The following is a 101570-nucleotide window of genomic DNA, read 5'->3' on the forward strand; positions in this document are numbered from 1 at the left end:
TTGATCAAAACGATCTTCATGCGACTTTACCCTTGCGGGTCCCCCTGTCTGACGCAGGCAGAGAGTCACCAGCGATCCATGGCGATATTCAGCCGGAATCTCTTTAAAGTTGTGAAAATCTGGCGGCATTTTTAAGAAGGCGGCGGGAAAAGCAAAAGCCTTTGGTTTCCCACGGCAGCCATGCCATAAGACCGCCATGACAAAGATCGACCGCACCCCCGACAAAGCCGATTTCGACCACGTTACCGACTGGGTTTTCGACCTCGACAACACGCTCTATCCGCATCATGTCAATCTCTTCGCGCAGATCGACAGAAACATGACCGCCTATGTCGCCGCGCTCTTACAAATGGAGCGGGAAGAGGCGCGCAAGCTGCAGAAGCAATATTATCTCGAGCACGGCACGACGCTGCAGGGTCTTATGATCCATCACGGCATCGATCCGAACGACTTTCTCGAAAAGGCGCATGCAATCGATTATTCGGCGCTGATGCCGCAGCCGGAACTCGGGCAGGCGATCAAGGCGCTGCCGGGGCGTAAATTCATCTTCACCAACGGCAGCGTCAAGCACGCCGAGATGACGGCAGGAGCGCTCGGCATTCTCGAGCATTTCGACGACATCTTCGATATCGTCGCCGCCGATTACGTGCCGAAGCCGGCGCAGGCGACCTATGACAAGTTTGCGGCGCTGAAGCGCGTCGACACCGGCAAGGCAGCGATGTTCGAGGATCTGCCGCGCAATCTGACGGTGCCGAAGGCGCTCGGCATGCAGACCGTGCTGCTCGTGCCGCGCAATCTGGAAGAGACGGTCGTCGAGTGGTGGGAAAAAACCAGCGGCGAGGAGGATCACATCGATTTCGTCACCGACGACCTCGCTGCATTTCTCGGCAAGGTGACCAGATCCGACGGCTAGAGCTTTTCCGGGTTAGATTGAAGCATTCTGTTGGCTCAAACGGAGTCGGATGATCGACCGGCCGGCGCGCGTCGTAGCCCAGCTCTACGGCCAAGCCGGCCGGTCGATCAGGCGACCCGTTTCAGCCAACCCGAAGGGCCGGGCATTTTTTCGCCAGGATCAGAGGCGATCGGCTCGGACGTACCAAGGGGTATGCCCATCGCCAATCGCCTCTGCCCTGACGAAAACCTGCTCCGGCAGAATGCTTCAAGCTAACCCGGAAAAGCTCTACCGGTCACCTTACCAAAGTTTCACCCAGCTTACCGATGTTTAACTGGGTCTTCTGGATCCGCTGCCATAGCCTCTTTCGTCAAGGGACACCTTACGAAAGGGAAAAACGATGTACAGCAACAAGCTGATAGTGGCAGCGCTCTCCTCCGTCCTCATTTTCGGCGCAGCCGCCGGGACAAGCTTTGCCGCACCCGGCAACGGGCCGCGTCCGCATCATGCCGGCATGGACGGTCCGGGCCGCGACGCCTTCCTCGAAATCACTTATGTCCGCATGCTCAAAGAGTTCGACGCGAACAAGGATGGCAAGGTCTCCAAGGAGGAAGCGACCAGCGGCCTCGACAAGATCTTCGCCGCGATCGACACCAACAATGACGGCTCGCTGACTCCAGGGGAAATCCGTCAGTACCGGCAGACGCAGCTGCAGGCGATGAAGGATCAGCACAAGCAGGAGGCCGGCGACGAAAAGGACGCGAACGCCGCGCCCGACATGCCGGATAACGAGGCCGGGCGGCCGCCCCGCGACGGGCATGACGGCCATCACTGGATGCGCCATGGCGGCACCTTCATGCGCGCCTCGATGATGATGCGCCGGGCCGACACCGACGAGAACGGCCAGGTTTCCAAACAGGAAGCGGTTGCCGCCTTCGACAAGCTGTTCACCCGTATGGACCGCAACAAGGACGGCGTCATCTCGATCGACGACATGCCGGACCGGCCGCTGCTGTAAGGCTGGACGAACCATTGCTCCGCTCTTTCCCCGCTCCGGCGGGGAAAGAGACAGCTCTCGCGATCGGGACCTGCGCTCAGGCCCTATTCTTAATGCTCGTAGAAATCCTGGACGATCTTCCATGCGGCGTCGGCCGTGTCGACGAAGCTGATCAGCTTGACGTCATCGGGCGCAATGGTGCCGAATTCGGCCAATGCCTCGAAATTGATGATGCTTCGCCAGAAGGCCTCGCCGAACAGGATCAGCGGCAGCCGCTCCATGCGGCCGGTCTGGATCAGCGTCAGGCATTCGAAGAATTCGTCGAGCGTTCCGAACCCACCGGGAAAGACCGCGATCGCCTTGGCGCGCACCATGAAATGCATTTTGCGAATGGCGAAATAGTGGAAGTTGAAGCTGAGCTCCGGCGTCACATAAGCGTTCGGCGCCTGCTCATGCGGCAGCACGATGTTGAGGCCGATCGAGGGTGCGCCCTCGTCGGCCGCGCCGCGATTGCCCGCCTCCATGACGCCGGGACCGCCGCCGGTGACAATGACATATTCCTGGAAATCGAAGCTGGCCGAATATTTCGAGCAGAGCCGGGCGAATTTGCGGGCCTCGTCATAATAGACGGACGCCGCCTCCAGATTGACGCGCTGGATGTCGTTGCGCGCCGCCCAGGCGCTCTGGCCGGGGGCGGGAATGCGGGCGCCGCCGAACATGACGACGGTCGAGCGGATGCCGCGTTCCGTCAGCATCATCTCGGTCTTCAACAGTTCCAGCTGCAGGCGGATCGGCCGCAACTCCTCGCGGCAAAGGAAATCCTCGTCGACATAGGCAAGGCGATAGGCAGGCGACATCGTCTGCGGCGTCTTCGGCACGGCTTGTGCCCGCTGCCTGTCGGTCGAACTGCTTTTCAGCGGGTCCCATACGCCATCCTTGCGCCTAGAACCGCCGTTTCGTCCCTTCGCCATGTCGAAATGCCTTTCAGTACTGCCGGCCTCAGTGCCGGATATGTCGCTATAACGCCTTGAAACCAGATTGATCCTGCCCGAAAAATAATTCCATTCTACGGGCGCATGCTGTAGAGCAGGACACAATCCCGGAGACTGCGCCGTCTCCACGATAAAGATCGAAGTTTAAGGAATTCCCATGAGCGCCACCGACCTCGCATCCCTCGAAAACACCATCGAAGCCGCCTTCGACAATCGTGACAATGTGAACATGTCGACGAAGGGCGAGGTGCGCGATGCGGTCGAAGCAGCACTCGATCTGCTGGATGCGGGCAAGGTCCGCGTGGCGACCCGCGGCGCCGACGGCGCCTGGACGGTCAATCAATGGCTGAAGAAGGCCGTGCTCCTGTCCTTCCGCCTCAACGACATGGAGGTGGTCAAGGGCGGCTCTGGCAACTCCACCTGGTGGGACAAGGTCCCCTCGAAATTCGAAAACTGGGGCGAGAACCAGTTCCGCGCCGCCGGCTTCCGCGCCGTGCCGAACTGCGTCGTGCGCCGCTCGGCCTATATCGCTCCGAATGCCATCCTGATGCCTTCCTTCGTCAATCTCGGCGCCTATGTCGGCGAAGGCACGATGGTCGATACCTGGGCGACAGTCGGCTCCTGCGCGCAGATCGGCAAACATGTTCATCTCTCCGGTGGCGTCGGCATCGGCGGCGTGCTGGAGCCGATGCAGGCCGGCCCGACGATCATCGAGGACAATTGCTTCATCGGCGCCCGCTCCGAAGTGGTCGAGGGCTGCATCATCCGGGAAGGTTCCGTGCTCGGCATGGGCGTTTACATCGGCAAGTCGACCAAGATCGTCGACCGCGCCACCGGTGAGGTCACGTACGGCGAAGTGCCGCCCTATTCCGTCGTCGTCGCCGGTTCGATGGTCTCGGCCAATGCGACGATGGCAAACGGCCTGCCGGCGCCGCATCTCTACTGCGCCGTCATCGTCAAGCGCGTCGACGAACAGACCCGCTCCAAGACCGGCATCAACGAGCTGCTCAGAGATTGATGACACCGGCACATTGATCCGTTAAACAGACGGCGTCTTTTACGCGAGGCGGCTCCGCCTTGCCATGTCTTTGCCATTCCCGCCGGATAGTTCGACGCCATGACCGCTACCGACCCCGTCGCCAATCTCCAGACGTTGATTCGCTGCCCGTCCGTGACGCCCGCCGAAGGCGGCGCGCTCACGGCGCTCGACGCCATGCTTGCGCCGCTCGGCTTTACCGTCGACAAAGTGACGGCACGCGAAGAGGGCACAGCCGATATCGAGAACCTCTATGCCCGCCTCGGCAGCGACGGCCCGCATCTGATGTTTGCCGGCCACACCGATGTCGTGCCGGTCGGCGACGAAGCGGCCTGGACACACCCGCCCTTTGCCGCCGAAATATCAAAGGGCGAGCTCTTCGGCCGCGGCGCCGTCGACATGAAGGGTGGCATTGCCTGTTTCGTCGCCGCCGTCGCCCGCCATATCGAGAAGAACGGCGCCCCGGCCGGCTCGATTTCCTTGCTGATCACCGGCGACGAAGAAGGCCCGGCGATCAACGGCACCGTCAAGCTGCTGCAATGGGCCACGGAGCGCGGCGAGCGCTGGGACGCCTGCCTGGTCGGCGAACCGACAAATCCCGACAGGCTCGGCGACATGATTAAGATCGGCCGGCGCGGCTCGCTATCTGGCAGGATCACCGTGCACGGCGTGCAGGGCCATGCCGCCTATCCGCACCTTGCCGACAATCCGGTGCGCGGCATCGTCCAGCTGACGCAGGCGCTGATGGATCCGCCCTTCGACGGCGGTACCGATGATTTCCAACCGTCGAACCTCGAAGTGACGACCGTCGATGTCGGCAATCCTGCCACGAACGTCATTCCGGCAAAGGCATCGGCAAGCTTCAACATCCGCTTCAACGACAGCTGGACCGTCGATACGCTGCGTGCGGAAATCCTGCGAAGGCTCGATGCCGCCGCCGGCAACGGCCAGCTGCGTCCGGGCCGGGAGCCGGTGAAATACGATATCGTCTGGGCCGACCGGCCGAGCCACGTCTTCCTCACCCGCAACAATACTTTGATCGCCTCGCTGTCTTCGGCCGTCGAAAGCGTCACCGGCCGGTCGCCAACGCTTTCGACCACCGGCGGCACGTCGGATGCCCGCTTCATCAAGGACTATTGCCCGGTCGTCGAGTTCGGCCTGGTCGGTCAGACGATGCACATGGTCGACGAACGTGTCGCCGTTGCCGATCTGGAGACGCTGACGGCGATCTACGAGACCTTCATCGACCGCTGGTTCGCCCATGCCGGGTCTTAAGGAAGTCCAGTATTATCTGGCCGGCCTGTGGCTGCTGATCCGGATGGATCCGCGCGGCTTCCGCTTCCTCGATCTGTCGGAGCGCGGCGTCAACCGCTCGTTCTGGGCGATGGCCTGGTGCCTGCCGCCGATGGGCATCTCCTGGCTCTGGTGGCGACAGGCCTTCCTGCGGTCGCTGCCGCCGGAAGCCGATGTCAATTTTGCCTTTTTTGTCAGGCTCGGCCTCGTCGAGGTCGCCAACTGGTTCGTGCCGCTGGTCTTTGCCGGGCTGCTGCTGCTGGCCTTCCGCATGGGCGAGCGCTTCGCCCCCGTCGTCGTCAGCGTCAACTGGCTCGGCGTGCCGCTCTCCTATATCAACGGCCTGCTGCTGGCGCTGGTGTTCTTCCTGCCCGGCACGGTCGGCCTCGTCTCGCTGCTGCTGCTCGCCTTCATGCTGGCGCAGGTCTTCGCGCTGGCGCGCATCCTCAGGATGATCTGCCATGATCACGCGCTGATGGTCGGAGCGCTGACGCTGGTGCTGCTGGTGCCGTCGATGATCCTTTCGGAATATCTGCAGCACTTCCTCGGCATCTATCCCGTCTGAGCAGGCCCGCGGAGGCTCTACGACAGATCGTCACCGTCATCGGTGTCAGTGAGCGGCCTGCGGCGGTCGGTGATCACCTCGGGATAATCCACCTGCAGGAAATAGAGCCCGTCGGGCGGCGCCACCGGGCCGCAGGCCTTGCGGTTGCGCGCCGCGAGTGCCGCCTCGACATCGTCGGGCGTCCACTTGCCTTCGCCGGCGAGCTTCAGCGTGCCGGCGAAGGAGCGGATCTGGTTGTGGAGGAAGCTCTGCGCGGTGGCGCGGATCTCGATCAGCGCGCCGCTGCGCGTCACGTCGAGCCGGTCGAGGGTGCGCACCGGGCTGTTTGCCTGGCAATGGGCGGAGCGGAAGGTGGAGAAATCGTGTCTGCCGACTAGCCGCTGGGCGGCGGCGTGCATGACCTCGTGGTCGAGTGTCTTCGGCACCCACCAGGCCTTGCCGGCGTCGAGCGCCAGCGGCGCCCGGCGGCTGACGATACGGTAGAGATAATGGCGTTTGAGGGCCGAGAAGCGGGCATCGAAGAATTCGGGAACCGCCTCGACGTCGAGAATGGAGACGCGCTCGCCGGCAAGTCTCAGATGCGCGTTCAGCGCATTCTGCAGCTGATAGGGCGACCATTCCTTCGAAAGATCGGCATGGATTACCTGTCCCATGGCGTGGACGCCGGAATCGGTGCGGCCGGCGCCGCGGACCGAAACGGTCTCGCCGGTCAGCGACAGCACCGCGGCTTCGATCGCACCCTGCACCGAAGGACCGTTCTCCTGCCGCTGCCAGCCGACATAGGGGCCGCCGTCATATTCGACCGTCATGCGGAAACGCGGCATCAGGAAAGCCTCGTGCCGGCGGCGAGCGGCGTACCGCGGAGGAAATCTGCGGCGGACAGCGGCTTGCCGCCCGCCTTCTGCAGCCTGGTCAGCCGCACCGCGCCGGAAGCACAGGCGACGACAAGGTCGTCGGTCAGCAACTGCCCGGCAACGCCCTGCCCTTCAGCCAGCTCCGAGCCGAGCACCTTCACCCGCTCCGGCCTGCCGCCGATCTCGACTTCGAACCAGGCGCCCGGAAACGGCGCCAGGCCGCGAATATGGTTGTGCACATCCCGCGCCTCCCTGGCGAAATCGATGCGCGACTCGGCCTTGTCGATCTTGGCGGCATAAAGCACGCCATCTTGCCGCTGCGGCGTCAGCGGCAGGTCGTTCATCTCCAGCTTTACCATGGCCTCCGCCATCGCCTTGGCGCCGACCTGCATCAGCCGGTCGTGCAGTTCGCCAGCGGTCATGTTCGGACCGATCTCGACCTCGCGGGTCAGGGCGACGGCGCCGGTATCGAGACCCTTGTCCATTTTCATCACCATCATGCCGGTCTTTTCATCGCCGGCCATGATCGCCCGCTGGATCGGCGCAGCACCCCGCCAGCGCGGCAGCAGCGAGGCATGGCCGTTATAGCAGCCGTCGCGGGTGCCGTTCAAAACCGCCTCGGGCAGCAGCAGCCCATAGGCGACGACGACGGCGACATCGGCCTTGAACGCGGCAAACCTCTCGCGCTCCTCCGGATCCTTGAAATTGACCGGCGTGAAGACCGGGAGACCGAGCAGCTCGGCCGCCTGATGCACCGGCGATTTCTGCAGATCGAGCCCGCGCCGGCCACCCGGCCGCGGCGGCTGCGTATAGACGGCGACGATCCTGTGGCCGGCATCGACGAGCAGGCGCAGGGTCGGAACCGAAAACTCCGGGGTTCCCATGAAGATAATGCTAAGAGACATCCTATCTCGCCAATTGAGGATCAGCCGTCTTCAAACGGGTTTACGAGCTTGAGATCAAGCCCCTCGAAATCTCGGGTGTTGCGGGTGGCGAGCGTGGCGCCGTTTGCAAGACAGATGGCGGCGATCATCGCGTCCTTCGTCTCCATCGGCCGTCCCGCCTTCCTGCGCTGCGCCGCCAGGAGGCCGTAACGATTGGCCGCGCTCAGGGAAAAACCGAGCACGCGGCCGGTAAACTCCGACTCGATCCTGTTGAAGTCGGATATCAATGTTGCCTTCCGCCTGCCGTCATCAAGAAGTTCAAGACCATAGCGCATTTCAGCGACGGCGATCGTCGTCAGGAAAAGCATCTCGACGTCGTAACCATCAAGCCAGCTCAATATCCGCTCGCTATGGGTCCTCCCCTGCAACTCGGAAATCACATTCGTATCGAGGACGATCATGTATCGAAGCGCGGCGGTTCGCGATCGTGTTCGTGACGAGATGCGGCGATAGCTTCCACTTCCTCATCGCTCAACTTTTCATCGCTCATCAGCGAGCGCAGGCGCTGCCCGGCGGAAGCCCCCGAACGCCCGACCGCAATCTGCCGGCGGATGATTTCGATCGCCTCTTCCGAAAGGCTGCGGCCATTACGCTGCGCGCTTTCCTGAAGTTGCCGCTTCATTGCGTCTGGAACATCGCGAATAAGCAGGTCGCCCATTCGGCACCTCCATTATGATATCAACGATATCATAATGCTTTGTCGAATCATTTTCAACGCAACGCTCAGAGCGCCTTCGATTTCGCCGCCTTGGTGAACTTCTTGATCACCATCTCCCGCTTCAGCCGCGAGATATAATCGATGAACAGCACGCCGTTCAGATGGTCGATCTCGTGCTGCAGGCAGGTGGCGAGCAGGCCGTCGGCTTCCACCACCTGTTCCTTGCCGTTGCGGTCGAGATATTTGACCGAGACGACAGCCGGGCGCTCGACCTCGGCATAGTAATCGGGAATCGACAGGCAGCCTTCCTCATAGACCGAGCGTTCGTCGGAGGATTTGACGATCTCGGGGTTGATGAAGACCTGCGGCTGCTTTTCTTCACCCTCGCGCGACACATCGATCACCAGCATGCGGCGCGGCACGCCGATCTGGATGGCGGCAAGGCCGATGCCCGGCGCGTCATACATGGTTTCCAGCATGTCGTCGGCAAGGCGCTGCAGGTCGGCGTCCACCCGCTCGATCGGCTGAGACAGCTGGCGGAGAATGGGATCGGGAAGAATGATGAGTGGCTTGATGGTCATGGGCGTTCCCATAACCCATCTTTTCTCACTATGGAATTATCCGGCGGGCAGGGAAGACGCTTTTTTGCATCCCCGCCCGGAATTTTGCCATATTCGCGTCAAGCTGCACGTCGGGCAGGGGCGACGGCGCGGGCTTCCGGCCGGGCGCGGAAATGCTGCAGCAGCTCGATCAGCTTGCCCACCTCATCGGTGAGGCGGCGCGTTTCCGCCGAGGTGCGCTCGACCATGCCGGAATTCTGCTGGGTGATTTCGCCCATGCTGCGGATCGCCACGCTGACCTCGTTGACGCCGGTTGCCTGATCGCGGGCGGCAGCGGCAATATCGGCGACGAAGCGGTTGATGATATCGATGCGGCTGATCATGTCGTTCAGCGCCTCGCCGGTGCTGGAGACGATGCCCACACCTTGATTGACCTGGGTCGAGCTCTGCGAGATCAGGTTCTTGATCTCCTTGGCGGCTTCAGCCGTGCGCTGGGCGAGCTGGCGGACCTCCTGGGCGACGACGGCAAAACCCTTGCCGGCATCACCGGCGCGCGCCGCTTCGACGCCGGCATTCAGCGCCAGAAGATTGGTCTGGAAGGCGATCTCGTCGATGACGCCGATGATCTTGGAAATTTCGGTCGAGGATTTTTCGATGCCGGCCATCGCCGAAACGGCGCTGGTGACGAGTTCCCCTGAATTCTTCGCCTTCTGCTGAGTCTCACGCACGGCGCCGGACGCCTTTTCGGCGTTGGCGGCGGTCTGACCGACGCTGACGGAAAGCTGCTGCAGGGCCGCCGAGCTCTCCTCGACGCCTGCCGCCTGCTGGGCGGTGCGCAACGCCAAGTCGTTGGTTGCATTGGAAATGACGTCGGCGCCGCTCATGATCTGGCCCGACGTGTCGCGCACGGATGCGAAGGATTGACGAAGGGCGCTGACGGCGCGGTTGTAATCCTCGGCCATCTGCCTGAAATCACCCGGCAGGTCGGAGGGCAGAGTGGCTTCGAGATCGCCGTTCGACAGTGCTTCCAGGCCACGGCGCAGCTGCTCCAGCGCGATGGCCTGGTCGGATTGCGCCTTGGCGCGCTCCTCTTCCAACGCACGGCGCTTGGCTTCCAGCGTCTCGAGATAGACCGAAATGGAATAATCCATGTCGAGCATGCCCGATTTGACGACGGCGGACAGCTTCTCGGCCAGCTGCTTGCCCTGCTGGCGCGCGAAGACCGATGGCCACTGCTTCTCCATGATGCCCTTGACGAGCTCGGACATGACGATGGCATAGCCGCCGATATACCAGCGCGGCTCCAGCCCGATGCGGGCATGCGTGCGGCCGACGGAAGCCACGCCTTCGACATAGCGCTCATCGAACGTACCGCTTGCAAGATTGGCCCAGTGATCCTGCTGCCGCTTCTTGGCATGGCCGACATGGCTCTTGTCCGTGAAGAAGCTCGAGACAGCGGGAGTCCTGGCGATCTTGGCGTAGAATTTATCGAGGGCGCCGCCGATCAGCTCGGCAATCACAGGGCGCAGTTCCCGCATCGACTTGCGCGCCGCCTCGTCCAATTCGATGAAATCGAGGCGCTGTTTGAGCGCGCTGTCGGTCTGCTGGGATGTCATGGGTATCTCTGTATTTGGCGCGACGGCGCGGGAGGGAATTCTGCGCCACAGCTTTTGGCGAATATGGTTGAGCAATCGTTAAATCCGGCCGCGATTTTCCGCGTTGGCCGGCAAGGCGCGGCGGCCTTGGAAGATATTGAGGATCGCCGATTTCGTTCACGTTTTGATCTATAACTTGCCATATCTTCTGTTATGGTTGCGCCATGACCGCCACTTCCGAATCGCTCGCAGCTTCCGTCGCCTCGATCAGCCCGGCCATGCTGGCGCTGGCCGGCGGCGTTCTTGCAGTCCTCATCCTGCTGGTGATCGTCCTTTTTCTGCGCGCCGCCGGCCTTCGCCGCGAACAGGCGGAGGAGGCGGATCTGCGCGCCCGGGAAAGTGCGATGCGCATGGCCGAGCTTTTGAAGATCCAGGCGGAGATGCAGGGTCGGATCGCGGCGATGACCGAGGTGTTCGGCGCGCGGCAAAGCGAACTCAACCAGACGATCAGCCAACGTCTCGACGGCATGTCGCAGCGCATGAGCTCGACGATCACCGAGCAGACCAAATCGACGCATGAGAACCTGCAACGGCTGCAGGAGCGGCTGGCGGTCATCGATGCGGCGCAGAACAATATCCAGACGCTCGCCAAGGACGTCGTCGGGCTGCAGGCGATACTTTCCAACAAGCAGACGCGCGGCGCCTTCGGCCAGTCGAGGATGGAGACGATCGTTGCCGACGGCCTGCCGATGGGCGCCTATACCTTCCAGCAGACGCTGTCCAACGGCTCGCGGCCCGACTGCACGATCCGCATGCCGAACGGCGCGCCGCCGCTCGTCATCGACGCGAAATTCCCGCTCGAGGCCTGGAACGCCATTCGCGACGCCGGCAGCCCCGAGGCCGCCAAGCTCGCCGGCCAGCAGTTCCGCCGCGACATGGAGATCCATATAAGGGATATTGCCGAGAAATACCTGATCCAGGGAGAAACCCAGGATACGGCCTTTCTCTTCGTGCCGTCCGAATCGATCTTTGCCGAGCTCCACGAAAATTTCGAACCGGTGGTGCAGAAGGCGCACCGGGCGCGCATCGTCATCGTCTCGCCGTCGCTGCTGATGCTGTCGATCCAGGTTATCCAGGCGGTGCTGAAGGACCAGCGCATGCGGGCGCAGGCGCATCTGATCCAAGGCGAGGTGGCGCTGCTGATGGACGATCTCGGCCGCCTCGACGAGCGGGTGCGCAAGCTGCAGGGCCATTTCGCCATGGCGCAGAAGGATATCGACATGGTCGTCACGTCAGCCGACAAGCTCACCAAGCGCGGCGCCAGGATCGAAGCGCTGGAATTCGAGGCGGGCGGCGATGCCAGGCCGGCTCGCGACGATGAGGCCCCGGCCAAATCGGTGGAAAGCCGCACCGGTCTTCTCAAGCTTCGGGTGGTTGACGAGGAGTGACCGCTTCGGGCAGTGTCTGCCCCGCATTTCATACAAGAGTTGGAACATGACGTCGCCCGCGTGTTCCAAAGGACGGGACATCCTCATGATCACAGTTTTCGGGTCCATCAACATGGATCTCATCGCCACGACCGCGCGCCTGCCGAAGCCCGGCGAGACGGTCGCCGGCAACGGATTTGCCACGGCCGCCGGCGGCAAGGGCGCCAATCAGGCGCTGGCAGCCCGCCGCGCCGGCCGCTATGTGCATATGGCCGGCGCCGTCGGCAAGGATGGTTTTGCCGCCGACGCGCTCGCCCTGCTCGATGACGCCGGAACCGACCTCTCCCTCGTCAAGCATGTCGACGGTCCCACAGGCACGGCGCTGATCCTCGTCGGCGGCGATGGCGAGAACATGATCGCCGTGGTCCCCGGCGCCAACGGCCTGGTGACGGCTGGCGACGCCGAGACGGCGGTCGGCAGGATGAACGAAGGCGATATCCTGATGCTGCAGCTCGAAGTGCCGGTCGATGCCGTCGAACGGGCACTGTCGGCTGCCCGCGCCAAGGGGATCACCAGCATCCTCAATCTCGCGCCGCTGATCCCCGATGCGCCGCGTCTCGGGCGGCTGGCCGATATCGTCATCGCCAACGAAACCGAGTTCGAGCGGCTCGCCGGGCAGGACGGCATGGACGCCGAGGCACGCGAGGCAGCCCTTCACCGCCTGCATCAGGAGACCGGCCAGACGCTGATCGTCACACTCGGCGGCGATGGCGTCATTGCCATCCGCGATGGGGTCATTTCCAGGGCGCAAGGCCTGAAAATCGAACCGGTCGATACCGTGGGGGCGGGAGACACCTTTTGCGGTTATTTCGCCGCAAGCCTCGACGACGGCCTCGATTTTCCCACGGCGTTGCGCCGCGCGGCCGTCGCCGGTTCGCTCGCATGCCTGAAATCGGGGGCGCAGCCATCGATCCCATCAAGCAAGGACGTCGCGGACAGAATATAGTTTCAGTCTCTTTGCTAAGCCGCCGAGAAAACCCATTAGTTTTGAGGGAGTTTCTGTGGTTTCCTTGCCGATGTGCCCGCCGACCGGCGGCCGCCACGACCGAGGCTGACGACCGTGCCGGCATAGCGCGTGTTCAGGCAGCAGAAGATCAGCGCGTGCCGGAGCTAGCCACCCGGGCGGACAATCACGACCTGATTGTCGCGCGTCGCCGGTATCCAGAGCGTGCCGGCCGCGCCGTCGACGGTGAAATCGGCAGGGCCATGAATGTCCCGCTCCAACCGGATTTCGCCGGTCGGAGCGCCATTGACCGAGAAGAGGATCAGCGCTCCAGGAACCGGGCGATCGACCGCCTTCCAATCAGAGACCGCCAGGCGGCCATCCGGCAGCGTTGCCAGTCCGTCGAACAGGCCATGCGGCGAGTGTTCGAGGCGGCTTGCTTTGCCGCTCTCGTCGATGGCGAAAATATCGCCGCCGCCGAAATTCTTGCCGATCCCCGCCACGAGAACGCGCCCGCTTTGCGGCTCGACGATGATCCCGTTGGCGCCGGGAATGCCGCTGGCGAGCTCGGCGATGCTGCCGGCCTTCGGGTCGAGCCGATAAACGGCGTTGCGCAGGCTATCGGTCAGCAGCAATTGCCCGTCCGCGGTCGCGACGAGATCGTTCGCGAGTGCTGGCTCTTCTCCCGGAAGGCGTTGCTCGAAGACACGCGCCCCGCTCGTCAGGTCGAAACCGACCACGCGGTCGATATCGGCGACATAGAGCCGGCCGCCAACCGCAGCCATGCCCTTTGGAGCATCGAGCGTCTCGCCGGCGGGCGGGAAAGCTCGCAGCGTCACGATCTTGCCGTCGGCGGAAACCTCGGAGATGAAGCCGTCGCCGTCCTTCGACATGGGATCGAGCGCCTTCCCGATATTCGAGACGAAGCGGCGATCGCCGACGGTCAGGACGCTCTCGGGTGACTGAAACCCATCGATAACAGTCACGACCTTCACCGTCTCCTCGGCGTAGGCATTGGTCAGGGTGCTGGCCGCTACAAAGATCGCCGCCGCCGTGGCCTGCAGCACCTTCCTGGAAATCATCCGTCTCATAAGCTCACTCCTGTTGCGGAGTGGCGAGAATTGCGGGAAAACCGCGCCTCATCGCGCCCGCTTCGACCGGAGATGAACCCGTTTCGGTCAATCCATCATTTTCGCAGCCCTCCCCATCGGATAAGGTCATGCGCATGGACATCGGGAAGGCATCACAACAAGCGCTCTCTTCCGCGCTGCTGGAGGGATTGGCACGGTTTCGAGCGGCGGGCACCGGGGGCAGCCTCGCGCATGGCGAGAACCTGTTTTCCTATTGTGCCCTGGCCAAGGAACGCCTGATCGCCATCGAACTTCCGCATCCGATCCTGGGCATTGTCGTCTCCGGCGCCAAGGAAGTCTGGCGCGGTATGAACGGCTCTTCGCTTTGCGCCGGCTCGCTGTTTGTCCTGCCGGCAAAGACCAAGATGGACATCCTCAACCTGCCGGACGAGAGCCGCGGCTTCTATCAGTCGCTGATCCTCGAGGTGCCGGACGCTTCGGTGCTGCTCGAGGCCAACGTTCCGGCGACGCTTGCCGACCGCCGCAGGGCTGCCGTCGAGCCCCTTCAGGTCGAGCTGACGCCACATCTGGTCGATGCCGTGATTCATGCCGCCTCGGCGATCGCCGATGGCCCCGCGCAATCCTCCGTGCGGCGCTCGCGGCTGACCGAACTTCTCGCGCTCCTCCATGGCGATCCGGCAGCGCGTCCCATGTTCGACCTGTCGATCGCGGGGCGCGTGCTTGCGCTGATCGCCAGCGACCTCTCCCGTGACTGGCGGGCGCCCGAGGTTGCGAGGATGATTGGCCTGTCGGAATCCACCATGCGCCGGCGACTAGCGGAAGAAGGTATCTCTTTCGCCAAACTGTTGCGTCGCGAAAGGATGCTGGCGGCGCGGCATTTGATGGCGCAGCGCGAGAGCGCGCAAGCCGCCGCCATCGCGGTGGGCTATGCATCGAGAGCGCATTTCGCAAAGCGCTTCAGGGCGGCATTCGGCTCCAACCCCAGCATGCTCCGTCATTCCGATCTAATGCTCAACGGGTAGCCGACGAGCCCGATGTGTAGATCGCGGGCGGAGACCGCGGTCGCCGGTTCGCTCGCATGCTTCAAGGCGGGAGCGCAGCCATCGATCCCGTCATGCAAGGACGTCGCGGACAGGATATAGTTTCAGTCTCTTTGCGAAGCCGCCGAGAAAACCCATTAGTTTTGAGGGAATTTCTGCGGTTTTCCTTGCCTCGACTATTCGAGTTTCATTCAAATTTAAGGTATTTCCGGCGATCTTCCTCGTGGTCGCCGGCGCCCTTCGTTCTTGCAGCCGGCCGCCAGTTCAAAGTGCTGCAGCGTCCCGTGGCGTCTTGAAGGACGCGCGCCGCTGCAGGCGGCTGCTCCATGAGGGGGCGACGCCTTCGCTCCTGCGCCGGAGAATGCCCGTTCGGCGTATCCTTGCCCGAGGACCCCCATGTCTATTTTTCGCATGAAATCGCTTGCGGCGAAACTTCTCGTCATCACCGGCATCGCCATCGCGCTTGTTCTCATCGTCTCGAACTTTTTCCTCATCGGCCAGACACGGGATCGCGTCCAGACGCTGACGATGGATCAGGCCAATCTCGAGGCAAAATCGATCGCCAACGAAATCGCCGCCAATGTCGGCGAACTCGCCAGTGCCGCACGCACCATGTCGGGCGTGATCGGCCGCGGCCATGAGGGCAAATCGCTCGACCGCAAGGGCATGATCAATGTGCTGAAAGCCAATCTCGAGCAGAACGCCTTCGCCTTCGGCAGCTGGTTCTGCGAGCAGCTCGGGGCGCTCGACGGCAAGACCACCGAGATCACCAACAATAATGACGAAGGCACGAACAAGAACGGCGCCTTCACGCCCTACTGGTCGAAGACCAAGGATGGCGGCGTCCAGTACTCGACCTTCGACAATGATTATACCGCCGAATGGTGGAAGCTCGCCGCCGACAGCGGCAAGGGCGCGATCACCACGCCATACCTCGCTGAGGGAACCGATGTCCCGACGCTCCTGACCTCGATTGCCTATCCCGTCACGGCCGGCGGCAAGATGATCGGTCTCGCCGGCGTCGACATTTCGCTGAAGTCGCTCACCGACAAGCTGCAGGCGCTGCATCCTTTCGGCTCCGGCCGCGTGACGCTACTGTCGCAGGCCGGCAACTGGATTGTCGCGCCAATCCCTGACCTGATGACCAAGCAATATGATGGCGAAGGCGCCGACGTCGTCAAGGCGGCGCTATCGAACAAAGAGCCCGGCCTCGTCAGGAACCTGACCTATGACGGCCTCGATCCCTTCGATCGCGTCGTCTATCCCTTCGCCGTTCCCGGCGTCAACGCCACCTGGGTCGTGCTCGTCGACGTACCGCACACCGCGATCAATGCGCCGGTCAAAGACCAGACCTATATGATGATCATCAACGGGCTGATCGTGCTCGGCGCGGTCATGCTGGCGCTCTATTTCGCCGTCCGTTCGCTGGTGCAGCGGCCGCTCGGCGGGCTGGTCGCCAGCGTCAAGGCGTTGAGCGACGGCCACTATGAGGAGCCGGTCGCAGCCCAGGATCGGAGCGACGAGGTCGGTTCGGTCGCCAAGGCGCTCGAAGGCTTCCGTTTTGCGCTCGCCGACGCCAGGCGCCTCGAAGACGAGGCTGCCAGAGAGCGGCAGGGGGCGGAGGCCGAGCGCGGCCGGTCGGAATCGGAACGCCAGGAATCGGTGTCGCAGCAGCGCCGCATCGTCTCGATCGTCGGCGCCGGCCTTTCCGAGCTGTCGCGCGGCAATCTCGGCCACCGCATCACCGACGACTTCCCCGGCGAATACGGCAAGTTGAAGCAGGATTTCAACGCGGCGCTTGCAAGCCTCGAAGAGACCATCAACACCATGACCCTCAGCGTCGCCAATATCGGCTCGGGCACCGGCGAGATCAGCAATAGCGCCTCCGACCTCGCCAAGCGCACCGAACAGCAGGCGGCCAGCCTGGAAGAGACGGCGGCCGCGCTCAACGAGCTCACCGCTCAGGTCGATTCCAGCGCCGAGAATGCGCGCACGGCAGCCGACAACGTCAGCCTCGCCTGCCAGGATGCCGAAAGGTCCGGCGAGGTGGTGCAGAAGGCGATCGCCTCGATGCAGGGGATCGAACAGTCTTCGACGGAGGTCTCGCGGATCATCGGCGTCATCGACGAAATCGCCTTCCAGACCAATCTGCTGGCGCTGAATGCCGGCGTCGAGGCGGCGCGCGCCGGCGAAGCCGGCAAGGGTTTTGCCGTCGTCGCCCAGGAAGTGCGTGAGCTCGCCCAGCGCTCGGCCAACGCCGCCAAGGAGATCAAGACGCTGATCAACACCTCGGCCGTCCAGGTCAAGGAGGGCGTCGATCTCGTCGGGCGTGCCGGCGGCACGCTGCACAAGATCGCCGAACAGGTGATGGGCATCAACGACCTCATCCGGCAGATCTCGGCCTCGGCGAGCGAACAGGCCGTCGGGCTGAAGGAAATCAACCAGGCCATGAACCAGATGGACCAGGTGACGCAGCAGAACGCGGCGATGGTCGAGGAAGCGACCGCCGCCAGCGTGGCGCTCAACGACGAGGCGCAGACGCTGAAGGCGCTCGCCACACGCTTCCGGGTCTCCGGTTCGGGCAACGCCGCTCAGCTCACCGCCGTCGCCCAGCAGATGCGGGCGCCGGCCGCCCCAGCCGCATCGCCTCGGGCCGCCGCCCCGGCAGCCCGCCGACCGGCCGCGCCGTCGCGCGGTTCCGCCGCCGTGGCGCAGGACAGCTGGGAAGAGTTCTGATCGTTCCGTTCGTCCTATGATGAAAAAGGCGCCTGCGAAATCAGGCGCCTTTTTTATCAGGAATAGAAGCGGTTCAGGCCGCGTTCGAGGTCTGCTCTTCGTTGAGGAAGGCGTAGATCGCCGAGGCGGATTCGGTGGCGCGCAGCTTTGCCACCAGATCGTGATCACGCAGGACGCGGGCGATGCGCGACAGCGCCTTGAGATGATCGGCGCCCGCGCCTTCCGGCGCCAGCAGCAAGAAGACGAGATCGACCGGCTGGTCGTCCAGCGCTTCGAAATCGACCGGCTGCTCCAGCCGGGCGAAGATGCCGACGATCGAATGAATGTTCACCAGCTTGCCGTGGGGAATGGCGATACCGTTGCCGACGCCGGTCGAGCCCAGGCGTTCGCGCTGCAGGATGACGTCGAAAATCTCCCGTTCGGAGAGCCCGGTGATCCTTGCGGCTCGTGCCGCCAATTCCTGAAGCAACTGTTTCTTGGAATTTACTCTGAGGGCGGGAATGATCGCATCCTGATGGAGCAAATCTGCCAATGCCATTTCTTTTTCCTTCTGTCGCCGGGATCAGATGATGCGGGGGAGCGGCGGCGATACCGCCGCTCACCGCCCTGATCTCAGCCTTTGATATTGGCCGAGTCGATCCAGCCAATATTCCCGTCGTGGCGACGGTAAACAATGTTCAGATGTTCCTTGCCGGGGCTGCGGAACAGGAGAAGCGGCTCGTCGGTCATGTCGAGCGCCATCACGGCGGTGGCGACCGACATGGTCTTCAGCTGCTTCGTGCTTTCAGCGACGATCGCCGGAGCGAAATCGTCGGGAATTTCATCCTCGTGATCAGGAACGGAGTCCATGACCGTGTAGGAGACTTCTGCAAAACCATTCAGGTGGTTTCCGGCATGATGGTCCTTCAGCTTGCGTTTGTAGCGGCGCAGACGCTTCTCGATGCGCTCGGAAGCGGCGTCGAAGGCAAGCTGGGGATCGGTTGCTTCGCCGGCGGCATGCAGCACCACTCCGCTGTCGAGATGAAGCTTGCAATCTGCCGAGAAACGAGAACTCGCCTTTTCGACGGTCACCTGGCCGGAATACCCCCCGTCGAAGTATTTCGTGATGGCCATACCAATTTGGTCCTCGATCTTTTGACGGAAGGATTCACCAATTTCCATATGTTTCCCGGATACACGCACACTCATGGAGTTTCCCTTCTTATGGTCGTTTGCGGGTATCAGTTTACGCCAAGCCTCAGGTTCATCCAAGCACTTCGCGCAATCTCAAGCAAGATCGGCGTGGGCCTGCGGGTCCTCGGTGCCCTTGGGATGATGGGGATAACTTCAAAAGGCGCTCACGGCGTCGATTGCGGCGGGCTTCTAGCCAGAGCTTACCAAAAAGTCAATAGGGCGGAAAATGGCCTGCGGCGATGCGCGGGAAACGTGCGGAGGATTCCTTGCCGACAAGCGCTCCCGACGATCACCGCTTCGATGGCTTTCAACGCTTCGCGCTTAAGCTGTGCCGCCTTTACGGGTAATCATTATTGCGGTGACACCACTGCTGTCCGGTTGGCGTCGACGGCGGCGATCTCTTAGAACGACAATTGAATTGTCTAAAGCGCTGAGAAAGTCGGATACGCAGTAGAATCAACACCGTGCAGCAAGTCCACCAAATTTAGCCGGACAGCGTGTGGTGACACCTGATATGGCTGGCGATGCGGTCGAACCCGGCGCCTGGATGAGACCCCGTCAGAAGCCCGCGACCTTGGCGAGCGCCCGCTTCTCGCGGCGGCGCTGGACCGACGAGGCGATGTTCATCGCTTCCCGGTATTTCGCCACCGTGCGGCGGGCGAGATCGACGCCGCCCTTCTTCAGCATATCGACGATATCGTCATCGGAGAGCACCGCGTCGGGGCTCTCCTGCATGATGAGGGCGCGGATCTTGTGACGCACGGCCTCGGCCGAATGGCTGTCGCCGCCTTCGACGGCGCTGATCGACACGGTGAAGAAATATTTGAGCTCGAAGAGGCCGCGCGGGGTCAGCATATATTTGTTCGAGGTGACGCGGCTGACGGTGGATTCGTGCATCTTGATCGCCTCGGCCACCGTCTTCAGGTTCAGCGGCCGCAGGTGGTCGACGCCGTTGAGCAGGAAGGCATCCTGTTGGCGGACGATCTCACTTGCCACCTTCATGATGGTTTTCGCCCGCTGGTCCAAGCTGCGCGTCAGCCAGTTGGCACTCTGCAGGCACTCGGACAGGAAGGCGTGATCCTCGCCGTTCCTGGTCACGCGCGAAAAATAGGACTGGTTGACCAGCACGCGCGGCAGCGTATCCGGATTGAGCTCGACCAGCCAGCCGCCGTCTGCCGACGGCCTGACGACGACATCGGGCATGATCGCTTCAGAAACACCTGCCTCGAAACCGCTGCCGGGTTTCGGATTGAGCTGGCGGATCTCACCGAGCATGTCGAGAAGGTCTTCCTCGTCGACGCCACAGAGCCGCTTCAGCGTGGCGAAATCGCGCCGCGCCAGCAGTTCGAGATTGTCGACCAGCGCCTCCATGGCAGGGTCGTAGCGGTCCTTCTGCCTGAGCTGGATCGCCAGGCATTCGGCGAGGCTGCGGGCGAAAACACCCGGCGGATCGAGCGTCTGAAGGGCGGCAAGGACGTGTTCGACCTGCGGCAGGCTCGTGCCGAGCCGCTCGCCGGTCTCGACGAGATCGGTCTGCAGATAACCGGCATCGTCGAGCTGATCGACAAAATTCTGCGCGATCAGCCGGTCGGTCATATCGGGCAGGATGAAGGGGATCTGCTGGGCGAGATGGTCGCGCAGCGACAGCTGGCCGGCGACGAAATCGTCGAGATCGTAATCGGCGCCCTCGGCGCTGCCCGGCATCGACTTCCACTGGCCGACAAGCTCCGGCGCATCGAGGCGCTGCGGGGCGCCGTCGTCGGGAAAGACATTGGTATAATTGGCGTCGAGCTCGTCGTTCAGCCGGCCGGTGCTTTCGCGGCCGCCATTGTCGTACCAGTCGCTGGAGAGCGCCTCGGCGTGATTGTCGGCGCCGTCGTCCGAGCCGGCATCCTCCGGCGGCTGGCCAAACTGCTCGTCCTCACCGGCACCACGTTCGTCGCCCGTCTCGCCGTCGTTTGACGGGAATTCGAGCAGCGGGTTCTTTTCCACTTCCAGGGCGATGAACTGATTGAGCTCGAAATGCGTCATCTGCAGCAACTGGATGGATTGCATCAGTTGCGGTGTCATCACCAGGGACTGGCTCTGGCGCAGGAAAAGATTGGCGGACAGTGCCATGACGGACGCGAAACTCCCCTCAATTCCTCCGGGAAACCGCGTCCAGTTAACGCCTCAGGCCACGGAAACCAAGTTGGCCCAAAAATTGCTTTTTTATCTCATTTGGTCAAGCGGAACTAAGCGGCAAGGTGAATTTCCGCGCCGGCGGGAGCATGACGGCTTCCGATTTGGTCGAAAAACAGCCTGATCCGGCGTCAGAGGCTGAAATTGTCGCCGAGATAGAGCCGTCGCACTTCCGGATTGTTGACGATATCGTTCGCCCGGCCATGGGTCAGCACTTCGCCGGCATGAATGATGTAGGCGCGGTCGATGAGACCGAGCGTCTCGCGCACATTATGGTCGGTGATGAGAACACCGATGCCGCGCGCCGTCAGATGGTGGACGAGGTTCTGGATGTCGGCGACCGAGATCGGGTCGACACCGGCAAAGGGCTCGTCGAGCAGCATGAAGGTCGGGTCGGTCGCCAGCGCACGGGCGATTTCGAGACGGCGGCGCTCGCCGCCGGAAAGAGCGACGGCCGCACTCTTTCTGAGCTTCTGGATATGAAATTCCTCCAGCAGCTCGTTCAGCTTCTGCTCGCGCTCGGCCTTGTCCTTGACATGCACTTCGAGGACGGCGCGGATATTTTCTTCCACCGTCAGCCCGCGAAAGATCGAGGCTTCCTGCGGCAGGTAACCGACGCCGAGGCGGGAGCGGCGGTACATCGGCATGGTCGTGACGTCGTTGCCGTCGATTTCGATCGTGCCTTCATCCACCGGTACAAGGCCGGTGATCATGTAAAAACAGGTCGTCTTGCCCGCACCGTTCGGACCGAGCAGGCCGACGGCCTCGCCACGGCGCACCACCAGCGAAACGCCGTTGACGACGCGACGCGTCGCATAGGTCTTCGTCAGACCACGGGCGATCAGCGTTCCCTGATAGCGACTCTTGTCGGCGGCACCCGCAGCTTGTGGCTCGGGCTGGCCGAACATGGTGGATAGCGATGATAATTTCACGTGGGAGGCCGGCTTCTCAGTTCTGCTTCTGCTGCGCATTCGGCTGCGATTTCGGATCGAGCTGAATCTGGACACGCCCGCCACAGCTTTCAAGCTCCGCCTGGCCGGTTTGCATGTGAACGGTCAGTTTGCAGCCGGTAAAGACGTTCGGCCCGTCCGACAGAATAACCTTATTGCCCTGATCCGCCGTCAGGATGAATGTCTGCGAGGCCATGTCGAAATTGCCGTCATCGGCGGTCGCCGTCTGGGTGCCCGAGGTCAGCAGGACCTTGTCGGTCACCAGGATCTTGTCGATGTCGGCACTCCCCGATGCGAGCGAGGCAGACTTTTCCGGCTGGGCGGGTTGAGCCCCATCGGCTCCCGGCTTTGCCGCCTTGTCCTTATAATAGACGGTCATCTTGCCGGACTGCATCGTCGTCGTTCCCTGGACGACCTTGACGTTGCCGGTGAAAAGCGCGGTGTGCTCCTGGTCATGGATCTCGAGCTTGTCGCTTTCGATCTGGATCGGCTGGTCGTTGGAAAGCTTCATCCCCGACATAGCCGTCGCCTGCTGCGCGCTGGCGCCCGAGGCCATCAGGATAAGGGCAAACGCGCCGGCAATGAATGCTACGCCCGTCTTGCAAGCTGAAATGCGACAATCTTTTGTCATGGATGACCCGGCTGGTTAGGTGCCCTGTTTATGGATGGTGGATGGATCGACATTCATGCGAACATTCCCCTCGAATGTGATCACCCGCCCCTTATCGGTTATCTCAAGCGTCTTCGCAACAATGGAAGCATTGTCCTTGGTGATGGTGACGGGGTCGTCGCTCTTCATGTTGCCGCCCTTGATGTCGAGCCGGGCGGACTGGAATTTTGCGTTGAGGCCGCTGCTGAGCACCAGCGTGAAGGGAGCCGTCATATGCAGATTGTCGGTGGCGCGGTTGTAATCGGCGGTCGAGGCGACGACGCGGGCGATCAGGCCGTCATTCATCGGCACGGCCGCCTTGATGGTCTCGAGCGTGATGAGATCGGGATTGCGGATATCCTGCAGCGCTCGTTCAGCGAGCATTGAATAGTTGATGCCGTCGGAATTGCGGCCCGCGATCGCCGGCTTTTCCATCACGACCTTGCCATTCTCGATCTTGGCACCTTCGAACTTGACGTTTTCGGGCAGGTAGATGCTGACCAGCGCCACCGCCGCGAGGCCAGCGGCGACGATGAGGGCGGCCACCGGCAGCAGGATCTTCAGCCGCCGCACGCGGGCGGAATGGAACAACGCATCGCCATAGGCGCTCCTGCCGGAGCCCGCATAAGCGGCATTTCCGTTGTTCTTCAGGGTATCGAGCATAGGTCTCGTTCCATCTGCGGTGATTGCCGCGCCTTATAACAAAGCCGGCCGCCAATCACAGTTCGTTTCGCATTATTACATTGGCTTGCCAATATGGAATTTTTTCTGCAACAAGCAACAAAACGGAAAAACATCAAAAAGTGGCATTCGTACGCGCCGCTGCCACCTATTTCACCGGATCGATCGGCGCCGTGCCGACGCCGGGCCAGCGCTGGAGGTATCTCATGGACAGTTCGATCATCGCCGATCGCCGGCGGCTGCGCCGCAAGCTCGGCTTCTGGCGCATCGTCGCGGTGGCCCTCGTCGTGGCGCTTGGTTTGGCCTTCTATGGCTTCGCCTTCGGCGGTGCCGGAACTGAGCGCCCGCATATCGCCCATGTGACGATATCCGGGCTGATCGTCGACGACGACGAGCTTCTGGAGCGGCTGAAGAAGGTCGAGACCAGCGATCAGGTGAAGGCAGCGGTGATTTCGATCTCTTCGCCCGGCGGCACGACCTATGGCGGCGAAAAAATCTTCAAGGCGATCCGGGCCATCTCGGCCAAGAAGCCCGTCGTCTCGGACGTGCGCACCCTTGCCGCCTCGGCCGGCTACATGATTGCCACTGCCGGCGATACGATCATTGCCGGCGACAGCTCGATCACCGGCTCGATCGGCGTCATCTTTCAGTATCCGCAGATCCAGCCGCTGCTCGACAAGATCGGCGTGTCGCTGCAGGAGATCAAGTCCTCGCCGCTGAAGGCCGAGCCCTCGCCCTTCCACGAGGCGAGCGAGGAAGCCAAGGCGATGATCCGCAACATGGTGCTCGACAGCTACAACTGGTTCGTCGACCTTGTGGCCGACCGGCGCAAGCTTCCGCGCGAGGAGGTGCTGAAGCTTGCCGACGGCACGATCTATACCGGCCGACAGGCGCTCAAGGCGAAACTCGTCGATACGATCGGCGGTGAGCCCGAAATCCGTGCCTATCTTAAATCGCGCGGGGTGGACGCCGATCTGCCGGTGGTGGACTGGGACAAGAAGAGCAACACGCCGTTTCTGCTCGCTGGGGCTGTTTCGCGACTGATTACGATCCTCGGTTATGATGATCTCGTCAAAGGCCAGGATATCAATGGAATCCTGCCCCCAAAGTTGCTTCTTGACGGGCTGCTTTCAGTTTGGCAGGTTGGCCGCGATTGATAAGAAATCAATAATTTAAGGGGGCGACTGTGATCAAGTCCGAATTGGTGCAGATTGTTGCGGCACGCAACCCGCATCTCTATCATCGCGACGTCGAAAATATCGTCAACGCGGTTCTCGACGAGATCACCGATGCACTGGCTGCGGGCAACCGCGTCGAATTGCGCGGCTTCGGCGCGTTTTCGGTCAAGAACCGCCCTTCCCGCTCCGGCCGCAATCCGCGCACCGGCGATACCGTCTTCGTCGAGGAGAAGTGGGTTCCCTTCTTCAAGACCGGCAAGGAACTGCGCGAGCGGCTCAATCCCGGCCAGGCCGACGAAGAGGATTGAGCGGCGCAACCGGCCTGCGGCGAAACCGCACTTGAACTTGAACTCGGTTTTCCTATTCTGCTAGCGCATCGGCCCGAAAATCGGAATCGATTTTCGGGCCGATGCGTAGATACAACGCGCCATTCGAAGAGAGCGGCGCCGTCCGACGCATGGAGACCCCAATGGCCAAGAAGATCGTCAACCTCTTGATTCTGCTGCCGCTCGGCGTCATTCTCATCGTCTTCTGCGTTGCCAACCGGCAGAGCGTCACGCTCGCCTTCAATCCGTTCCGGCCTGACGATCAGGTGCTTGCGGTCTCCGCGCCCTTCTTCGTCTTCCTGTTCATCGCGCTGATTTCAGGCATGCTGATCGGCTCGGCCGCCACCTGGTTCAGCCAGGGCAAACACCGCAAGCGGGCACGCACCGAGGCTAAGGAAGCCATTCGCTGGCAGGGTGAGGCCGACCGCCACAGGACGCGCGCCGAGGATATCGCCGGCCAGCTGCCGTCGCGGTAAGAGCGTTGCCGGCACGTCAAACCGGACAGAAGCTCAGCTCCTCATAGTCGCCCTCCGGCGACGCGCCGTTGCCGGTCACCACGAAGCCGTGGGAAAGGTAGAAGGCTTTCGCCCGCCGATTGTTCACCAGGCATTTCAGCCGGTATTTATGCTGCGGCCATTCCGGCAGCGCCTGCAGCAGCGCCGTGCCGGCGCCGAGGCCTTGGAATTCCGGTCTGATGTAAAGCATGTGAATGAAATCGTCTTCCGGCCAGAGCGACAGGAAGCCGGCCAGTCTGCCATCGGCATGCTCGCAGACGAGGATCGTCTCGCCATTGGTATGAGCGGCGAAATCCTCGTGATGGAATTTGCCGGGATCGACCCAGACGAATGTCTGGCGGCGTACGGAAAGGTAGATTTCCGCAAGCATGTCGTGGTCTTCCGCCCGCGGCGGCCTGATGGTCCATGTCATGATGAGGGCTTAAACCAAGCTCCTGCCCTCGCCAAGCCCACCGCCAACGCCTTCGGTGCTCAATCGGCGGCCATTTTTGCGACGACGGCAGCATTGAAATCGGAGAAAAAGCCTTCGGCCAGCCTCTGCGAGGTCGAATCGAGCAGGCGGGCGCCGAGCTGGGCGAGCTTGCCGCCGAGTTCGGCCCTCGCCCGGTAATGCAGGATCGTCTCGCCGCCCCGCTCTTCGAGCACGACATCGGCGGCTCCCCTGGCAAAGCCGGCAAGGCCGCCCTTGCCTTCGGCCGACAGCGTATAGCTTCTCGGCGCATCGACATTGGCGAGCGTCAGCAGCCCATGGAAGGTGGCCGACAGCAGGCTGAACTTGACCCTGATCGTCGCCTCGAAGGTGTCGGGCGACAGCCGCTCGATGCTCTGGCAGCCGGGAATGCAACCGCGCATGATCTCCGGATCGTTGAGCGCCGCCCAGACCATGTCCCGCGGCGCCGCGATGCGTTCTTCGCCGGTGAAATCCATTCGATAGCCCCATCTCCGATTCGCTCACCTTATCCCAGCGGGAAAGCCTTTTGCCAAGGCAGAGAGGAATAGCTATGCCGTGATAGTTGGCTGCGTGCATGGCATCCGAGAAGTGCCGACGCGCAGTTGATCCGGCACGGTTTTCTAGGCTACTGCATAATTCAAAGGGTGCGGCAGAGGACGCAGCCCCGTCAACATACCCCGATAGAGACGCGGAAGAGCACGTTGAAACAGAAAGAACGCCGGCCGGGCCAGAAGAAAACGTCAGGTCCCTCCGGTGAAAGCCGCAGGGATGATCGGGCCGGCCGGCCGGCGAAGCCGGTTGCGCAGTCTGTGGCGGCCCGCCAGGCGGCGCGAGAGAGCGCGGTGCCAGTCGCAGCCGCGCGTCCGCTGACGACGCGCAGCGGCGAGCGGCCGGCGGAACGCGTGCCTGTCATTCTCGAATCGCTCGGCGCCGGCGATTTCCACCTGATCGACAGCGGCGACGGCCAAAAGCTGGAGCAATACGGCCCCTATCGCATCATCCGCCCGGAGGCCCAGGCGCTATGGCGGCCTTCGCTGGCGCCGCAAATCTGGGAGAAGGTCGACGCCGTCTTCACCGGCGATACCGATGAAGAAGGCACCGGCCGCTGGCGCTTCCCGAAGGCCGCACTCGGCGAGACCTGGCCGCTCAATCTGCTCGGCGTCGATTTCCTCGGCCGCTTCACCTCGTTCCGCCATGTCGGCGTCTTCCCCGAGCAGATCGTCCACTGGAGCTGGACGAAGGATCAGGTCGAAAGGGCCGGCCGGCCGCTGAAAGTCTTGAACCTCTTCGGCTATACCGGTGTCGCCTCGCTTGTCGCCGCCGCAGCCGGCGCCGAGGTCACGCATGTCGACGCGTCGAAGAAGGCGATCGGCTGGGCGCGCGAAAACCAGGCGCTTGGGCGCATGGAGAAGCTGCCGATCCGCTGGATCTGCGAGGATGCGATGAAATTCATCCTGCGCGAGGAGCGCCGCGGCAGCCAGTACGACATTATCCTCACCGATCCGCCGAAATTCGGCCGCGGCCCCAATGGCGAAGTCTGGCATCTCTTCGAGCACCTGCCGTTGATGCTCGATGTCTGCCGCGAGATCCTGTCGCCGCAGGCGGCCGGTCTGGTGCTGACGGCCTATTCGATCCGCGCCAGCTTCTATTCGATCCACGAGCTGATGCGCGAGACGATGCGGGGTGCGGGCGGCGCCGTCGAATCCGGCGAGCTGGTGATCCGCGAGGCGGGTCTCGACGGCAAAACGCCGGGCCGCGCCCTTTCCACCTCCCTCTTTTCCCGCTGGGTGCCGAAATGAGCAAGGACTTCCACGATCAGGGACCGCGCAGGGTCGGCCAGGTGAAGGAAGTCACCTCGCTCGCCAACCCCATCATCAAGAACATCAAGGCGCTGACGAACAAGAAGTCGCGGGAGGAAAGCGGGACTTTCCTCGCCGAAGGGCTGAAGCTCGTCATCGATGCGATCGAACTCGGCTGGACGATCCGCACGCTGGTCTACGCCAAGGCCGCCAAGGGCAAGCCGCTGGTCGAGCAGATGGCGGCCAAGACCGTCGCCTCCGGCGGGCTGGTGCTCGAAGTCAGCGAAAAGGTGATCGGCTCGATCACCCGCCGCGACAACCCGCAGATGGTCGTCGGCATCTTCGACCAGCGCTGGAAACCGCTCAAAGACATCCGGCCCAGGGAGGGCGAGACCTGGGTGGCGCTCGACCGCGTGCGCGACCCCGGCAATCTCGGCACCATCATCCGCACAGCGGATGCGGCCGGGGCTTCCGGCGTCATTCTGGTCGGAGAGGCAACCGATCCCTTTTCGCTCGAGACCGTGCGCGCCACCATGGGCTCGGTCTTTGCCGTGCCGGTCGCACGCGCAACGCCGGAGGAATTCCTCGCCTGGCGGAAATCGGCCGGCGTTTCCATTGTCGCCACCCATCTTGCCGGCGCGGTCGATTACCGCACGATCGACTACCGGAAGAAGCCGATCGTGCTCTTGATGGGCAACGAGCAGTCCGGCCTGCCCGAGCAACTCGCCAAAGAGGCCGACGCGCTTGCCCGCATTCCGCAGCAGGGCCGCGCCGATTCCTTGAACCTCGCGGTCGCCACCGCCGTCATGCTTTTCGAGGCGCGCCGCCATCTCCTCTCACTTGCCGAGGGCAAATGACCGAACAGACGCATGCACGTCCCGCGCTCTTTGCGCGCCCAGCGCCGATCCTCTTCTTCATCGTCGCCGCCGTTCTCATCGACCAGATCGTCAAGATCGCCGTCGACCATTACCTGCCGCTGCAAGAAGCCGTGCCGGTTCTTCCGATGCTGGCGCTCTACCGCACCTATAATCTCGGCGTCGCCTTTTCGATGCTGTCGGGCATGGACGGTTGGTTCATCGTCGGCATGCGGCTCATCATTGTCGCCTTCGTCATCTGGCTGTGGTATCGCACCGCCAAGGATCGCTGGCTCGCCCATCTCGGTTACGCGCTGATCATCGCCGGCGCGATCGGCAATCTGGTCGACCGCTTCGCCTACGGGCATGTGATCGACTACATCCTCTTTTACACCGAACGCTGGTCCTTCGCGGTCTTCAATCTCGCCGACAGTTTCATCACCATCGGCGCGGCCTGCGTCATTCTCGACGAGCTGTTGCTGCCGAAAAAGGCCGGCCGCTAAAATCTTATCGAATTCCTGAAGGCATTCGGAAGGGGCCTCATGTTAGCCACATAGCATGCACAACCTGGGACAGTTGCAGGAAAGATTGTCCGCCGCCTTCGGCGGACCCGCCGCCAAGCCGCATCAGGAGCGGATGGGGCAACCCTCCCCGCGCCCACGTGCAGCAGCACCTCAGGAAGCCAATCGGCGCCAGGCGCCCGCCCCGACACGGCGCCTGCTGTTCTACTGGCTGAGCGGCGCCGGCCTTCTCGCCGCAACGATCCTCATGCTGCTTGCCCATGCCGGCCATCCGCTGCTGCTGCCAGGCGGGCTTGTCGTTCTCGGCCTGGCGGTGCTTGCCGGTTACCTCGTCCTGACGTTCCGCCGGCGGGGGTCAAACACGCCCGGCCGCCAATCCCTGCCGGAGCGCAACGACGGCGCAAAGCTGTTCGCCGACGTGCACGACGTGCTCGGCGACATCACTGTCGGCCGCACCATGGACCGGCGCATCGTCTCCGCCAACGATACGTTTCGCCGTCTGACCGGACGGCTGCATCCGGAAGGACGCAGCTGCGAGGAGATCGGCCTCGCCTTCCGCCCCGGTCCGATCCCGCATTGCTACGATGTCGAAATCTCGACACCGGAAGGCCAGCGCATTTTCGTCTGGCGCGACGTCGTCACCCGCGATCCGGCGAACGGCCGCCTGCTGCTGCAGAGCGTTGCCCGCGACGTCACCGAAGAGCGGCTGATCGCGCAGAGCCGCGAGGAGGCCCGCCAGAAGGCCGAATATAATAGCGCCGCCAAATCCAGGCTGCTTGCCACCGTCAGCCACGAAGTGCGCACGCCGCTTTCCGGCATCCTCGGCATGACGCATCTGCTCGCCGAGACGCGACTGACGCAGGAACAGCAGAATTATCTGGCAAATATCCGCCAATCCGGCCACGCGCTGACACAGCTCGTCGAAGATCTGCTCGATTTCTCCACCATCGAGGTCGGCCGCTTCGAGCTGCACCCGCGCTCCGAATCCTTGCGCAAGCTGCTCGAGAGCGTCGTCGAGATGCTCGCCCACCGGGCACATGAAAAGGGTATCGAGATCGGCGCCACCGTATCATCCGACGTGCCGGAGCAGATGAGCTTCGATCCGGCGCGGCTGCGCCAGGTTCTGTTCAACGTCATCGGCAACGCCGTGAAGTTCACTCAGGTCGGCGGCGTCTTCATCCGCGTCTCGCTTGACGCCGGCAACCTGTTGATCACCGTGGCCGATAGCGGTCCCGGCATGACGGCGGAGGAGCAGGCCCGCGTCTTCGGCGAGTTCGAGCAGGGCGGCACCGTCACCGACAAGAGCAGCGGTACCGGGCTCGGCCTTGCGATCTCGGCGCGCATCATGCGCGAATTCGGCGGCGCATTGACGGTTGCCAGCGAAAAGGGCCTCGGCAGCGAATTCACCATCCGCTTTCCCGTCGATATCGGCAGCGAGCGGCCCGACCGGCGAAACACGCTGCTTGCCGGCAACAGCGTCGTGCTCTTGGCGCCGGCAGGTGCGGCGCGCACCGCCATCGCCGAGACCATCACCGCGCTCGGCGGCATCTGCCATCTCGTCGGCGACGGCGAGACGGCGCGGGAAAAACTGCTCGGCATGGCCAATGGCGGCGGCCGGCCGACCGATATCATCGTCGACCACCGCATGTCGGCGGAATTTTCCGCTCACCTTGCCGATCGCGCCGAAATCGCCGCACTCGGCCTGCGCAAGGTTCTGCTCGTCAATCCGGAAGAGCGCAGCGCCCATCCGCTCGACCTGTTCGATGCCTGGCTCATCCGGCCGCTGCGCGAACAGTCGCTGATCGATGTGCTGCGCGGGCGCATGCGCGGCATGGAAAAACGCGACGCGCTGAACGACAACCAGCCGGGCTTCGGGCTTTCGGTGGCGGAGGCGAGGGTGGCGGCGAGCGGACTCAGCATCCTGCTCGGTGAGGACGACCCGATCAACGCCATGCTGGTGCGCGTCGTCCTGGAAAAAGGCGGCCACAAGGTGCGTCACGTCGAAGATTTCGAGACGCTGCTCGATTGCGCCCTCGGCGAGGCCGATGCCCGTCCCGACATCATCATCAGCGATCTGTCGATGCCGGGCGGCAATGGCATCGACATGCTGGGACGGCTGCGCGGCCACGAACGGCGGCTCGATCTTGCGCCCGTGCCGGTGATCGTGCTGACCGCCGACAAGAGCGACGAATCACGCCGCCAGGTCTTGCTCAATGGCGCCAACCGGGTCATGGTGAAGCCGGTCGACCCGCTGCGGCTGCTGACCGAAGTTCAGGCGGTCGCCGCACTTTCTGCTCGCCGGGCAGAGGCGCGATAGAGCCCGTGGGGACCGGCACGCGTCTTGCCCCGGGAAATGCAATATGTCACTTTCCTGTCGTACAGAAGTGTTTTATGGCGTCGATAAGCCGGCAACCGGAGAATCGCCATGTCCTCCACCGACATTCTCAATCGTGACGTCACAGCCGAGGCTGCACGGCCGTCGACGGCTGCTGCCCAGAAGGACGGCGATATCCTTGGCCGCATCGGCAATCTGGAAACGCGCCTTGCCCGCACGGCGCGCGAGATCGACGCCGCCCAGGCGGTGCGCTACCGCGTCTTCGTCGACGAAATGAAGGCACAGCTGCCGCTGGACGCCATGCGCCGCCAGCGTGATGTCGACGCCTATGATGCCTTCTGCGATCATCTTCTTGTGCTCGACCGTGCGATCGAAGGCGATTCTGAAGACCAGATCGTCGGCACGTATCGGCTGTTGCGCCAGGATGTGGCCATGGCCAATGGCGGTTTTTACTCGGCTTCCGAATTCGAGATCGAGGGGCTTCTCGCCAAGCATCCGGACAAGCGCTTCATGGAGCTCGGCCGTTCCTGCGTGCTGCCGGAATACCGCACCAAACGCACCGTCGAGCTTCTATGGCAGGGCAACTGGGCCTATGCGCTGAAACACGGCATGAGCGCCATGTTCGGCTGCGCCTCGTTCCCCGGCGTCTATCTGGAAAGCCATGCGCTGGCCCTGTCCTTCCTCTACCATAATGTGCTGGCGAAGGATGAATGGGCCGTCGGCGCGCTGCCGCATCTCGCCCGCAACATGGACCTGATGCCGGTCGAGGCGGTCAACCCGAAGCGGGCGCTGATGGCCCTGCCGCCGCTCATCAAGGGTTATCTGCGCCTCGGCGCGATGGTCGGCTCCAGCGCCGTCATCGATCATGCTTTCAACACCACCGACGTGCTGATCGTGCTGCCGATCTCCAGCATTTCCGACCGCTACCTGAACTATTACGGCGCCGACGCCGGCCGCTTCGCGAGCTGATCGCAGTTTGAGCAATAGCGGCGGCTTTGGCCGAGGTCGTCGCTTCATGATGCCGATGATCCTCGCTTCGGCGCGCTGTGACGCCGGGATCGGCGACACGAACCTCTCGTAAGGCTTGCGCCGCGGCTGCCCCTCACCCTACCCCTCGCCGGGGTCGAGCCGCTGGTTTCGACCCCGATTGGTGGCGGCAGGCGGTTGAGGGCTGGTCCGCCGATCTCTCGGCCGGATGCCGTATGCGGATAAGCTTTACGAACCCGCCCCGTAGGCAGCGATCGCCGCCATGTTGACGATATCGCTGTCCTTGGCGCCCATCGAGGTGATCTGCACGGCCTTGTCGAGACCGACGAGGATCGGGCCGATCACCGTCGAGCCGCCGAGTTCCTGCAGCATCTTGGTCGAGATCGAGGCCGAGTGGAAGGCCGGCATGACCAGCACGTTGGCGGGGCCGGAGAGCCGGCAGAACGGATATTGCTCCATCACCTTGCGGTTCAGCGCGACATCGGCGGCCATCTCACCGTCATATTCGAAATCGACGCGGCGCTTGTCGAGGATCTTCACCGCCTCGCGCACCCGCTCGGAGCGTTCGCCGGAGGGATGGCCGAAGGTGGAATAGGCGAGCAACGCAACACGCGGCGGATAGCCCATGCGCCGTGCGAGGCCGGCGGCCTCTTCGGCGATATCGGCAAGCTCTTCGGCGCTCGGCATGTCGTGCACCGCGGTATCGGCAACGAAGACGGTGCGGCCACGGCACAGCGCCAGCGACACGCCGATGACGCGGTGGCCGGGCTTCTCGTCGATGCAGCGGCGCACATCCTCGAGTGCGGTCGAATAGTTGCGGGTGATGCCGGTCACCATGCCGTCGGCATCGCCGAGCGCCACCATGGTGGCGGCGAAATGGTTGCGGTCGTTGTGAATCAGCCGCTGCGCATCGCGGTGGAGATACCCCTTCCGCTGCAGCCTGGCATAGAGGTAATCGATATACGCCTCGACGCGGGTGGAGATGCGGGCATTGACGATCTCGAGGCCGGGGCGGTTGAGATCGATGCCGGCGCGCTCCGCCGTCGCCCGGATCAGGTCCTCGCGGCCGAGCAGCAGGGCGGTCCCGAGCTGCTGGTTGGCATAGGACAGTGCGGCGCGCAGGACCTGCTCTTCCTCGGCTTCGGCAAAGACGATGCGCTTCGGACGGCGGCGCACGCGCTCATAGAGGCTGGCGAGCGTCGAGGCGATCGGATCGCGGCGGGCCGAAAGCTCGCGGGCATAACCGGCCATGTCGGTGATGACCTTGCGGGCGACGCCGCTTTCGATCGCAGCTTGGGCGACGGCGACCGGGATGGCCGAGATCAGCCGCGGATCGAAGGGAACCGGGATGATGTATTGCGCGCCGAAACGCGGCCGGTTGCCCTGGTATGCGGCGACCACGTCATCGGGCACGTCCTCGCGGGCAAGGTTTGCCAGCGCGTTGACGGCGGCGATCTTCATCGCGTCGTTGATCGTCGAGGCGCGCACGTCGAGGGCGCCGCGGAAGATATAGGGGAAGCCGAGGACGTTGTTGACCTGGTTCGGATAGTCCGAGCGGCCGGTCGCCATGATGGCGTCGTCGCGGATGCGGGCCACCTCTTCCGGGGTGATTTCGGGATCGGGATTGGCCATGGCGAAGATGATCGGCCGATCCGCCATCGAGCGGATCATCTTGGCCGAGAAGGCGCCCTTCTGCGACAGGCCGAAAATGACGTCGGCCCCTTTCATCGCTTCTTCCAGCGTGCGGGCGTCGGTCTTTGCCGCATGCGCCGATTTCCACTGGTTCATGCCCTCGGTGCGGCCCTGGTAAATGACGCCCTTGGTGTCGCAGAGGATGATGTTTTCGGGCGCAAAACCCATCGCCTTGACCAGTTCGACGCAGGCGATCGCCGCCGCGCCTGCACCGTTGCAGACGAGCTTCGTCGTCTTCAAGTCGCGGCCGGTCAGCTCCAGCGCATTGATCAGGCCGGCGGCGGCGATGATCGCCGTGCCGTGCTGGTCGTCATGGAAGACTGGAATATCCATCAGCTCGCGCAGCCGGCTTTCGATGACGAAGCAATCCGGCGCCTTAATATCCTCGAGGTTGATGCCGCCGAAGGAGGGGCCGAGGAAGCGCACGCAGTTGATGAACTCGTCGACATTTTCCGTATCGATCTCGAGGTCGATGGAATCGACGTCGGCGAAGCGCTTGAACAGCACCGACTTGCCTTCCATGACGGGCTTCGAGGCGAGCGCGCCGAGATTGCCGAGACCAAGGATCGCCGTGCCGTTGGAGATGACCGCAACCATGTTGCCGCGCGCCGTGTAATCATAGGCCGTCTGCGGATCGGCGGCGATCGCCTTGACGGGAACGGCGACACCCGGCGAATAGGCGAGCGACAGGTCGCGCTGCGTTGCCATCGGCTTGGTCGGGTTGATCTCCAGCTTGCCGGGCCGGCCCATGGCATGAAAATCGAGCGCCTCCTGGTCGGTCACTGATGTCGCCGGCCGGTCCTTCTTATCGATATCGGGCATAAATCCTCCAACGTCCTGTGGGCGACGCTTTGCTCTTCCTCAAATGCTGTTGTCATCTATAGCGGCGCGCGGATAGGGTTGGCACCTGTTTTTTTGGGAAAAACTGCACCTCCGTGAACGCACGAATAGACACAGGAAATGAAGCCTTTTCGGCTGCCGAGCTTGCCACGGCGGAAAGCCGTGCCTCGGCGACGCCGATGATGGAGCAATATATCGAGATCAAGGCGAACAATCCGGGTTCGCTGCTCTTCTATCGCATGGGCGACTTCTACGAGCTGTTCTTCGAGGATGCGCTGGAGGCTTCGCGCGCGCTCGGCATCACGCTGACGAAGCGTGGCCAGCATATGGGCCAGGATATCCCGATGTGCGGCGTTCCCGTGCATGCCGCCGACGATTATCTGCAGAAGCTGATTTCGCTCGGCTTCCGCGTCGCCGTCTGCGAGCAGGTCGAGGATCCCGCCGAAGCAAAGAAGCGCGGCGGCAAATCCGTCGTCAAGCGCGATGTCGTGCGCTTGGTCACGCCGGGCACGATCACCGAGGAAAAGCTGCTATCGCCCTCGGAATCCAACTATCTGATGGCGCTCGCCCGCATTCGCGGCGGGGCCGAACCGGCGTTGGCGCTTGCCTGGATCGATATTTCCACCGGCGTCTTCCGGCTGGCAGAGACGGAAAGTTCGCGGCTGCTTGCCGACATCCTGCGCATCGATCCGCGCGAGCTCATCCTGCCCGATACGATCTTCCACGATGCCGAGCTGAAACCCGTCTTTGACGTGCTCGGCCGAACGGCGGTGCCGCAGCCGGCGGTTCTCTTCGACAGCGCCAGCGCCGAAGGCCGGATCGCCCGCTATTTCGGGGTTTCGACGCTGGACGGCTTCGGCAGCTTCTCGCGCGCCGAGCTTGCGGCGGCCGCAGCCGCCGTCGCCTATGTCGAGAAGACGCAGATCGCCGAGCGTCCGCCGCTTGGGCAGCCCGAACGGGAAAGTGCCGCCTCGACACTTTTCATCGACCCGGCCACCCGCGCCAATCTCGAACTTGCCCGCACGCTGTCGGGCGATCGCAACGGTTCGCTGCTGACCGCGATCGACCGCAGCGTCACCGGCGGCGGCGCCAGGCTTCTGGCCGAACGGCTGATGTCGCCGCTCACCGATCCCGGCCGCATCAATGCCCGGCTCGATTCGATCGGCTTTCTGATCGATGAACCGTCGCTTTGCGGCAAGCTGCGCGACACGCTGAAACATGTGCCCGACATGCCGCGGGCGCTCTCCCGCCTGGCGCTCGACCGCGGCGGCCCGCGTGACCTTGCGGCCATCCGCCAAGGCCTTCAGGCGGCGGGCGGCGTTGCGGCCATGCTCGCCAACGCCATGCTGCCGGAAGAGCTCGGCGAGGCGCTGGCCGGGCTGAAAGCGCTTCCCGCGAGCCTGGAAACGCTACTTGCCGAGACGCTTGCCGATGAACTGCCGTTGCTGAAGCGCGACGGCGGCTTCCTGCGCGACGGCGCCAGCGCCGAGCTCGATGAGGTCCGGGCGCTGCGCGACCAGTCGCGCCGCGTCATCGCCGGGCTGCAGCTGCAATATGCCGAGGAAACCGGCATCCGGTCGCTGAAGATCAAGCACAACAATATTCTCGGCTATTTCATCGAGGTCACCGCCGGCAATGCCGGCCCGATGACCGATACGGCCGAAGCCAAGGCCCGCTTCATCCACCGCCAGACGATGGCGAGCGCGATGCGCTTCACCACGACCGAACTTGCCGATCTTGAAAGCCGCATCGCCAACGCTGCCGACCGGGCGCTTTCGATCGAACTCGAAGCCTTCGACGGGATGACGGCGGCCGTTGTGGCTGAAGCCGAGGCGATCAAATCGGGCGCCCGCGCGCTGGCGGTGATCGACGTCGCCGCCGGCCTGGCGCTGCTCGCCGAAGAGCAGGCCTATTGCCGGCCGCAGGTCGACGGCTCGAAAATGTTTGCCATCGAGGGCGGCCGTCATCCCGTCGTCGAGCAGGCGCTGCGGCGGCAGGCGGGCGGCCCCTTCGTCGCCAACCATTGCGATCTTTCGCCGAAGGACGGCGCCAAGGACGGCGCCATCTGGCTGCTGACCGGTCCGAATATGGGCGGTAAATCGACCTTCCTGCGCCAGAACGCGCTGATTGCGATCCTGGCGCAGATGGGCTCCTTCGTGCCGGCGGCATCAGCCCATATCGGCATCGTCGACCGGCTGTTCTCGCGCGTCGGCGCCTCCGACGATCTGGCGCGCGGGCGCTCGACCTTCATGGTCGAGATGGTGGAGACCGCCGCCATCCTCAATCAGGCAAGCGACCGTTCGCTCGTCATCCTCGACGAGATCGGCCGCGGCACTGCGACATTCGACGGTCTGTCGATCGCCTGGGCGGCCGTCGAGCACCTGCACGAGGCCAATCGCTGCCGCGGCCTCTTTGCCACGCATTTCCACGAGCTGACCGTGCTGTCGGAGAAACTTGGCCGGCTATCGAACGCCACGATGCGCGTCAAGGAATGGGACGGCGACGTCATCTTCCTGCATGAGGTCGGGCCCGGTGCGGCCGACCGCTCCTACGGCATCCAGGTCGCCCGGCTCGCCGGGCTTCCGGCCTCGGTCGTGGCGCGCGCCCGCGACGTGCTCACCCGCCTCGAGGATGCCGACCGCAAGAACCCGGCAAGCCAGTTGATCGACGACCTGCCGCTCTTCCAGGTAGCGGTGCGCCGCGAGGACGCGGCTCGCGGGCCGTCCAAGGTCGAGGAGGCGTTGAAGGCGATGAGCCTCGACGACATGACACCGCGCGAGGCGATGGACGCGCTTTACGATCTCAAGAAGAAGCTGAAATAGGAGCGCGGCCGATGTTCATGGAAAAGCTGGTTCGCGAAACCGAGCGCCTCTCACTGATCTGCTCCATGCTCGACACGATGCGGCGCGCCGACCGGGACCGCGATGCGCGCGGCTGGACCTCGCCGATCGGCCTGCTGAAAATCACCCGCAGTTGCGCTATGATCTCGGAGCTCGCAACCGCGATCGCCAAGGCAGGTTATCGCGAATGCGACAGGCAGACGCTCGAAGAGATCCTGGGCGAGACACGGCAGGTGCTCTACGCGCTGAGAGCGCAGGCGGCCGACTGAGGCTTTTGCCGAAAGCCGCTGCTTGCATCAAAGCGTCCCGACCCTTGCCGCCGGCCAACACCATTTCGCCAAATTTAAAGGGTCTTGCAGTATGAGGACCTGTGTCAATCGCCGGGCAAAGAGGCTATAGCGCATGCAGACGAAACCAGCGGCAGGCCGCGAACCGGCAGCTCGGCATGAACAGGACGCCACTCCGGCGAAAGCAATGCGCGACCTCGATTTCTCCACGATCCTTGACACCGAGCTGCTGCAGAACCAGTGCGACGCCGTTGCCGAAGCCAACCGCAACCGGCCCGATGTCATGCGTACCGATCTCCTCGCCGTCCTGAAAAAGGCAAGCACCGAGGGCCGGCAGAAGGCGCGCGCGGCGCTAGCTGCCGACGGCAGCGGGCTCAACTGCGCCTACCGGATTTCCTGGCTGCAGGACCAGATCATCACGGTCCTCTACAATTTCGCCACCGCCCATATCTTTCCGCAACAGAAGGACAAGTTCGCCGTCACCGCCGTCGGCGGCTATGGCCGCGACACGCTGGCACCCGGCTCCGATATCGACCTGCTCTTCCTCTTCCTGCCGCGGCCGGCGGAAGAGACGCACAAGGCAGTCGAATTCATGCTCTACGTGCTCTGGGACATGGGCTTCAAGGTCGGCCACGCCACCCGTACGGTGGAGGAATGCATCGCGCTTTCCAAGTCCGACATGACGATCCGCACCGCCATTCTGGAGATGCGCTTTATCTGCGGGTTGCAGCGGCTGGAAACGGAGCTCGAGACCCGCTTCGACAAGGAAATCGTCACCGGCACCGGCCCGGAATTCATCGCGGCCAAGCTTGCCGAGCGCGACGAACGCCACCGCAAGGCCGGCGACACACGTTATCTCGTCGAACCGAACGTCAAGGAAGGCAAGGGCGGGCTTCGCGACCTGCACACGCTGTTCTGGATCTCGAAATATTATTATCACGTGCGCGACCAGGCGGAGCTGGTCAAGCTCGGCGTCCTGTCAAAGCACGAATACCGCCTGCTCGAGAAGGCCGACGACTTCCTCTGGGCGGTGCGCTGCCATATGCACTTCCTGACCGGCAAGGCCGAGGAACGGCTGTCCTTCGACATCCAGCGCGAGATCGCCGAAGCCTTCGGCTATCACACCCGCCCCGGCCTTTCGGCCGTCGAGCGCTTCATGAAACATTATTTCCTCGTTGCCAAGGATGTCGGCGATTTGACCCGCATCCTATGCGCCGCGCTCGAAGACCAGCAGGCCAAATCGATCCCCGGCCTTACCGGCGTCATCAGCCGTTTCACCCATCGCACCCGCAAGATCGCCGGCAGCGTCGAATTCGTCGAAGACCGCGGCCGCATCGCTCTCGCCGACGCGGAGGTGTTCAAGCGCGATCCGGTCAGCATCCTGCGGCTCTTCCATGTCGCCGACATCAATGGGCTGGAATTTCATCCCGATGCGCTGAAACGCGTCACCCGTTCGCTTGCCCTGATCGACAACAGCTTACGGGAAAACGACGAGGCGAACCGCCTGTTCATGTCGATCCTGACATCGAAACGCGACCCGGCGCTGATCTTGCGCCGGATGAACGAGGCCGGCGTGCTCGGCCGGTTCATTCCCGATTTCGGCAAGATCGTCGCGATGATGCAGTTCAACATGTATCACCACTATACGGTGGACGAACATCTGATCCGCACCGTCGACGTTCTCTCCGAGATCGACAAGTCGCGTTCGGAGGATCTGCACCCGCTCGCCAACAAGCTGATTTCGAACATCGAAGACCGCGAGGCGCTCTACGTCGCCGTTCTTCTCCACGATATCGCCAAGGGCCGGCTGGAGGATCATTCGATCGCCGGCGCCCGCGTCGCCCGCAAGCTCTGCGCCCGCTTCGGCCTGTCGCAGAAGCAGACGGAAATTGTCGTCTGGCTGATCGAGGAACATCTGACCATGTCGATGGTGGCGCAGACCCGCGACCTCACCGACCGCAAGACGATCACCGATTTCGCCGACCGGGTGCAGTCGCTCGACCGGCTGAAGATGCTGTTGATCCTGACGATCTGCGATATCCGCGCCGTCGGGCCCGGCGTCTGGAACGGCTGGAAGGGCCAGCTTCTGCGCACGCTCTATTACGAGACCGAGCTGCTGCTGGCCGGCGGCTTCTCCGAGGTATCGCGCAAGGAGCGGGCCAATGCCGCCGCCGAGGCGCTGCGCGGCGCGCTCACCGAATGGAGCCAGAAGGACCGCAACACCTATACCAAGCTGCATTACCAGCCCTATCTGCTCTCCGTGCCGCTGGAAGACCAGCTTCGTCATGCCCATTTCATCCGCCAGGCCGACAAGGCGGGCCAGGCGCTCGCCACCATGGTGCGGACCGACAGTTTCCACGCCATCACCGAGATCACCGTGCTGTCGCCCGACCATCCGCGCCTGCTCGCCGTCATTGCCGGGGCGTGTGCGGCGGCCGGCGCCAACATCGTCGATGCGCAGATCTTCACGACGTCGGACGGACGGGCGCTCGATACGATCCATGTCAGCCGCGAGTTTGCCGACGATGCCGACGAACTGCGCCGCGCCGGCACGATCGGGCGAATGATCGAGGACGTGCTGTCGGGGCGCAAGCGCCTGCCCGAAGTCATCGCCACGCGCGCGCGCAACCGCAAGAAAAGTAAGGCCTTCGTCATTCCGCCGTCGGTCAACATCACCAACAACCTGTCGAACAAGTTCACCGTCATAGAGGTCGAATGCCTCGACCGCCCCGGCCTCTTGTCTGAGATCACCGCCGTGCTCTCCGATCTATCGCTCGACATCCAGTCGGCCCGCATCACCACCTTCGGCGAGAAGGTGATCGACACTTTCTACGTCACCGATCTGGTCGGCCAGAAAATATCGGGCGACAGCAAGCGCGCCAATATCACCGCCCGGATGAAGGCGGTGATGGCCGAGGAGGAGGACGAACTGCGCGAGCGCATGCCTTCCGGCATCATCGCGCCGGCCGCCACCGCCCGGACATCGCCCCCAGCCGAAAAGAAAGCCGATTCCCCAGCATGAGTCTCGTCAAGAAATTCGCGACCGTCGGTGGCGCCACCCTCGGCAGCCGGATCTTCGGCTTCGCCCGCGAAACGCTGATGGCCGCCGCACTCGGCACCGGCCCGATGGCCGACGTCTTCTATGCCGCCTTCCGCTTTCCGAATCTGTTTCGCCGGCTGTTTGCCGAAGGCGCCTTCAATGCCGCCTTCGTGCCGCTCTTTGCCAAGGAGATCGAGGCGAACGGTACGGATGGGGCCAAGCGCTTTTCCGAGGAAGTCTTCGGCGTGTTGTTTTCGGTGCTGCTCCTCATCACCATCGTGATGGAGCTCTCCATGCCGCTGCTGGTGCGTTTTATCATCGCGCCGGGTTTCGCCGACGACCCCGAGAAATTCTCGATCACGATCCGCATGGCGGCCGTGATGTTTCCCTATCTCATGTGCATGTCGCTGACAGCGATGATGAGCGGCATGCTGAATTCGCTGCATCATTTCTTCGCCGCCGCCATCGCACCCGTCTTTTTGAACGTGGTGATGATCGGGGCGCTGTTCTATGCGCTCTATACCGGTGCCGATCCGTTGGCGACTGCCTGGTATCTTTCCTGGGGCGTGCTTGTGGCCGGCGTGCTGCAGCTTGCCGTCGTCTATGTCGGCGTGCTTGCGGCCGGCATGAGCATCGGCCTGCGCTTCCCGAAGATGACGCCGAACGTCAAGCGGCTGCTGATCCTGGCCGTGCCGGCCGCCGTCACCGGCGGCATCACCCAGATCAACCAGCTGATCGGCCAGGCGATCGCCTCCTCCCGCGACGGCGCGATCGCGGCGCTGCAATATGCCGACCGCATCTACCAGCTGCCGCTCGGCGTCGTCGGCGTCGCCGTCGGCGTGGTGCTGCTGCCGGAGCTGGCGCGCGCCTTGAAGGCCGGCCACCTGCGCGAGGCCGGCAACCTGCAGAACCGCTCGATCGAATTCGTGCTGTTCCTGACCATTCCCGCCGCCTTCGCGCTCTGGATCCTGTCCGACGAGATCATCCGCGTGCTCTACGAACGCGGCGCCTTCCATCAGGAAAACACCCTCGTCGTCGGCTCGATCCTGGCGATTTACGGCATCGGCCTGCCCGCCTTCGTGCTGATCAAGGCGCTGCAGCCCGGCTTCTATGCCCGCGAGGACACCAAGACGCCGATGCGCTTCTCGGCGATCGCCGTTGCGACCAACTGCGCCACGGCGCTGACACTCTTCCCCTATATGGGCGCGCCCGGCATCGCCGTCGCCGAAGCCACAGCCGGCTGGATCAGCACCGTGCTGCTGTTCACCACACTTTTGCGCCGCGGGCATCTGACCTGGGAATGGGCGCTGGCAAAACGCACCGCGCTGCTGATCGTCGCCGCGGCCGTCATGGGGGCGGCGATCGTCTTCCTCAAGCAGTATTTTGCGCCCTGGCTTGCCTCGGGCGCGCCGCTTCTCACCAAGATCGGCACGCTGGGGCTGTTGATTGCGATCTCCATGCTGGTCTATTTCGCCGCCGCCTTCCTGATCGGCGGAGCGAATCTCGGCATGATCCGGCGCAATCTGAACCGCAAGCCGGTGGCGGCAGAAGATGCATAAGCTCTAACAATCGACCCACCGCCTCCGCGGCCCGACATCGACATGGACGATGCCGTTGCAATAGGTGCCGATGCCGCCGATCCCCGGTGCGCTGCTTGCGGCGGCGATGATGGTGCGCTCCGACAGGCCCGGCATCCTGATATCGGCCGCCAGGCATTTGCCGTGCAGGGAGCCATGACGGCGGGGATGCGGCCTCAGGCCGGAGGTGATCATCGGACGGCGTCCAGTTTTCGCGGCGATATGCGACAGCACGGCCCGAAGACGCGCGGGAAAACAGCCGGCACGGACACTGACGGTCTGGACCGTATAGGCGAGGCGCGCCTCATGTTTCGGCAGATGAATGGCCGGCCTTTTGCTGTCTTGACCGACGGCGCTGGTTGCTGATTGTAGGGCGAAAAGGCCTGCCATGGCGAGCAAAGCGGGGTTCTGCATGGGTCCCTCCGAGTGGTTGGAACGGCGGCCATCCGGCCGCCCCTGCGCCGTCGAGGATTTTCAGTTCAATAAAAGCTTTTCTGTGAAATTTTATACTCAATTATAACTAAACAGCCTGATCAATTCGGCTTAAGACCGGGGCAATGTCTGCCTCAAAATGGAAAAAACGTCCAAACACAGGAGATCACATGACGATCCAGTCGCTTTTCCTCGTCACTCTGGTCGTTGACGATTACGACCGCGCCAAGGCCTTTTATTGCGACGCGCTCGGTTTCGACTGCCTTGAGGACAAGCCGCAGCCCGACGGCAAACGCTGGGTGGTCGTGAGGCCGAAAGGCGAGGATGGGGCGGCGTTCCTGCTGGCGCAGGCGGCCAATGCCGCGCAGCGGGCAGCAATCGGCAACCAGACCGGTGGCCGTGTCGGCTTCTTCCTGAAGACCGACGATTTCGCCCGTGATCATGCCGCCATGCTTGCGGCCGGCGTGCGCTTTCTGGAGGAGCCACGGCATGAGGTTTACGGCACCGTGGCGGTCTTTGCCGATCCCTATGGCAACAGCTTCGATCTGATCCAGCATGCCGCAGGCTGAACCTCTTGATTGCGACAGGCTGCCCGTGCATAAGCCGCGGCGTTAGCAACATGGGCGAACAGCCCTGGGGCCCTCCACCAGCCTATTGAGGACGACATGAGCGAATTCAAGAAACTCGTATTCTCCGGCGTGCAGCCGACCGGCAATCTGCATCTCGGCAATTATCTCGGCGCGATCCGCCGCTTCGTGGCGCTGCAGGAAGGCAATGACTGCATCTACTGCGTCGTCGACATGCATGCGCTCACTGCCCAGCTGGTGCACGAGGACATGCCGGGCCAGACGCGCTCGATCGCCGCCGCCTTCATCGCCGCCGGCATCGATCCGGAAAAACATATCGTCTTCAATCAGTCGGCCGTGCCGCAGCATGCCGAACTCGCCTGGATCTTCAACTGCGTCGCCCGCATCGGCTGGATGAACCGCATGACGCAGTTCAAGGACAAGGCCGGCAAGGACCGCGAGCAGGCCTCGCTCGGCCTCTACGCCTATCCGAGCCTGATGGCCGCCGACATTCTCGTCTACCGCGCCACCCATGTGCCGGTTGGTGAGGACCAGAAGCAGCATCTCGAGCTTGCCCGCGACATCGCCATGAAGTTCAACCTCGATTATGCCGAGCATATCGGCAGGAGCGGCTATGGCGTCGACATCACCGTCGGCGACGAGCCGGTGCATGCCTATTTCCCGATGGTCGAACCGCTCATCGGCGGACCGGCACCGCGCGTCATGTCGCTGCGCGACGGCACAAAGAAAATGTCGAAATCGGATCCTTCGGACCTGTCGCGCATCAATCTGATGGATGACGAGGATGCGATCTCGAAGAAGATCCGCAAGGCAAAGACCGATCCGGACGGCTTGCCGAGCGAGGTCGACGGGCTGCAGGGCCGGCCGGAAGCCGACAATCTGGTGGCGATCTATGCCGCGCTTGCCGACAAATCGAAGTCGGAAGTGCTTGCCGAATTCGGCGGCCAGCAGTTCTCGGTCTTCAAGCCGGCGCTGGTCGATCTCGCCATCCAGGTGCTGGCGCCGATCACCGGCGAAATGCGCCGGCTGATGGACGATACCAGCCACATCGATGCAATCCTGCGCAAGGGCAGCGAACGCGCAAGGGCTCGCGCCGAGGTGACGATGAACCAGCTGCGGGACGTCATCGGCTTCGTGTATTAAGGCACATCTCCTCTTCTCCCGGTTGGGGGAAGAGGAGCAAAAACTGAGCTTGCAATTTTTCCGCTTCGGGTGTCAGAGTCCGCGCCATGGTATCGAAGCGACTCTCACGGCTCGAAGGTCATCGCCGCAAATTCATGGCGGTGATCGACGGTACACCCGAATGCCAACGCGCCGTTCATTATGCCGGGCGGCGCGCGAAGAATTCCAATGGCGGGCTGGTGCTGCTCTACGTCATTCCCGACGGGGATTTCCAGCAATGGCTGGGCGTCGAGGCGATCATGCGGGCGGAAGCCCGTGAAGAGGCCGAGGCGACCGTCGCCAAGATCGCCCAGATCGTGCGCGAGACGATCGGCATCGAACCGGAAATCGTCATCCGCGAAGGCGGTGCGGCCGAACAGATCAACGCGGTGATCGAGGACGACCGCGATGTGGCGATCCTCGTTCTGGCCGCCGGTTCGGCGAAGGAAGGTCCGGGACCGCTGGTCTCGTCGATCGCCGGCCGCGCGGCGGCGTTTCCGATTCCGGTGACCGTGCTGCCGGATACGCTGACCAACGAGGAAATCGACGCCCTCTGCTGAGCCTATTTCTTGAGTACAAGTCTCTTGATTAGATCAGGCAATGGGCCTATTTTCTTTTGAAGAATTCTAAAGACGGCCGAGGTCTTGGGCCCGCCGCATGGAGAGCCAGATGTTCATTCAGACCGAAGCCACGCCGAATCCCGCCACGCAGAAGTTTCTGCCGGGCAAGGTGGTCATGGAAACCGGTACCGCCGAGTTCCGCAGCGCCGAAGAGGCCGAAGCCTCGCCGCTCGCTGCCCGCCTGTTCGAAATTCCTGGCGTCACCGGCGTCTATTTCGGCTATGATTTCATTTCCGTCTCCAAGGACGATGCCGAATGGCAGCATCTTAAGCCGGCTATATTGGGCTCGATCATGGAGCATTTCATGTCCGGCAAGCCGGTCATGGGCGACGCCTCCATTCTGTCCGAGGACTCCGATGCCGGCGACGAATTCTTCGACGAATGCGACGAATCGATCGTGCTGACCATCAAGGAGCTTCTGGAGACCCGCGTGCGCCCGGCCGTTGCCCAGGACGGCGGCGATATCACCTTCCGCGGCTTCAAGGACGGCAAGGTCTATCTGAACATGAAGGGTTCCTGCTCCGGCTGCCCGTCTTCGACGGCGACGCTAAAGCACGGCGTCCAGAACCTGCTGCGCCATTTCGTACCCGAAGTGCAGGAAGTGATTGCCGCTTGAAAATCTCGAATTCGTTCCGGCCGTTCATCTCTCGTTCGGCCGGACGGGTTTATGGTTAGCGACAAGAGTTTATTCGGAAATTGATGGCATGATCGTTCTGGCGCTCGACACGGCAGGTGTAGATTGCTCCGCCGCCGTTTATGACAGCGGCAGGAATACGGTGCTGGGGGAGGCATCGGACATGATCGGCAAGGGGCATGCTGAACATCTGATCGATATCGTCGACCGTGCGCTGGCTCAGGCCGATATGACGCTTTCCCAGATCGACCGCCTCGCCGTCACCATTGGCCCCGGCTCCTTTACCGGTATCCGCATCGGCGTTGCCGCAGCCCGCGGCTTTGCGCTGTCCCTGCAAATCCCCGTCGTCGGCGTCACCACGCTCGAAGTGATGGCGGCCGCAGAGCGTGAGAGGACGCCCGGCCGCGCGGTGCTTGCGGCCATGGACGCCAAGCGGGACGAAATCTATCTCCAGTCCTTTGCGGCGGATGGTTCTCCACTCGATGCACCGCGGGCGGCAAGCGTCGCCGATGTCCAGGCTTTCGCCGCCGGCTTCGACGGCGAGATCACCGGTTCGGCAACGCCGCTCCTGAAGGCGGACGCCGGCGGCGACCATGCCAACGTGTTTCCGATTTCGGTCGTGGCGCGCCTCGGTGCTGCTGCCGACGATGCCGGAAAGCCAAAGCCCCTTTATCTGCGCGGACCGGATGCCAAACCGCAGGCCGGATATGCGATTGCGCGACGAGTGTGACATGCTGGAAGCCTATCTGACGCTGAAGCCGGAATTCGAGATCATCGCCATGGAGCGCGAGGATTGCCGCGACGTCGCCGTCCTGCATGGCGAGCGTTTCGCAAGGCCCTGGGGCGACGGCGAGTTCCACAGCCTGCTGTCGCAGGAGACCGTGTTCGGCTTCGTCGCACGCCAGACCAATGCCATCCTGAAGAAGCCGCTGCCCGGCTTCATTCTTGCCCGCCAGGTCGCCGGCGAGGCGGAAATCCTGACGATCGCCGTGCAGGCGAAGGTCGCCCGTTCCGGGCTCGGCTGGCGGCTGATGCAAGCGGCGATGCGGGAGGCACGGGCGCGCGGCGGCGAGAGCATGTTTCTCGAGGTCGACAACGGCAATACGGCCGCCCTCGGCCTCTACCGCAAGCTCGGCTTCGAGAAGGTCGGCGAGCGCCAAGGCTACTACAAGCAGGAAAGCGGCGCCCTTTCCACGGCGCTTGTCATGAAGCGCGTTCTTCGGTAGTTCCGTGGCAGAGAGATGACAGGCCGACCGGCGCGACGACCGTGCGGGCGTTGTCGAAACGCGAATATTTTTGAAGGCGGGCCATGCCTGATGTAGCCAAGACCCTTGAGGAGCTTTGCGCCGAACGCGGCATGCGCATGACCGAGCAGCGCCGGGTGATCGCGCGTATCCTGGAAGATTCGGCAGACCATCCCGACGTCGAAGAGCTCTACCGCCGCTCGGTGAAAGTCGATGCGAAAATCTCGATCTCGACCGTCTATCGCACCGTCAAACTGTTCGAGGATGCCGGCATCATCGCCCGCCATGACTTCCGCGACGGGCGCTCGCGCTACGAAACAGTGCCGGAAGAGCACCACGACCACCTCATCGACCTGAAAACCGGCACGGTCATCGAATTTCGCTCGCCGGAGATCGAGGCGCTGCAGGAACGCATCGCCCGCGAGCACGGCTTCCAGCTGGTCGACCATCGCCTGGAGCTCTATGGCATTCCGTTGAAGAAGGACGATCTCTGAAGCAATGGCCGCCCGGGAGCAGCATCTTTGATCGCCTGGCTGCGCATCGCCTTGGCTGCGGCCGTCATCCTTGCCGTCAGCATCGTGCTCATACCGCTGCAGCTGCTGGCGCTGCGTTTCGACTGGCGGCTGCGCCGCCGGCTGCCGCGCATCTGGCACCGCATCAGCTGCTATTGCCTCGGCATCCGCGTGCGCGTGAGCGGCAGGCTGGAAGACCGGCGGCCGCTGATGCTCTGCTCCAACCATTCGTCCTGGATGGATATCATGGTGATGTCGGCCGTTGCCGACGTCGCCTTCATCGCCAAGATCGAGGTGGCCGACTGGCCGATCTTCGGCACGCTCGCCAAGCTGCAGAAAAGCGTCTTCGTCGTGCGCGAGGAGAGGCGCAAAACCGGCCATCAGGCCAATGAAATCGCCGGGCGCATGGCCGACGGCGAAATCATCGTGCTCTTCCCCGAGGGCACGACCTCGGACGGGAACCGGCTGCTGGAGGTGAAATCCTCGCTGTTCGGCGCCGCCGCGATGGCCGTGCCCGCCTCGCCGACGGGAACAGTCGTGGTGCAGCCGGTGGCGATCGCCTATACCCGGGTGCACGGCATCCCGATGGGACGCTATCACAGGCCGCTCGCCGCCTGGCCGGGGGATATCGAGCTCTTGCCGCACCTCATCGACATCGTCAGATGCGGCGCCCTCGACGCGGAGGTTTGCTTCGGCGAAGCAGTGGAATACCGCGCCGACACCAACCGCAAGGAGGTCAGCGCGACGATTGCCTCGCGAATCCGCAACCTCCTGAACAGCCGCCTGCGCGGGCGGGAAATTTCCTAAAACGCGTCGCGATCTTTCAGATGCGCTCCTCGCGCTCTAGCTCCTGGTTTTCTCGCATGTCGTTGCCGCAAGATCGCTGCACAGTTTTGCGCGGCTGCTAAAACAAGATTTTGATTTTCTCGGGCGGCAAAAACCACTACATAGCCGCCATGACACAGGACAGCGCCCTTCTCCAGGCCCCGGAGCCGATGCTCCGCGACGGCTCCAACAGCCGCAAGGTCTTTATCAAGACCTATGGCTGCCAGATGAACGTCTATGATTCCACGCGCATGAGCGATGCGCTCGCCCGCGACGGTTACGAGCCGACCGAGGACATGGAAGAGGCCGACCTCGTCCTTCTCAACACCTGCCATATCCGCGAAAAGGCGGCCGAGAAGGTCTACTCCGCGCTCGGCCGGCTGCGCGAGATGAAGAAGAAGAAGGCGGCGGACGGAAGGGACATGATGATCGGCGTTGCCGGCTGCGTCGCCCAGGCCGAAGGCGAGGAGATCCTGCGCCGGGCGCCGGCCGTCGACGTCGTCATCGGTCCGCAGACCTATCATCGCCTGCCGGAAGCGCTGCGGCGGGCCAAACAGGGCCAGCGCGTCGTCGATACCGAATATGCGATCGAGGACAAGTTCGAACATCTGCCGATCGCCGAGAGCCGGAAGATCCGCGCCCGCGGCGTCACCGCCTTCCTGACGGTGCAGGAGGGCTGCGACAAGTTCTGCACCTTCTGCGTCGTGCCCTATACCCGCGGCTCGGAAGTGTCGCGGCCGGTTTCCCAGATCGTCGAGGAAGCCGAAAAGCTGGTCGAAGCCGGCGTGCGCGAGATCACCCTGCTCGGCCAGAACGTCAATGCCTGGCACGGCACCGGGCCGAGGGGCGAGGCATGGAGCCTCGGCGACCTGCTCTACCGCCTTGCCGAGATCCCCGGCCTTGCCCGGCTGCGTTATACCACCAGCCATCCGCGCGACATGGACGACCGGCTGATCGAGGCCCACCGCGACTTGCGGGCGCTGATGCCCTATCTGCACCTGCCGGTGCAATCGGGCTCGGACCGCATCCTGAAAGCGATGAACCGGCGCCATACGGCCGCCGAATATCTGACGCTGATCGAACGCATCCGCACGGTGCGGCCCGACATCGCGCTGTCGGGCGATTTCATCACCGGCTTTCCGGGGGAGACAGACGCGGATTTTGAGGATACACTGAGACTTGTAGAGGAGGTGCGCTACGCGCAGGCCTTCTCGTTCAAATACTCGACACGGCCGGGCACACCCGGTGCGGAACTGAAGGACCAGGTGCCGGAAGAAATCAAGGCAGAACGGCTGGAACGCCTGCAAGCGCTTCTTTTGAAGCAGCAGCAGGAATTTGCCGAATCCTGCATCGGCAAGGAGATCGATCTGCTGCTCGAAAAGCCCGGCCGCATGCCCGGCCAGCTAATCGGACGTTCTCCCTGGCTTCAATCCGTGAATGTTGATGCAAAAGCATCGCAAATCGGTGACATTATTAAAGTGCGAATCACCGGAACCGGAACGAACAGCCTGTTTGCCGAACGCGCAGAGGCTGCGGTCTAACCCAAGGAGCCCGACCGCTTGAACGGACAAGAATTGGTTTCTTCTTCACCGCGCCACCCCCGCACGCCGAGCGACACCAATCACTTCGTCCTGACGTTCGAGAACAATCGGTTCGCCAGCGAGCTCTTCGGTCAATTCGACCAGAACCTCAAGCTGCTCGAGGAGCGGCTCAACATCGATGCGCGGGCGCGCGGTAATTCCGTCGTCATATCGGGCGACGTCGTGACCACCAACCAGGCACGGCGCACGCTCGACTATCTCTATGAAAAGCTTCAGAAAGGCGGCAGCGTGGAACGATCCGACGTCGAGGGCGCAATCCGCATGGCGGTCGCCGCCGACGACCAGCTCAGCCTGCCCACAATGGAGCGCAAGGCCAAGCTGACGATGGCGCAGGTCTCCACCCGCAAGAAGACGATCATCGCCCGCACGCCGACCCAGGACGCCTATATCAGGGCGCTGGAACGCTCCGAACTGGTCTTCGGCGTCGGCCCGGCCGGCACCGGCAAGACCTATCTCGCCGTCGCCCATGCCGCCCAGCTGCTGGAACGCGGCGCCGTCGAAAAGATCATCCTGTCGCGTCCGGCCGTCGAGGCCGGTGAGCGCCTGGGCTTCCTGCCCGGCGACATGAAGGAAAAGGTCGATCCCTATCTTCGCCCGCTCTATGACGCGCTCTACGACATGATCCCCGCCGACAAGGTCGACCGGGCAATCACCGCCGGGGTCATCGAGATCGCGCCGCTCGCCTTCATGCGCGGCCGCACGCTCGCCAATGCCGCGATTATCCTCGACGAAGCGCAGAACACCACGTCGATGCAGATGAAGATGTTCCTGACGCGCCTCGGCGAGAATGCCCGGATGATCGTCACCGGCGACCCGAGCCAGATCGACCTGCCGCGCGGCGTCAAATCCGGCCTGGTCGAGGCCCTGCAGCTGCTGAACGGCGTCGAGGGCATCTCGATCGTGCGTTTCAAGGATACCGACGTCGTGCGTCACCCGTTGGTCGGGCGCATCGTCAGGGCCTATGATTCCACCTATGCCGTCGATGCTGCTGAAGACGTCAGCCGGCAGGACTAATGGCCGAGCTCGACATCCAGATCAGCATCGAGAACATCGGCTGGCCCGAGGAAGAGACGCTGCTGGCTTTTTGCGGCCGCGTGCTCGGGGCAGCGGCAGTCTATCTCCGCGACAGCGAAAAGCAGCCCTTCCCGACGATACCGCCCGAGGTTTCGCTGGTCTTTACCGACGACGCCTCGATCCAGGACATCAACGCCGAGTGGCGCGGCAAGGACAAGGCGACCAACGTGCTCTCCTTTCCGGCCTTTCCGGTTCAGCCGGGAAAAATGCCCGGCCCGATGCTCGGCGATATCATCATCGCCCGGGAGACGGTGGAGCGGGAGGCCCATGAGCTCGAAAAGAGTTTCGACGACCACCTGACCCATCTTCTGGTGCACGGTTTCTTGCATCTTCTCGGCTACGACCATATGAATAGTACCGAAGCCGAAATTATGGAGGGGCTGGAGACTCGCATTTTGGCGCAGCTCGGCCTATCTGATCCTTACGAGGGTCAAGACCTTAAAATGGAACCATGAGCGACTTTACGACGAAGCCGGCGGCAGACGCCAAGGACTCCGAGTCATCCTCCTCTTCGGACGAGGCAGGCAGTAGTAGTCGGCCATCCGGCCGATCCCAATCCTTCTGGTCGCGCGCCGCGCGCATTCTCCGCCCGCAGCAGGGCTCGCGGCTGCGCGAGGATCTGGCCGACGCGCTGATGACCGACGCGGCCGGCGACGACGCCTTTTCGCCCGACGAGCGGGCGATGCTGCATAATATCCTGCGCTTCCGCGAAGTGCGCGTCGCCGACGTGATGGTGCCGCGCGCCGATATCGAGGCCGTCGACCAGAACATCACCATCGGCGAGCTGATGATCCTGTTCGAGGAATCCGGCCGCTCGCGCATGCCCGTCTATGCCGATACGCTCGACGATCCGCGCGGCATGGTGCATATCCGCGACCTGCTCTCCTATGTCGCCAAACAGGCGCGCAACAAGCGCCGCGGCCCGACAAAGCCGGCCGTTACCCTGCCGGCGATCGACGTTGCGCCCGAGAATATCCAGAAGCCGACGCGTTCGGCCAAGCCGAATTTCGATCTCGCCCGCGTCGACCTGCAGAAGACGCTGGCCGAGGCCGGCATCATCCGCAAGATCCTGTTCGTACCGCCGTCTATGCTGGCCTCCGACCTGTTGCGCCGGATGCAGGTGAACCGCACGCAGATGGCGCTGGTCATCGACGAATATGGCGGCACCGACGGTCTCGCCTCGCATGAGGACATCGTCGAAATGGTGGTCGGTGACATCGACGACGAACATGACGACGAAGAGGTGATGTTCAAGCGGGTTGCCGAAGACGTCTTCATCGCCGACGCCCGCGTCGAACTGGAAGAGATCGCCGCAGCGATCGGGCCGGATTTCGACATCAGCGAGCAGGTCGACGAAGTCGATACGCTGGGCGGGCTGATCTTCTCGGCCCTCGGCCGCATTCCGGTGCGCGGAGAGGTCGTCCAGGCGCTGCCGAATTTCGAGTTCCACATCCTCGATGCCGATCCACGCCGGATCAAACGGCTGCGCATCACCCGCAAGCGCCACGCGATCCGCCGCCGCGCCAAAGAGGCCGGCGACATCACGCCCGGCTCCGAGACCGGCGACGACCGCCCGGCCGAATCGACCGCCAACTAGTCAACGTGTCGTCATTCCCGAACCGCTGCGCGGTTCCTGACGACATGCATTAAAGCGTGTCGCGATCTTTCAGATTCGCTCCTTGCGCTTTAATTTAGCTCTTTGTTTTGCGCATGTCGTTGCCGCAAAATCGCTGCACACTTCTGCGCGACATGCTCTAACAGGACAAAGAGCCGCTTTTTTGAAAGACTGCGGATGGGTTGATTCGCGGTTTGATGGGAGTGCGCATGGAGCGGCTTGCGGACAGGGTTATCCTCGTCTGGGGGGTCAAACGGTCGTTGCTGGCCGTTGCCGCAGGGGCATTCGCCGTGCTGGCGCTGCCCCCCTTCGGCTTTTTCGCGGCGATGTTCCTCTCCTTCACGCTGCTCGTCTGGCTGATCGACGGGGCAGCGGCTTCTCCTGAAAGCGGGCTGATCGGCAGGCTGTGGCCGGCCTTTGCGGTCGGCTGGCTATTCGGCTTCGGCTATTTCGTCGCCGGCCTCTGGTGGCTCGGCCATGCGCTGCTGGTCGATTCGGAGGAGTTCGCCTGGGCGCTGCCGCTCGCCATCCTCGGTCTGCCGGCCGGTCTGGCGATCTTCTACGGGCTGGCTGTCGCACTGGCCCGCATCTTCTGGTCCGACGGCATGGGGCGGATCGCCGCACTTGCAGCCGGCTTCGGGCTGATGGAATGGCTTCGCAGCGTCATCCTGACCGGTTTTCCCTGGAACGCCATCGGCTACGGCCTGATGCCGGTTCCGCTGATGATGCAGTCGGCGCACGTGATCGGAGCGATGGGCGTCACCGCCCTTGCCGTCTTCGTCTTTTCCGCCCCCGCCCTTGTCGGCACCCGGCAGGGCGCACGCACCGGCATTGCGCTTGCCGTCCTGCTATTTGCCGCCCATCTCGGCTACGGCGCCTACGCTCTCTATCTGGCGCCGCGGCCGGCACCGTTGCCCGAGGACAAGCGGCCGGTGGTGCGGCTGGTGCAGCCGGCCATCGACCAGGCGGCGAAGATGGACAACGACGCCGATCGCAATGCGATCTTCGAGACGCATCTCAAGCTTTCGGCCGAGGCGCCGAGGAATGGCGGACGCAAGCCCAATATCATCGTCTGGCCGGAAACCTCGATCCCCTTCATCCTGACCGACAACCAGGATGCGCTGACGCGGATCGCCGATACGCTCGACGACGACCAGATCCTGATCGCCGGCGCGGTGCGCGCCGAGGAGATGGGACCGGGCACGCCGGTGCGCTACTACAATTCCATCTATGTGATCGACGGCCGCGGCCAGATCATTGCAGCCTCCGACAAGGTGCACCTGGTGCCCTTCGGCGAATATCTGCCCTTCGAAGACCTTCTCACCGAACTCGGCATCCAGAACGTCGTCGAGATACCCGGCGGGTTTTCGGCTGCCGCAAGCCGGCACCTGCTGGCGCTGCCCGGCGGCCTCAATCTTTATCCGCTGATCTGCTACGAGATCATTTTTCCTGATGAAATGACCGGCGACATAAAGGACGCCAACGCCCTCCTCAACCTCACCAATGATGCCTGGTTCGGCATGACGCCCGGCCCCTATCAGCATTTCCTGCAGGCGCGGGTGCGGGCGGTCGAGACCGGCCTGCCGCTGATTCGCGACGCCAATAGCGGCATTTCGGCGCTGGTGAACGCCCACGGAGAAATAATCGCCGGCCTCGATCTTGGAGAAACCGGCTTTATTGATGCAACTGTCGATAGCCTCAGTGATGGGTTCGGAACCACATACCCCCACCAGACATACTTCTGGTTGACCGAGGCTCTTTTGATTTTGATTGCGCTGATCTCGCGCGGAGGTTTTATTTTAGGGTTGAATTGACCAAAAACCCCTAAAATTGCATAGTGATGACAATCGGCGTTCCTAACGTATGTTGGAAGGTGGGTTCCCACCGACTGCAACGTGGCGTTTTGGGATGGATCAGGGGCATGCCGGTTTGGACACAGGTTGAAATTCGTAGCTAGGGCACGATCATGATAGAAAACAAGAAAAAGCCGAATCCCATCGACATCCATGTTGGCAGCCGCATTCGCCTCCGCCGAACGATGCTGGGCATGAGCCAGGAAAAGCTTGGCGAAAGCCTCGGCATCACCTTTCAGCAGATCCAGAAATATGAAAAGGGCACCAACCGCGTCGGTGCTAGCCGTCTGCAGAATATCTCGAGCATTTTGAACGTCCCGGTCTCCTTCTTCTTCGAGGATGCACCCGGCGAACATTCCGGCGCCATCGGCGGCATGGCCGAAGCCTCCAGCTCGAATTATGTCGTCGATTTCCTCTCCTCCTCCGAAGGCCTGCAACTCAACCGCGCCTTCGTGAAGATTTCCGATCCCAAGGTTCGCCGCAAGGTCGTGGAACTGGTCAAGGCGCTCGCGGCCGAAGCCGACGCCGACTGATCACAGCTCCCTTCGCAGAATGGAAGGCGGCCGAAAGGCCGCTTTTTTGCGTTTTTGGGGCAAAATTTGTCACTTTGTCGCGGATATAAAGATATATTTATGTCCTTCTGCGCTTGTCATCGGCGCTCGAACTGAGTACCTACTAGCAGGCTTTTATTCTTTGAGGGGAATCCCGGAATGCGCGCGAATTATCTCTTTACCAGCGAATCTGTTGCCGAAGGTCACCCGGACAAAGTGTGTGACCGCATCTCCGACGAGATCGTCGATCTGGTCTACCGCGAAGCGGCCAAGACCGGCGTCAATCCGTGGGGCGTGCGCATTGCCTGTGAAACGCTGGCGACGACCAACCGCGTCGTCATTGCCGGCGAAGTCCGCCTGCCGCCGAGCCTGATGAAGAAGGACAAGGACGGCAACGACGTCATCAATCCCTCGAAGTTCAAGGCCGCCGCTCGCCGCGCGATCAAGGATATCGGCTACGAACAGGACGGCTTCCACTGGAAGAAGGCAAAGATCGACGTGCTGCTGCACTCGCAGTCGGCAGACATCGCCCAGGGCGTCGACAGCGCCGCCGACCAGCAGGGCGACGAGGGCGCCGGCGACCAGGGCATCATGTTCGGTTATGCCTGCCGCGAGACGCCGGACCTGATGCCGGCGCCGATCTATTATTCCCACAAGATCCTGCAGCTGCTGGCGGTCGCCCGCAAGAAGGGCGATGGCGAAGTCGCCAAGCTCGGCCCCGACGCCAAGAGCCAGGTGACCGTGCGTTACCTCGACGGCAAGCCGTCGGAAGCGACCTCGATCGTGCTTTCCACCCAGCATCTCGACGAGAGCTGGGATTCCAACAAGGTCCGCGCCGTCGTCGAACCCTATATCCGCGAAGCGCTCGGCGAGCTGAAGATCGCCGATGATTGCAAGTGGTACATCAACCCGACCGGAAAGTTCGTCATCGGCGGACCGGACGGTGATGCCGGCCTCACCGGCCGCAAGATCATTGTCGACACCTATGGCGGTGCGGCGCCGCATGGCGGCGGCGCATTCTCCGGCAAGGACACGACCAAGGTCGACCGTTCGGCCGCCTATGCCGCCCGCTATCTCGCCAAGAACGTCGTGGCCGCCGGCCTTGCCGACCGCTGCACGATCCAGCTCTCCTACGCGATCGGCGTCGCCCAGCCGCTGTCGATCTATGTCGACCTGCACGGCACCGGCAAGGGCGTCTCCGAAGACCAGGTCGAAGCGGCGATCCGCGAGAATATGGACCTGTCGCCGTCGGGCATCCGCCGTCACCTCGACCTCAACAAGCCGATCTACGCCAAGACTTCGGCTTACGGGCATTTCGGCCGCAAGGCCGGCCGCGACGGCTCGTTCTCCTGGGAGCGCACCGACCTCGTCAAGGCGCTGAAGGAAGCCGTCAAGACCAAGGCCGCTGCATGACGGATATGGAGCGCCGGGGCCGGGCGACCGAAGCCTTTTTCGGTCGCCGCAAGGGCAAGGCCCTGCGCGAACAGCAGGCCGAGACGCTAAACAGCCTGCTCCCGGCATTCCTCGTCGACCTCTCGGCGGCTCCTCCGGAGCCGCTGACCTCACTCTTCCCGGATCCCGTCAAAACATTGCGGCTGGAAATCGGTTTCGGCGGCGGCGAGCATCTGATCCACCGCGCCTTGGAAGGGCCTGCGACCGGCTTCATCGGCGTCGAGCCCTTCGTCAATTCCATGCAGAAGCTGTTGTCGCGCATCGGCGAGACGGGGGCGCGCAATATCCGCGTCTACAACGACGACGCGACGCAGCTGCTCGACTGGCTGCCGGACGCGTCGCTCGACCAGATCGACCTGCTCTATCCCGATCCCTGGCCGAAGCGGAAGCACTGGAAGCGGCGCTTCGTCTCGAAGACCAATCTCGACCGCTTCCATCGCGTGCTGAGGCCCGGCGGGCTGTTCTGCTTTGCCTCCGACATCGACACCTATGTGAACTGGACGCTGCTCAAATGCCGCGACCATGGCGGCTTCGACTGGATCGCCGACAATGCTGCCGACTGGCTGACGCCCTACGAGGGTTGGCCGAGCACCCGCTATGAGGCCAAGGCGCGACGCGAGGGCCGGTCTTCGGCCTATCTGACGTTTCGGAAGATCTGAGTTTCAACGGCAGCTAAAGGGCAATAGTGACGGGCGTGCCGTGCGGCCCCCTCATCCGACCCTTCGGGCCACCTTCTCCCCAGCTGGGGAGAAGAGGGAACAAGGCGTGCCGACACTGCCCAAACGAATCTATCTGCTTAAAGGCACACCGTCCAATGGGGCGATGGCGAAGCGGAATTCTCCCTCTTCTCCCCAGCGGGGAGAAGGTGGCCCGAAGGGTCGGATGAGGGGGCCACACGGCACAGCACCAACGACGATGAAGCAGCGTCGCGACAATTAGGCACTATTCGACGGTCAGTGCAGGCTGACCGTCTTCAGTTCGTCCTCGGCGGCCTTGAAGAAGGTGCTGGAGCGGTTGTCCGTCAGGAGGATCGGCGTGCCGTCGGCGCCGAAGAGTGCCCAGAGATCGACGTTCGGATCGATATCCGGCGCCTCGGGGAAACACTTGGCGACCTCTTCGGTGCGCATTTTTCTGATGTAGGCGACCTCGCCGTTGCCGATGTGGGCAAGCTCGGATTTGGTCAAGTGAGACGTGGCTTCTTTCATCAACATTCCTGTTCCTCCGGAAGAAGGGACCAACGGTTCGACAAACCGTTGTGCTACTGTGAAACCGAAATGTTAATTTTCTTGACCATGCGCGCGGGTTCCGGACGAATTAGATCGACAGAGAGCAGGCCGTTCTTCAGGCCGGCGCCGAGCACCTGCATGCCGTCGGCAAGAACGAAGGTGCGTTGGAACTGGCGGGCGGCGATCCCGCGATAGAGATAATCCCGCTCGCCTTGCTCCACCTGGCGACCGCGGATCACAAGCTGGCTCTCCTCGGTGGAAACGTCGAGTTCTTCCTCGCTGAAGCCGGCCACCGCAAGGGTGATGCGCAGCCGTTCCGGCGCGCCGCTGTCGGCGGCGATGCGCTCGATATTATAGGGCGGATATCCGTCGCTCGCCTTGGAAATGCGCTCCAGCGTCTTTTCCATGGCATCGAAGCCCAGAAGCAGCGGGCTGGCGAAAGGGGTAATGCGGCTCATCTCTTTTCAAGTCCTTGATGCAAGCGACCATCCCGGACCTCAAGCGCAGCATCCGGATGCCGCTAATATGGGGACAGGACCCCGACGCTGCAAGGCGCGCGCGGCCTGTCGGCGACACCTCCCCGATTTTAAGCCCTCTCAAGTTTAAGATGACCGGAGCCCGCCTGCTTGCTTGACAAAGCGGCCCTCGCCTCGCATCAAAACGTGCCCCGTGCGAAATGTGCTGATTTGTGACGGGAAATGAAGAAGTGGTGCATGCCGCAGCAACCGGCATGGCGAGGACGGGACGGTCGCAATGGCAAGCGCAAGAAAAATCATCATCGACACGGATCCGGGCCAGGACGACGCGGCCGCCATCATGCTGGCCTTCGGCAGCCCCGATGAGCTGGAGGTGCTGGGGATCACGACGGTCGCCGGCAACGTGCCGCTTTCGCTGACCAGCCGCAATGCGCGCATCGTCTGCGAGCTCTGCGGCCGACCGGAGACGAAGGTTTTCGCCGGCGCCGACAGGCCGATCGCCCGCAAGCTGGTGACGGCGGAGCACGTGCACGGCAAGACCGGCCTCGACGGCCCCGAACTCTCCGAACCGACGATGGCGCTGCAGCCGGGCCATTCCGTCGACTTCATCATCGAGACGCTGCGCCGCGAGCCGGAAGGCACCGTGACGCTCTGCACGCTCGGGCCGCTCACCAATATCGGCATGGCCTTGCAGAAGGCGCCGGATATCGCACCCCGCATCCGCGAGTTGGTGATGATGGGCGGCGGCTTCTTCGAGGGCGGCAACATCACGCCGGCGGCCGAATTCAACATCTATGTCGATCCGGAAGCCGCCGACATCGTCTTCCGCTCGGGCGTGCCGATCGTGATGATGCCGCTCGACGTGACGCACCAGTTGCTGACCCGCAAGGACCGGGTGAAGCGCATGGCCGAGATCGGCACGGCGCCGGCAAAGGCGATGGTCGAGATGCTGGAATTCTTCGAACGCTTCGATATCGAGAAATACGGATCCGACGGCGGGCCGCTGCACGACCCGACCGTGATCGCCTATCTCTTGAAGCCGGAGCTTTTCAAAGGCCGGGACTCCAATGTCGAGATCGAGGTGCAATCCGAACTCACCGTCGGCATGACCGTGGTCGACTGGTGGCATGTGACGCAGCGCAAGCGCAATGCCCGGGTGATGCGCCATGTCGATGCGGACGGTTTCTTCGATCTTCTGATCGAACGTTTCGCCCGCATCTGATTTTTGGCTTTCCTTCTCCAGCAAGAGGGAAGGAAAGCGATCTCAGGCGTCCTTCTCGTCGAAGACGGAATTGGTTTCGGCTTCGGCCGGCTTCGGGCCGCCCTTGGCGACACCGACCATGGCCGGGCGCAGCACGCGCTCGCCGATGGTAAAGCCCGCCTGCACGACCTGGACGACCGTGTTATTAGGCACCTCTGAGTTCGGCACCTCGAACATCGCCTGATGGAAATTCGGATCGAACTTCTGGCCGACCGGCTCCAGCTTGCGCACACCATGGCGCTCGAGCGCCGACAGCATGGCACGTTCGGTCATCTCGACACCTTCGATCAGCGTGGTCAGGCCAGCATCGGCAGTGGCCTTGGCCTCCGGAGAGATGGCATCCAGCGCCCGGCGCAGATTGTCGGAGACGGCGAGCATATCGCGGGCGAAACCGGCGACGGAATAGGACTTGGCGTCCTTGACCTCGCGCTCGGTGCGGCGGCGCAGATTGTCCATCTCGGCGGCGAGGCGCAGATAGCGGTCGCGCAGCTCGCTGTTTTCGGCTTTCAAAAGCTCAAGCGGGTCTGGCTGGGCGGTCTCTTCCTGCACTGTATCGTTCTCGACGTAGGCGGCGGCGTCGGCTGCGGCATCGGCCGCAGTTGCGTCAGGTCCGTTTTTCGTCGTTTCATCGGTCATGACGGTCTCCGGTTGGTGTCTTCTGATGCGCCCGATATCGAGGTTTGACCGAAAAAAATCAAGTCTGCGTGACAAAGAAGCGAAAATTCCGCGGAGTTGTGCGCTAATGCATGTCGCCCGGAAGTGTGCTGCGGTTCCGGGATAACGACATGCATTAAAACAAAGAGCTAAAGCGCGTCAAAGCGGATTGCGCGAAAGGCGGGAGACGAGCTGGGCGGTGTAATCCACCATCGGCACGATGCGGGAATAATTGAGCCGCGTCGGGCCGATGACGCCGACAGCGCCGACGATCCGGTCGTCCTCGTCGCGATAGGGCGCGACGATCAGCGACGAGCCGGACAGCGAGAAGAGCTTGTTTTCCGAGCCGATGAAGATGCGCACGCCCGAGCCGCTTTCGGCCAGATTGAGGATCTCGATCAGGCTGTCCTTCTTTTCGAGATCGTCGAACAGCATGCGCAGCCGGTCGAGATCCTCGGCGCCACCGAGCCCTTCGAGCAGGTTGGCGCGGCCGCGAATGATCAGCTGGGCGGGCTTTCCTTCGTCGGGGCTGCCGGCCCAGACGGCGATGCCGCGCTCTACCAGATCACGCGACAGCGCATCGAGCTCGTGGCGGACATCGTCCTTCAGCCGGCTCAATTGTTTGCGGAGCTCCGGCAGGGTCTGGCCGGACATGTGCGCATTGAGGAAATTTGCCGCCTCCGTCAGCTGCGAGGAGGTGACGCCGGCCGGCAGCTCGATGATACGGTTTTCCACCTGATCGTGATCGCCGACGAGCACGGCGAGCGCCTTTGTCGGCTCGAGCCGGATGAACTCGACATGCTTCAGCACCGGATCGCTCTTTGAGGTGATGACGAGGCCGGCGCCGCGGGAAATGCCCGACAGCATGCGGCTCGCCTCGTTCATCATCGATTCCACCGGATTGCCGCCGCTTTCGGCCCGCACCTGGCGGTCGATATTGGCGCGCTCCTCGGCGGAGAGATCGCCGATCTGCATGAAGGCATCGACGAAGAAGCGCAGGCCGATCTGGGTCGGCAGCCGGCCGGCGCTGACATGCGGCGAATAGATCAGGCCGAGCTCTTCGAGATCGCTCATGACGTTGCGCACCGAGGCCGGCGACAGCGACATCGGCAGGAGGCGTGACAGATTGCGCGAGCCGAGCGGTTCGCCGCTTTCCAGATACCCTTCGACGATGCGGCGAAAGATTTCCCGGGAGCGCTCGTCCAGCACGGCAACGGCATCCGAAACCGACGTCGACCTGGTGCCCATGAACCTCTCGAACCCAAACTGATGATGCTTCCCGAAAATATAGTCAAACTCGCCCCCGTGGCAAAAGGGAATTTGCAAATAGGCGCCGCCAATCGTAGAAGCGGTCAGCAACTCCAGGAGATAAGAATGCGGCCTTCAGGCAGAAAAACCGACCAGATGCGCAAGGTCTCATTCGAGCGCAACTTTTCCAAGCATGCGGAAGGCTCCTGCCTGGTGAAGTTCGGCGATACGCATGTGCTCTGCACCGCAAGCCTCGAGGACAAGACGCCGCCGTGGCTGCGCAATACCGGCAAGGGCTGGGTGACGGCCGAATACGGCATGCTGCCGCGGGCGACCGGCGAACGCATGAAACGCGAGGCCGCCGCCGGCAAGCAGGGCGGCCGCACCCAGGAAATTCAGCGGCTGATCGGCCGGTCGCTGCGCGCCGTCGTCGATCTGCAGGCGCTCGGCGAACGGCAAATCACCCTCGATTGCGATGTCATCCAGGCCGATGGCGGCACGCGGACCGCATCGATCACCGGCGGCTGGATCGCGCTTTACGATTGCCTGAAATGGATGGAAAGCCGCAACATGATCAAGGTCGACCGGGTCCTGAAGGATCATGTCGCCGCCATCTCCTGCGGCGTCTTCGCCAGCCAAGCGGTGATCGACCTCGACTACCTCGAGGATTCCTCGGCCGAGACCGACGCCAATTTCGTCATGACCGGCGCCGGCGGCATCGTCGAGATCCAGGGCACGGCCGAAGGCACGCCGTTTACCGAAGAGGAATTCACCTCGCTGATGGGTCTTGCCAAGAACGGCATCGGCGAACTCGTCGCCCTGCAGAAACAGGCGATTGCGGGATGAACCCCATGCTGGAAGGCATGCTGGAAACGGCGCTCTATGCGCGGGATCTCGATGCGGCCGAGGTCTTCTACGAAGACGTTCTCGGACTTGAAAAGATCACCCGTGCGGCCAACCGGCATGTCTTCTTCCGCTGCGGCCCCGGCGTGCTGCTGATCTTCAACCCCGAGGAGACGGTAAAGCCGCCGGCGCCCAATGCCCTGCAGGTGCCGCCACACGGCACGAGCGGCGAGGGCCATGCCTGCTTCCGGGTCTCCGGCCGCAATATCGATGCGATGGCCGAACGGCTGAAAGCGGCGGGTGTGGCGATCGAATCCGAGGTGCATTGGCCGAACGGCGGCCGCTCGATCTATTTCCGCGATCCTGATGGCAACAGCCTGGAATGCGCGGAGGCCAAAATCTGGGGCATCGAACAGGATATCTGAATGCGCAAGCTTGAAACGAAGACCATCGTCGTCGCCAGCCACAATGCCGGCAAGATCCGCGAGATCCAGGAACTGATCGGTCCGCTCGGCTTCACCGCCAAATCGGCCGCCGAGCTGAATTTCGTCGAGCCCGACGAGACCGGCACCAGCTTCGAGGAAAATGCGACGATCAAGGCGGTCGCCTCGGCCAATGCCGCCGGCATGCCGGCGCTGTCGGACGATTCCGGGCTGGTGGTCGATGCGCTCGGCGGCGATCCCGGCGTCTACACCGCCAATTGGGCGGAAAGAGCCGACGGCACGCGCGATTTCGACATGGCGATGGCGAAGGTGGAAAAGGCGCTGCAGGATGCAGGGGCGACGATGCTTGAACAGCGCACCGCGCGTTTCGTCAGCGTGCTCTGCCTCGCCTGGCCGGACGGGCATACCGAGCTCTTCCGCGGCGAAGTGGAGGGCAATGTCGTCTGGCCGCCGCGCGGCACGCAAGGCTTCGGCTACGATCCTGTCTTCCAGCCGGAGGGCTACGGCGTTACCTTCGGCGAGATGAGCGGCGAGGAAAAACACGGCTGGAATATCGGCAAGCCGCAGGCGCTGTCGCACCGGGCGCGCGCCTTCAAACTCTTCGTCGAAACCTGCCTGGAGGCATAAGGTCACCACGTGGACAATTTCGATACGCCAGGCTCCTCGCGCGATGCGGCGCTGCTGCCCGATACCGGCGAGCCCGGCTTCGGCGTCTATGTCCATTGGCCCTTCTGCGCGGCGAAGTGTCCCTATTGCGACTTCAACAGCCATGTGCGCCACCAGCCGGTGGATCAAGAGCGCTTTGCCGCCGCCTTCCTGAAGGAGACGGCGGCGGTAAGGGCGATGAGCGGGCCGAAGACGGTGACGAGCATCTTCCTTGGCGGCGGCACGCCCTCGTTGATGCAGCCGGAAACGGTTGCCGCCATTCTCGACGGCATTGCCCGGCACTGGCACGTGCCTGATGGTATCGAGATCACCATGGAGGCCAATCCTTCCAGTGTCGAGGCCGAGCGCTTCCGCGGCTACCGGGCGGCCGGCGTCAATCGCGTCTCGCTCGGGGTGCAGGCGCTTGATGATCGCGACCTGAAATTCCTCGGCCGGCTGCATGACGTCGCCGATGCGCTGAAAGCGATCCGGCTCGCGCGCGACATTTTCCCGCGCATGTCCTTCGATCTCATCTATGCCCGGCCGGACCAGACGGTCGAGGACTGGGAAAGGGAGCTGAAGCAGGCGATCGCCTATGCGGTCGATCATCTGTCGCTCTATCAGCTGACCATCGAGGAAGGTACGCCCTTCTACGGCCTGCACAAGGCAGGCAAGCTGATCGTGCCGGATGGCGAGCAATCGGCCGTGCTCTATGAGGCGACGCAGGAGATCACCGCGCGCGAGGGCATGCCCGCCTATGAGGTTTCCAACCACGCCCGGCCGGGTGCGGAAAGCCGGCACAATCTGACCTACTGGCGTTACGGCGATTATGCCGGCATCGGGCCGGGCGCGCACGGCCGGCTGACGCGCGGCCGCGAAAAAATCGCGACGGCGACCGAGCGCAAGCCGGAAGCCTGGCTCGACATGGTCGAGCGGGACGGCCACGGCATTCTCGACGAGGAGCGGCTGGGTTATGAGGAGCAGTCCGACGAATTGCTGCTGATGGGGCTGCGGCTCAGGGAAGGTGTCGACCTGGCCCGTTGGCAGCAGCTTTCCGGCCGCGAGCTCGATCCGAAGCGGGAAGAGTTTCTGCTCGAACATAAATTCATCGAGCGGATCGGCAATTCACGGCTGCGCTGCACGCCGGCGGGCATGCTGATCCTCGATTCCGTCGTCGCCGATCTCGCCTGCTGACATCAGGACAACGGATTGTTTCCAGCGCGGCAGCGATGTCGCCATCCGCGCCGGAAACCATGTTCACCTGTGCTACTGCATAATTCCTTAAATCGAAATCGATTTAAGGATAAAATTATGCAGCAATTCAAAGTGCTACAGCGCCTTTTGCGCGTCTGAAGAGACGCGCGGCGCTGTAGTGGCGCCCGCCTTGAACAGGCTGCCGGTCGGCGTCTTCAGGAACATCTCCAGCGGAATATGCTCCTGATGCAGGAAGCCGGTCGCCGGCAGCAGCCCGTCACGGACCATCTCGATGACGGCGACGACGGAGGCCGACGTCGTCCAGGCGATCGCCGTGCGGCGCGCGCCGGCAATGTCGATCGGATAATAGGCGCGCACGAATTCCTTGCGGCGCAGGCTGCCATTCTCCGTCCCCTCGGCGGCGACGTGGACATAGACGACGTCGTCTTCGACGGGCGGCTTGGCATTGGTCAGAATCTCGCCGGCGAGTGCGCGCTTGTCGCGCATCAGAAGCTCATGGAAGAAGAAGTTCATCAGTTCCATATGGCCGGGATAACGCATGGTCTTGTAGTCGAGATTGTCGATCTTGCCGAGCATGGTGTCGCACATGGTGCCGAGTCCGCCCGAGGTGGTGAAGGCTTCGAGCTTGACGCCGCCGACATAGATGGTCTCGTGCCATTCCATCGGCGAGACCAGCTTGCGCACACCGCCCTCGATGACCTCGCAATCGTTCAGATATTCGTTGACGACGCCTTCCGGCGACCAGTTGAAGGCATAACCGAGAAGGCCGGTCGGATGCTGCGGCAGGGCGCCGACGCGCATGCGGATCGAGCGGCAGCGCTCGAAGCCGTCGGCAAGGCTTGCGCCGACGATGCCGACGAAACCCGGCGCCAGGCCGCATTGCGGCGCCATCAGTCCGCGGGCCGTCTTCGACAGTTCGATGATGAAGTTGGTTGTGGGAACGTCTTCGGTCAGATCGAAATAATGGATGCCGGCAAGATGGGCGGCGCGGGCCAGTTCGATGTTTAGATGGTAAGGAAGGCAGGAGAGCACCGCCTCGACAGTGGAGAGCAGTTCGCCAATGACCTGAGCGTCGGAAATATCGCCGGTGCGGCACTTGAAGGGCAGATCGCCCAGCGGCAATTGCGCGTCGACGCCGATGACCTCGAAGCCGCCTTCATGCAACAGCGTCGCCGCCAGCCGTCCGACCTTGCCCAGGCCGAGAACGGCAATCTTTTTAAAACTCATGCATATCCTCCCACGCGCCCGCTCGGCGCTTTCATTTTTGTCCGATGCGCGCCGCTCCAAATCGGACGTGCACGGGATGGCCGGAGGTATAGAATAAAAAGCTTATAAAGGAAAACGGCCGGGATCGCTCCCGGCCGTCGAATTCCCTCGAAAATCCACCACTTATTCGTTGATCAGCCGCTTCAGCAGCTCGATTTCGTGCGAAAGCTTGGTGTCTCCCGATATCAGCTCCTCGATCTTGCGCACGGCGTGCAGCACGGTCGTGTGATCACGCCCGCCGAAACGGCGGCCGATCTCGGGGAAGGAGCGCGGTGTCAGCGTCTTCGACAGATACATGGCGATCTGGCGCGGCTTGACGATGACGCGGGTGCGGCGATTGGAGACCAGTTCCTGGCGCGAGACATTGTAGTGCCTGGCGACGATGCGCTGGATATCCTCGATGCGCACACGGCGCGGCTCGCCGGAGCCGACGAGATGGGCGAGCAGTTCGTCGACGCGCTCGATCGACAGGTTCGGCTCGAAGGAGCGACGGAAGATCAGCTGGTTGAAGGCGCCTTCGAGTTCGCGGCCGCTGGCCGTGATGTTGCGGGCGACGTGCTGGAGCAGGTCGGCCGGAATTTCGAGCGACGGATCCTCCAGGCGGGCGGCCGCAAGGCGCCGCTTGAGGATTTCGAGACGCATTTCGTAATCCGGCGCGTCGAGTTCGATCGCCACACCGCCCTGCAGGCGCGAGCGGACGCGGGGATCGAGCGATTCCAGCTCCCAGGGCGCGCGGTCGGCGGCGACGACCACCTGCTTGGCGCTGTCGAGCAGCATGTTGAGGAGATGGCAGAATTCGTGCTGGATCATCTTGCCCTGCAGGAACTGCATGTCGTCGATGATCAAGAGGTCGATGTTGCGCAGCGAATCCTTCAGCGTCAGCGCGTCGTTGTCGCGGATCGCGGTGGCGAAGCGCCACATGAAATATTCCGCCGTCAGATAGACGACGCGCAGAGCCCGCGGGTTCTGCACCGCCGCATTGGCGATCGCCTGCAGCAGGTGGGTCTTGCCGAGCCCGACCGTCGAATGGACGAAGAGCGGATTGAAGCGCACGGCGCCGGAACCGGCCTCAGCAATCGTCTTGGCAGCCGCAAGCGCGACGCGGTTGGAGCTGCCTTCCACGAAAGTTTCGAAGGTGAAACGGCTATCGAGCGGCGAACCGAAGAGCGGCGAACCAAAGCTTGCCGGCCTTGCAGCGGCAACAGCCGAAACCGTCTGCTGGACGGCCTGGCCGGCCGGCTGGGCGCTTGGCTGGCGGCGCATCTGCGCGGGAGCAGCCGGCTCGGGCTGGACCACCTCGTCGGCGGCCTTCATGCCGCTGCGCGTCGCCGTGCGCACCAGGATTTCGATCTTCAAGATTTCCGGATCTTCGGCCTGGAACAGACCGGTGATGAGATCGAGATAACGATTGTTGATCCACGACTTCAGGAAGGTCGTGGGCACCGACAGGCGAACGACGCTCTTCGATACCGAATGCAGCTTCAACCTGGCAAACCAGCTGGCATAGACATCAGGGCCGACCTGGGCCTTCAAGCGCGCGCTGACGCGCTCGAACAAAATGCTCTGCTTCATTTCCGCCTTTGCTTCCCCCATTTCCAGGCGAATGGAGCCGAACGCCTGCGGTGCCGCATCCCCGTTGTCGTGCCCGCCTGCCGTCATCGTATTCATCTGCATAATGCCGCCTTTCAATTCCACCGGGCGGCCTCCGCTAAAACAGCCGCCCGAGCATTCCCCGCCTTTGACGGGCTGGCGGCATCCTCATGAAGCCACTCGCCTGCCGGTTCACTCAAACATGGCGCAGAACACCGGTGCAGGTACCGCGTTCATGCGGCGACCTTCATCGGCCTTCCGTGCCAGGCTGGCGGTCGATCCTCGTTTTCGGCCGACCAGCCCGAACGCAATATTACTATCCCTATCCGGCAGCTCACGTTAAACGTGTGGTTGCCATAGGCACAAAACATCCCTGCCCCGTAACAGCCACGTTACGGCTCAAATCCGTCGAGTGCTTGAAAAAACGGAAGCGCAAGGCTCCGTAACAAATGGCACAAACTTATCGCCCTGCCGACGTGGCAGTTAAGACCGAGCCTCTGCAGGTGATGTCCGCGCCCTTTGTTGGAAGCCATTTAGGCAGGATCAAATGGCAAGATCAACGATGAATTTTACGCAAAATTAAGATGCGGCCATTGACTCCGTCCGCCCTTTTCGGGCGTCACACCAGCGTCAAAAAAGAATCGCTTTTGAATCAAGGAGATTCCCCGTTCGGGCTATTTTGACACGCAAAGAAAGAAAAAAAATAAAAATCTTCTTGACTCGCCCAGGGTCCCCGGAGCGCAGGCCAGAGTCGCGCGGCGCGAAAGCATCCTTGCGCAAGCTATTGTTTTTCAAAGACTTTTCCTGTCATGGCGTTGACACGAAACAGTCGTGCGATTAACCATGAAGACGCCAATCAGCGGAATCGAAAAAGCCCGGTAAAATTACCGGGCTAATCATAACGAGGAGGTCGTTAACGGAAGATTACGCGGTCGCGGAGACCGAAAGAGCCTTCACACGAGCGGCCAGGCGCGAGACCTTGCGCGATGCCGTGTTGGAGTGCAGCACGCCCTTGCTGGCGGCGCGGGCAAGCTCCGGCTGGGCGGCCAGGAAAGCGGCCTTCGCCTTGTCGGCGTCACCGGATGCGATAGCCTCTTCGACCTGGCGAACGAAAGTGCGAACGCGCGAGCGACGAGCCTTATTGACGTCGGTACGGCGGGCGATCTTGCGGGTCGCTTTTTTCGCCGAAGTTGTATTGGCCATGGATGCCTCTCTCAAGAATTCGAACAAACTCCGCCATTACCGCGGGCCCTGCGGCCACAAAATCCAGCAATGCGGGAGCAATCGCGGAAAACCAGAGCGGCTTTCCGAACCGTGGGCGGGCATATAACCCTAAAGCCGGCCCACGTCAACGCGGATTTTCAAGCTTTCCAGCCGGAAGCATCGAAAAGCATTCAACGGTGCTGAAAGGCAGGTTTGCGCTTCTCGACAAAGGCCGCCATGCCTTCTTTCTGATCATCGGTAGCAAAGAGACTGTGAAACAGACGGCGCTCGAAGCGAAGCCCCTCCTCCAGCGTCGTCTCGAAGGCACGGTTGACCGCCTCCTTGGCCATCATCACCGAGGGCTGCGAAAGGGAAGCGATCTTTTCCGCCGCGGCAAGCGCCTCGTCGAGCAGACGCTCGGGCGCCACCACACGCGAAACGAGTCCCGATCGTTCGGCTTCCGCCGCATCCATCATCCGGCCGGTCAGGACGAGATCCATCGCCTTCGCCTTGCCGACGGCGCGCGTCAGCCGCTGCGAGCCGCCCATGCCGGGGATGACGCCGAGGGTGATTTCCGGCTGGCCGAACTTCGCCGTCTCCGAGGCGATGATGAAATCGCACATCATGGCAAGCTCACAGCCGCCGCCGAGGGCAAAGCCGCTGACGGCGGCGATGACCGGCTTGCGCGCCTTGGCGATGTCGTCCCAGCCGCTGATGAAATCACTCTTATAGATGTCGGCGAACTGGAGCGACTGCATCTCCTTGATATCGGCGCCGGCGGCAAAGGCGCGCTCGGAGCCGGTGATGACGATGGCGCCGATCGCCTCGTCGGCATGAAAGGCGGCGTAGGCCGCCTTCAGCTCCTTCAGGACGGTGGAATTCAATGCATTCAGCGCCTGCGGGCGGTTCAGCGTGACGAGGCCGATATTGCCTCGGGTTTCGACGATCAATGTCTCGTAAGCCATGCTGGTCTCCCGGTTCTCTCTTATTTCTGGCAGGCGGCGCAATAGAAGGTGGAGCGACCCGCCTGCACGATACGGGCGACCGTACCGCCGCAGCCGGGCGTGCCGCAAGCCTGACCTTCGCGATCATAGACGGAGAAGGAATGCTGGAAATAACCAAGCGATCCGTCCGTCTGGATATGGTCGCGCAGCGAGGATCCGCCGGCGGCGATCGCATCGGCGATGACGTCGCGGATCGAGGCGACGAGCAGGCCGAGCTTTTCCTTCGGCTTGCCGCCCGGCGTCACCAGGGTGCCGGCGGCGCGAATCGGCGAAAGATGCGAACGCCACAGCGCCTCGCAGACATATATATTGCCGAGACCGGCGATGTTCTTCTGGTCGAGAAGCGCGCTCTTCATGGGCTGAGCCTTGTCGCGGAAACGGTCGGCGAGATAGGCGGCGCCGAGATCGTTTCCCGTCGGCTCCGGGCCGAGATCGCGGAAGAAAGGGTGGGCGGCGAGATCGGCACGTCTTACCATATCCATGAAGCCGAAACGGCGCGGGTCGTTATAGACGACGCGGCGCGGGCCGCCCGAGCCCTCGAGATGAAAGACGACATGATCGTGCTTCTCGTCCTTGGTGCGGGCATGGTAGAATTCGCCCGGCATCGCCGAGGCCGCACCCTCCTCGATACGGAAGGAACCGGACATGCCGAGATGGGAAATCAGTGTATTGCCGTCATCGAGATCAACCAGCAGATATTTGGCGCGGCGGCCAAGCCCGATAATGGTGCGGCCGGAAACCCTGTCCGCCAGGGCATCGGGAAAGGGGAAGCGCAGATCCCTGCGGCGCAGCTCCAGCCTTGCGACGCGAGCCCCCTCCATCGCCGGCGCCAGCCCGCGTTTGACCGTTTCGACTTCTGGCAATTCCGGCATCTTAACCCATCTATATCGAACGTGTTTCAACCGAGGTCGATGTGCGCTATAGCGCCAGTGAGCCGCGGAGAGCGCGGCCCAGTGATAACGTCGCGCGCGGTCTTTCGCTATGGCCGCCGTGCCCGAATCTTGAAGGAACGGAGCAGCCTGATGTCAGAAAGCCGCACTTCCGCCGATGGCGGCATGGAGACCTCCTACGGCTTTCGCGAAGTGCCCGGCGGCGAGAAGCAGGGCCTGGTCAACCAGGTGTTCCACAAGGTCGCCAAACGCTACGACATCATGAACGACGTCATGTCGATGGGCATGCACCGCGCCTGGAAGGATGCGATGATCGCCGCGCTCAATCCGCGCAAGGAACCGGGCTACAAGGTGCTCGACGTTGCCGGCGGCACCGGCGACATCGCCTTCCGCATCGTCGAGGCTTCGGGCCGGCAGGCGCATGCGACCGTGCTCGACATCAACGGCTCGATGCTCGGCGTCGGCGCCGAACGGGCGGAAAAGAAGAAGCTTTCCGGCAATCTGACCTTCGTCGAGGCCAATGCCGAGGAACTGCCCTTCGAGGCCGCCAGCTTCGACGCCTATACGATCGCCTTCGGCATCCGCAACGTGCCGCGGATCGACGTCGCACTGGCTCAGGCCTATCGTGTGCTGAAGCGCGGCGGACGCCTGCTGGTCCTGGAATTTTCCGAAGTCGACATGCCGCTGCTCGACAAGATCTATGACGCCTGGTCGTTCAACGCCATTCCGCAATTCGGCAAGGCGATCACCGGCGATGCCGAACCCTACCAGTATCTGGTGGAATCGATCCGCAAGTTCCCGAACCAGGAGAATTTCGCGGCGATGATCCGCCAGGCCGGCTTTTCGCGCGTCAGCTACACCAATTATACCGGCGGCATCGCCGCACTGCATTCCGGCTGGAAGCTCTGAGTGAATATGGGAAGCAAGACAGACCTCCCTCGGCGGAGCATTTCGGCATGAGCACTTTCGGGGCCTATTTCCGCCTTTGGCGCGTCGGCTGGGTGCTGGTGCGTGAGGGCGTCGTCTCGGCGCTTCCTTCCGAAGGCCTGCCGCCTTCGGTCGCGCTTGCCAAATCCTTCGTCACGATTTTCGAGCGAAGCAAGGCGAAGCATCAGAAGCGCAGCGACCGATTGGCGCAGGCCGTCGAGCGGCTTGGTCCCTCCTATGTGAAGATCGGGCAGTTCCTGGCGACGCGGCCGGATGTCGTCGGCGTCGAATTCGCCAACGACCTGTCGCAGTTGCAGGACCGGATGGCCTTCTTTCCCTCGGCTGCCGCAAAGGCGAATATCGAAGGCTCGCTCGGGCGGCCGATCGGCGAACTCTATGCGAGCTTCGGCGAGCCGATCGCCGCCGCCTCGATCGCCCAGGTACACCCGGCCGAAGTCGAGACATCGCAGGGCCGCAAGAAGGTCGCCGTGAAGATCGTGCGACCCGGCGTGCGCCAGCGTTTTGCGCACGACATCGAGGCCATGTACCTCGTCGCCCATATGCAGGAGCGTTTCATGCCGTCGAGCCGGCGGTTGCGGCCGGTCGAGGTGACGAAGACGCTCGAACAGACGACGAAGGTGGAGATGGATCTTCGCCTCGAGGCGGCAGCGCTTTCGGAGATCGCCGAAAACACCGATAGCGATCCCGGCTTCCGCGTACCGAAGGTCGACTGGGAGCGCACAGGCCGCGACGTGATCACCATGGAGTGGATCGACGGCACGAGAATGTCTGACGTCGAGGGGCTGCGCGCGGCCGGCCACGATCTCAACCTGCTCGCCGACACGCTGATCCAGTCGTTCCTGCGCCATACGCTGCGCGACGGCTTCTTCCATGCCGACATGCATCCGGGCAATCTCTTCGTCGATGCCGGTGGCATGATCGTCGCCGTCGACATGGGCATCGTCGGGCGGCTCGGCAAGAAGGAACGGCGGTTCCTCGCCGAAATCCTCTACGGCTTCATCACCCGCGATTACATTCGCGTCGCCGAGGTGCATTTCGAGGCGGGCTATGTGCCCGGCCACCACAATGTCGAGAGCTTTGCCCAGGCGATCCGGGCGATCGGCGAGCCGATCCACGGCCAGCCGGCCGAGACGATCTCGATGGGTAAGCTCTTGACGCTGCTTTTCGAAGTGACCGAACTGTTCGACATGGCGACCCGGCCGGAGCTGGTGATGCTGCAGAAGACCATGGTCGTGGTCGAAGGCGTGTCGCGCATGCTCAATCCGCGCTTCAACATGTGGAAGGCCTCCGAGCCCGTCGTCGGCGACTGGATCCATAACAATCTCGGGCCGAAGCGGATCGCCACCGATATCAAGGACGGGCTGAAGGCGGCGGTCAAGCTTGCCGAAGCCGTGCCGGAAATTGCGGCGAAGACCGAAAAATTTCACCATCAGCTCCTGCATATGAGCGAACACGGGCTGCGTTTCGATGCTGAGACGGCGGATGCGATCGGCAAGGCCGAAGCGCGCCACAACCGCTCGGCCAGGATCGCTCTGTGGGTCATCGCATTGACGCTTCTCTATATTGCCTGGATGCTGAGCTGACCGCCTCCCGATAAACATGCTGTGTTCGGCATTTAGGATATCCCATGTGGCGGAGGGCTCGCTTAGTCTCACCGTTTAGGAGATCTGGCACATGCAGCACGAACGCCCCGGCATCGAACTTTCCGGACGACCGCTTGGTTTTGCCGAGATGGTGACCATCGGTGCGGGCAAGGCGACGATTTCTGCTTCGCCGACTGGCATGGCCCGCATCGCCATCGCCCGCGAGATCGTCGAGGATGCGATTGCCTCAGGCATGCCCGTCTACGGCTCGACAACAGGTGTCGGAGCCATGAAGGATGTGGAGTGGTCGGCCGACGAACTCGACACCTTCAATCTCGGCTTGGTGCGCGCCCATCATTTCGGCACCGGCACGCCGTTTTCCTGCAACGTCGTGCGCAATGCCATGGCGATCCGCGTCAATACTGCGCTGACCGGTCAGGTCGGCTGCACGCCGGAGCTGATCCAGGCCTATATCACGATGCTGGAAGCCGATCTCATCCCGGTCGTGCGCCGCACCGGCTCGATCGGCTGCGCCGATATCGGCCTGATGGGGCAGATCGGCGCGGTGCTGACCGGCGTCGGCGAAGCGGTCTACCGCGGCAGCCGGATGCAGGCGGCCGACGCCTTTCGGGCGGCGGGACTGCAACCGGTGCGGATGGCGCCGCGCGACAGTCTCGCCTCGCTCAGCGTCAATGCGGTCAGCTTTGCCGCGGCGGCGGAAACGACGCGCAATGCAGCGGCCTCGATCCGCGTCCTGTTGGCGACGGGGATGATGGCGGCCGGCGCGCTCGGCGCCTCCCGCGACCCGTGGAAGGCCGTCCGCCATGTCGGCACGGCGCGCGAGGCGCTGATCGGCGCCTGGCTCTGCAATGCGTCGGAGGACTGGAACTGGCCGGTCGCGACGCATGTGCAGGATCCCCTTAGCCTGCGCATGATCGCCCAGGTGTTCGGCGCCGTCATCGAAAACCTGCTGTCAACAGGCCACAAGATCCTTGCCGCCACCGGCCGCTCGGACGACAATCCCGTGGTGGTGGAAGGCAGGGTGATGACCTCGGGCGGATCGCTGCCGCTCGATGTGACGATCCTGCTCGAATCGGCGGCGCTGTGCATGGCGCATGCCGCGCGCAACGCCTTCAACCGCTGCGTCATTCTCGGCAATGGCCAGCGGCGCGACCTGCCGGTCAATCTCGTGCCGCCCGGTCGGATCGCCACCGGCTTCGGGCCGATCATCAAGCTTGCCGGCGAGATCTTCTCGCGCGTCTTGTCGATGTCCGGCCCCGTTTCGGCGCAGTCGCTGGTCGTTGCAGCCGGCCTGGAGGACGAGGCGGCCTTCCTGCCGCTGGTCATCGAGCGCTTCGAGCGGCAGATGCAGGCGCTGAAGCGGCTTGCGGCGCTCGAGGCGCTGCTCTCGGCCCAGGCAATCGACATTCTCGGAGACGAACCGAAGGGCGTCGCCGGCATGCTTTATCAGGTCGTGCGCAAACACGCGGCCTTTTATACCGTCGACCGGCCGCTTTCGGCCGAGGTGGAGGCGATCGAGGAAGAGCTCGGATCGGACGACTTTCTGACAAAACTGACCGAACAGGTGCCGATCGCCTCGTTCGACGATTTCTTCGCACTCGGCTCGCCGGAGCCCATCGAGGAGCGGCTGGCGAGCCGAACAGGATGATGCCAGGCCAAGGACTGAAAATCTGGAACCTGTTCTACATTAGATCGACGTCACGCTTTTGGCATCACGCTCCAGCCGGCAACGGTCTGACTTCAGCCCAGGGAGGAAGCGACATGGACTTCGATCTCGTTCTGCAGGGCACGGTGGTGCTGCCGGACCGCATCCTCGAAGAGGGCTATGTCGCCGCCCGCGACGGCAAGATCGCCGAGGTCGGCCTCGGCGTCCCGCCTGCGGCGCGTGAACGGCATCTGCTCGGCAAAGCACTGATCCTGCCCGGCGCCATCGACGCCCAGGTGCACTCGCTTTCCCAGAAAGATCAGGAGGATTTCATCTGGTCGACGCGGTCGGCGGCGGCCGGCGGCGTCACGACGATCGTCGACATGCCCTATGACGAGGGCGATCTCGTCTGCTCGGCGGCGGCGGTCAAACGCAAGATCGACCATGCCGGGCAGCAGGCGCGCGTCGACTTCGCGCTTTACGGCACAGTCGACCCGGAAGAAGGCCCGGCACGGATCGGCGAGATGGTCGAGGCCGGCGTCGCCGCCTTCAAATTCTCGACCTTCGGCACCGACCCCAAGCGCTTTCCGCGCATTCCGCCGGCCCTGCTCGACGCCTGCTTCGCGGCGATCGCGCCGACGGGACTGACGGCAGGCGTGCACAATGAGGATGACGAGGCGGTGCGCAGCTATATCGAGCAGGTGAAGGCGCGCGGCATCACCGACTGGCGGGCGCACGGCCTGTCGCGGCCACCAATCACCGAACTCCTGGCGATGCACACGATCTTCGAAACGGGTGCCGCCACCGGCTGCCCGGCGCATGTGGTGCACTGCTCGCTCGGGCGCGGCTACGATATCGCCCGCGCCTATCGGCGTGACGGTTTTGCGGCGACCGTCGAATGCTGCATCCATTATCTGACGCTCGACGAAGAGAACGACGTCAAGCGCCTCGGCGGCAAGGCGAAGATCAATCCGCCGCTGCGGCCGCGCGCCGAGGTGGAGAAGCTCTGGCGCAAGGTGGCCGACGGTGATGTCTGGCTGGTTTCGACCGATCACGTCAGCTGGTCGGAGAACCGCAAGACCAATCCCGACATGCTCGCCAACGCATCCGGCGTGCCGGGCCTCGAGGTCATGGTACCGCTTTTCGTCAAAGGCGCCATCGAGCGCGGCATTCCGCTGACTTGGGCGGCCAGGCTGATGGCGGAGAATCCGGCGAAGCATTTCCGGCTCGACCATATCAAGGGGGCGCTGATGCCGGGCAAAGATGCCGATATCGCCGTGCTGGAACCGCGGGACAGCGTCTATGATGCGTCGGCAAGCGGCAACAATGTCGTCGGCTGGAGCCCCTATAACGGCATTGCCCTTCCCTGGACGGTGGCGGCCACCTACCTGCGCGGCGAAAAGATCGCCGAGGGCGGCAAGGTGCTGGCCAAGCCCGGCACCGGCCGGTTCGTCCGGCCGCCGCCGCGCCACGTCATTCCCGGAGCCGGTGCATGAGTAGCAATCTTCCCGTCAATGCCAACAGGATCGCTGAGGATATCGAGGCGCTGGCCGCGATCACCGAGCCGGGGCATCCCTGGACGCGGCGGGCCTTCTCGCCGCTCTTTCACGAAGGCCGGACCTATCTTGAAGCGCGGATGAAAGCGGCCGGACTCGAAACGCGGATCGACGCGGCCGGCAATCTGATCGGCCGGCGCACCGGCCGCAAACCGTGGCTCGGCACGATCATGCTCGGTTCGCATTCCGACACGGTGCCGGACGGCGGCCGCTTCGATGGCATTGCCGGCGTGATCGCGGCGCTTGAAGTGGCGCGGGCGCTCGGCGACCAGACCATCGAGCTCGACCACGATCTGGAGATCGTCGATTTCCTCGCCGAAGAAGTCAGCATCTTCGGCGTCTCCTGCATCGGCAGCCGCGCCATGACCGGGCAACTGCCGGAGTCCTGGCTTTCGCGCGTCAGCGGCGATCTCGATCTTGCCGGGGGCATTGCCCAGGTGGGCGGCGAGCCTGGAGTCCTGGCGCAGCAGAAGAGGCCTGACATAGCCGGCTTTCTCGAGCTGCATATCGAGCAGGGTCCGGTGCTCGAAGCCGAACGGGAGGATATCGGGATCGTCACCGCCATCGCCGGTATTACCCGCGTCGAAATTGCCGTCGAGGGGCGAGCCGACCATGCCGGCACGACGCCGATGGACCGGCGGGCGGATGCGCTGGTGGCGGCATCGCAGCTGGTGCTCGACATCCGCAACGCCGCCGCCGAACTTGCCCGAACGCCGGGGCATTTTGCGGCGACGGTCGGCGAATTCAGGATCGAGCCGAATGCCGCCAATGTCGTGCCGTCGAAGGTCGTGCTGCTGATCGACGGGCGCGCGGAAATCCGCGCCGACATGGAGGCCTTCTGCCGCTGGCTCGACGGCCATGTCGAAAAGCTGGCGACCGCCTATGGCGTGAGGATCGAGGCGCCGAACCGAGTATCCGACAATCTGCCGACGCCGGGCGATGCCGGGCTGCTTTCGACGCTCGAGGCCGCCTGCGAGCGCGTCGGCGCGAAACATCGGCGCATGGCCTCGGGCGCCGGACACGACACGGCCTGGATCGCCAAGCTGGCGCCGGCGGCCATGATCTTCGTGCCCTGCCGGGCAGGCCGCAGCCACTGCCCCGACGAATGGGCCGACAATGACGACATCGCGCTCGGCGCCGCCGTGCTGTTCGAGGCGGTGCGTGAGATGGACACGGATTCGAAGCGGGAGAAGGCCAATGGGACGCATACTGGTTGAGAAGGACGTCGAAGCCGCCGTCAAGGGCGGCTCCGTCTATGCCGCCGGCGGCGGCGGCTGGGCCGATCATGGGCGGATGCTCGGGCTTGCGGCCGTCAATGTCGGCAAACCGGAGCTGGTCTCGATCGACGAACTGCGGGACGAGGACTGGATCGCGACGGCTGCTGCCATCGGCGCGCCGGCCTCCACCACGCCCTGGGAAATGCAGGGCATCGATTATGTCAAGGCCGTGCAGCTCCTGCAGGAGGCGCTGGGCGAAAAGCTTTCCGGGCTGATCATCGGCCAGAACGGCAAATCCTCGACGCTGAACGGCTGGCTGCCCTCGGCGATCCTCGGCACCAAGGTGGTCGACGCCGTCGGCGATATCCGCGCCCATCCCACAGGCGACATGGGCTCGATCGGCATGGCGGCCTCCCCCGAGCAGATGATCCAGACGGCGGTCGGCGGCAATCGGGCCGAGAACAGGTATATCGAGTTGGTGGTGAAGGGGGCGACGGCGAAGATCTCGCCGGTGCTGCGCGCCGCCGCCGATCAATCCGGCGGCTTCATCGCCAGTTGCCGCAATCCGCTGAGGGCGTCCTATGTCCGCAGCCATGCCGCACTCGGCGGCATCTCGATGGCGCTTGCGCTCGGAGAGGCGATCATCGCGGCGGAGAAACGCGGCGGGTCCGATGTCATCGACGCGATCTGCAAGACGACGGGCGGGCATATCCTCGCCGAAGGCGTCATCTCTCGAAAAGATGTCGTCTACACGAGGGAAGCCTTCGACATCGGCACGGTCATCGTCGGTTCGGGGGCAAAATCGGTGACGCTGCATGTGATGAACGAATATATGGCGGTGGATGATGCCGATGGCGGCCGGCTTGCCACCTTCCCCGCCGTGATCACCACGCTGTCGCCCGAGGGTGAGCCGCTCAGCGTCGGCCAGCTTAGGGAAGGCATGCAGGTCTTCATCCTGCATGTGCCGAAGGATATCATCCCGCTGTCGGCAAGCGTGCTCGATCCCACCGTCTATCCCGTCGTCGAAAAGGCGATGGGGATCGAGATCGCCCGCTATGCATTGGAAACGAAGGCCTGAGCCATGACGCGCGATCTCGGCCTCGAAGAACTGCTGCGCGAGGAACTTGGCGACCGGCGGGGGCTTACCGAAAAATCCATGTTCGGCGGCCGGGCCTTCCTGCTGGACGGCAATCTGCTTTGCGGTGCGCGCAATGACGGCATGCTGATCCGCCTCGGCAAAGGCAATGACGGTTGGGCGCTGGCACTGCCCGGCGTGATTCAGATGCTCTCCGGCGAACGGGTGATGCAGGGCTGGGTGCGGGCGACGGCCGAGGTTTACGGCGACGATGTGCTGAGACGGCGTTTGCTCGATGGCGCCCTCGCCTATGTGGAATCGCTGCCGGGTAAATAACGACTGAGCTTTCCCCTTCTCCCCGGCGGGGAGAAGATGTCCGAAGGACAGATGAGGGGGCGAGCGGCAGGGCCGCGAGTGCCTTGAGCGCAAGCGAAGGGCAATGAATGCTGTGCGTGCCGCCCCCTCATCCGACCCTTCGGGCCACCGACCGGGGTCGAGCCACAGGTCTCGACCCGACCTTCGGACCCCCGCAGGGGAGAAGGGAAAAATAGCGACCAAGCGAGGAAACCACCATGCCGAAGGCCAATCCACGCCATCCGAAATTTCCGATCCCCGGCGGACCGGAGCTGCGCGCCAAGGGCTGGCGGCAGGAAGCGCTGCTGCGCCTGCTCGAAAACGTTCTGTCCGTCGGCGAGGATCCTGACAATCTGATCGTCTATGCCGCGCTCGGCAAGGCGGCCCGCAGCTGGGCGGCGCATAAGGGCATCGTCAAGGCGCTGACCGAGATGGAGGAGGATCAGACGCTGCTGATCCAGTCCGGCAAGCCGATCGGGCTGGTGAAGACGCACGCCAAGGCGCCGCTCGTCATCATGGCGAACTGCAATATCGTCGGGCAATGGGCAGAGGCCGAGGTATTCTACGAGCTGCAGCGCAAGGGACTGATCTGCTGGGGCGGACTGACGGCTGGCGCCTGGCAATATATCGGCAGCCAGGGCGTCATCCAGGGAACCTACGAGATCTTCATGCGCATTGCCGAGCGGCGCTTCGGCGGCGATCTCGCCGGCCGCTTCGTGCTGACGGCCGGTCTCGGCGGCATGGGCGGGGCGCAGCCGCTCGCCGGCCGCATGGCGGGTGCTGCGATCCTCTGCGTCGACATCGATCCGGAGCGCGCCCGCAAGCGCCAGCAGATCGGTTATCTCCAGGAGATCGCGCCCGATCTCGATACCGCCCTTGAGATGATCGATGCGGCGGTGAAGGACAGGCGGGCGCTCTCCGTCGGCCTCGTCGGCAATGCGGCGGAAGTCTATCCCGAAATCGCAAGGCGCGGCATCGTGCCCGACATCGTTACCGACCAGACCTCGGCGCACGATCTGGTCTATGGCTATGTGCCGAAGGGCATGAGCCTCGATCAGGTGAGAGAACTGCGCGACGATGGCCAGGGGCAGTTGATGGCGGCAAGCCGCGCTTCGATCGTCGAGCATGTGACGGCGATGCTGGATTTCCAGAAACGCGGCTCCGAGGTCTTCGACAACGGCAACCTCATCCGCACCCAGGCGAAGGAGGGCGGCGTCAGCAATGCCTTCGACATTCCGATCTTCACCGAAGCCTATCTGAGGCCGCTCTTTGCCCGGGCAATCGGCCCCTTCCGCTGGATGGCGCTGTCGGGCGAGGAGAGCGATATCGCCCGCATCGACGATCTGCTGCTCGAACTCTTCCCCGACAACAAGATCATCACCAACTGGATCCGGCTGGCGCGCGAGCACGTTCCCTTCGAGGGGCTGCCGGCCCGCATTGCCTGGCTCGGCCACGGCGAACGCACGATGCTGGCGCGGCGCGTCAATGCGCTGGTCGCAGGCGGCGAATTGAAAGGTCCCGTCGCCTTTTCCCGCGACCATCTCGATGCCGGGGCCATGGCGCATCCCAATATCATGACCGAGCGGATGAAGGATGGCTCCGACGCGATTGCCGACTGGCCGCTGATCGACGCGATGATGCTCTGCTCGTCGATGGCCGATCTCGTCGTCGTCCATTCCGGCGGCGGCGGCTATGCCGGCTACATGACGAGCTGCGGCGTCACCGTCATCGCCGACGGCACCGATGCCGCCGACGAGCGGCTCGACCACGCGCTGACCAACGACACCGCCCTTGGTGTCATGCGTTACGCCGATGCGGGCTACGAGGAGGCGCTGGACGAGGTGACGAAGAAGGACGTGCCCTATATCCGTCTGGATTGAACCCGCAAGCCGGTATTCGGCCTATCGAGCGTCAGTCGATCAGATTCGAAACCTCGATGAGATTGCTGTCAGGATCTCGGAAATAAACCGAACGCAACCGTCCGGTGGCGCCGGTGCGCTCGACCGGGCCCTCTTCGATCACAATGTCCGACGCCCGCAAATGGGCGATGACGTCGGCAAGCGGCGTCTCGGCGATGAAGCAGAGGTCGCCGGAGCCGGGGATTGGATGTCTGGCCTTGGGTTCGAATTCGTGGCCGGCCCGATGCAGGTTGATCTTCTGGCGGCCGAATTTCAGCGCCTTGCGGCCCTCCGCGAAAGTTTCGACCGACATGCCGAGGATGCCGGAATAAAAATCGCAGGTAATTGCGATGTCGGCGACAGTCAGCACGAGATGATCGAGACGGTCTATGCGGATCATGTTTTTTCCCTTGCAAGACGCTGCGCGACACAGGCGGAGATAAAGGCGAGCGTCAGCAGGACAAGGGTGAAGGCGACGACGGCGGCCCAGCCGTTGATTGCGAAGAACCAGCCACCCGCCGAGCCCATGAGGCTGGAGCCGACGTAATAGGCCAGCATATAGAGCGATGAGGCATGGCCCTTGGTGCCATGCGCCAGCCTGCCGACGAGGCCGCTGGCGATGGAATGGCTCAAGAAGAAGCCGGCCGTCAGCACGATAATGCCGAGGATCATCGATGGCAGCGCGGCGGTGAGTGTCAACGCGGTGCCGGCGGCGGTCAGCGCGAGGCCGAAGAGCAGCACAGAGAAGTGCCCGATCCGATCTCCGATGAGGCCACCGATCGAGGCGCCGCCGATGCCAAAGAGATAAACGGTGAAGATCAGGCCGAGTTCGGTCTGGTTGAGGCCATAGGGCGGAGCCACGAGACGGAAGCCGGCGTAATTGTAGATGGTCACGAAGGAGCCCATCGCCAGGAAGGCAATGGCGAAGATGAAGGGCAGCACCGGATTGGCGAGGTGGCCGAGCCAGGCCTTGGCGTGAAAGCGCGGATCGAAGCCCGGCCGGCGGACGAAATTCCGCGATGGCGGCAGCAGGGCGATGAAGCCGAGCGCCGCGGCAAGGCCGATGGCGCCGATCAGAAAGAGCGCCGGCCGCCAGCTGTGATATTCGGCGAAGATGCCGGTCAGCACGCGGCCGGACATGCCGCCGAAGGCCGTGCCGCCGACATAGAGTCCCATGGTGGCGCCAAGGCCGCGCGGATCGATTTCCTCGGCGAGATAGGCCATGGCGACGGCAGGCACGCCGCCGAGAACCAGCCCCTGCAGGGCGCGGATGACGAGCAGCAGCTGCCAGTTCGGCGCAAAGGCGGTGGCGATCGTCAGCAATGCCGCGCCGAGCAGCGATATCGACATCAGGCTGCGGCGGCCGAGGCCCTCCGAGACAGCGGCGGCGCAGACGATGGCGAGGGCTAGGAAGCCGGTAGAGAGCGACAGCGACAGCGAGCTTTCGGCCGGACTGACGGAGAATTCCTGCGAAAAGATCGGCAGCAGCGGCTGCACGCAATAAAGCAGCGAGAAGGTGGAAAAGCCGGAGAGGAAAAGGGCCATGCTGGCGCGGCGATAGGCGGCGGTGCCGCGCGTCAGGTAGTGCCTTTCCCCCTGGAACGCGGTCTTCACGGGATGAGGTGACGGCATATCTTCATCCGGACGAACCTTCGAATTCATGGATTATCCGCAATATCCCAATAGGGCGGATCGCCAAAACTCTTCTTCAGATGATCGGCGATCGCGCGCAGCTTGGCCGAGGGGTTCCGGCCGGCGGGATGGGCCATGTAGATGAATTCGGCCTCCGGCCTGTGACCGACATCGATTTCGGCAAGCAGTCCCTCGCGGATGGCCGGGCCGGCAATGAAGGTGGGCAACAGCGCAATGCCGAGGCCGGCAATCGCGGCATCGCGGAGCATATCGCCGTTGTTGATGCCGAGCGCCGGTTTTGCGCGGACGAGGATCGCACCCTCCGGCGTCTGGAAGCGCCAGTCGGCGACACCGCGATTGGTGTAGAAGATACCGCGATGGCTGTTCAAGTCGGCGAGCGAGGTCGGCATTCCCTGGCGGGCGAGATAATCCGGTGAGGCGCAGAGAAGGCGGCGGCTCGGCGCAAGCTTCCAGGCGACCAGCCGGCTGTCGGTGAGCGGGCCGTTGCGGATGATGGCGTCATAGCCGTCCGAGGCCGCGTCGACACGGCGGTCGTCGATATCGAGCGTCAGGTGGATATCGCGATGTTCGGCGAGAAAGGGATAGAGCGCCGGACCGAGATGAATGCGGCCGAAGGTGACGGGTGCAGCAATGCGGATCGGCCCGGACAGCGTGCCGCGCCGCTCAGCCATGTCGGCGGCCGCCTCCTCGATCTCGCGCACGATGCGCCCGGCCCGTTCCAGGAAGACCGCACCGTCCTCGGTCAGAGTGAGTTTGCGGGTCGTACGGTGCAGCAGCGTGCCGCCAAGCGCCTTTTCCAGTTCTGCCAGCCTTTCGCTGACGACGGATTTTGAGAGCCGCAGCCGCCGGGCCGCCTCGCTGACCGAGCCGGCCTCGACAACGGCAACGAAAGCGGCAATGCCTTCGACCCTGATCATTGTTCGCTCTTTCCGAATTCGAATTCCCCGAGCTGGAGACTAATCCGAACGAAAAGAAAATGCCATCTTCCATTCAACGGAAGGGACGGCAGGCCGTCTCGCTTCAACATAGGAGATGGAACCATGAACCGCTTGAACAACAAGGTCGCAATCGTCACCGGCGCAAGCTCCGGCATCGGCCGCGTCACGGCAAAGCTCTTTGCCGCCGAAGGCGCCAAGGTCGTCGTCGGCGCCCGCCGCGAGCGCGAACTCGACAGCTTGGTGGCGGAGATCAAGGCCGAGGGCGGTGATGCCGTGGCCGTGGCCGGCGACGTCCGGTCGGAAGACTATCACAAGGCGTTGGTCGCGGCCGCCGTGACCAATTACGGCAAGCTCGACATCGCTTTCAACAATGCCGGCATCATCGGCGAGGCGGGTCCGAGCACCGGTGTCTCGGAAGCAGGTTTCAGCGAAGCGCTGGCGGTCAATCTCACCGCATCCTTCCTCGCCGCCAAACACCAGATCGGCGCGATGGCGGAAAATGACGGCGGCTCGGTGATCTTCACCTCGACCTTCGTCGGCTACAGCTTCGCCTTTCCCGGCGTTGCCGCCTATGCCGCCAGCAAATCCGGCTTGATCGGCCTGACGCAGGCGCTCGCCGCCGAATTCGGACAGCAGGGCGTGCGCGTCAATGCCGTGCTGCCGGGCGCCGTCGATACCGATATGTACCGCGACATGAACGATACGGCGGACAAGCAGGCTGCCGTCACCAATATGCATGCCCTGAAGCGTGTCGCGACGCCTGAAGAAGTCGCCCGCTCGGTTCTCTACCTCGCCTCCGACGATGCCAGCTTCGTCACCGGCACGGCGTCGCTGGTCGACGGCGGCATTTCGATCACCCGCAGCTGAGACGGCGCGGCATGATATTGGCCGGCGGGCTGGGGATCCCGCTCCAGCCCGTTCGCGCGATTGCATGTTCTGCGCCAAAGGCTTAGGGTCGAAGCCGGGCAAAAAAAGGCGACGGGTAGAAAGCCATGGCTCTCAGCGGCAAACGCATCCTCATCATCATTTCCGGCGGCATCGCCGCCTATAAGAGCCTGGATCTGATCCGCCGGCTGCGTGAGCGCGGTGCGAGCGTTTGTCCCATCATGACCAAAGCGGCGCAGGAATTCGTCACGCCGCTTGCCGTCGGTGCCCTGGCCGCGGATCATGTCTTCACCGATCTGTTTTCACGGCAGGACGAACAGGATGTCGGCCATATCAGGCTGGCGCGCGATTGCGATCTCGTGCTGATTGCGCCCGCCAGCGCCGATCTGATGGCGAAGATGGCGAACGGGCTTGCTGACGATCTCGCCTCTACGGTGCTCCTGGCAACGGCGAGGCCGGTGCTTGCGGCTCCGGCGATGAACCCGAGAATGTGGGCACATCCGGCCACCCGGCGCAATGCGGCAAGGCTTAGGGAAGATGGTGTCCGCTTTGTCGGGCCGATGGCCGGCGAGATGGCGGAAAGCCACGAGGCGGGGCTCGGCCGGATGGCGGAGCCGCTTGACATCGTCGCTGCCGCCGAAACCATGCTCGACGAGGGGGAAAAGCCGCTGAAGGGCCGCAAGGCGATCGTCACATCAGGACCGACGCATGAGCCGATCGACCCGGTGCGCTACATCGCCAACCGCTCCTCCGGCCGGCAGGGCCATGCGGTCGCCGCAGCGCTTGCCAAGCTCGGCGCCGAGGTGACGCTCGTCTCCGGGCCGGTGACGATCGCCGACCCCGTCGGCGTCAACACCATTCATGTCGAGCGGGCGGAGGAAATGCGCGATGCCGTGCTGGCGGCGCTGCCGGCCGATATTGCCGTCATGGTCGCGGCGGTGGCGGACTGGCGCGTCGCCTCGGCCGCCGACCAGAAACTGAAGAAACATCCGGGCGAATCCATTCCGACGCTGGCCCTGACCGAGAATCCCGACATCCTCAAAACCGTCGGCCATCACACGATGCGGCCGAAACTGGTGATCGGCTTTGCCGCCGAGACCCAGGACGTGGAAGGCAATGCGAGGGCGAAGCTCGAGCGCAAGGGCGCCGACCTGATCGTCGCCAATGACGTTTCTCCCGCGACCGGCATCATGGGCGGCAGCCGCAACAGCGTTAAACTCATTCGCCACGACAGTGTCGAACAATGGCCCGACCTGACCAAGGAAGAGGTCGCCAAACGGCTGGCGGCGCTGATCGCCGAGCGATTCCGCGCATAGTTAGAGCATGTCTCGCAAAAGTGTGCAGCGGTTTTGCGATAAAGACATGCGTGAAAACAAAGACCTAAAGCGTGAAAAGCGAATCTGAAAGATCGCGACACGCTTTAGGAAATCGCTTCGATTTTCGACGAGGATTAGGCGGAGGCAGCCAAAGGCTGCAGCTTGGCGACACGCCGATTTTCCGGCCGGAAATCCGCGACGTCGATGCCGTTTTTGCCGACGGTGACGGCGCTGCCATCGGGAATTTCCGCCCAGGCGTCGACATCGTCGTTCAACGGCTCGGAGACGAGGCAATAGCCGGCGCCGACCGGCGAGGCATAGAGCGTCGGCGCCTTGCGATCGGTGGCATAGCGGATCGCATAGAGCGTATTGCCGTCGGAGAAGGCGGCGGTAAAGCGCAGCAGGATCGAGCCGATGGTGTGCTCGGCCAGGTCTTCGACGAAACCGACCATCGCCGCCATCGCGGCGATCGGCGCCTCCCGCAGGCCGAACTGCAGCGCCAGCAGGAACATCAGCTCGGAATCGGTCGTACCGCTGCGGACATTAAACAGTTCGTCGTCGAGCATCGCCTCCATCGGTCGGCGCAGGCGCTCGAAGCCTGAAATCTGACCATTATGCATGAAGGACCAGGTATCGTGGGTAAAAGGGTGGCAGTTGTCGCGGCGCGTGCCGCCACCCGTGGCGGCGCGGACATGGGCGAGGAAGAGCGGCGAACGGATCTGCCGCGCCAGGCTCTTCAGATTGCAGTCCGACCATGCCGGCAGGATATCGCGGTAGCGGCCGGGCTCGGGCCTGTCGCCATACCAGGCGATGCCGAAGCCATCTCCATTGGTCGCCGTCTTGGCGCGGGTGGCGCAATGGGACTGCTCGATCAGCGAATGGGCGGGCGAGGATACCAGCTCCTCGAGATAGAGAGGGTCTCCGCGATAGGCTGCCCAGCGACACATGGCTTTTGCTCCGGGACCCGCCGCCGCTTCGGCGGGAATGCTGAAATTGTCGAACGTGAAGGCTAATAACAGCTTAACGCGCGGCGGGTTTGCAAGCGCAAGATGACGGTTTCGTGGCGCCCGGCGCCTTCAAATTCAGCAAAGCTCTGTGTTTTTTTGTGAACGGTCAGATCCGCAGAGGCCGGGCATAGACGGGGATTTCTGCTTGCATCTCGAAAGAATCGTCCTACCTTGGGTCTATCAGCAACAGAACGAAAGGAAGGTGATCCAATGTCTAGTGAGATTTCGGACCTCGTAACGGGCATGGAAGAGGTGATGAAAGCGAGGCAGCCCTCGCTCTAAAACCCGCCTTCCTGGGGCTGCTTTGACAGTCCAGGCCAGTTCGAGGCCAAACTCATGGAAAGGGTCGCTGAGGCGGCCCTTTTTATTGCCCGGATTTTGCTTTGACGAGAAGAAGAAAGTCCATTATTCATAAAGTCACCCGATGACTTTATGAATGGCCCTATGCGATCGATCAGCAGGACAAATCTCGCCGATGAGGCGATCGAGGCGATCCGCGGCGACATCCTCAGCAAACGCTGGGCGGTCGGCGATAAATTGCCGAATGAAGCCTCGCTGTCGGCCATGCTCTCCGTCAGCCGCGGCACGGTGCGCGAAGCGGTACGTGTCCTCGTCTCCCAGGGTTATCTCGAAACGCGGCAAGGGTCGGGCACCTATGTCCGCTCGACCAGCGATGCCGGCCGGCCGCTGACGATGGCGCGGCGCGCCAGCCTGCGAGACCAGTTCGAGGCGCGCCTGGCGCTCGACGTCGAGGCCGCCCGGCTGACGGCGATCCGCAAGACGCCGGGGACGATAAGGGAGCTTCGCCGGTTGCTTGCCGAGCGCGGTACCTACGACGGCGGCGACAAGGCCGGCTTCATCGAGCGCGACCTCGCCTTCCATAAGGCTGTCATCGCCGCGTCGGGCAACCGGGCGATGGTCGAGATCTACAGCTTCTTCTCGACCTCGATCGCCGAAACCATCGCGGCGACGCTGGGGACGGATATTCCCGAACCGGATATGCAGGCGCATGCCGATATCGTCGACGCGATCGAAACCGGCGATCCCGACACGGCGGGTGCGGCGGTGCGCCGCTTCATGGCGCCGGTTCTCGCCGCCCTCGACCGGATGATCCTGTCATGAATGCGCCTTCCAACGATCTCGCCGCCACGCTCGACCCGGCCGACGAACTGCTGATCGACGCCGAGGCCGGCAGCCTGCCGCCGCCGCAGGCGACACCGGTGGGCGGTGCCGCAGATCGTTTGCTGCTCGGCGCCAGCCTTGTGCTGATCGCCTTCAACCTGCGTCCGGTCTTTTCAAGCGCCTCGGCGCTTCTGCCCGAAATCCGCTCGGAACTTGGTCTCACAGCACTCGGCGCCAGCCTGCTGACGACGCTGCCGGTTGTTTGCCTCGGCGCCTTCTCGCCGCTGGCGCCGCGGCTTGCCCAGCGCTTCGGTTCGGAGCGTACGCTGCTCGCCGTTGTGCTGCTTCTCGCCCTTGGCACTGCACTGCGCGGGCTTTCTTCCGTGCCGCTGCTCTTCATCGGCACCGCGCTCGCCGGCGCCGGCATTGCCGTCGGCAACGTGCTGCTGCCGGGGCTGGTCAAGCGGGATTTCGCCACACGCACCGCCCTGATGACCGGCTTCTATACGATGGCGCTCTGCGCGGGTGCGGCAAGTGCCGCCGGGCTGACACTGCCGCTCGAGCACGCGCTCGGCGGCTCGCTTGCGGGTGCGCTCGCCATCTGGGCGCTGCCGGCGCTCGCCGTCGGCCTGATCTGGCTGCCGCAGGTGCTGCGCAGCAGCGGCCAGGCAAGACGAAACGGAACCCACGTCAAAGGCCTCTGGCAGGACCGGCTTGCCTGGCAGGTGACACTGTTCATGGGGCTGCAATCGGCGCTCGCCTATTGCGTCTTCGGCTGGCTGGTTCCGATCCTGCGCGAACGCGGGCTCGACGGCGTCACCGCCGGGGTGATCGTTTCACTGTCGGTGATGGTGCAGGCCGCATCCTGCCTTGTTGTGCCGCATATCGCCGTGCGCGGCCGCGATCAGCGGCTGATCAATGCCGGCCTCTGCGGCATCGCCGTCGTCGCCCTGCTCGGCCTGCTCTTCGCGCCGCTGTCGACGGTCTGGCTCTGGGCTTTGCTGCAGGGCATCGGCCAGGGCGGGCTGATCGCGGCGGCGATGACGACCGTCGTGCTGCGCTCGCGCGATCCCGATGTCGCCGCCCATCTCTCCGGCATGGCGCAATGCGTCGGTTATCTGCTTGCCGCCGTCGGCCCGCTCATCGTCGGCCTCATTCGCGGCTGGACCGGCAGCTTTTCCTGGTGCGCGCTTCTCTTCGTCGCGCTCGGGCTCGCGGCCGCGATCAACGGCTGGAAGGCCGGCCGGCCGCTGGAGGTGAATGTACGCGCGATCGAGAAAGCATGCTGAGCCGCTCCTCACGCGCTCACTTGCTCCCTCAGTAGCTCGCTCACCGGCCCATCACCATCTCTTGATGCCGGTCGCCTGCTGCGGATGCTACGCTATCTCAACCCGCATGCCGCACCGCCGGAGGAGACATTTTTGCGTATACAACCCCTGTTTCTGCTGGCCGCGCTGGCGGCGTCGCTGCTCCCTGCCCTTTCTCCGGCACAGGACGGCGGTCAACCGAAGGCGAATGTCGAGCGCAGCGTGCGCGAGGGCGTGCTGAAGCTGCTGCCGGCCGATTCCGTCACCGAACACGAACTGACGATCGGCGGCCGGAAGATCGGCTATACCGCAACCGCCGGCACTCTCGATCTCTTCGGCCAGGACGGCGCCCGGACCGGCGCGATTTTCTACACCGCCTATGTCGCGAAAGACGCGGGGGTCGACCGGCCGTTGACCTTTGCCTTCAATGGCGGGCCGGGGGCGGCTTCCGCCTTCCTGCATCTCGGGCTGGTCGGACCGAAGGTGCTTGATTTCGGACCTCAGGGACGCGACGGCGCCAACGCGAAGCTGGTCGACAATCCCCAAAGCTGGCTCGATTTCACCGACCTTGTGCTGATCGATCCGATCGGCACCGGCTGGAGCCGGACGGTCAAGGCCGACGACGCTTCCAACTATTATAACGTCAACGCCGACGCCCAGAGCATCGCCAAGGCGATCGCGCTCTATGTCGCGCACAACAACCGTTCCAATTCGCCGAAATATCTTCTCGGCGAAAGTTATGGCGGCTTCCGCGCCGCCAAGGTCGCCTCCGTGCTGCAGGAAAGCCAGGGCATCGTCGTCGCCGGCGCGGTGATGCTTTCGCCCTTGCTCGAAGGCCAGCTGATGTTCAACGCCGATCAATTCGCGCTCGGCGCAGCACTTGAGCTGCCGTCGCTGGCGGCCGCCGAGCTCGACCGGCACAACGCTTTTGACGAAGAGAAGCAGCGCGAGGCGGAAACCTTCGCGCTCGGCGACTATCTGACGACGCTCGCCGGCCCACCGCCGACAGGGAGCAATGCCGCCGCCTTTTATGGCAGGATTGCCCGACTGACTGGTATCCCTGAGGATATCGTGGCGCGCAACCGCGGCTTCCTCGGCAATTCCTTCGTCAAACATTCGGATGGCGCCAGCGGCGCGGTGATGAGCCCCTACGACGCTTCCTTTGCCGCCCCCGACCCCTATCCGGAATCGGATTACGACCGCGGCGACGACGCCATCTTAGACGGTTTCACCCGCGCCTATGGCGGCGCCTTCGCCGACTATGCCCGCAGCCAACTCGGCTTCAAGACCGAGATAACCTATTCGCTGCTCGACGGCGATATCAGCCGGCGCTGGGAATGGGGTGGCGGACGCGGCGGCGGGACGCGCTTGCAGGCCAGCGCCACCGACGACATCAGGCAGTTGCTCGCCTCCAACTCTGCATTTCATCTGCTGATCGCCCATGGCTACAGCGATCTGGTGACGCCTTACGGCGTCAGCCGCTACGTCGTCGACCATCTGCCGCCTTCGCTTAGCAGGGGCCGCGTCGGGCTGAAACTCTATCGCGGCGGCCATATGTTCTACACGAATGCCGACCAGCGGGTCGCCTTTACGACGGATGCCAAGGCCTTTTATGCCAAGCGGCCGGCGACCCCGCCGGCAGATTGAGGACTTGCCGATGCATATATCAGGAGGATGCCATTGCGGCGCGATCCGCTATCAGGCGGAGATCGACGCGGAGCGGGTTTCGATCTGCCATTGCACCGATTGCCAGCGGCTGACGGGCTCCGCCTATCGCGTCACCGCGCCGGCGCGATCGGACCGCTTCACGCTGATATCGGGCGAACCGCGCGAATACAGCAAATATGGCGACAGCGGCGGCCTCAGCCGGCAGTTCTTCTGCCCGACCTGCGGCTCGCCGCTTTACCGCACCAATGGTAAAGGCAGCGCCATCGGCATCCGTCTCGGCAGCATCGACCAGCGGCGGGAACTGATGCCGCAGAAACAGATATGGTGCCGCTCAGCCTTGCCCTGGGTGGAGAATATCGAACCGCTGCCGCGGTTCGACGGCGAGGATTGAGATGAAGATTCTGTACGCCATATTGGTCCCAGACCTCAGAATGCACGAGGAGGGCGACTGATGGAGACCGCCGTACGGAAGCTCTTCGAGCGATACGAAAACTTATTTAACAGATCCCTCGGCAACGACGTGAATATGGATGAGGTCGCATCACTGTATGCCTCGGATTTCATTGCAGCCTCGCCGGCCGGCGTCATGACCGGAAAAAACGACGATCAACTCAAGCAAGCCATGGAGCAGGGATACGCCCGCTATCGGGCAATAGGGACCAAGGAGATGCGGATACGCGATATCAGCATCTCCCCGATCGATGAATATCATTGCTTGGCCCATGTCGCGTGGACGGCGATCTATGCTCGCGAGGATCGACCGAACGTGGCCATAGATTTTGATGTTCACTACCTCGTGCAGAAATTGAGCGACGAGGCGAAGGTTTTCGGCTGGGTGTCAGGCGATGAGCAGGCGCTTCTAAAAAAACACGGGATCGGCTAGCTGCCTGGTGCGGGCAGCGGCGTTTCCGGCCAGCTCTCCGTCACGCCCGCCTGCACCGGACGTTCGAGATAGGTGGAAAGAGCGATATAGCTGCGGGTGCCGGTGACGCCGGGAACGGCATGGATCTGCGCGAGAAAGGCCTCCAATGCCTGCGGGCTGGCGGTTCGGACCTTGAAGAGAATGCTGGCGTCACCCGCGACCGAATGCATCTCCTCGACCTCGGGAAAACGCAAGACCTGCATCAGCCGCTCGCTCTTGCCCCAGCCGGCCGCTTCCACATGCACGAAGGCAAGCAGCGGCTTGCCGAGGGCTGCGCCATCCAGCGCGGCATGAACGCCCTTGATCGCACCGGATTGCTTGAGCCGGCGCACACGCTCGTGCACGGCCGGCGCCGACAGGCCGACCGCTTCGCCAAGCCTGGCGTAGCTTTGACTGCTGTCGGCGGCGAGCGCGGCTAATATTCTTCGGTCGAAAGCATCGATGACCGGCGGCTGCGGACACTTCTGCTGAAGATCGTCTGTATTTTTTCCCATTCGGCGAATCTCCCTTCTGCCGAAGAATAATCAGCGATATTGGGGTTCTTCAATAGATCATTCGGAAAGGAGGCGGAGTCGATGGAAATGATTGAGCACAATACGGCACGCGGGATCTATGCGGCAAGTCCCGATTACATCCATGCGCTGGAGGTCAGACATCCCGCCAGGCTGCTCTTCGTCAGCGGCACGATGGGCCTCGATGAAAGGGGAATGGCGGCGGACGGCCTTGAAGGGCAGCTGGATCTCATCTGGTCCAACCTCAGCACCATCCTCGCCTCGGCCGATATGACGGTGGACAATATCGTGCGCCTGACGAGTTATCTCCGCGACGGCGCCTTTGTCGAGGCAAACCAGAACGCCCGTCTTCGCGCACTTGGCGGCCGCGCCGTGCCGACCACGGCGATCATCGTCGAAACGTTGCGCGACGACTGGCTCGTCGAAATCGAGATCGTCGCGGCCGGCTGAGGGCCATGGCCATCGCACCCGAAGCTGCGATGGCCACACGATTTAGGCCGCCTGCTTCAATAGGCCGAGAGCTTCGGCCAGATCGACTTCACCGAGAAAACCGCCGCTGCTTTTTGCATCCTGCCGATGCTCGATCGCATGTGCGAAACGCACGGCCGGCTCCTGCTGCATGCGCTCATAGAGGCGATGCAGGCCGGGAAACTGTCGTCGCTCGACGACCTTATGAAAATCGTTCCAGCGGGCGATGCCGACGAAATAGGCATCGGCCAGGCTCGGGCCGTTGCCGAGAAGCCATTCGCGGCCAGCAAGCAGATGCTCAAGCGTGTGATGCGCCTTTTCGACCGCGGCGGTGCCGTAGGCCGTAAGCGCCTGTTTCTGCTGCGGCTCCAGCGGGTGCTCCAACGCATACCAGAGCGGGCCGAAGGCTGCGAAGAAACTGGTGTTGAGGAAGGCGAGCATCTGGTTCTGACGATCGAAATCCTCCGACCCCTGCGCAAAGCCCAGACCGCTGCCGATCGCACAGGCGCCGATATGGTTGAGGATCGCCATGCTTTCGCTGATCGTCCTGCCATCCTCGAGCAACAGCGACGGCGTCTCGCCGACTGTATTGATCTGCTTGTATTCATCGGTGGAAACCACTTCCGGCATCTCGACGCGGCAGAGCCGATAAGGCAGGCCGGACCATTCCAGCGCGACGATCGAGCCGAAGGAGCAGCCCTCCGGCACGCCGTAAAACAATATGGGTGACATCAGTCGTTCCTTTCAGAATTGAACCCGTTGGGACAGGATCAATGTGAAGACGTGGACGATCATGCGGTAGAGGCTATAATTGCATCGCAATGTCCACATATCTGGAAGATGGCAATGGCGCTTTTCAACCTCAACGACCTGCATCTCTTCGTCCAGGCCGTCGACAGCGGCAGTTTTACCGCCGCCGCGAGACATCTCGGCATGCCGAAATCGACGGTCAGCAAGCGGGTCGCGGAGCTGGAGCGGCGCCTCGGCGTGCGGCTGATCCAGCGCACGTCACGCAGCTTCGCGCTGACTGAGCTCGGGCGCGAATTCTTTCAGCATGCCCAGGCCTCGATCATCGAGGCTGATATGGCCGAGGGCATCGTGCGGCGGCATCTGGCGGAACCGGCCGGCAGCGTTCGCCTGACGGCCTCGGTGCCGACGGCGCAGTTTACCTTGACGGAGCATCTGCCGGCGCTGGCGGCCCGCTATCCGAAGCTCCGGCTCTCCGTGCACGTGACGGACCGTTTCGTCGACATCGTGCAGGAAGGCTTCGACATCGCACTGCGCAGCCATCGCGCGCCGCTGCCGGATTCGGCGCTGGTGCAGCGCAAGCTCGCCAGTCACCCTTTCTTCATTCTCGCTTCGCCCGATTATATCGGCGCCCATGGGCAACCGCGCCGGCCGGAGGAGCTGGCGGAGCATGCGACGATCATGACCAGCTTGACGGAAAACCAATGGCGGCTCTTTTCCGATGGCGGTGACGAGGCAGTGGTCACGCTACAGTCCGTCATGGCGGCTGACGAGCCCTATGTGCTGATGGAAGCGGCGGCGGCGGGGCTTGGCATCACCTGCCTGCCGGCATCCGTCTGCCGTAAGGCGCTGACTGAAGGGCGGCTGGTGCGGGTGCTGCCGGGATGGACGGCCGGCAGCATAGAGACGACGATCCTGATGCCGCACCGGCGCGGCCAGCTGCCGGCAGTGCGCGCCGTCGTCGATTTCCTGGCGGAACGGCTGACCGGATGATGATCACGCCGCCTTGGCGGCGTGATATTCCTTGATGGCGACCATCTTGATTGCCGGATAGCGCTCTGCCTCATAACGCAGCGAGAAGGCGTCCTGGGCGAGGAAGACGGGATCGCCGTCGAGATCACGGGCGATATCGCCGCGTTTGACGGTCAGGAATTTTTCGAGATCGGCCGGCTGGTCGGCGGAGATCCAGCGGCAGACGGAGAAACGCGACATTTCGAAGGAGACCGGCAGGCCGTATTCGGCCATCAGCCGCTCCTTCAAGACGTCGAGCTGCAGGGCGCCGACGACGCCGACGATTGCGGGCGAGCCGTCTTCCGGCGAGAACAGCTGGACGACGCCTTCTTCGGCCATCTGCTGCAGCGCTTCCTTGAGCTTCTTTGCCTTCATCGCGTCTTCGAGGCGCACGCGGCGCAGGATTTCCGGCGAGAAGTTCGGCACGCCCTGGAAGACCAGCGATTCGCCCTCGGTCAGCGTATCGCCGATGCGCAGCGTCCCATGATTGGGAATGCCGACGACATCGCCGGCATAGGCGGTGTCGGCGAGCTGGCGCTGCGAGGCGAAGAAGAATTGCGGCGCCGTCAGGCCGAGCTGCTTGCCGGTGCGGGCGAGCCGCGCCTTCATGCCGCGTTCGAGCTTGCCGGAGCAGATGCGGGCAAAGGCGATGCGGTCGCGGTGGTTGGGATCCATATTGGCCTGGATCTTGAAGACGAAGGCCGTCATCTTGTCGTCGGTCGCATGCACAGTCCTGGTATCGGCCACCTGGTCGCGCGGCGGCGGCGCGAATTCGCCGAGCGCGTTGATCAGGTCGCGAACGCCGAAATTGCGCAGCGCCGAGCCGAAAAAGACCGGCGTCATATGGCCTTCGAGGAAGGAGTCGCGGTCGAAGGGACGGCAGGCCTCGATCGCTAATTCGGTCTCCTCGACAAAGGCTTGGCGCTCGTTTTCCGGCAGCTTGCCGGCGACGGCCTGCGGGCCGTTGACCGGCGTCGTTTCGACTTCGGTGTCGGAGCCGCGGGCGGTGCTGTTGGCCAGGTGATAGGAGCCGCAGAAGGTCTTCGAGCGTCCGATCGGCCAGGTGATCGGCGCCGTATCCAGCGCCAGCTTCTCTTCCACCTCGTCGAGGATCTCGAAGGGATCGCGGCTTTCGCGGTCCATCTTGTTGATGAAGGTGATGATCGGGATATCGCGCATGCGGCAGACTTCGAAGAGCTTCAGCGTGCGCGGCTCGATGCCCTTGGCGGCATCGATGACCATGACGGCGGCATCGACGGCGGTCAGCGTGCGGTAGGTGTCGTCGGCGAAATCCTCGTGGCCCGGCGTGTCGAGGATGTTGAAGACATTGTCGTTATATTCGAAGGTCATCACCGAGGTGACGACGGAGATGCCGCGCTCGCGCTCGATCTTCATCCAGTCGGAACGCGTCTGCATGCGATCCTTCTTCGCCTTGACTTCGCCGGCAAGCTGAATGGCGCCGCCGAACAGCAGCAGCTTTTCGGTGAGCGTCGTCTTGCCCGCGTCCGGGTGGGCGATAATAGCGAATGTGCGGCGGCGGGAGACCGCCTCGGCGAGACTTTCGGCCATACTATGAATCCTGTGGAATTGCCGCGTATCTAACGATTAAAGCCCGGCATTGCAATTGACCTCGGCGCTGCGGGCGCAAAGTAATGGGCCATGACCATTCATCACGACACGCGCCCGACGCTGAACCTCATCCGCCTGGCCAATGGCGAAGGGCTCGACCTGCCCGCCTATGAAAGCAAGGGAGCGGCCGGCATGGACCTGCGCGCCGCCGTCGACGGCGATGCGCCGCTGACGCTTGCGCCCGGCAAGCGGGCGCTGGTGCCGACCGGCTTCATCTTCGAGATCCCCGAGGGTTTCGAGGGTCAGGTGCGGCCGCGCTCCGGCCTTGCCTTCAAGCACGGCATCACCTGCCTGAATTCACCCGGCACCGTCGACAGCGACTATCGTGGTGAGGTGAAGGTGCTGCTCGCCAATCTCGGCGAGGAAGCCTTTGTCATCGAGCGCGGCATGCGCATCGCCCAGATGGTGATCGCGCCGGTGACCCAGGCGCGGGTGGCCGAGATCACCGCGGCAAGCGAAACTGCGCGCGGCGCCGGTGGCTTCGGCTCCACCGGCGTGTGATGGCAAAGGGCCTCGACAGCGCGGGCCTGACCTTCCGGCAGGATTATTTCGGCGATCCCGCCGGCTGGGCTGCGCTCGTCCGCCTGCTCCGGGATATTTTCAGCATCGATATCGGTCCGCTGCGACAACTTGGCGGCCCCGATCCCACCAGCATGCCGTTCGGCTGGTTCGATGCCGAGGGCGAGCTTGCGGCCAATCTCTCGGCCTTTGCACTGCCCTTCGTCCTCAATGGCAGGATCGTTCATGCCGCCGGGCTGCAATCCGGCGCGGTGCGGCCGCAGTGGCGCGGCCGCGGGCTCTATCGCGATCTGACGGTGAAGGCGCTCGACTGGTGCGGGCAGCAGGGCTTCGAAGCCGTCATCCTCTACACCGATAAGCCGTCGCTCTACGAAGCTTACGGTTTTCGCGCGTTACCACTGAACCGATATGAGGGAACCGCACCCGCCCCCGCAATTGGCGCCACAGCCGCCCGGCCGTTTTTGCCGGCGAATGCGGACGATCTCGCCCTGCTGCAATTGCTGCTGAAAGCACGCAGCCCGATTTCGACGACGCTCTCGGTCACCACAAATGCAGCGATGTTTCTCATCAACACGCAGCTCGATGCCGATGTCCGCATCAGCTTCCTGGAAGACTGCCAGGCAGCCATCGCCTGGAAGATGGATGGGTCAGGCCGCTTCAGCCTGCTCGATGTCGTGGCAGCGGAGATCCCGTCGCTTGCCGCGATCTTCGGCGGGCTCGACATTGCCTCGGCCAGCGTCGAGGTGCTCTTCCGGCCCGACAAGCTCGACTGGACGGGCGCTCCGCAACCGTTTGAAAGCGGCACGGTGCTGATGCTGCGCGGGCTCGGCGACGATGCCCCGCATTTTCCGGCGATGCTCTCCCCAATGGCCGATTTCTAACCGTTTCGCGATCTACTTTCCGCGCGAAAGCGGCGGCAGGCGCCGCTTGACCGGCGAGGCTTTGATCATCGCGGTGTTGGTCTCGGCGCGTTCGGCGACCCTGTCCAGGAGGCCGTCGAGTTCCGTCATCGAGCGGATGACCAGGCGGGCGATGAAACAATCCTCGCCGGTCACCTTGTCGCATTCGACGATTTCAGGAATTTCCTGAATGAGGCGCTCGACGATATGCAACTGCCCCGGCAGCGGCCGCACGCGGACGATCGCCTGCAGGGGATAGCCGACGGCTGCAGGATCGAGATCGATGGTGAAGGCCTTGATGACGCCGCGCTCCTCCAGCCGGCGCAGACGCTCGGCCGCACTCGGCGAGGAAAGCCCCACCTGCTGTGCCAGCTCCTTCAGCGAGATCCGGGCATTGCCGGCCAGCGCTTCGAGAATGGCCTGATCGATTTCATCGAGCGGCTGGACATCGTTAGGCATGACCGTGGCTTTCCCTTTTATTATTAGGGTACAGCGATGAAGTTCATTTTTATCATTATATAATTTCGCCTGTCGCCGCAATATTATCATCTCAGCAAAAACGGAGGCGATCATGAGCGGCGACATCAAAAGAGGCACTGTTGAAATGACGGCAGCGATGCTGATCTCGGGGACGATCGGCTGGTTCGTCGTGATGTCGGGCCAGCCGGTCAGCGGTGTGGTCTTTTGGCGCTGCCTGTTCGGCGCGCTGACCCTGCTTGTCATCTGCGGCGCGCTCGGGCTGCTGCGGCCGGGCATCCTCACGCTGCGCGCCTTCACCATCGCCGTCTTCGGCGGCATCGCCATCGTCGTCAACTGGCTGCTGCTGTTTGCCTCCTATTCGCATGCGACGATCTCGATTGCCACCACCGTCTACAACACCCAGCCCTTCATGCTGCTGGTGCTCGGGGCGCTGTTTCTCGGCGAAAAGATCACCGCCGCCAAGCTGTTCTGGCTGACGCTCGCCTTTGCCGGCATGGCTGCCATCGTCGAGGGGAAACCTGAGACCGGCAGCGGCACGTCGGATGGCTACGGCCTCGGCATCCTGATGGCGCTGGGCGCGGCTTTCTTCTACGCGCTGGCAGCGCTTGCCGCGAAGTGGCTGAAAGGCACGCCGCCGCATCTGATCGCGCTGATCCAGGTCGCAACCGGCATGCTGATGCTGGCGCCGATGACGGATTTTTCGCAGCCACCTCAAGATGCCGGAAGCTGGGCGATCCTCGTTTCCATCGGCGTCGTCCATACCGGGCTGATGTATGTGCTGCTCTACGGCGCCATCCAGCGGCTGCCGACGCATCTGACCGGGGCCTTGTCCTTCCTCTATCCGATCGCCGCAATCCTCGTCGACCGGCTGGCCTTCGGCCACGCGCTGCAGCCGATGCAGATCGCGGGCGCCGCCATCATCCTGCTTGCCGCGGCCGGCATGAACCTCGGCTGGACGCCGCGCTGGCTGCGGCCGAGGGCGCTTCAGGGCTAACGAAAGGCGGGGAGGCACAGGGCGGCAGGCATTTCTTCTGGTGATGGACCCATCAACGCCGGCCGATTGATGGCAGGGCTTACCGGATATAAAACACCGGGAAAGAGGAGCCACATATGAGCCTTGCCGCCTTGCTTGCCTATGCCGGAGCGCTGTTCATCGCAGCCGCCATTCCCGGACCCGGGATTACCGCCATCGTCGCCCGCGCGCTCGGCTCGAATTTCCGCGAGACCTTCTTCATGGGTCTCGGCCTGGTGCTCGGCGATATGACCTATCTCACCGCCGTCATTCTCGGCCTTGCCTTCGTGGCGCAAACCTTCACCGAGGTCTTCCTCGTCATCAAGATCGCCGGTGCCCTTTATCTCGCCTATATCGCCTGGAAACTCTGGACGGCGGGGCTGCTGCCGCAGGACATCGCGGCGAAGAAATCCAGCAATATCGGCCTGTCCTTCCTCTCCGGCCTGCTGGTGACGCTCGGCAATCCGAAGACCATGCTGTTCTATGTCGCGCTGGCGCCGACGCTGATCGATATCGGCAATATCAGCCTCAGCGACTATGCGATGCTGCTTGCCGTCACCTTCGTCGTGCTGATTGCCGTGCTGGTGCCCTATATGCTGCTCGCCTCGCGGGCCCGCACGATGCTGAAACAGCCGCGCGCCTTGCAGGCCCTGAACCGGGTTGCGGCCGGCATCCTGGCCGGCACGGCCGCCTTCATCGCCGCGCGGGCGGCCTGAAATAAACATCCGCCAAGAAACGGTTTTCAAAGCTTTTTTTCTTCGCGTCCGGCTCTCCCGGCATCAACGCGGGCTGGCCTCATTCGGCCTTTGCCCCTATTCTCCTTTCGATTTCAGGGACCGAAGTCCAAAGGGAGGCATCCATGTCGCACAAGCCCGGCCGCGGCCGCATCTATTCCTCGATCACCGAGACCATCGGCAACACGCCACTCGTGCGCTTCGACAAGCTGGCCCGTGAAAAGGGCGTGGTGGCCAACCTGATCGGTAAGCTTGAATTCTTCAATCCGATCGCCTCGGTCAAGGACCGCATCGGCGTGGCGATGATCGAAAGCCTGGAAGCGCAAGGCAGGATCACTCCCGGAAAGTCCGTGCTGATCGAGCCGACCTCCGGCAACACCGGCATCGCGCTCGCCTTTGCCGCTGCCGCCAAGGGTTATCGTCTGATCCTCACCATGCCGGAAACCATGTCGGTCGAGCGCCGCAAGATGCTGGCGCTGCTCGGCGCCGAGCTGGTGCTGACCGAGGGCGCCAAGGGCATGAAGGGTGCGATCGCCAAGGCCGAGGAGCTGGCGGAATCGCTTCCCGACGCCATCATACCGCAGCAATTCGAAAACCCCGCCAATCCCGAAATTCACCGCAAGACGACCGCCGAGGAAATCTGGAACGACACCGACGGCACGGTCGACATCCTCGTCTCCGGCATCGGCACCGGCGGCACGATTACCGGCGTCGGCCAGGTGCTGAAAAGTCATAAGCCCGAAATCCAGATCATCGCCGTCGAGCCGGCCGATTCCCCCATTCTCTCCGGCGGCAATCCCGGCCCGCACAAAATCCAGGGCATAGGCGCCGGCTTCGCCCCAAAAATCCTCGACACCGGCATCTACGACGAAGTCGTCACCGTCACCAACGACGAGGCCTTCGAACAGGCCCGCCTGGTCGCCCGGCTCGAAGGCGTCCCGGTCGGCATCTCCTCGGGTGCGGCACTGACCGCAGCGATCAAGGTCGGCAGCCGTCCGGAGAATGCCGGCAAGAACATCGTCGTGATCATCCCGTCCTTCGCGGAGCGTTATCTCTCGACGGCATTGTTTGAGGGGCTGGGGAGCTAAAGGTGGCTGTGGCCGGGCCTTTCCGCCGGCAATTTATCCTGCAAAATATTGGAGCGCCTCGGCGCACCTACTTTTGTGCCGTCACCTGCATCCCAATTGAAGTGGGACGAAAGTTCTGTGGTAGGCCGACGCTTGCTTGCAAGGGATAGTCGGCCACTACCATTTTGTTCGCGGCCCGATTCTAGAATATGTCTTCCCGATTCTGACCTCAACTAAACGCCAAATGTAAATCAGCACGTTCGAGGTCCGTGGCTGACTGAGGAAAGTCTGGGGCACTACTCTTCCATTCGGAGCAATACTCCTGAAATGTGCTGTTGTAGAATGCGCGGAGCACGAAATTGACAAATCGAAACGGAGTCATAGCCGTTAAGACAGGTATTCTGCAATTTTTATACTGCCCTATCGTGAAATGAGATTTTGGATGGATGACTTCGTGAAAAGCCGCCTCGTCGAAGTCGAACCTTATTGGGGTCGTGACAACGTCTTTGCGGATTACGTCAGCATACAAAACTTCAAACTCATAGAGTTCAGGATCGTTCTGGTACTGACCTGCCACTGCGAATTTCCTCCAGAATTGATTAGAGTCCGGCCGATCAAAGGACGGACGAATGAAGAAGCAGAGATTTACGGAAGAGCAGATTATTGCGGTGCTGAAGGAGCAGGAGGCAGGAG

The 101570-nt window shown here is 63.1% G+C and carries 100 protein-coding genes and 1 pseudogene (1 of these 101 only partly in view); 64 read left to right on the forward strand and 37 right to left on the reverse strand.

What is annotated here, in order from left to right; genetic code table 11:
- On the reverse strand, positions 1 to 20 hold the start of the coding sequence (gene bchE / locus K6M89_RS24355; RefSeq protein WP_222141283.1) for a magnesium-protoporphyrin IX monomethyl ester anaerobic oxidative cyclase. The gene continues 1510 nt to the left of window position 1, outside the view; only the first 20 of its 1530 coding nucleotides appear in the window; its start codon is at positions 18 to 20; its stop codon lies beyond the left edge, outside the window.
- Positions 21 to 196: 176 nt separating this feature from the next.
- On the opposite strand from bchE, the gene K6M89_RS24360 reads away from it, so the two are divergent.
- A complete protein-coding gene (locus K6M89_RS24360; RefSeq protein WP_222141284.1) occupies positions 197 to 913 on the forward strand; it encodes a pyrimidine 5'-nucleotidase in 717 nt (238 codons plus the stop codon).
- 379 nt (positions 914 to 1292) lie between these two features.
- A complete protein-coding gene (locus K6M89_RS24365; protein WP_222141285.1) occupies positions 1293 to 1910 on the forward strand; it encodes a CREC-EF hand family protein in 618 nt (205 codons plus the stop codon).
- Positions 1911 to 1999: 89 nt separating this feature from the next.
- Here K6M89_RS24365 and K6M89_RS24370 read toward each other — a convergent pair whose 3' ends face one another.
- Complete coding sequence (locus K6M89_RS24370) at positions 2000 to 2860, reverse strand: LOG family protein (protein WP_010031366.1); 861 nt, start codon at positions 2858 to 2860, stop codon at positions 2000 to 2002.
- 178 nt (positions 2861 to 3038) lie between these two features.
- On the opposite strand from K6M89_RS24370, the gene dapD reads away from it, so the two are divergent.
- The 3 genes from dapD to K6M89_RS24385 all read left to right on the forward strand — a co-directional run bounded on the left by dapD (position 3039) and on the right by K6M89_RS24385 (position 5775).
- Positions 3039 to 3899 carry a 2,3,4,5-tetrahydropyridine-2,6-dicarboxylate N-succinyltransferase gene (gene dapD, locus K6M89_RS24375; RefSeq protein WP_222141286.1) on the forward strand — a complete coding sequence of 287 codons (861 nt, stop codon included), beginning with the start codon at positions 3039 to 3041 and terminating at the stop codon, positions 3897 to 3899.
- A gap of 99 nt (positions 3900 to 3998) precedes the next feature.
- Positions 3999 to 5192, forward strand: coding sequence for a succinyl-diaminopimelate desuccinylase (dapE, locus tag K6M89_RS24380; RefSeq protein WP_222141287.1), 1194 nt, complete (start codon positions 3999 to 4001; stop codon positions 5190 to 5192).
- Positions 5179 to 5775, forward strand: a complete 597-nt coding sequence (locus K6M89_RS24385) for a hypothetical protein (protein ID WP_097579544.1) — start codon at positions 5179 to 5181, stop codon at positions 5773 to 5775. Before dapE ends, K6M89_RS24385 begins: the two co-directional genes overlap by 14 nt.
- A gap of 17 nt (positions 5776 to 5792) precedes the next feature.
- On the opposite strand, the gene truA is transcribed toward K6M89_RS24385, so the two are convergent.
- From truA to K6M89_RS24415, 6 genes are all read right to left on the reverse strand, one after another.
- Positions 5793 to 6599, reverse strand: coding sequence for a tRNA pseudouridine(38-40) synthase TruA (gene truA / locus K6M89_RS24390; RefSeq protein ID WP_222141288.1), 807 nt, complete (start codon positions 6597 to 6599; stop codon positions 5793 to 5795).
- Positions 6599 to 7534, reverse strand: a complete 936-nt coding sequence (fmt, locus tag K6M89_RS24395) for a methionyl-tRNA formyltransferase (RefSeq protein WP_222141289.1) — start codon at positions 7532 to 7534, stop codon at positions 6599 to 6601. Before fmt ends, truA begins: the two co-directional genes overlap by 1 nt.
- A 20-nt stretch (positions 7535 to 7554) precedes the next feature.
- A complete protein-coding gene (locus tag K6M89_RS24400) occupies positions 7555 to 7974 on the reverse strand; it encodes a type II toxin-antitoxin system VapC family toxin (protein WP_222141290.1) in 420 nt (139 codons plus the stop codon).
- Positions 7971 to 8231, reverse strand: coding sequence for a FitA-like ribbon-helix-helix domain-containing protein (locus K6M89_RS24405; RefSeq protein WP_009991317.1), 261 nt, complete (start codon positions 8229 to 8231; stop codon positions 7971 to 7973). Before K6M89_RS24405 ends, K6M89_RS24400 begins: the two co-directional genes overlap by 4 nt.
- A 65-nt stretch (positions 8232 to 8296) precedes the next feature.
- Complete coding sequence (gene def / locus K6M89_RS24410; protein ID WP_097579647.1) at positions 8297 to 8812, reverse strand: peptide deformylase; 516 nt, start codon at positions 8810 to 8812, stop codon at positions 8297 to 8299.
- 98 nt (positions 8813 to 8910) lie between these two features.
- Complete coding sequence (locus K6M89_RS24415) at positions 8911 to 10407, reverse strand: globin-coupled sensor protein (protein ID WP_222141291.1); 1497 nt, start codon at positions 10405 to 10407, stop codon at positions 8911 to 8913.
- A gap of 203 nt (positions 10408 to 10610) precedes the next feature.
- Here K6M89_RS24415 and K6M89_RS24420 point away from each other — a divergent pair, with 203 nt between their 5' ends.
- Complete coding sequence (locus tag K6M89_RS24420) at positions 10611 to 11834, forward strand: DNA recombination protein RmuC (RefSeq protein ID WP_222141292.1); 1224 nt, start codon at positions 10611 to 10613, stop codon at positions 11832 to 11834.
- A gap of 85 nt (positions 11835 to 11919) precedes the next feature.
- The gene (locus K6M89_RS24425) at positions 11920 to 12819 is read left to right on the forward strand and encodes a ribokinase (RefSeq protein ID WP_222141293.1); all 900 of its coding nucleotides are present in this window, start codon (positions 11920 to 11922) and stop codon (positions 12817 to 12819) included.
- Positions 12820 to 12983: 164 nt separating this feature from the next.
- Here the strand turns inward: K6M89_RS24425 and K6M89_RS24430 are convergent, their stop codons facing one another.
- Positions 12984 to 13907, reverse strand: coding sequence for an SMP-30/gluconolactonase/LRE family protein (locus K6M89_RS24430; protein WP_222141294.1), 924 nt, complete (start codon positions 13905 to 13907; stop codon positions 12984 to 12986).
- Between the two features lie 128 nt (positions 13908 to 14035).
- On the opposite strand from K6M89_RS24430, the gene K6M89_RS24435 reads away from it, so the two are divergent.
- Together K6M89_RS24435 and K6M89_RS24440 are read left to right on the forward strand one after the other, a co-directional pair.
- Entirely contained in the window at positions 14036 to 14929 is an 894-nt protein-coding gene (locus K6M89_RS24435; RefSeq protein ID WP_222141295.1) for a helix-turn-helix transcriptional regulator, read from the forward strand.
- Positions 14930 to 15343: 414 nt separating this feature from the next.
- Positions 15344 to 17683 carry a methyl-accepting chemotaxis protein gene (locus K6M89_RS24440; protein ID WP_222141296.1) on the forward strand — a complete coding sequence of 780 codons (2340 nt, stop codon included), beginning with the start codon at positions 15344 to 15346 and terminating at the stop codon, positions 17681 to 17683.
- Between the two features lie 73 nt (positions 17684 to 17756).
- Here K6M89_RS24440 and ptsN read toward each other — a convergent pair whose 3' ends face one another.
- The 6 genes from ptsN to lptC all read right to left on the reverse strand — a co-directional run bounded on the left by ptsN (position 17757) and on the right by lptC (position 23299).
- On the reverse strand, positions 17757 to 18221 hold the full coding sequence (gene ptsN / locus K6M89_RS24445) for a PTS IIA-like nitrogen regulatory protein PtsN (RefSeq protein WP_222141297.1): 465 nt from the start codon (positions 18219 to 18221) through the stop codon (positions 17757 to 17759).
- A gap of 74 nt (positions 18222 to 18295) precedes the next feature.
- Positions 18296 to 18871, reverse strand: a complete 576-nt coding sequence (gene hpf, locus K6M89_RS24450; RefSeq protein WP_003570772.1) for a ribosome hibernation-promoting factor, HPF/YfiA family — start codon at positions 18869 to 18871, stop codon at positions 18296 to 18298.
- 543 nt (positions 18872 to 19414) lie between these two features.
- Positions 19415 to 20974 carry an RNA polymerase factor sigma-54 gene (rpoN, locus tag K6M89_RS24455; RefSeq protein WP_222141298.1) on the reverse strand — a complete coding sequence of 520 codons (1560 nt, stop codon included), beginning with the start codon at positions 20972 to 20974 and terminating at the stop codon, positions 19415 to 19417.
- Between the two features lie 194 nt (positions 20975 to 21168).
- Positions 21169 to 21945 (reverse strand): LPS export ABC transporter ATP-binding protein, encoded by a 777-nt coding sequence (lptB, locus tag K6M89_RS24460; RefSeq protein WP_003570776.1) that lies wholly within the window; start codon positions 21943 to 21945, stop codon positions 21169 to 21171.
- Positions 21946 to 21985: 40 nt separating this feature from the next.
- Positions 21986 to 22618, reverse strand: a complete 633-nt coding sequence (locus K6M89_RS24465; RefSeq protein ID WP_097579531.1) for an LptA/OstA family protein — start codon at positions 22616 to 22618, stop codon at positions 21986 to 21988.
- A 15-nt stretch (positions 22619 to 22633) separates the two neighbouring features.
- A complete protein-coding gene (gene lptC / locus K6M89_RS24470) occupies positions 22634 to 23299 on the reverse strand; it encodes an LPS export ABC transporter periplasmic protein LptC (RefSeq protein WP_222141299.1) in 666 nt (221 codons plus the stop codon).
- A 224-nt stretch (positions 23300 to 23523) separates the two neighbouring features.
- Here lptC and sppA point away from each other — a divergent pair, with 224 nt between their 5' ends.
- The 3 genes from sppA to K6M89_RS24485 all read left to right on the forward strand — a co-directional run bounded on the left by sppA (position 23524) and on the right by K6M89_RS24485 (position 25297).
- Positions 23524 to 24474 (forward strand): signal peptide peptidase SppA, encoded by a 951-nt coding sequence (gene sppA, locus K6M89_RS24475; RefSeq protein WP_222141352.1) that lies wholly within the window; start codon positions 23524 to 23526, stop codon positions 24472 to 24474.
- Positions 24475 to 24503: 29 nt separating this feature from the next.
- Entirely contained in the window at positions 24504 to 24803 is a 300-nt protein-coding gene (locus K6M89_RS24480; RefSeq protein ID WP_003544934.1) for an integration host factor subunit beta, read from the forward strand.
- Between the two features lie 161 nt (positions 24804 to 24964).
- A complete protein-coding gene (locus tag K6M89_RS24485) occupies positions 24965 to 25297 on the forward strand; it encodes a LapA family protein (RefSeq protein WP_097666393.1) in 333 nt (110 codons plus the stop codon).
- A gap of 16 nt (positions 25298 to 25313) precedes the next feature.
- On the opposite strand, the gene K6M89_RS24490 is transcribed toward K6M89_RS24485, so the two are convergent.
- Positions 25314 to 25748 (reverse strand): GNAT family N-acetyltransferase, encoded by a 435-nt coding sequence (locus K6M89_RS24490; protein WP_222141300.1) that lies wholly within the window; start codon positions 25746 to 25748, stop codon positions 25314 to 25316.
- A gap of 59 nt (positions 25749 to 25807) precedes the next feature.
- Positions 25808 to 26263, reverse strand: a complete 456-nt coding sequence (locus K6M89_RS24495) for an SRPBCC family protein (protein ID WP_222141301.1) — start codon at positions 26261 to 26263, stop codon at positions 25808 to 25810.
- 225 nt (positions 26264 to 26488) lie between these two features.
- On the opposite strand from K6M89_RS24495, the gene K6M89_RS24500 reads away from it, so the two are divergent.
- The 5 genes from K6M89_RS24500 (at position 26489) to olsB (ending at position 32265) form a co-directional block, all read left to right on the forward strand.
- A complete protein-coding gene (locus tag K6M89_RS24500; RefSeq protein ID WP_222141302.1) occupies positions 26489 to 27586 on the forward strand; it encodes a class I SAM-dependent methyltransferase in 1098 nt (365 codons plus the stop codon).
- Positions 27583 to 28443, forward strand: coding sequence for a TrmH family RNA methyltransferase (locus tag K6M89_RS24505; RefSeq protein ID WP_222141303.1), 861 nt, complete (start codon positions 27583 to 27585; stop codon positions 28441 to 28443). Before K6M89_RS24500 ends, K6M89_RS24505 begins: the two co-directional genes overlap by 4 nt.
- Positions 28440 to 28943, forward strand: coding sequence for a signal peptidase II (lspA, locus tag K6M89_RS24510; RefSeq protein ID WP_222141304.1), 504 nt, complete (start codon positions 28440 to 28442; stop codon positions 28941 to 28943). Before K6M89_RS24505 ends, lspA begins: the two co-directional genes overlap by 4 nt.
- 55 nt (positions 28944 to 28998) lie before the next feature.
- Entirely contained in the window at positions 28999 to 31278 is a 2280-nt protein-coding gene (locus tag K6M89_RS24515; RefSeq protein ID WP_222141305.1) for a PAS domain-containing hybrid sensor histidine kinase/response regulator, read from the forward strand.
- Positions 31279 to 31386: 108 nt separating this feature from the next.
- Positions 31387 to 32265 carry a l-ornithine N(alpha)-acyltransferase gene (gene olsB / locus K6M89_RS24520; RefSeq protein WP_097579522.1) on the forward strand — a complete coding sequence of 293 codons (879 nt, stop codon included), beginning with the start codon at positions 31387 to 31389 and terminating at the stop codon, positions 32263 to 32265.
- 246 nt (positions 32266 to 32511) lie between these two features.
- On the opposite strand, the gene K6M89_RS24525 is transcribed toward olsB, so the two are convergent.
- Entirely contained in the window at positions 32512 to 34797 is a 2286-nt protein-coding gene (locus K6M89_RS24525; RefSeq protein WP_222141306.1) for an NADP-dependent malic enzyme, read from the reverse strand.
- Between the two features lie 113 nt (positions 34798 to 34910).
- Here K6M89_RS24525 and mutS point away from each other — a divergent pair, with 113 nt between their 5' ends.
- From mutS to murJ, 4 genes are all read left to right on the forward strand, one after another.
- Positions 34911 to 37637, forward strand: coding sequence for a DNA mismatch repair protein MutS (gene mutS / locus K6M89_RS24530; RefSeq protein WP_222141307.1), 2727 nt, complete (start codon positions 34911 to 34913; stop codon positions 37635 to 37637).
- A gap of 11 nt (positions 37638 to 37648) precedes the next feature.
- Positions 37649 to 37924 (forward strand): hypothetical protein, encoded by a 276-nt coding sequence (locus tag K6M89_RS24535; RefSeq protein ID WP_097579519.1) that lies wholly within the window; start codon positions 37649 to 37651, stop codon positions 37922 to 37924.
- A 133-nt stretch (positions 37925 to 38057) separates the two neighbouring features.
- Entirely contained in the window at positions 38058 to 40964 is a 2907-nt protein-coding gene (locus K6M89_RS24540) for a [protein-PII] uridylyltransferase (RefSeq protein ID WP_222141308.1), read from the forward strand.
- Entirely contained in the window at positions 40961 to 42541 is a 1581-nt protein-coding gene (gene murJ, locus K6M89_RS24545; protein WP_222141309.1) for a murein biosynthesis integral membrane protein MurJ, read from the forward strand. Before K6M89_RS24540 ends, murJ begins: the two co-directional genes overlap by 4 nt.
- 3 nt (positions 42542 to 42544) lie before the next feature.
- Here murJ and K6M89_RS24550 read toward each other — a convergent pair whose 3' ends face one another.
- Positions 42545 to 42973, reverse strand: coding sequence for a YcbK family protein (locus K6M89_RS24550; protein WP_097579516.1), 429 nt, complete (start codon positions 42971 to 42973; stop codon positions 42545 to 42547).
- Positions 42974 to 43161: 188 nt separating this feature from the next.
- Here K6M89_RS24550 and K6M89_RS24555 point away from each other — a divergent pair, with 188 nt between their 5' ends.
- From K6M89_RS24555 to trmB, 16 genes are all read left to right on the forward strand, one after another.
- A complete protein-coding gene (locus K6M89_RS24555) occupies positions 43162 to 43560 on the forward strand; it encodes a VOC family protein (RefSeq protein WP_097579515.1) in 399 nt (132 codons plus the stop codon).
- A 96-nt stretch (positions 43561 to 43656) separates the two neighbouring features.
- The gene (gene trpS, locus K6M89_RS24560; protein WP_222141310.1) at positions 43657 to 44721 is read left to right on the forward strand and encodes a tryptophan--tRNA ligase; all 1065 of its coding nucleotides are present in this window, start codon (positions 43657 to 43659) and stop codon (positions 44719 to 44721) included.
- An 86-nt stretch (positions 44722 to 44807) separates the two neighbouring features.
- Positions 44808 to 45299: a universal stress protein gene (locus tag K6M89_RS24565; RefSeq protein WP_010027937.1), complete on the forward strand. Its 492-nt coding sequence runs from the start codon at positions 44808 to 44810 to the stop codon at positions 45297 to 45299.
- A gap of 109 nt (positions 45300 to 45408) precedes the next feature.
- Positions 45409 to 45975, forward strand: a complete 567-nt coding sequence (locus K6M89_RS24570; protein ID WP_222141311.1) for a NifU family protein — start codon at positions 45409 to 45411, stop codon at positions 45973 to 45975.
- An 88-nt stretch (positions 45976 to 46063) separates the two neighbouring features.
- The gene (tsaB, locus tag K6M89_RS24575; protein ID WP_222141312.1) at positions 46064 to 46723 is read left to right on the forward strand and encodes a tRNA (adenosine(37)-N6)-threonylcarbamoyltransferase complex dimerization subunit type 1 TsaB; all 660 of its coding nucleotides are present in this window, start codon (positions 46064 to 46066) and stop codon (positions 46721 to 46723) included.
- 1 nt (position 46724) lies between these two features.
- Positions 46725 to 47219 (forward strand): GNAT family N-acetyltransferase, encoded by a 495-nt coding sequence (locus tag K6M89_RS24580; protein ID WP_222141313.1) that lies wholly within the window; start codon positions 46725 to 46727, stop codon positions 47217 to 47219.
- Positions 47220 to 47302: 83 nt separating this feature from the next.
- Positions 47303 to 47731 (forward strand): Fur family transcriptional regulator, encoded by a 429-nt coding sequence (locus tag K6M89_RS24585; protein ID WP_010028198.1) that lies wholly within the window; start codon positions 47303 to 47305, stop codon positions 47729 to 47731.
- A 27-nt stretch (positions 47732 to 47758) separates the two neighbouring features.
- Positions 47759 to 48556: a lyso-ornithine lipid O-acyltransferase gene (gene olsA / locus K6M89_RS24590; RefSeq protein ID WP_222141314.1), complete on the forward strand. Its 798-nt coding sequence runs from the start codon at positions 47759 to 47761 to the stop codon at positions 48554 to 48556.
- A 149-nt stretch (positions 48557 to 48705) separates the two neighbouring features.
- On the forward strand, positions 48706 to 50115 hold the full coding sequence (gene miaB / locus K6M89_RS24595; RefSeq protein ID WP_222141315.1) for a tRNA (N6-isopentenyl adenosine(37)-C2)-methylthiotransferase MiaB: 1410 nt from the start codon (positions 48706 to 48708) through the stop codon (positions 50113 to 50115).
- Between the two features lie 18 nt (positions 50116 to 50133).
- Positions 50134 to 51189 (forward strand): PhoH family protein, encoded by a 1056-nt coding sequence (locus K6M89_RS24600; RefSeq protein ID WP_064681381.1) that lies wholly within the window; start codon positions 50134 to 50136, stop codon positions 51187 to 51189.
- Positions 51189 to 51704: an rRNA maturation RNase YbeY gene (gene ybeY / locus K6M89_RS24605; protein WP_222141316.1), complete on the forward strand. Its 516-nt coding sequence runs from the start codon at positions 51189 to 51191 to the stop codon at positions 51702 to 51704. Before K6M89_RS24600 ends, ybeY begins: the two co-directional genes overlap by 1 nt.
- Positions 51701 to 52846, forward strand: coding sequence for a hemolysin family protein (locus tag K6M89_RS24610; protein ID WP_097579509.1), 1146 nt, complete (start codon positions 51701 to 51703; stop codon positions 52844 to 52846). Before ybeY ends, K6M89_RS24610 begins: the two co-directional genes overlap by 4 nt.
- A 227-nt stretch (positions 52847 to 53073) precedes the next feature.
- Positions 53074 to 54678: an apolipoprotein N-acyltransferase gene (gene lnt / locus K6M89_RS24615; protein ID WP_222141317.1), complete on the forward strand. Its 1605-nt coding sequence runs from the start codon at positions 53074 to 53076 to the stop codon at positions 54676 to 54678.
- A 152-nt stretch (positions 54679 to 54830) separates the two neighbouring features.
- A complete protein-coding gene (locus tag K6M89_RS24620) occupies positions 54831 to 55250 on the forward strand; it encodes a helix-turn-helix domain-containing protein (protein WP_004679846.1) in 420 nt (139 codons plus the stop codon).
- A gap of 177 nt (positions 55251 to 55427) precedes the next feature.
- Complete coding sequence (metK, locus tag K6M89_RS24625) at positions 55428 to 56681, forward strand: methionine adenosyltransferase (RefSeq protein ID WP_097579506.1); 1254 nt, start codon at positions 55428 to 55430, stop codon at positions 56679 to 56681.
- Complete coding sequence (gene trmB, locus K6M89_RS24630; protein WP_222141318.1) at positions 56678 to 57379, forward strand: tRNA (guanine(46)-N(7))-methyltransferase TrmB; 702 nt, start codon at positions 56678 to 56680, stop codon at positions 57377 to 57379. Before metK ends, trmB begins: the two co-directional genes overlap by 4 nt.
- Positions 57380 to 57673: 294 nt before the next feature.
- Here trmB and K6M89_RS24635 read toward each other — a convergent pair whose 3' ends face one another.
- Together K6M89_RS24635 and K6M89_RS24640 are read right to left on the reverse strand one after the other, a co-directional pair.
- Positions 57674 to 57931: a BQ00720 family protein gene (locus tag K6M89_RS24635; RefSeq protein ID WP_008524631.1), complete on the reverse strand. Its 258-nt coding sequence runs from the start codon at positions 57929 to 57931 to the stop codon at positions 57674 to 57676.
- Between the two features lie 47 nt (positions 57932 to 57978).
- Entirely contained in the window at positions 57979 to 58404 is a 426-nt protein-coding gene (locus tag K6M89_RS24640; RefSeq protein ID WP_097579504.1) for an Hsp20 family protein, read from the reverse strand.
- 295 nt (positions 58405 to 58699) lie between these two features.
- Here K6M89_RS24640 and K6M89_RS24645 point away from each other — a divergent pair, with 295 nt between their 5' ends.
- Positions 58700 to 59644 carry a nucleoside hydrolase gene (locus K6M89_RS24645; protein WP_222141319.1) on the forward strand — a complete coding sequence of 315 codons (945 nt, stop codon included), beginning with the start codon at positions 58700 to 58702 and terminating at the stop codon, positions 59642 to 59644.
- A 42-nt stretch (positions 59645 to 59686) separates the two neighbouring features.
- Here K6M89_RS24645 and grpE read toward each other — a convergent pair whose 3' ends face one another.
- Both grpE and hrcA read right to left on the reverse strand, forming a co-directional pair.
- A complete protein-coding gene (grpE, locus tag K6M89_RS24650; protein ID WP_222141320.1) occupies positions 59687 to 60319 on the reverse strand; it encodes a nucleotide exchange factor GrpE in 633 nt (210 codons plus the stop codon).
- A 177-nt stretch (positions 60320 to 60496) separates the two neighbouring features.
- On the reverse strand, positions 60497 to 61585 hold the full coding sequence (gene hrcA / locus K6M89_RS24655) for a heat-inducible transcriptional repressor HrcA (protein ID WP_222141321.1): 1089 nt from the start codon (positions 61583 to 61585) through the stop codon (positions 60497 to 60499).
- Positions 61586 to 61711: 126 nt separating this feature from the next.
- Here hrcA and rph point away from each other — a divergent pair, with 126 nt between their 5' ends.
- From rph to hemW, 4 genes are read left to right on the forward strand one after another with little or no spacing between them, the layout of a single operon-like run.
- Entirely contained in the window at positions 61712 to 62431 is a 720-nt protein-coding gene (gene rph / locus K6M89_RS24660; protein WP_010024267.1) for a ribonuclease PH, read from the forward strand.
- Positions 62428 to 62853 (forward strand): VOC family protein, encoded by a 426-nt coding sequence (locus tag K6M89_RS24665; protein WP_097579500.1) that lies wholly within the window; start codon positions 62428 to 62430, stop codon positions 62851 to 62853. Before rph ends, K6M89_RS24665 begins: the two co-directional genes overlap by 4 nt.
- Positions 62854 to 63498: an RdgB/HAM1 family non-canonical purine NTP pyrophosphatase gene (gene rdgB / locus K6M89_RS24670; RefSeq protein WP_222141322.1), complete on the forward strand. Its 645-nt coding sequence runs from the start codon at positions 62854 to 62856 to the stop codon at positions 63496 to 63498. It abuts the gene before it with no gap.
- A gap of 9 nt (positions 63499 to 63507) precedes the next feature.
- Entirely contained in the window at positions 63508 to 64710 is a 1203-nt protein-coding gene (hemW, locus tag K6M89_RS24675; protein WP_222141323.1) for a radical SAM family heme chaperone HemW, read from the forward strand.
- A 135-nt stretch (positions 64711 to 64845) separates the two neighbouring features.
- Here hemW and K6M89_RS24680 read toward each other — a convergent pair whose 3' ends face one another.
- The 5 genes from K6M89_RS24680 to mutM form a co-directional block, all read right to left on the reverse strand.
- Positions 64846 to 65958 carry a saccharopine dehydrogenase family protein gene (locus K6M89_RS24680; RefSeq protein ID WP_222141324.1) on the reverse strand — a complete coding sequence of 371 codons (1113 nt, stop codon included), beginning with the start codon at positions 65956 to 65958 and terminating at the stop codon, positions 64846 to 64848.
- A gap of 162 nt (positions 65959 to 66120) precedes the next feature.
- Entirely contained in the window at positions 66121 to 67671 is a 1551-nt protein-coding gene (gene dnaA / locus K6M89_RS24685; protein ID WP_097579644.1) for a chromosomal replication initiator protein DnaA, read from the reverse strand.
- Between the two features lie 840 nt (positions 67672 to 68511).
- Complete coding sequence (rpsT, locus tag K6M89_RS24690; RefSeq protein WP_008524652.1) at positions 68512 to 68790, reverse strand: 30S ribosomal protein S20; 279 nt, start codon at positions 68788 to 68790, stop codon at positions 68512 to 68514.
- 191 nt (positions 68791 to 68981) lie between these two features.
- Positions 68982 to 69755 (reverse strand): enoyl-CoA hydratase, encoded by a 774-nt coding sequence (locus K6M89_RS24695; protein ID WP_097579496.1) that lies wholly within the window; start codon positions 69753 to 69755, stop codon positions 68982 to 68984.
- A 20-nt stretch (positions 69756 to 69775) separates the two neighbouring features.
- Complete coding sequence (gene mutM / locus K6M89_RS24700) at positions 69776 to 70666, reverse strand: bifunctional DNA-formamidopyrimidine glycosylase/DNA-(apurinic or apyrimidinic site) lyase (protein WP_222141325.1); 891 nt, start codon at positions 70664 to 70666, stop codon at positions 69776 to 69778.
- Between the two features lie 150 nt (positions 70667 to 70816).
- Here mutM and ubiE point away from each other — a divergent pair, with 150 nt between their 5' ends.
- The 8 genes from ubiE to ertB all read left to right on the forward strand — a co-directional run bounded on the left by ubiE (position 70817) and on the right by ertB (position 80963).
- On the forward strand, positions 70817 to 71593 hold the full coding sequence (gene ubiE, locus K6M89_RS24705; protein WP_097579494.1) for a bifunctional demethylmenaquinone methyltransferase/2-methoxy-6-polyprenyl-1,4-benzoquinol methylase UbiE: 777 nt from the start codon (positions 70817 to 70819) through the stop codon (positions 71591 to 71593).
- A 47-nt stretch (positions 71594 to 71640) separates the two neighbouring features.
- Positions 71641 to 73215, forward strand: coding sequence for a 2-polyprenylphenol 6-hydroxylase (gene ubiB, locus K6M89_RS24710; protein WP_222141326.1), 1575 nt, complete (start codon positions 71641 to 71643; stop codon positions 73213 to 73215).
- A gap of 91 nt (positions 73216 to 73306) precedes the next feature.
- Positions 73307 to 74884, forward strand: coding sequence for an aromatic amino acid lyase (locus K6M89_RS24715; RefSeq protein WP_222141327.1), 1578 nt, complete (start codon positions 73307 to 73309; stop codon positions 74882 to 74884).
- 113 nt (positions 74885 to 74997) lie between these two features.
- Positions 74998 to 76377: a hydantoin-5-propionate amidohydrolase gene (gene ertD / locus K6M89_RS24720; protein WP_222141328.1), complete on the forward strand. Its 1380-nt coding sequence runs from the start codon at positions 74998 to 75000 to the stop codon at positions 76375 to 76377.
- Positions 76374 to 77654 (forward strand): Zn-dependent hydrolase, encoded by a 1281-nt coding sequence (locus K6M89_RS24725; RefSeq protein ID WP_222141329.1) that lies wholly within the window; start codon positions 76374 to 76376, stop codon positions 77652 to 77654. The genes ertD and K6M89_RS24725 overlap by 4 nt, the downstream gene beginning before the upstream one ends.
- Positions 77635 to 78732 (forward strand): thiohydantoin desulfurase, encoded by a 1098-nt coding sequence (gene ertC / locus K6M89_RS24730; RefSeq protein WP_222141330.1) that lies wholly within the window; start codon positions 77635 to 77637, stop codon positions 78730 to 78732. Before K6M89_RS24725 ends, ertC begins: the two co-directional genes overlap by 20 nt.
- Before the next feature lie 3 nt (positions 78733 to 78735).
- Complete coding sequence (locus K6M89_RS24735) at positions 78736 to 79065, forward strand: TfoX/Sxy family protein (protein ID WP_222141331.1); 330 nt, start codon at positions 78736 to 78738, stop codon at positions 79063 to 79065.
- 236 nt (positions 79066 to 79301) lie between these two features.
- Positions 79302 to 80963, forward strand: coding sequence for a thiourocanate hydratase (gene ertB / locus K6M89_RS24740; protein ID WP_222141332.1), 1662 nt, complete (start codon positions 79302 to 79304; stop codon positions 80961 to 80963).
- 31 nt (positions 80964 to 80994) lie between these two features.
- Here the strand turns inward: ertB and K6M89_RS24745 are convergent, their stop codons facing one another.
- From K6M89_RS24745 to K6M89_RS24755, 3 genes are read right to left on the reverse strand one after another with little or no spacing between them, the layout of a single operon-like run.
- Complete coding sequence (locus K6M89_RS24745; RefSeq protein ID WP_222141333.1) at positions 80995 to 81381, reverse strand: VOC family protein; 387 nt, start codon at positions 81379 to 81381, stop codon at positions 80995 to 80997.
- On the reverse strand, positions 81378 to 82613 hold the full coding sequence (locus K6M89_RS24750) for an MFS transporter (protein ID WP_222141353.1): 1236 nt from the start codon (positions 82611 to 82613) through the stop codon (positions 81378 to 81380). The genes K6M89_RS24745 and K6M89_RS24750 overlap by 4 nt, the downstream gene beginning before the upstream one ends.
- 26 nt (positions 82614 to 82639) lie before the next feature.
- Entirely contained in the window at positions 82640 to 83551 is a 912-nt protein-coding gene (locus tag K6M89_RS24755) for a LysR family transcriptional regulator (protein WP_222141334.1), read from the reverse strand.
- A gap of 123 nt (positions 83552 to 83674) precedes the next feature.
- Between K6M89_RS24755 and K6M89_RS24760 the strand changes: the two genes are divergently transcribed.
- Positions 83675 to 84439, forward strand: coding sequence for an SDR family oxidoreductase (locus K6M89_RS24760; RefSeq protein WP_097579485.1), 765 nt, complete (start codon positions 83675 to 83677; stop codon positions 84437 to 84439).
- Between the two features lie 125 nt (positions 84440 to 84564).
- On the forward strand, positions 84565 to 85773 hold the full coding sequence (coaBC, locus tag K6M89_RS24765; protein WP_222141335.1) for a bifunctional phosphopantothenoylcysteine decarboxylase/phosphopantothenate--cysteine ligase CoaBC: 1209 nt from the start codon (positions 84565 to 84567) through the stop codon (positions 85771 to 85773).
- Between the two features lie 134 nt (positions 85774 to 85907).
- On the opposite strand, the gene K6M89_RS24770 is transcribed toward coaBC, so the two are convergent.
- A complete protein-coding gene (locus tag K6M89_RS24770) occupies positions 85908 to 86720 on the reverse strand; it encodes a class II glutamine amidotransferase (protein WP_222141336.1) in 813 nt (270 codons plus the stop codon).
- Between the two features lie 504 nt (positions 86721 to 87224).
- On the opposite strand from K6M89_RS24770, the gene K6M89_RS24775 reads away from it, so the two are divergent.
- From K6M89_RS24775 to K6M89_RS24795, 5 genes are all read left to right on the forward strand, one after another.
- The gene (locus K6M89_RS24775; protein WP_222141337.1) at positions 87225 to 87902 is read left to right on the forward strand and encodes a FadR/GntR family transcriptional regulator; all 678 of its coding nucleotides are present in this window, start codon (positions 87225 to 87227) and stop codon (positions 87900 to 87902) included.
- Complete coding sequence (locus tag K6M89_RS24780; protein ID WP_222141338.1) at positions 87899 to 89191, forward strand: CynX/NimT family MFS transporter; 1293 nt, start codon at positions 87899 to 87901, stop codon at positions 89189 to 89191. Before K6M89_RS24775 ends, K6M89_RS24780 begins: the two co-directional genes overlap by 4 nt.
- Positions 89192 to 89323: 132 nt before the next feature.
- Entirely contained in the window at positions 89324 to 90856 is a 1533-nt protein-coding gene (locus K6M89_RS24785; RefSeq protein WP_222141339.1) for a S10 family peptidase, read from the forward strand.
- A gap of 10 nt (positions 90857 to 90866) precedes the next feature.
- Complete coding sequence (locus tag K6M89_RS24790) at positions 90867 to 91268, forward strand: GFA family protein (RefSeq protein ID WP_097579480.1); 402 nt, start codon at positions 90867 to 90869, stop codon at positions 91266 to 91268.
- Between the two features lie 60 nt (positions 91269 to 91328).
- Complete coding sequence (locus tag K6M89_RS24795; RefSeq protein WP_222141340.1) at positions 91329 to 91760, forward strand: DUF6841 family protein; 432 nt, start codon at positions 91329 to 91331, stop codon at positions 91758 to 91760.
- Here K6M89_RS24795 and K6M89_RS24800 read toward each other — a convergent pair.
- Positions 91757 to 92346: pseudogene (locus K6M89_RS24800) on the reverse strand (Lrp/AsnC family transcriptional regulator). The gene K6M89_RS24795 and the pseudogene K6M89_RS24800 sit on opposite strands and share 4 nt — an antisense overlap.
- 28 nt (positions 92347 to 92374) lie before the next feature.
- Here K6M89_RS24800 and K6M89_RS24805 point away from each other — a divergent pair.
- Positions 92375 to 92761 (forward strand): RidA family protein, encoded by a 387-nt coding sequence (locus K6M89_RS24805; RefSeq protein ID WP_222141342.1) that lies wholly within the window; start codon positions 92375 to 92377, stop codon positions 92759 to 92761.
- Positions 92762 to 92803: 42 nt separating this feature from the next.
- Here the strand turns inward: K6M89_RS24805 and K6M89_RS24810 are convergent, their stop codons facing one another.
- Positions 92804 to 93511: a glutathione S-transferase family protein gene (locus tag K6M89_RS24810; protein WP_222141343.1), complete on the reverse strand. Its 708-nt coding sequence runs from the start codon at positions 93509 to 93511 to the stop codon at positions 92804 to 92806.
- A 114-nt stretch (positions 93512 to 93625) separates the two neighbouring features.
- Here K6M89_RS24810 and K6M89_RS24815 point away from each other — a divergent pair, with 114 nt between their 5' ends.
- Entirely contained in the window at positions 93626 to 94519 is an 894-nt protein-coding gene (locus K6M89_RS24815; RefSeq protein WP_222141344.1) for a LysR substrate-binding domain-containing protein, read from the forward strand.
- A 3-nt stretch (positions 94520 to 94522) separates the two neighbouring features.
- Here the strand turns inward: K6M89_RS24815 and K6M89_RS24820 are convergent, their stop codons facing one another.
- Positions 94523 to 96106 carry a peptide chain release factor 3 gene (locus K6M89_RS24820; RefSeq protein ID WP_096770709.1) on the reverse strand — a complete coding sequence of 528 codons (1584 nt, stop codon included), beginning with the start codon at positions 96104 to 96106 and terminating at the stop codon, positions 94523 to 94525.
- A gap of 90 nt (positions 96107 to 96196) precedes the next feature.
- Here K6M89_RS24820 and dut point away from each other — a divergent pair, with 90 nt between their 5' ends.
- Together dut and K6M89_RS24830 are read left to right on the forward strand one after the other, a co-directional pair.
- Complete coding sequence (gene dut / locus K6M89_RS24825; RefSeq protein ID WP_222141345.1) at positions 96197 to 96667, forward strand: dUTP diphosphatase; 471 nt, start codon at positions 96197 to 96199, stop codon at positions 96665 to 96667.
- Positions 96667 to 97566: a GNAT family N-acetyltransferase gene (locus tag K6M89_RS24830; RefSeq protein ID WP_222141346.1), complete on the forward strand. Its 900-nt coding sequence runs from the start codon at positions 96667 to 96669 to the stop codon at positions 97564 to 97566. The genes dut and K6M89_RS24830 overlap by 1 nt, the downstream gene beginning before the upstream one ends.
- A gap of 12 nt (positions 97567 to 97578) precedes the next feature.
- On the opposite strand, the gene K6M89_RS24835 is transcribed toward K6M89_RS24830, so the two are convergent.
- Entirely contained in the window at positions 97579 to 98043 is a 465-nt protein-coding gene (locus tag K6M89_RS24835; RefSeq protein ID WP_222141347.1) for an Lrp/AsnC family transcriptional regulator, read from the reverse strand.
- A 112-nt stretch (positions 98044 to 98155) separates the two neighbouring features.
- Between K6M89_RS24835 and K6M89_RS24840 the strand changes: the two genes are divergently transcribed.
- The 3 genes from K6M89_RS24840 to cysK all read left to right on the forward strand — a co-directional run bounded on the left by K6M89_RS24840 (position 98156) and on the right by cysK (position 100898).
- A complete protein-coding gene (locus K6M89_RS24840; protein WP_222141348.1) occupies positions 98156 to 99058 on the forward strand; it encodes a DMT family transporter in 903 nt (300 codons plus the stop codon).
- Between the two features lie 116 nt (positions 99059 to 99174).
- On the forward strand, positions 99175 to 99792 hold the full coding sequence (locus K6M89_RS24845) for a LysE family translocator (RefSeq protein ID WP_222141349.1): 618 nt from the start codon (positions 99175 to 99177) through the stop codon (positions 99790 to 99792).
- 143 nt (positions 99793 to 99935) lie between these two features.
- A complete protein-coding gene (gene cysK / locus K6M89_RS24850) occupies positions 99936 to 100898 on the forward strand; it encodes a cysteine synthase A (protein ID WP_004673946.1) in 963 nt (320 codons plus the stop codon).
- 208 nt (positions 100899 to 101106) lie between these two features.
- Here cysK and K6M89_RS31180 read toward each other — a convergent pair whose 3' ends face one another.
- Entirely contained in the window at positions 101107 to 101454 is a 348-nt protein-coding gene (locus tag K6M89_RS31180) for a DUF2290 domain-containing protein (RefSeq protein WP_313141654.1), read from the reverse strand.
- Between the last annotated feature and the right edge of the window lie 116 nt (positions 101455 to 101570).

The organism is Rhizobium croatiense, assembly GCF_019793465.1.
Taxonomy (GTDB): domain Bacteria; phylum Pseudomonadota; class Alphaproteobacteria; order Rhizobiales; family Rhizobiaceae; genus Rhizobium; species Rhizobium croatiense.

Excerpts from the sequence above, each read along its gene's own strand:
- K6M89_RS24360 (WP_222141284.1), top strand. The coding sequence starts at position 197 with ATGACAAAGATCGACCGCACCCCCGACAAAGCCGATTTCGACCACGTT.
- K6M89_RS24365 (WP_222141285.1), top strand. The coding sequence starts at position 1,293 with ATGTACAGCAACAAGCTGATAGTGGCAGCGCTCTCCTCCGTCCTCATT.
- K6M89_RS24370 (WP_010031366.1), bottom strand. The coding sequence starts at position 2,860 with ATGGCGAAGGGACGAAACGGCGGTTCTAGGCGCAAGGATGGCGTATGG.
- dapD (WP_222141286.1), top strand. The coding sequence starts at position 3,039 with ATGAGCGCCACCGACCTCGCATCCCTCGAAAACACCATCGAAGCCGCC.
- dapE (WP_222141287.1), top strand. The coding sequence starts at position 3,999 with ATGACCGCTACCGACCCCGTCGCCAATCTCCAGACGTTGATTCGCTGC.
- K6M89_RS24385 (WP_097579544.1), top strand. The coding sequence starts at position 5,179 with ATGCCGGGTCTTAAGGAAGTCCAGTATTATCTGGCCGGCCTGTGGCTG.
- truA (WP_222141288.1), bottom strand. The coding sequence starts at position 6,599 with ATGCCGCGTTTCCGCATGACGGTCGAATATGACGGCGGCCCCTATGTC.
- fmt (WP_222141289.1), bottom strand. The coding sequence starts at position 7,534 with ATGTCTCTTAGCATTATCTTCATGGGAACCCCGGAGTTTTCGGTTCCG.
- K6M89_RS24400 (WP_222141290.1), bottom strand. The coding sequence starts at position 7,974 with ATGATCGTCCTCGATACGAATGTGATTTCCGAGTTGCAGGGGAGGACC.
- K6M89_RS24405 (WP_009991317.1), bottom strand. The coding sequence starts at position 8,231 with ATGGGCGACCTGCTTATTCGCGATGTTCCAGACGCAATGAAGCGGCAA.
- def (WP_097579647.1), bottom strand. The coding sequence starts at position 8,812 with ATGACCATCAAGCCACTCATCATTCTTCCCGATCCCATTCTCCGCCAG.
- K6M89_RS24415 (WP_222141291.1), bottom strand. The coding sequence starts at position 10,407 with ATGACATCCCAGCAGACCGACAGCGCGCTCAAACAGCGCCTCGATTTC.
- K6M89_RS24420 (WP_222141292.1), top strand. The coding sequence starts at position 10,611 with ATGACCGCCACTTCCGAATCGCTCGCAGCTTCCGTCGCCTCGATCAGC.
- K6M89_RS24425 (WP_222141293.1), top strand. The coding sequence starts at position 11,920 with ATGATCACAGTTTTCGGGTCCATCAACATGGATCTCATCGCCACGACC.
- K6M89_RS24430 (WP_222141294.1), bottom strand. The coding sequence starts at position 13,907 with ATGAGACGGATGATTTCCAGGAAGGTGCTGCAGGCCACGGCGGCGGCG.
- K6M89_RS24435 (WP_222141295.1), top strand. The coding sequence starts at position 14,036 with ATGCGCATGGACATCGGGAAGGCATCACAACAAGCGCTCTCTTCCGCG.
- K6M89_RS24440 (WP_222141296.1), top strand. The coding sequence starts at position 15,344 with ATGTCTATTTTTCGCATGAAATCGCTTGCGGCGAAACTTCTCGTCATC.
- ptsN (WP_222141297.1), bottom strand. The coding sequence starts at position 18,221 with ATGGCATTGGCAGATTTGCTCCATCAGGATGCGATCATTCCCGCCCTC.
- hpf (WP_003570772.1), bottom strand. The coding sequence starts at position 18,871 with ATGAGTGTGCGTGTATCCGGGAAACATATGGAAATTGGTGAATCCTTC.
- rpoN (WP_222141298.1), bottom strand. The coding sequence starts at position 20,974 with ATGGCACTGTCCGCCAATCTTTTCCTGCGCCAGAGCCAGTCCCTGGTG.
- lptB (WP_003570776.1), bottom strand. The coding sequence starts at position 21,945 with ATGTTCGGCCAGCCCGAGCCACAAGCTGCGGGTGCCGCCGACAAGAGT.
- K6M89_RS24465 (WP_097579531.1), bottom strand. The coding sequence starts at position 22,618 with ATGACAAAAGATTGTCGCATTTCAGCTTGCAAGACGGGCGTAGCATTC.
- lptC (WP_222141299.1), bottom strand. The coding sequence starts at position 23,299 with ATGCTCGATACCCTGAAGAACAACGGAAATGCCGCTTATGCGGGCTCC.
- sppA (WP_222141352.1), top strand. The coding sequence starts at position 23,524 with ATGGACAGTTCGATCATCGCCGATCGCCGGCGGCTGCGCCGCAAGCTC.
- K6M89_RS24485 (WP_097666393.1), top strand. The coding sequence starts at position 24,965 with ATGGCCAAGAAGATCGTCAACCTCTTGATTCTGCTGCCGCTCGGCGTC.
- K6M89_RS24490 (WP_222141300.1), bottom strand. The coding sequence starts at position 25,748 with ATGACATGGACCATCAGGCCGCCGCGGGCGGAAGACCACGACATGCTT.
- K6M89_RS24495 (WP_222141301.1), bottom strand. The coding sequence starts at position 26,263 with ATGGATTTCACCGGCGAAGAACGCATCGCGGCGCCGCGGGACATGGTC.
- K6M89_RS24505 (WP_222141303.1), top strand. The coding sequence starts at position 27,583 with ATGAGCAAGGACTTCCACGATCAGGGACCGCGCAGGGTCGGCCAGGTG.
- lspA (WP_222141304.1), top strand. The coding sequence starts at position 28,440 with ATGACCGAACAGACGCATGCACGTCCCGCGCTCTTTGCGCGCCCAGCG.
- K6M89_RS24515 (WP_222141305.1), top strand. The coding sequence starts at position 28,999 with ATGCACAACCTGGGACAGTTGCAGGAAAGATTGTCCGCCGCCTTCGGC.
- olsB (WP_097579522.1), top strand. The coding sequence starts at position 31,387 with ATGTCCTCCACCGACATTCTCAATCGTGACGTCACAGCCGAGGCTGCA.
- K6M89_RS24525 (WP_222141306.1), bottom strand. The coding sequence starts at position 34,797 with ATGCCCGATATCGATAAGAAGGACCGGCCGGCGACATCAGTGACCGAC.
- K6M89_RS24535 (WP_097579519.1), top strand. The coding sequence starts at position 37,649 with ATGTTCATGGAAAAGCTGGTTCGCGAAACCGAGCGCCTCTCACTGATC.
- K6M89_RS24540 (WP_222141308.1), top strand. The coding sequence starts at position 38,058 with ATGCAGACGAAACCAGCGGCAGGCCGCGAACCGGCAGCTCGGCATGAA.
- murJ (WP_222141309.1), top strand. The coding sequence starts at position 40,961 with ATGAGTCTCGTCAAGAAATTCGCGACCGTCGGTGGCGCCACCCTCGGC.
- K6M89_RS24550 (WP_097579516.1), bottom strand. The coding sequence starts at position 42,973 with ATGCAGAACCCCGCTTTGCTCGCCATGGCAGGCCTTTTCGCCCTACAA.
- K6M89_RS24555 (WP_097579515.1), top strand. The coding sequence starts at position 43,162 with ATGACGATCCAGTCGCTTTTCCTCGTCACTCTGGTCGTTGACGATTAC.
- trpS (WP_222141310.1), top strand. The coding sequence starts at position 43,657 with ATGAGCGAATTCAAGAAACTCGTATTCTCCGGCGTGCAGCCGACCGGC.
- K6M89_RS24565 (WP_010027937.1), top strand. The coding sequence starts at position 44,808 with ATGGTATCGAAGCGACTCTCACGGCTCGAAGGTCATCGCCGCAAATTC.
- K6M89_RS24570 (WP_222141311.1), top strand. The coding sequence starts at position 45,409 with ATGTTCATTCAGACCGAAGCCACGCCGAATCCCGCCACGCAGAAGTTT.
- tsaB (WP_222141312.1), top strand. The coding sequence starts at position 46,064 with ATGATCGTTCTGGCGCTCGACACGGCAGGTGTAGATTGCTCCGCCGCC.
- K6M89_RS24580 (WP_222141313.1), top strand. The coding sequence starts at position 46,725 with ATGCTGGAAGCCTATCTGACGCTGAAGCCGGAATTCGAGATCATCGCC.
- K6M89_RS24585 (WP_010028198.1), top strand. The coding sequence starts at position 47,303 with ATGCCTGATGTAGCCAAGACCCTTGAGGAGCTTTGCGCCGAACGCGGC.
- miaB (WP_222141315.1), top strand. The coding sequence starts at position 48,706 with ATGACACAGGACAGCGCCCTTCTCCAGGCCCCGGAGCCGATGCTCCGC.
- ybeY (WP_222141316.1), top strand. The coding sequence starts at position 51,189 with ATGGCCGAGCTCGACATCCAGATCAGCATCGAGAACATCGGCTGGCCC.
- K6M89_RS24610 (WP_097579509.1), top strand. The coding sequence starts at position 51,701 with ATGAGCGACTTTACGACGAAGCCGGCGGCAGACGCCAAGGACTCCGAG.
- lnt (WP_222141317.1), top strand. The coding sequence starts at position 53,074 with ATGGAGCGGCTTGCGGACAGGGTTATCCTCGTCTGGGGGGTCAAACGG.
- K6M89_RS24620 (WP_004679846.1), top strand. The coding sequence starts at position 54,831 with ATGATAGAAAACAAGAAAAAGCCGAATCCCATCGACATCCATGTTGGC.
- metK (WP_097579506.1), top strand. The coding sequence starts at position 55,428 with ATGCGCGCGAATTATCTCTTTACCAGCGAATCTGTTGCCGAAGGTCAC.
- trmB (WP_222141318.1), top strand. The coding sequence starts at position 56,678 with ATGACGGATATGGAGCGCCGGGGCCGGGCGACCGAAGCCTTTTTCGGT.
- K6M89_RS24635 (WP_008524631.1), bottom strand. The coding sequence starts at position 57,931 with ATGTTGATGAAAGAAGCCACGTCTCACTTGACCAAATCCGAGCTTGCC.
- K6M89_RS24640 (WP_097579504.1), bottom strand. The coding sequence starts at position 58,404 with ATGAGCCGCATTACCCCTTTCGCCAGCCCGCTGCTTCTGGGCTTCGAT.
- K6M89_RS24645 (WP_222141319.1), top strand. The coding sequence starts at position 58,700 with ATGGCAAGCGCAAGAAAAATCATCATCGACACGGATCCGGGCCAGGAC.
- grpE (WP_222141320.1), bottom strand. The coding sequence starts at position 60,319 with ATGACCGATGAAACGACGAAAAACGGACCTGACGCAACTGCGGCCGAT.
- hrcA (WP_222141321.1), bottom strand. The coding sequence starts at position 61,585 with ATGGGCACCAGGTCGACGTCGGTTTCGGATGCCGTTGCCGTGCTGGAC.
- rph (WP_010024267.1), top strand. The coding sequence starts at position 61,712 with ATGCGGCCTTCAGGCAGAAAAACCGACCAGATGCGCAAGGTCTCATTC.
- K6M89_RS24665 (WP_097579500.1), top strand. The coding sequence starts at position 62,428 with ATGAACCCCATGCTGGAAGGCATGCTGGAAACGGCGCTCTATGCGCGG.
- rdgB (WP_222141322.1), top strand. The coding sequence starts at position 62,854 with ATGCGCAAGCTTGAAACGAAGACCATCGTCGTCGCCAGCCACAATGCC.
- K6M89_RS24680 (WP_222141324.1), bottom strand. The coding sequence starts at position 65,958 with ATGAGTTTTAAAAAGATTGCCGTTCTCGGCCTGGGCAAGGTCGGACGG.
- dnaA (WP_097579644.1), bottom strand. The coding sequence starts at position 67,671 with ATGCAGATGAATACGATGACGGCAGGCGGGCACGACAACGGGGATGCG.
- rpsT (WP_008524652.1), bottom strand. The coding sequence starts at position 68,790 with ATGGCCAATACAACTTCGGCGAAAAAAGCGACCCGCAAGATCGCCCGC.
- K6M89_RS24695 (WP_097579496.1), bottom strand. The coding sequence starts at position 69,755 with ATGGCTTACGAGACATTGATCGTCGAAACCCGAGGCAATATCGGCCTC.
- mutM (WP_222141325.1), bottom strand. The coding sequence starts at position 70,666 with ATGCCGGAATTGCCAGAAGTCGAAACGGTCAAACGCGGGCTGGCGCCG.
- ubiE (WP_097579494.1), top strand. The coding sequence starts at position 70,817 with ATGTCAGAAAGCCGCACTTCCGCCGATGGCGGCATGGAGACCTCCTAC.
- ubiB (WP_222141326.1), top strand. The coding sequence starts at position 71,641 with ATGAGCACTTTCGGGGCCTATTTCCGCCTTTGGCGCGTCGGCTGGGTG.
- K6M89_RS24715 (WP_222141327.1), top strand. The coding sequence starts at position 73,307 with ATGCAGCACGAACGCCCCGGCATCGAACTTTCCGGACGACCGCTTGGT.
- ertD (WP_222141328.1), top strand. The coding sequence starts at position 74,998 with ATGGACTTCGATCTCGTTCTGCAGGGCACGGTGGTGCTGCCGGACCGC.
- K6M89_RS24725 (WP_222141329.1), top strand. The coding sequence starts at position 76,374 with ATGAGTAGCAATCTTCCCGTCAATGCCAACAGGATCGCTGAGGATATC.
- ertC (WP_222141330.1), top strand. The coding sequence starts at position 77,635 with ATGGGACGCATACTGGTTGAGAAGGACGTCGAAGCCGCCGTCAAGGGC.
- K6M89_RS24735 (WP_222141331.1), top strand. The coding sequence starts at position 78,736 with ATGACGCGCGATCTCGGCCTCGAAGAACTGCTGCGCGAGGAACTTGGC.
- ertB (WP_222141332.1), top strand. The coding sequence starts at position 79,302 with ATGCCGAAGGCCAATCCACGCCATCCGAAATTTCCGATCCCCGGCGGA.
- K6M89_RS24745 (WP_222141333.1), bottom strand. The coding sequence starts at position 81,381 with ATGATCCGCATAGACCGTCTCGATCATCTCGTGCTGACTGTCGCCGAC.
- K6M89_RS24750 (WP_222141353.1), bottom strand. The coding sequence starts at position 82,613 with ATGCCGTCACCTCATCCCGTGAAGACCGCGTTCCAGGGGGAAAGGCAC.
- K6M89_RS24755 (WP_222141334.1), bottom strand. The coding sequence starts at position 83,551 with ATGATCAGGGTCGAAGGCATTGCCGCTTTCGTTGCCGTTGTCGAGGCC.
- K6M89_RS24760 (WP_097579485.1), top strand. The coding sequence starts at position 83,675 with ATGAACCGCTTGAACAACAAGGTCGCAATCGTCACCGGCGCAAGCTCC.
- coaBC (WP_222141335.1), top strand. The coding sequence starts at position 84,565 with ATGGCTCTCAGCGGCAAACGCATCCTCATCATCATTTCCGGCGGCATC.
- K6M89_RS24770 (WP_222141336.1), bottom strand. The coding sequence starts at position 86,720 with ATGTGTCGCTGGGCAGCCTATCGCGGAGACCCTCTCTATCTCGAGGAG.
- K6M89_RS24775 (WP_222141337.1), top strand. The coding sequence starts at position 87,225 with ATGCGATCGATCAGCAGGACAAATCTCGCCGATGAGGCGATCGAGGCG.
- K6M89_RS24780 (WP_222141338.1), top strand. The coding sequence starts at position 87,899 with ATGAATGCGCCTTCCAACGATCTCGCCGCCACGCTCGACCCGGCCGAC.
- K6M89_RS24790 (WP_097579480.1), top strand. The coding sequence starts at position 90,867 with ATGCATATATCAGGAGGATGCCATTGCGGCGCGATCCGCTATCAGGCG.
- K6M89_RS24795 (WP_222141340.1), top strand. The coding sequence starts at position 91,329 with ATGGAGACCGCCGTACGGAAGCTCTTCGAGCGATACGAAAACTTATTT.
- K6M89_RS24805 (WP_222141342.1), top strand. The coding sequence starts at position 92,375 with ATGGAAATGATTGAGCACAATACGGCACGCGGGATCTATGCGGCAAGT.
- K6M89_RS24810 (WP_222141343.1), bottom strand. The coding sequence starts at position 93,511 with ATGTCACCCATATTGTTTTACGGCGTGCCGGAGGGCTGCTCCTTCGGC.
- K6M89_RS24815 (WP_222141344.1), top strand. The coding sequence starts at position 93,626 with ATGGCGCTTTTCAACCTCAACGACCTGCATCTCTTCGTCCAGGCCGTC.
- K6M89_RS24820 (WP_096770709.1), bottom strand. The coding sequence starts at position 96,106 with ATGGCCGAAAGTCTCGCCGAGGCGGTCTCCCGCCGCCGCACATTCGCT.
- dut (WP_222141345.1), top strand. The coding sequence starts at position 96,197 with ATGACCATTCATCACGACACGCGCCCGACGCTGAACCTCATCCGCCTG.
- K6M89_RS24830 (WP_222141346.1), top strand. The coding sequence starts at position 96,667 with ATGGCAAAGGGCCTCGACAGCGCGGGCCTGACCTTCCGGCAGGATTAT.
- K6M89_RS24835 (WP_222141347.1), bottom strand. The coding sequence starts at position 98,043 with ATGCCTAACGATGTCCAGCCGCTCGATGAAATCGATCAGGCCATTCTC.
- K6M89_RS24840 (WP_222141348.1), top strand. The coding sequence starts at position 98,156 with ATGAGCGGCGACATCAAAAGAGGCACTGTTGAAATGACGGCAGCGATG.
- K6M89_RS24845 (WP_222141349.1), top strand. The coding sequence starts at position 99,175 with ATGAGCCTTGCCGCCTTGCTTGCCTATGCCGGAGCGCTGTTCATCGCA.
- cysK (WP_004673946.1), top strand. The coding sequence starts at position 99,936 with ATGTCGCACAAGCCCGGCCGCGGCCGCATCTATTCCTCGATCACCGAG.